101 protein-coding genes, 2 tRNA genes, 4 pseudogenes and 1 riboswitch (1 of these 108 running past the window's edge) are annotated in these 115,343 nt (G+C 54.9%); of the genes and pseudogenes, 62 read left to right on the forward strand and 45 right to left on the reverse strand.

Annotated features, from left to right (window positions below; all coding sequences use genetic code 11):
* Both LA5095_RS28515 and LA5095_RS28520 read left to right on the forward strand, forming a co-directional pair.
* Positions 1-388 (forward strand): integrase core domain-containing protein (locus tag LA5095_RS28515; RefSeq protein WP_144436247.1); only part of this gene is annotated, 388 nt, incomplete at its 5' end.
* A 140-nt stretch (positions 389-528) separates the two neighbouring features.
* Positions 529-1,251, forward strand: coding sequence for a class I SAM-dependent methyltransferase (locus LA5095_RS28520; RefSeq protein ID WP_144436248.1), 723 nt, complete (start codon positions 529-531; stop codon positions 1,249-1,251).
* 114 nt (positions 1,252-1,365) lie between these two features.
* On the opposite strand, the pseudogene LA5095_RS33575 reads toward LA5095_RS28520, so the two are convergent.
* Positions 1,366-2,147, reverse strand: a pseudogene (locus tag LA5095_RS33575) (IS5 family transposase).
* A gap of 258 nt (positions 2,148-2,405) precedes the next feature.
* On the opposite strand from LA5095_RS33575, the pseudogene LA5095_RS32195 reads away from it, so the two are divergent.
* A pseudogene (locus LA5095_RS32195) lies at positions 2,406-3,155 on the forward strand (IS3 family transposase); the annotation flags it as partial.
* A gap of 35 nt (positions 3,156-3,190) precedes the next feature.
* Here LA5095_RS32195 and LA5095_RS28540 read toward each other — a convergent pair.
* Positions 3,191-3,478 (reverse strand): annotated as a pseudogene (locus tag LA5095_RS28540) (integrase core domain-containing protein); the annotation flags it as partial.
* Positions 3,479-3,857: 379 nt separating this feature from the next.
* Here LA5095_RS28540 and LA5095_RS28545 point away from each other — a divergent pair.
* Positions 3,858-4,274 (forward strand): VOC family protein, encoded by a 417-nt coding sequence (locus tag LA5095_RS28545; RefSeq protein ID WP_055121219.1) that lies wholly within the window; start codon positions 3,858-3,860, stop codon positions 4,272-4,274.
* Positions 4,275-4,605: 331 nt separating this feature from the next.
* On the opposite strand, the gene LA5095_RS28550 is transcribed toward LA5095_RS28545, so the two are convergent.
* A complete protein-coding gene (locus tag LA5095_RS28550) occupies positions 4,606-5,550 on the reverse strand; it encodes a hypothetical protein (protein ID WP_055121220.1) in 945 nt (314 codons plus the stop codon).
* A gap of 248 nt (positions 5,551-5,798) precedes the next feature.
* Here LA5095_RS28550 and LA5095_RS28555 point away from each other — a divergent pair, with 248 nt between their 5' ends.
* The 9 genes from LA5095_RS28555 (at position 5,799) to LA5095_RS28595 (ending at position 19,027) form a co-directional block, all read left to right on the forward strand.
* Positions 5,799-6,386, forward strand: coding sequence for an ANTAR domain-containing response regulator (locus LA5095_RS28555; protein ID WP_055121221.1), 588 nt, complete (start codon positions 5,799-5,801; stop codon positions 6,384-6,386).
* Between the two features lie 72 nt (positions 6,387-6,458).
* Positions 6,459-7,562: a CmpA/NrtA family ABC transporter substrate-binding protein gene (locus LA5095_RS28560; protein ID WP_055121222.1), complete on the forward strand. Its 1,104-nt coding sequence runs from the start codon at positions 6,459-6,461 to the stop codon at positions 7,560-7,562.
* A 389-nt stretch (positions 7,563-7,951) separates the two neighbouring features.
* Positions 7,952-9,334: a CmpA/NrtA family ABC transporter substrate-binding protein gene (locus LA5095_RS28565; RefSeq protein ID WP_055391468.1), complete on the forward strand. Its 1,383-nt coding sequence runs from the start codon at positions 7,952-7,954 to the stop codon at positions 9,332-9,334.
* A gap of 81 nt (positions 9,335-9,415) precedes the next feature.
* Complete coding sequence (locus LA5095_RS28570) at positions 9,416-10,498, forward strand: ABC transporter permease (RefSeq protein WP_055121223.1); 1,083 nt, start codon at positions 9,416-9,418, stop codon at positions 10,496-10,498.
* 10 nt (positions 10,499-10,508) lie between these two features.
* On the forward strand, positions 10,509-12,269 hold the full coding sequence (locus LA5095_RS28575; RefSeq protein ID WP_055121224.1) for an ABC transporter ATP-binding protein: 1,761 nt from the start codon (positions 10,509-10,511) through the stop codon (positions 12,267-12,269).
* Positions 12,270-12,284: 15 nt separating this feature from the next.
* A complete protein-coding gene (gene nirB / locus LA5095_RS28580) occupies positions 12,285-14,738 on the forward strand; it encodes a nitrite reductase large subunit NirB (RefSeq protein WP_055121225.1) in 2,454 nt (817 codons plus the stop codon).
* On the forward strand, positions 14,735-15,079 hold the full coding sequence (nirD, locus tag LA5095_RS28585) for a nitrite reductase small subunit NirD (protein ID WP_029065660.1): 345 nt from the start codon (positions 14,735-14,737) through the stop codon (positions 15,077-15,079). Before nirB ends, nirD begins: the two co-directional genes overlap by 4 nt.
* Positions 15,076-17,847, forward strand: a complete 2,772-nt coding sequence (locus LA5095_RS28590; protein WP_082442991.1) for a nitrate reductase — start codon at positions 15,076-15,078, stop codon at positions 17,845-17,847. Before nirD ends, LA5095_RS28590 begins: the two co-directional genes overlap by 4 nt.
* On the forward strand, positions 17,819-19,027 hold the full coding sequence (locus tag LA5095_RS28595; RefSeq protein ID WP_055121226.1) for a siroheme synthase family protein: 1,209 nt from the start codon (positions 17,819-17,821) through the stop codon (positions 19,025-19,027). Before LA5095_RS28590 ends, LA5095_RS28595 begins: the two co-directional genes overlap by 29 nt.
* 104 nt (positions 19,028-19,131) lie before the next feature.
* On the opposite strand, the gene LA5095_RS28600 is transcribed toward LA5095_RS28595, so the two are convergent.
* From LA5095_RS28600 to LA5095_RS28625, 6 genes are all read right to left on the reverse strand, one after another.
* Positions 19,132-20,439, reverse strand: a complete 1,308-nt coding sequence (locus tag LA5095_RS28600) for a TRAP transporter large permease (protein WP_055121227.1) — start codon at positions 20,437-20,439, stop codon at positions 19,132-19,134.
* Positions 20,439-20,945, reverse strand: a complete 507-nt coding sequence (locus LA5095_RS28605; protein WP_055121228.1) for a TRAP transporter small permease — start codon at positions 20,943-20,945, stop codon at positions 20,439-20,441. Before LA5095_RS28605 ends, LA5095_RS28600 begins: the two co-directional genes overlap by 1 nt.
* Positions 20,946-21,003: 58 nt before the next feature.
* Positions 21,004-22,017 (reverse strand): TRAP transporter substrate-binding protein DctP, encoded by a 1,014-nt coding sequence (gene dctP / locus LA5095_RS28610; RefSeq protein WP_055121229.1) that lies wholly within the window; start codon positions 22,015-22,017, stop codon positions 21,004-21,006.
* A gap of 94 nt (positions 22,018-22,111) precedes the next feature.
* Positions 22,112-22,723, reverse strand: a complete 612-nt coding sequence (gene leuD / locus LA5095_RS28615) for a 3-isopropylmalate dehydratase small subunit (protein WP_055121230.1) — start codon at positions 22,721-22,723, stop codon at positions 22,112-22,114.
* Complete coding sequence (gene leuC / locus LA5095_RS28620) at positions 22,723-24,129, reverse strand: 3-isopropylmalate dehydratase large subunit (RefSeq protein ID WP_055121231.1); 1,407 nt, start codon at positions 24,127-24,129, stop codon at positions 22,723-22,725. Before leuC ends, leuD begins: the two co-directional genes overlap by 1 nt.
* Positions 24,126-24,929, reverse strand: a complete 804-nt coding sequence (locus LA5095_RS28625) for a GntR family transcriptional regulator (RefSeq protein WP_055121232.1) — start codon at positions 24,927-24,929, stop codon at positions 24,126-24,128. The genes leuC and LA5095_RS28625 overlap by 4 nt, the downstream gene beginning before the upstream one ends.
* A gap of 145 nt (positions 24,930-25,074) precedes the next feature.
* Here LA5095_RS28625 and LA5095_RS28630 point away from each other — a divergent pair, with 145 nt between their 5' ends.
* The 7 genes from LA5095_RS28630 to LA5095_RS28660 all read left to right on the forward strand — a co-directional run bounded on the left by LA5095_RS28630 (position 25,075) and on the right by LA5095_RS28660 (position 33,323).
* Entirely contained in the window at positions 25,075-25,641 is a 567-nt protein-coding gene (locus LA5095_RS28630; RefSeq protein WP_055121233.1) for a tautomerase family protein, read from the forward strand.
* Positions 25,638-27,332 carry a hydantoinase B/oxoprolinase family protein gene (locus LA5095_RS28635; protein WP_055121234.1) on the forward strand — a complete coding sequence of 565 codons (1,695 nt, stop codon included), beginning with the start codon at positions 25,638-25,640 and terminating at the stop codon, positions 27,330-27,332. Before LA5095_RS28630 ends, LA5095_RS28635 begins: the two co-directional genes overlap by 4 nt.
* Positions 27,329-29,392 carry a hydantoinase/oxoprolinase family protein gene (locus LA5095_RS28640; protein WP_055121235.1) on the forward strand — a complete coding sequence of 688 codons (2,064 nt, stop codon included), beginning with the start codon at positions 27,329-27,331 and terminating at the stop codon, positions 29,390-29,392. Before LA5095_RS28635 ends, LA5095_RS28640 begins: the two co-directional genes overlap by 4 nt.
* Positions 29,389-30,009, forward strand: a complete 621-nt coding sequence (locus LA5095_RS28645; protein ID WP_055121236.1) for a cysteine hydrolase family protein — start codon at positions 29,389-29,391, stop codon at positions 30,007-30,009. The genes LA5095_RS28640 and LA5095_RS28645 overlap by 4 nt, the downstream gene beginning before the upstream one ends.
* Complete coding sequence (locus LA5095_RS28650; RefSeq protein WP_055121237.1) at positions 30,006-30,872, forward strand: isocitrate lyase/PEP mutase family protein; 867 nt, start codon at positions 30,006-30,008, stop codon at positions 30,870-30,872. Before LA5095_RS28645 ends, LA5095_RS28650 begins: the two co-directional genes overlap by 4 nt.
* On the forward strand, positions 30,853-32,232 hold the full coding sequence (locus tag LA5095_RS28655) for an FAD-dependent oxidoreductase (protein WP_055121238.1): 1,380 nt from the start codon (positions 30,853-30,855) through the stop codon (positions 32,230-32,232). The genes LA5095_RS28650 and LA5095_RS28655 overlap by 20 nt, the downstream gene beginning before the upstream one ends.
* A gap of 293 nt (positions 32,233-32,525) precedes the next feature.
* On the forward strand, positions 32,526-33,323 hold the full coding sequence (locus tag LA5095_RS28660; RefSeq protein ID WP_055121239.1) for a hypothetical protein: 798 nt from the start codon (positions 32,526-32,528) through the stop codon (positions 33,321-33,323).
* Positions 33,324-33,503: 180 nt separating this feature from the next.
* Here LA5095_RS28660 and LA5095_RS33580 read toward each other — a convergent pair.
* The 3 genes and pseudogenes from LA5095_RS33580 to LA5095_RS28670 form a co-directional block, all read right to left on the reverse strand.
* Positions 33,504-34,258, reverse strand: a pseudogene (locus LA5095_RS33580) (IS5 family transposase).
* 200 nt (positions 34,259-34,458) lie between these two features.
* On the reverse strand, positions 34,459-35,745 hold the full coding sequence (rhaI, locus tag LA5095_RS28665) for an L-rhamnose catabolism isomerase (RefSeq protein ID WP_055121240.1): 1,287 nt from the start codon (positions 35,743-35,745) through the stop codon (positions 34,459-34,461).
* Positions 35,746-35,756: 11 nt separating this feature from the next.
* Positions 35,757-37,859, reverse strand: coding sequence for a bifunctional rhamnulose-1-phosphate aldolase/short-chain dehydrogenase (locus LA5095_RS28670; RefSeq protein ID WP_055391470.1), 2,103 nt, complete (start codon positions 37,857-37,859; stop codon positions 35,757-35,759).
* A gap of 185 nt (positions 37,860-38,044) precedes the next feature.
* Here LA5095_RS28670 and LA5095_RS28675 point away from each other — a divergent pair, with 185 nt between their 5' ends.
* The 9 genes from LA5095_RS28675 to LA5095_RS28715 all read left to right on the forward strand — a co-directional run bounded on the left by LA5095_RS28675 (position 38,045) and on the right by LA5095_RS28715 (position 48,123).
* On the forward strand, positions 38,045-38,851 hold the full coding sequence (locus LA5095_RS28675) for a DeoR/GlpR family DNA-binding transcription regulator (RefSeq protein WP_055391471.1): 807 nt from the start codon (positions 38,045-38,047) through the stop codon (positions 38,849-38,851).
* Between the two features lie 51 nt (positions 38,852-38,902).
* Entirely contained in the window at positions 38,903-39,895 is a 993-nt protein-coding gene (gene rhaS, locus LA5095_RS28680; RefSeq protein WP_055121241.1) for a rhamnose ABC transporter substrate-binding protein, read from the forward strand.
* Positions 39,896-40,005: 110 nt separating this feature from the next.
* On the forward strand, positions 40,006-41,547 hold the full coding sequence (locus LA5095_RS28685; RefSeq protein WP_055391472.1) for a sugar ABC transporter ATP-binding protein: 1,542 nt from the start codon (positions 40,006-40,008) through the stop codon (positions 41,545-41,547).
* Positions 41,544-42,527, forward strand: coding sequence for an ABC transporter permease (locus LA5095_RS28690; RefSeq protein ID WP_055121242.1), 984 nt, complete (start codon positions 41,544-41,546; stop codon positions 42,525-42,527). The genes LA5095_RS28685 and LA5095_RS28690 overlap by 4 nt, the downstream gene beginning before the upstream one ends.
* Positions 42,524-43,540 carry an ABC transporter permease gene (locus LA5095_RS28695; protein ID WP_055121243.1) on the forward strand — a complete coding sequence of 339 codons (1,017 nt, stop codon included), beginning with the start codon at positions 42,524-42,526 and terminating at the stop codon, positions 43,538-43,540. Before LA5095_RS28690 ends, LA5095_RS28695 begins: the two co-directional genes overlap by 4 nt.
* A gap of 4 nt (positions 43,541-43,544) precedes the next feature.
* Positions 43,545-43,859, forward strand: a complete 315-nt coding sequence (gene rhaM, locus LA5095_RS28700) for an L-rhamnose mutarotase (RefSeq protein ID WP_055121244.1) — start codon at positions 43,545-43,547, stop codon at positions 43,857-43,859.
* Positions 43,860-43,865: 6 nt separating this feature from the next.
* Entirely contained in the window at positions 43,866-45,251 is a 1,386-nt protein-coding gene (locus tag LA5095_RS28705) for an FGGY-family carbohydrate kinase (protein ID WP_055121245.1), read from the forward strand.
* 472 nt (positions 45,252-45,723) lie between these two features.
* Entirely contained in the window at positions 45,724-46,533 is an 810-nt protein-coding gene (locus LA5095_RS28710) for a hypothetical protein (protein WP_055121246.1), read from the forward strand.
* Between the two features lie 549 nt (positions 46,534-47,082).
* Positions 47,083-48,123, forward strand: a complete 1,041-nt coding sequence (locus tag LA5095_RS28715; RefSeq protein WP_055121247.1) for a PLP-dependent cysteine synthase family protein — start codon at positions 47,083-47,085, stop codon at positions 48,121-48,123.
* A gap of 107 nt (positions 48,124-48,230) precedes the next feature.
* On the opposite strand, the gene LA5095_RS32540 is transcribed toward LA5095_RS28715, so the two are convergent.
* Entirely contained in the window at positions 48,231-48,464 is a 234-nt protein-coding gene (locus LA5095_RS32540) for a hypothetical protein (protein WP_055404486.1), read from the reverse strand.
* 325 nt (positions 48,465-48,789) lie between these two features.
* Here LA5095_RS32540 and LA5095_RS28725 point away from each other — a divergent pair, with 325 nt between their 5' ends.
* The 3 genes from LA5095_RS28725 to LA5095_RS28735 all read left to right on the forward strand — a co-directional run bounded on the left by LA5095_RS28725 (position 48,790) and on the right by LA5095_RS28735 (position 50,136).
* Complete coding sequence (locus LA5095_RS28725; RefSeq protein WP_055121249.1) at positions 48,790-49,095, forward strand: ETC complex I subunit; 306 nt, start codon at positions 48,790-48,792, stop codon at positions 49,093-49,095.
* A 139-nt stretch (positions 49,096-49,234) separates the two neighbouring features.
* Positions 49,235-49,311: transfer RNA gene (locus LA5095_RS28730), tRNA-Arg, on the forward strand.
* Between the two features lie 429 nt (positions 49,312-49,740).
* The gene (locus LA5095_RS28735) at positions 49,741-50,136 is read left to right on the forward strand and encodes a RidA family protein (RefSeq protein WP_055391473.1); all 396 of its coding nucleotides are present in this window, start codon (positions 49,741-49,743) and stop codon (positions 50,134-50,136) included.
* Between the two features lie 405 nt (positions 50,137-50,541).
* On the opposite strand, the gene LA5095_RS28745 is transcribed toward LA5095_RS28735, so the two are convergent.
* Genes LA5095_RS28745 through LA5095_RS28755 form a run of 3 tightly spaced genes read right to left on the reverse strand, consistent with a single transcriptional unit; the run spans position 50,542 to position 51,892 of the window.
* On the reverse strand, positions 50,542-51,147 hold the full coding sequence (locus LA5095_RS28745) for an ATP-dependent Clp protease proteolytic subunit (RefSeq protein ID WP_055121251.1): 606 nt from the start codon (positions 51,145-51,147) through the stop codon (positions 50,542-50,544).
* Between the two features lie 44 nt (positions 51,148-51,191).
* A complete protein-coding gene (locus LA5095_RS28750; protein WP_199485855.1) occupies positions 51,192-51,581 on the reverse strand; it encodes an SRPBCC family protein in 390 nt (129 codons plus the stop codon).
* A complete protein-coding gene (locus tag LA5095_RS28755) occupies positions 51,578-51,892 on the reverse strand; it encodes an ArsR/SmtB family transcription factor (protein WP_055121252.1) in 315 nt (104 codons plus the stop codon). The genes LA5095_RS28750 and LA5095_RS28755 overlap by 4 nt, the downstream gene beginning before the upstream one ends.
* Positions 51,893-52,213: 321 nt before the next feature.
* On the opposite strand from LA5095_RS28755, the gene LA5095_RS28760 reads away from it, so the two are divergent.
* On the forward strand, positions 52,214-52,903 hold the full coding sequence (locus LA5095_RS28760) for a hypothetical protein (protein WP_144436202.1): 690 nt from the start codon (positions 52,214-52,216) through the stop codon (positions 52,901-52,903).
* Between the two features lie 54 nt (positions 52,904-52,957).
* Here the strand turns inward: LA5095_RS28760 and LA5095_RS28765 are convergent, their stop codons facing one another.
* From LA5095_RS28765 to LA5095_RS28780, 4 genes are all read right to left on the reverse strand, one after another.
* Positions 52,958-54,226 (reverse strand): PQQ-dependent sugar dehydrogenase, encoded by a 1,269-nt coding sequence (locus tag LA5095_RS28765; protein ID WP_055121254.1) that lies wholly within the window; start codon positions 54,224-54,226, stop codon positions 52,958-52,960.
* Between the two features lie 162 nt (positions 54,227-54,388).
* Entirely contained in the window at positions 54,389-54,706 is a 318-nt protein-coding gene (locus LA5095_RS28770) for a c-type cytochrome (RefSeq protein WP_055391475.1), read from the reverse strand.
* 155 nt (positions 54,707-54,861) lie between these two features.
* A complete protein-coding gene (locus LA5095_RS28775; protein WP_144436203.1) occupies positions 54,862-56,613 on the reverse strand; it encodes a B12-binding domain-containing radical SAM protein in 1,752 nt (583 codons plus the stop codon).
* 1,202 nt (positions 56,614-57,815) lie between these two features.
* Positions 57,816-58,073, reverse strand: coding sequence for a hypothetical protein (locus LA5095_RS28780; RefSeq protein WP_055121256.1), 258 nt, complete (start codon positions 58,071-58,073; stop codon positions 57,816-57,818).
* Between the two features lie 156 nt (positions 58,074-58,229).
* On the opposite strand from LA5095_RS28780, the gene LA5095_RS28785 reads away from it, so the two are divergent.
* On the forward strand, positions 58,230-60,242 hold the full coding sequence (locus LA5095_RS28785) for an AfsR/SARP family transcriptional regulator (RefSeq protein WP_186009665.1): 2,013 nt from the start codon (positions 58,230-58,232) through the stop codon (positions 60,240-60,242).
* On the opposite strand, the gene LA5095_RS28790 is transcribed toward LA5095_RS28785, so the two are convergent.
* Both LA5095_RS28790 and LA5095_RS28795 read right to left on the reverse strand, forming a co-directional pair.
* The gene (locus tag LA5095_RS28790; RefSeq protein WP_055121258.1) at positions 60,234-60,521 is read right to left on the reverse strand and encodes a hypothetical protein; all 288 of its coding nucleotides are present in this window, start codon (positions 60,519-60,521) and stop codon (positions 60,234-60,236) included. The genes LA5095_RS28785 and LA5095_RS28790 overlap by 9 nt on opposite strands.
* A gap of 66 nt (positions 60,522-60,587) precedes the next feature.
* Positions 60,588-60,878, reverse strand: a complete 291-nt coding sequence (locus LA5095_RS28795) for a hypothetical protein (protein ID WP_055121259.1) — start codon at positions 60,876-60,878, stop codon at positions 60,588-60,590.
* Positions 60,879-61,151: 273 nt separating this feature from the next.
* Here LA5095_RS28795 and LA5095_RS28800 point away from each other — a divergent pair, with 273 nt between their 5' ends.
* A complete protein-coding gene (locus LA5095_RS28800) occupies positions 61,152-62,534 on the forward strand; it encodes a YcaO-like family protein (RefSeq protein ID WP_055121260.1) in 1,383 nt (460 codons plus the stop codon).
* A 147-nt stretch (positions 62,535-62,681) separates the two neighbouring features.
* Here the strand turns inward: LA5095_RS28800 and LA5095_RS28805 are convergent, their stop codons facing one another.
* Positions 62,682-63,230, reverse strand: a complete 549-nt coding sequence (locus tag LA5095_RS28805) for a CAP domain-containing protein (protein WP_055391476.1) — start codon at positions 63,228-63,230, stop codon at positions 62,682-62,684.
* Positions 63,230-64,066 (reverse strand): phosphodiesterase, encoded by an 837-nt coding sequence (locus tag LA5095_RS28810; protein WP_055121261.1) that lies wholly within the window; start codon positions 64,064-64,066, stop codon positions 63,230-63,232. Before LA5095_RS28810 ends, LA5095_RS28805 begins: the two co-directional genes overlap by 1 nt.
* A gap of 286 nt (positions 64,067-64,352) precedes the next feature.
* On the opposite strand from LA5095_RS28810, the gene LA5095_RS28815 reads away from it, so the two are divergent.
* From LA5095_RS28815 to LA5095_RS28830, 4 genes are all read left to right on the forward strand, one after another.
* Positions 64,353-66,107 (forward strand): ArnT family glycosyltransferase, encoded by a 1,755-nt coding sequence (locus LA5095_RS28815; protein ID WP_082442996.1) that lies wholly within the window; start codon positions 64,353-64,355, stop codon positions 66,105-66,107.
* Positions 66,091-67,002, forward strand: a complete 912-nt coding sequence (locus tag LA5095_RS28820) for a phosphatase PAP2 family protein (protein WP_055121262.1) — start codon at positions 66,091-66,093, stop codon at positions 67,000-67,002. Before LA5095_RS28815 ends, LA5095_RS28820 begins: the two co-directional genes overlap by 17 nt.
* Entirely contained in the window at positions 66,999-67,760 is a 762-nt protein-coding gene (locus tag LA5095_RS28825; protein ID WP_055121263.1) for a glycosyltransferase family 2 protein, read from the forward strand. Before LA5095_RS28820 ends, LA5095_RS28825 begins: the two co-directional genes overlap by 4 nt.
* Positions 67,761-67,823: 63 nt before the next feature.
* The gene (locus LA5095_RS28830) at positions 67,824-68,138 is read left to right on the forward strand and encodes a lipid-A-disaccharide synthase N-terminal domain-containing protein (RefSeq protein WP_029065703.1); all 315 of its coding nucleotides are present in this window, start codon (positions 67,824-67,826) and stop codon (positions 68,136-68,138) included.
* 26 nt (positions 68,139-68,164) lie between these two features.
* On the opposite strand, the gene metC is transcribed toward LA5095_RS28830, so the two are convergent.
* Complete coding sequence (metC, locus tag LA5095_RS28835; RefSeq protein ID WP_055121264.1) at positions 68,165-69,343, reverse strand: cystathionine beta-lyase; 1,179 nt, start codon at positions 69,341-69,343, stop codon at positions 68,165-68,167.
* A 462-nt stretch (positions 69,344-69,805) separates the two neighbouring features.
* Between metC and LA5095_RS28840 the strand changes: the two genes are divergently transcribed.
* The 6 genes from LA5095_RS28840 to LA5095_RS28865 all read left to right on the forward strand — a co-directional run bounded on the left by LA5095_RS28840 (position 69,806) and on the right by LA5095_RS28865 (position 76,100).
* A complete protein-coding gene (locus tag LA5095_RS28840; RefSeq protein WP_055121265.1) occupies positions 69,806-70,825 on the forward strand; it encodes an amino acid ABC transporter substrate-binding protein in 1,020 nt (339 codons plus the stop codon).
* Between the two features lie 227 nt (positions 70,826-71,052).
* Positions 71,053-72,270 carry an amino acid ABC transporter permease gene (locus LA5095_RS28845; RefSeq protein WP_208992906.1) on the forward strand — a complete coding sequence of 406 codons (1,218 nt, stop codon included), beginning with the start codon at positions 71,053-71,055 and terminating at the stop codon, positions 72,268-72,270.
* Between the two features lie 12 nt (positions 72,271-72,282).
* Complete coding sequence (locus tag LA5095_RS33120; RefSeq protein ID WP_055121267.1) at positions 72,283-73,611, forward strand: amino acid ABC transporter permease; 1,329 nt, start codon at positions 72,283-72,285, stop codon at positions 73,609-73,611.
* Between the two features lie 65 nt (positions 73,612-73,676).
* Positions 73,677-74,480: an amino acid ABC transporter ATP-binding protein gene (locus LA5095_RS28855; protein ID WP_035900433.1), complete on the forward strand. Its 804-nt coding sequence runs from the start codon at positions 73,677-73,679 to the stop codon at positions 74,478-74,480.
* A gap of 12 nt (positions 74,481-74,492) precedes the next feature.
* Complete coding sequence (locus LA5095_RS28860; protein WP_055121268.1) at positions 74,493-75,197, forward strand: TIGR02117 family protein; 705 nt, start codon at positions 74,493-74,495, stop codon at positions 75,195-75,197.
* Between the two features lie 363 nt (positions 75,198-75,560).
* On the forward strand, positions 75,561-76,100 hold the full coding sequence (locus tag LA5095_RS28865) for an AAA family ATPase (RefSeq protein ID WP_055121269.1): 540 nt from the start codon (positions 75,561-75,563) through the stop codon (positions 76,098-76,100).
* A 197-nt stretch (positions 76,101-76,297) separates the two neighbouring features.
* On the opposite strand, the gene LA5095_RS28870 is transcribed toward LA5095_RS28865, so the two are convergent.
* Positions 76,298-77,089 carry a class I SAM-dependent methyltransferase gene (locus LA5095_RS28870; RefSeq protein ID WP_055121270.1) on the reverse strand — a complete coding sequence of 264 codons (792 nt, stop codon included), beginning with the start codon at positions 77,087-77,089 and terminating at the stop codon, positions 76,298-76,300.
* A 312-nt stretch (positions 77,090-77,401) separates the two neighbouring features.
* Positions 77,402-78,025 (reverse strand): TetR/AcrR family transcriptional regulator, encoded by a 624-nt coding sequence (locus tag LA5095_RS28875; protein ID WP_055121271.1) that lies wholly within the window; start codon positions 78,023-78,025, stop codon positions 77,402-77,404.
* 73 nt (positions 78,026-78,098) lie between these two features.
* On the opposite strand from LA5095_RS28875, the gene LA5095_RS28880 reads away from it, so the two are divergent.
* Positions 78,099-78,908 (forward strand): HD domain-containing protein, encoded by an 810-nt coding sequence (locus LA5095_RS28880; protein WP_208992907.1) that lies wholly within the window; start codon positions 78,099-78,101, stop codon positions 78,906-78,908.
* Positions 78,909-78,948: 40 nt separating this feature from the next.
* Here the strand turns inward: LA5095_RS28880 and sseA are convergent, their stop codons facing one another.
* The 8 genes from sseA to LA5095_RS28920 form a co-directional block, all read right to left on the reverse strand.
* The gene (gene sseA, locus LA5095_RS28885) at positions 78,949-79,794 is read right to left on the reverse strand and encodes a 3-mercaptopyruvate sulfurtransferase (protein ID WP_029065713.1); all 846 of its coding nucleotides are present in this window, start codon (positions 79,792-79,794) and stop codon (positions 78,949-78,951) included.
* 9 nt (positions 79,795-79,803) lie between these two features.
* The gene (locus tag LA5095_RS28890) at positions 79,804-80,277 is read right to left on the reverse strand and encodes a GFA family protein (RefSeq protein ID WP_055121272.1); all 474 of its coding nucleotides are present in this window, start codon (positions 80,275-80,277) and stop codon (positions 79,804-79,806) included.
* Positions 80,278-80,299: 22 nt separating this feature from the next.
* Entirely contained in the window at positions 80,300-81,016 is a 717-nt protein-coding gene (locus LA5095_RS28895; RefSeq protein WP_055121273.1) for an alanyl-tRNA editing protein, read from the reverse strand.
* Positions 81,017-81,088: 72 nt separating this feature from the next.
* Positions 81,089-81,985 (reverse strand): NAD(P)/FAD-dependent oxidoreductase, encoded by an 897-nt coding sequence (locus tag LA5095_RS28900; protein WP_055121274.1) that lies wholly within the window; start codon positions 81,983-81,985, stop codon positions 81,089-81,091.
* A 19-nt stretch (positions 81,986-82,004) separates the two neighbouring features.
* A complete protein-coding gene (locus tag LA5095_RS28905; RefSeq protein ID WP_055121275.1) occupies positions 82,005-82,649 on the reverse strand; it encodes a LysE family translocator in 645 nt (214 codons plus the stop codon).
* A 62-nt stretch (positions 82,650-82,711) separates the two neighbouring features.
* The gene (locus LA5095_RS28910) at positions 82,712-83,206 is read right to left on the reverse strand and encodes a hypothetical protein (RefSeq protein ID WP_055121276.1); all 495 of its coding nucleotides are present in this window, start codon (positions 83,204-83,206) and stop codon (positions 82,712-82,714) included.
* A 113-nt stretch (positions 83,207-83,319) separates the two neighbouring features.
* On the reverse strand, positions 83,320-84,834 hold the full coding sequence (gene cls, locus LA5095_RS28915; RefSeq protein WP_055121277.1) for a cardiolipin synthase: 1,515 nt from the start codon (positions 84,832-84,834) through the stop codon (positions 83,320-83,322).
* 27 nt (positions 84,835-84,861) lie between these two features.
* On the reverse strand, positions 84,862-85,896 hold the full coding sequence (locus LA5095_RS28920; protein ID WP_055121278.1) for a cysteine synthase A: 1,035 nt from the start codon (positions 85,894-85,896) through the stop codon (positions 84,862-84,864).
* A gap of 316 nt (positions 85,897-86,212) precedes the next feature.
* Here LA5095_RS28920 and LA5095_RS28925 point away from each other — a divergent pair, with 316 nt between their 5' ends.
* On the forward strand, positions 86,213-86,857 hold the full coding sequence (locus tag LA5095_RS28925) for a ChrR family anti-sigma-E factor (RefSeq protein WP_055121279.1): 645 nt from the start codon (positions 86,213-86,215) through the stop codon (positions 86,855-86,857).
* Between the two features lie 59 nt (positions 86,858-86,916).
* Positions 86,917-87,726, forward strand: a complete 810-nt coding sequence (locus LA5095_RS28930) for an SDR family NAD(P)-dependent oxidoreductase (protein ID WP_055121280.1) — start codon at positions 86,917-86,919, stop codon at positions 87,724-87,726.
* Positions 87,727-87,763: 37 nt separating this feature from the next.
* Here LA5095_RS28930 and LA5095_RS28935 read toward each other — a convergent pair whose 3' ends face one another.
* The 7 genes from LA5095_RS28935 to LA5095_RS28965 all read right to left on the reverse strand — a co-directional run bounded on the left by LA5095_RS28935 (position 87,764) and on the right by LA5095_RS28965 (position 95,249).
* Positions 87,764-88,993 (reverse strand): SAM-dependent methyltransferase, encoded by a 1,230-nt coding sequence (locus tag LA5095_RS28935; RefSeq protein WP_055121281.1) that lies wholly within the window; start codon positions 88,991-88,993, stop codon positions 87,764-87,766.
* A gap of 19 nt (positions 88,994-89,012) precedes the next feature.
* Positions 89,013-89,858, reverse strand: a complete 846-nt coding sequence (locus tag LA5095_RS28940; RefSeq protein ID WP_055121282.1) for a DUF1365 domain-containing protein — start codon at positions 89,856-89,858, stop codon at positions 89,013-89,015.
* The gene (locus LA5095_RS28945; protein WP_055121283.1) at positions 89,855-91,153 is read right to left on the reverse strand and encodes an NAD(P)/FAD-dependent oxidoreductase; all 1,299 of its coding nucleotides are present in this window, start codon (positions 91,151-91,153) and stop codon (positions 89,855-89,857) included. Before LA5095_RS28945 ends, LA5095_RS28940 begins: the two co-directional genes overlap by 4 nt.
* A gap of 251 nt (positions 91,154-91,404) precedes the next feature.
* On the reverse strand, positions 91,405-92,001 hold the full coding sequence (locus LA5095_RS28950) for a hypothetical protein (protein ID WP_055121284.1): 597 nt from the start codon (positions 91,999-92,001) through the stop codon (positions 91,405-91,407).
* 484 nt (positions 92,002-92,485) lie between these two features.
* Positions 92,486-93,232 (reverse strand): copper homeostasis protein CutC, encoded by a 747-nt coding sequence (locus LA5095_RS28955; protein ID WP_055121285.1) that lies wholly within the window; start codon positions 93,230-93,232, stop codon positions 92,486-92,488.
* Positions 93,229-94,140 (reverse strand): ROK family protein, encoded by a 912-nt coding sequence (locus LA5095_RS28960; protein WP_055121286.1) that lies wholly within the window; start codon positions 94,138-94,140, stop codon positions 93,229-93,231. Before LA5095_RS28960 ends, LA5095_RS28955 begins: the two co-directional genes overlap by 4 nt.
* Before the next feature lie 227 nt (positions 94,141-94,367).
* Positions 94,368-95,249: an N-acetylmuramic acid 6-phosphate etherase gene (locus LA5095_RS28965; protein ID WP_055121287.1), complete on the reverse strand. Its 882-nt coding sequence runs from the start codon at positions 95,247-95,249 to the stop codon at positions 94,368-94,370.
* A gap of 197 nt (positions 95,250-95,446) precedes the next feature.
* Between LA5095_RS28965 and LA5095_RS28970 the strand changes: the two genes are divergently transcribed.
* Genes LA5095_RS28970 through nagA form a run of 3 tightly spaced genes read left to right on the forward strand, consistent with a single transcriptional unit; the run spans position 95,447 to position 98,407 of the window.
* The gene (locus LA5095_RS28970; protein ID WP_082442993.1) at positions 95,447-96,208 is read left to right on the forward strand and encodes a GntR family transcriptional regulator; all 762 of its coding nucleotides are present in this window, start codon (positions 95,447-95,449) and stop codon (positions 96,206-96,208) included.
* A gap of 4 nt (positions 96,209-96,212) precedes the next feature.
* Entirely contained in the window at positions 96,213-97,253 is a 1,041-nt protein-coding gene (locus LA5095_RS28975; RefSeq protein ID WP_055121288.1) for an SIS domain-containing protein, read from the forward strand.
* The gene (gene nagA / locus LA5095_RS28980; protein ID WP_055121289.1) at positions 97,250-98,407 is read left to right on the forward strand and encodes an N-acetylglucosamine-6-phosphate deacetylase; all 1,158 of its coding nucleotides are present in this window, start codon (positions 97,250-97,252) and stop codon (positions 98,405-98,407) included. The genes LA5095_RS28975 and nagA overlap by 4 nt, the downstream gene beginning before the upstream one ends.
* 55 nt (positions 98,408-98,462) lie before the next feature.
* On the opposite strand, the gene LA5095_RS28985 is transcribed toward nagA, so the two are convergent.
* Entirely contained in the window at positions 98,463-100,898 is a 2,436-nt protein-coding gene (locus tag LA5095_RS28985) for a GcvT family protein (protein ID WP_055121290.1), read from the reverse strand.
* A gap of 187 nt (positions 100,899-101,085) precedes the next feature.
* Between LA5095_RS28985 and LA5095_RS28990 the strand changes: the two genes are divergently transcribed.
* Positions 101,086-102,603 (forward strand): trimethylamine methyltransferase family protein, encoded by a 1,518-nt coding sequence (locus LA5095_RS28990; RefSeq protein WP_055391451.1) that lies wholly within the window; start codon positions 101,086-101,088, stop codon positions 102,601-102,603.
* A 41-nt stretch (positions 102,604-102,644) separates the two neighbouring features.
* Here the strand turns inward: LA5095_RS28990 and LA5095_RS28995 are convergent, their stop codons facing one another.
* On the reverse strand, positions 102,645-103,649 hold the full coding sequence (locus tag LA5095_RS28995; RefSeq protein ID WP_208992908.1) for a LysR family transcriptional regulator: 1,005 nt from the start codon (positions 103,647-103,649) through the stop codon (positions 102,645-102,647).
* Between the two features lie 263 nt (positions 103,650-103,912).
* Between LA5095_RS28995 and LA5095_RS29000 the strand changes: the two genes are divergently transcribed.
* Positions 103,913-105,475, forward strand: coding sequence for an ABC transporter substrate-binding protein (locus LA5095_RS29000; protein WP_055391481.1), 1,563 nt, complete (start codon positions 103,913-103,915; stop codon positions 105,473-105,475).
* A gap of 123 nt (positions 105,476-105,598) precedes the next feature.
* Here LA5095_RS29000 and LA5095_RS29005 read toward each other — a convergent pair.
* A tRNA-Asn gene (locus tag LA5095_RS29005) sits at positions 105,599-105,674 on the reverse strand.
* A 326-nt stretch (positions 105,675-106,000) separates the two neighbouring features.
* A riboswitch (cobalamin riboswitch) is annotated at positions 106,001-106,214 on the forward strand.
* A gap of 33 nt (positions 106,215-106,247) precedes the next feature.
* On the opposite strand from LA5095_RS29005, the gene cobU reads away from it, so the two are divergent.
* The 9 genes from cobU to LA5095_RS29050 all read left to right on the forward strand — a co-directional run.
* On the forward strand, positions 106,248-106,799 hold the full coding sequence (gene cobU / locus LA5095_RS29010) for a bifunctional adenosylcobinamide kinase/adenosylcobinamide-phosphate guanylyltransferase (protein ID WP_055391482.1): 552 nt from the start codon (positions 106,248-106,250) through the stop codon (positions 106,797-106,799).
* On the forward strand, positions 106,796-107,893 hold the full coding sequence (gene cobW / locus LA5095_RS29015; protein WP_055391452.1) for a cobalamin biosynthesis protein CobW: 1,098 nt from the start codon (positions 106,796-106,798) through the stop codon (positions 107,891-107,893). The genes cobU and cobW overlap by 4 nt, the downstream gene beginning before the upstream one ends.
* 78 nt (positions 107,894-107,971) lie before the next feature.
* Positions 107,972-111,730, forward strand: coding sequence for a cobaltochelatase subunit CobN (gene cobN / locus LA5095_RS29020; protein WP_055391453.1), 3,759 nt, complete (start codon positions 107,972-107,974; stop codon positions 111,728-111,730).
* Positions 111,727-112,365, forward strand: a complete 639-nt coding sequence (cobO, locus tag LA5095_RS29025; protein ID WP_055391454.1) for a cob(I)yrinic acid a,c-diamide adenosyltransferase — start codon at positions 111,727-111,729, stop codon at positions 112,363-112,365. Before cobN ends, cobO begins: the two co-directional genes overlap by 4 nt.
* A 10-nt stretch (positions 112,366-112,375) precedes the next feature.
* The gene (locus LA5095_RS29030; protein WP_055391455.1) at positions 112,376-112,864 is read left to right on the forward strand and encodes a GNAT family N-acetyltransferase; all 489 of its coding nucleotides are present in this window, start codon (positions 112,376-112,378) and stop codon (positions 112,862-112,864) included.
* Positions 112,861-113,169: a YrhK family protein gene (locus LA5095_RS29035; protein ID WP_208992909.1), complete on the forward strand. Its 309-nt coding sequence runs from the start codon at positions 112,861-112,863 to the stop codon at positions 113,167-113,169. Before LA5095_RS29030 ends, LA5095_RS29035 begins: the two co-directional genes overlap by 4 nt.
* A complete protein-coding gene (locus LA5095_RS29040; RefSeq protein ID WP_055391456.1) occupies positions 113,166-114,644 on the forward strand; it encodes a cobyric acid synthase in 1,479 nt (492 codons plus the stop codon). Before LA5095_RS29035 ends, LA5095_RS29040 begins: the two co-directional genes overlap by 4 nt.
* 74 nt (positions 114,645-114,718) lie before the next feature.
* On the forward strand, positions 114,719-115,141 hold the full coding sequence (locus LA5095_RS29045) for a protein-tyrosine phosphatase family protein (protein ID WP_158510450.1): 423 nt from the start codon (positions 114,719-114,721) through the stop codon (positions 115,139-115,141).
* Positions 115,142-115,197: 56 nt separating this feature from the next.
* On the forward strand, positions 115,198-115,343 hold the start of the coding sequence (locus LA5095_RS29050) for a hypothetical protein (protein WP_144436205.1). The gene runs 385 nt beyond the window's last position; only the first 146 of its 531 coding nucleotides appear in the window; the start codon lies at positions 115,198-115,200; its stop codon lies off the right edge, out of view.

Consider the following 115,343-nt stretch of genomic DNA (forward strand, 5'->3'; position numbering starts at 1 on the left):
TGGATCCTCCGTTTTCCTAAACATAACGGCGGACCACTTCAAAGGGGGAGGATCAATTCTTCGGGCTGTCCCAGCCTACATCAGATCGGACAACGGGCCGGAATTCGTTGCTCAAGCCGTCAGGGACTGGATCAACGCTGTGGGTGCCAAGACCGCGTACATCGAACCTGGTTCGCCATGGGAAAACGGATACTGCGAGAGCTTCAACGCCCGTTTCCGAGATGAACTGCTTGACGGAGAAACCTTCTACAGCCTGAAGGAAGCGCAAATCCTGATTGAACAATGGAGGAAACACTACAATACCAAGCGTCCACACAGCGCCTTGGGATACCGACCACCGGCACCGGAGACCATCATCCAGATGGACCGCAGCCCAGTCATGCACTAACAATCAAAACGGACCACTCAAGTGGGGCTGATCAAGGTCAGTGGCCGGAGAGAAGCCGGCGACGAATTTGAAATTTGATCGCCTGCCGTTATGAACTGCACCTAAACTGACGACAGCAAAATCTGGAAGTGGAGATTGTGGTGTATAGCGATATGCGCGAGAGACTTGAGCAGGCAACAACTGGCGGTGAAGCGGCTAATCACGGCGCAGCACATTTACTTGCAATGTACTATGAAATTGTGCAAAGGGATCAACCAGTTGTTCTGGAGCTTGGTACGCAGACAGGTAGTAGCACGCGAACATTTCTAGGCGCAATACAAGAGGGAGATGGGGGCCAACTTGTGTCAATCGATATAGAAGATTGTTCTAATGTCGCAGAATCACCTCATTGGACATTTATTCAATCAGATTCAGCCGATATCAAAGGAATAGTATCAGCGGCGCCGATACTAAAATTAGGAATAGATGTACTGTACATCGATTCCTTGCACCACGTAGATCACGTGAAGAAAGAACTTTTCGGTTTCTTCCCCTTCTTAAAACGGGGTGGTGTCATTTTCTTCGATGACGTCGACAGTTTACCGTACATGCGTGGTCGTGAAAAAGATAACATTCACACTGAAATTGGAAACAGGACCATCCTTAATTTTTTGCATGAGGTGTTCGAAGATAATGTTGAGAAATTGTATTTCTCAATAAGTAGAGGCGCGTCAGGTCTCGCTCGATTAGAAAAACGATCAAAGCTCGGGGATGAACTCTCAGATGAACAAATGCCGCGAGCGCGAACCAGTAAGAGATATTGGAAAACTCGGCGATCAATATTGAAAAGACTCGGTCGTTTGCTTCCAAGCATCAATTCATAGTGTCCTGTTCAGTTTGCAATTGCGATACAGACTCATAAAGAGCCGTAAGTCATGGAAGAAAGCCGCTATATTTGTCTTGAAGACGCTTTAGCCCCCCTCCAAGAATACCTCCAGTTAGGTTCTGTTGACAAAGTCGCGTAACCAGATGCGTGCGGCTGCGAGATTGAGGAAGGCGGCAAAGGATCTTTTGGTTTTGTCGTATCGGGTGGCAATCCTGCGGAACTGTTTGACCTTGTTGAACATTCGCTCTATCCGGTTCCTGTCCTTGTAGGCTCGGAAATCGCAAGGTATCGGCTCCCTGCGGTTTGACTTTGGCGGAATGACCGGGCTGATACCAACGAGCAGCAAGCTTTGACGCACGACATCGCCATCGTATCCCTTGTCGGCCAGGAACAGTCGGGGCTTGCGACAAGGCATCTCCAGAAGGGCGGGAACGGCACTGTAGTCGGAGATCTCGCCGCCGGTCAGGACAAAGCCGAGAGGGCGTCCTTGACCGTCTGCTCTGGCGTGGAATTTCGTCGTAAAGCCGTCGCGTGATCGACCAAAAGCCTCCTTATGAGTCCCCCTTTAGCGCCTGCTGCCTGACTGTGGCCGCGGACTGTGGTGCTGTCGATCATGTGTTGCCAGTCATCAGTAAGCCCGAGGTCCATCAGTGTTTCCAGCAACCCTTCCCAAACGCCTTGCTCCGCCCATCTGCGAAACCGGACATAGACCGAGTTCCATTTCCCGTAACGCTCACGCATGTCCCGCCAAGGGCAGCTAACACGCAGGACATGCAACATGCCGTTCAAATAACGACGATTATCCTGAGCCGGGCGGGACTTTCGGCCTCGCTCCGAAGGAAGCAATGCTTCAATCAATTCCCATTCTGCGTCTGTCAAATCGCCACGTGCCAAGACTGCCTCCTAAAAGACAGTCTTGAAACACAGCTTAGCTGATTTGGGAATCCACTTTGTCAACAGGACCTAGGCATAAAACCTATCGACTGTCCGTCATCGGGGTATTTGGAATAGATAGCCGCGTGATTTAGCGGAGAGATTGGCCCATCTTGTTGGTTGATTTTATGCGGCTTGATTGCGGTATTGCAAATGACCTGAGACCCTCAAACTCCTCCAGTTTGATGTAGAGTCCGTCGCAGTCAGGAGACGGACGGAATGAAGCGTTCACGGTTCACAGAAGAACAGATCATTGGCATTTTACGAGAGCAGGAAAGCGGCCAGAAGACGGCCGATGTTTGCAGACGGCACGGTATTTCGGCAGCGACCTTCTACAAGTACAAAGCCAAGTTTGGCGGCATGAATGTATCTGATGCCCGCAAGCCAAGCGCTCTGGAAGATGAGAACGCGAGGCTCAAGAAACTGCTGGCCGAAGCCATGCTCGACAACGCTATGCTGAAGGATGTTGCTTCAAAAATGGTAACGCCCGGTGCAAAACGGGAAGCTGCGGCTCACCTGTGTGGAGCACATGGTGTGAGCCAGCGCCGGGGGTGTGCGGTCTTGGCAATTGACCGATCGAGTGTTCGGTATCGAAGCCTTCGATCTGATGATGCCGATCTGCCTGAAGCCATGAAGAAGGTTGCCGGAGAGCGCCGGCGCTTCGGCTACAGGCGTATTCACGTGATGCTGGAACGTCAGGGCATCCGAAAGAACCAGAAGAAGCTGAGGCGCCTCTATCGCGAGGAAAAGCTGCAAGTCCGTAAACGTGGTGGCCGGAAGCGAGCTTTGGGCACCAGGCGGCCGATGGTGTTGCAAGGCAGAACAAACGAGCGGTGGAGCCTGGACTTCGTGTCGGATGCCTTTACGGACGGCCGCCGCTTCCGGGTTCTGGCGGTGGTCGATGATTACAGCCGCGAATGCCTGGCGCTTGTGGCCGATACTTCATTGTCCGGCTTGCGGGTCACCCGTGTGATCAGCCCCATTTGAGTGGTCCGTTTTGATTGTTAGTGCATGACTGGGCTGCGGTCCATCTGGATGATGGTCTCCGGTGCCGGTGGTCGGTATCCCAAGGCGCTGTGTGGACGCTTGGTATTGTAGTGTTTCCTCCATTGTTCAATCAGGATTTGCGCTTCCTTCAGGCTGTAGAAGGTTTCTCCGTCAAGCAGTTCATCTCGGAAACGGGCGTTGAAGCTCTCGCAGTATCCGTTTTCCCATGGCGAACCAGGTTCGATGTACGCGGTCTTGGCACCCACAGCGTTGATCCAGTCCCTGACGGCTTGAGCAACGAATTTCCTCACAGCCGCGTCGTCCCATGCAAATGTCAAAAGCGGCATGTGTTCCGCGACCCTGGGGTCAGACATGTGAGCCGCAATCTCGGCTGGCTCAATTTCCGACAATCGGGCAAAAGCGATATTATGTTTCAAGTTGGCATCCACTCGCACTCTTGAGGTGTCTATCCTGATGATTCCGTTCCAGACAGGACAGGAACGCTATTTTATGCGTTTTCAATCCACTTGAGTCTCGCATAAAGGCTCCCGATTTCGCTGTCACGGCATCTAGGTCGGCGTTTGGGATCAGCAACGGGTTGTTGCTGTGCTTAATTCGGGGTCGGCTCTCGACAATGCAATGATTTCGTTTGAATAACCTGTCTTCCTGAAAGAAACTCGGAGCATGATTGCCTATGTCACAGTTGGTGCGGATGACATCGCCCGGGCGAAACGGTTTTATTCCGCGATCCTGCCGGCCCTTGGTTACGAGCTGGAGGAGGGGCCAGAGGGCCTGAGTTGCGTGTTGCCCGTCGAACCAGGTCAGTCTCCCGTTCTGCCTGACTTCTACGTCAAACCAACCTTTGATGGTCGTCCTGCCTCGGCCGGAAACGGTTCCATGGTCGCATTCGAGGCGCGCAATCAACAGCAGGTTCGGGATCTTCACGCTGCAGCGCTTCTTGCCGGCGGTTCCGACGAGGGCCAACCGGGCTTCCGGGTCTCGTACGGTCCTAACTTCTTTGTTGGCTACCTTCGCGACCCTCAAGGCAACAAGATCGCACTTTTCTCCAGCGATCCGAACGAACCCGGACGAGACGGATAACGCAGTTTCTCGGGTTGCCAGACCCATGAGCCGCATCGCGAAAATCCGGGATACCGCCTCATGGCAGATCTTCACCGCACATGATCCGGACGACACCTATGCACCCTCACGTCGGCCGTCCTCGGCGTAACCGCCCATTTCCGAGCGCTGTCATTCGTAGTGTTCAGCACAAAGTGATGATGTGTGGACAAAGCCGCCATTCGCGACGTCGTCGTGAAAGTCAGCTGGCTGTGCCAGGATTACCGTGCGGACTCCGTCCAGGAGCAGTACGGAACTGTGCTCCCTACAGATTATTCCTTCTCCACCCAAGGTTGAGGTGACATGGGAGGGCCTAATCAGCTGTTTTGCGCAACAAAACAAGATTGTCGAGGACGAGGTTGGAGGACCAGATAAAGTCCGCGTTCGCGCCAGGCGTGTCAAATATGTCTTCGAAGTTGGTAAAGGCCTTTTTGTTGTTTACGCCGACCGTCTCGTTGCTAAACGTTACGGCGGCCGGCCAGATGCTGTCATCGAAAGATGGCATCATCCAGTCCGATGGAACTGCCCAATGTGCCGCTGAATACCCTGTCGCATCATCGACGCCCTCTTGACTACAAGCCGAACTGTCGCGGGAATGGCCGTCAACAACGAGGCAACCTCGATCGTTCAGAGGGGACGTGTAGAAAGTCTGAGCACGCCAACTGTCATCCGTTATTGCGACAGTCGCGCCATTCGCATCCTGAATATGCGCAACCAGGCCGCCATCTCCAGGGTGGAAAGCCTTGCCACGGTTGTCTTCAGAGCCAAGGCCAAGGTTCTCTTCCCAATCCGCCATCATTATGGCCAGTGTCACCGGACGATCCGCTGTGAAGCGGACAACATTCGAGTTGAATTTCGTAAACGGGACAGGGTCGACCGCGATCAGTGTGCCATTTACATATAGTTCAAAGTAATTGTCGGCGAAAACATATGCAGTGAATTGCTCGCTGCCACCCGCGTCCATGATAGGCACACTGTCCAGATCAAGCTCTGCCAGGGAGTCCAATCGGTCGCCTCCGCATTCATTGAAGAGGTCGGTGGCAAACGGTGCCGTTCCGTAATTCGTCGCGGCAGGAACCGTCCAGACCGTACCATCATCGGATTTTATTTCTCCAACCGCACTCGCGCGCGTTCCCGGACCGCAGTCAAACAGGCCAGGGTTGATTTCCGTGGCAAGCCCGGTTGTGAAAGTGGCCTCTTGAGCCTCCGCCCCGAATGGGGCGGTCGCAAACAGGAGGCCTGCTAGGGCGTATCTCATAGTATCGTTTCTCCCTGGGTTTTGACTTTTCTACACACTCACAAAGCAAAATGCAGAGATTGTGCAGGGATAGCCTCTCCACTTTCAAAAGCGACACCTCGCGGTATCCTGTGGAGCCAACGCGACAGCATTGCACCACGGATCCATTCGGCGTTGGAATTAGCTTGTGTCACCAGAAAATAACGGGATTGATTTTGCACTGCAACATTTTGCTTTGCATAAAAAATAGCACTGCGCATAATAGAGGCATGAGCAGTGGTATTTCGATCCTCGTCATCGATGACAACAAGATACGTGCATCCATCATCGAAGAGGGATTGCGCGATGCCGGGCACGACGAGGTCATCCTCGTGCATCAGATGGACGGCCTGGTGCGCCAGATTGCGGACATCAATCCGGATGTCATCGTGATCGACCTGGAAAATCCCAACCGGGATCAGTTGGAACACATGTTTCAGGTGTCCCGGACCGTGCACCGGCCAATCGCCATGTTTGTCGACAAGGCGGACAGCCTGTCGATTGAGGCCGCAGTCGATGCCGGGGTTTCTGCCTACGTCGTCGACGGCCTCAAACGCGAACGTGTGAAGCCAATTCTCGACATGGCTGTCAGCCGGTTTCGCGCCTTTTCCAAGCTTGCCCAGGAACTGGAGGATGCGCGCACGGAACTGGCGGATCGGAAATCGATCGATCGCGCCAAGGGAATACTGATGAAGTCGAAAGGGCTGTCGGAGCAGGAGGCCTATGAACTTCTGCGACGCACCGCGATGAACCAGAGCCGCAAGATTATCGACGTGGCGCAAAGCCTGATTATCGCCAGTGGACTGCTGGCAGACTGATACGGGACTGACTGACACCTGAATGCGCTCGCGCATTCGAAAAGGAACGGCCAATTTGGAGATCGGAGGGAAATGGAAACCCGACTGACATCTGTTATTGCAGGGTTCATTCCTCTGTTGGACAGCGCGGTTCTCGTTGCGGCAAAGGAAATCGGCTTTGCTGAAAGGGAAGGGATTGCGCTGAAACTGGTCCGCGAGTCCTCCTGGGCCAACATCAGGGACCGGATCGCCGTCGGTCACTTTGATGTTTCGCACATGCTGGCACCCATGCCGATTGCCGCAAGCTTGAACCTCACCAGCCTGTCGGTTCCGATGCTGGCGCCCATGGTGCTTGGTCTTGGTGGTAATGCAATCACGGTTTCATCCACACTGTGGATGGAGATGGCTGACCAGGGGGCTGACCAAAACGGCGATCCGGCATCGACCGGATCCGCCCTGGCCAGGGTGATCCGTGCCCGGGGCGAGGCGAGGGGTTCTTCCATTCGGTTTGGCGTCGTGCACCCTTTTTCCGGCCATGCCTATGAATTGAGGTATTGGCTGGCTGCGGCAGGAATTGATCCGGACAGGCATGTTGAAATCACGGTGCTCGCCCCGCAGCTCATGGCCGACGCCCTGACTGCGGGCCATCTGGACGGCTATTGCGTCGGTGAACCTTGGAACTCGGCAGCCGTCGTGGCGAAAACCGGCCGCATCGTCACGTGCAAACAGTCGATCTGGCCGAACAGTCCGGAAAAGGTTCTCGGAGTGACACGGAAGTGGGCCTTGGCCAATCCTGAAGTTCTGGCGGCATTGATGCGAGCCATGTCGGCTGCAGCCGACTGGTGTTCCGATCCGAACAATGCGAACCACCTGACCGAAATACTCACCGGGCCGCAATACCTGGCTTGCACACCCAGCATTTGCCGCCCGGCGCTCTGCGGCGAGATGCGCTTCGACCTGACAGCAGCGCAGACGATCCCAGATTTTCTGACGTTTTCCGGCGGAGAGACTGCCGCGCCGATGCCGGCCCACGGACGATGGTTTTACGAGCAGATGGTTCGGTGGAGACAGGCGGAGTTTTCTGATGACCAGGTCGAAGAAGTGTCGTCCATCTTTTCGCCCTCGCTTTATCGCGCCGCATTGGGTCTTGGAGAAAAGGCGGCAGAAGGTTCGATCCGCTTATTCGACACTCCATGAAAAATACCGGCGACACTGAGTTATTCATCCTGGTCCATTCTGGTAGTGCACTGCACAAAAAACCGTCATGTGCCTCTAACCTCAGCCAACAATTCGAGCAAACCGACTGGCATGGCTGGAACGAAGAATCCATTAACCGACTATGAAATATACATAATTCAAGGTTCGTCCAGTTTGGCACACTTCCTGCTTTCACATTTGACGAGGCCGACGCTGGCCTAATTCATATTGCGCCCATTGACGGGCGCTCAGGCAAAGCCGCCGTTCTGATCTGCATCCTCTTCTCCCGGGCGCAGGTCAAGACGGCGGCTTTTTGTTTGGAGCCAGCGTTCGATCAGGACGCGGAAGACAAGAGGGAACAGGACGTGACGCACGTGAAAAAAATCCGGATGACCCGAAGGATTGCGCTCGCTGCAATGTTGACGGCAACCGCCATGGTGCCGGCATCGGCAGCCTTTGCCGAGGCGCTGGACGTCGAAAAGGACGAACTCACTTTCGGATTCATCAAGCTGACCGACATGGCGCCACTGGCCGTCGCCTATGAGCTCGGCTTTTTCGAGGAAGAAGGACTTTTCGTGACCCTGGAGCCTCAGGCCAACTGGAAAGTGCTGCTGGACCGTGTGATCACGGGCGAACTGGACGGAGCGCACATGCTTGCGGGCCAACCGTTGGCAGCAACGATCGGTTTCGGCACAAAGGCCCACATCGTCACGCCTTTTTCCATGGACCTCAACGGGAACGGCATAACCGTGTCCAACGAGATCTGGGAAATGATGAAGCCAAACATCCCGACAATGGATGACGGACGCCCGCAACATCCGATTTCGGCCAAGGCCCTCAAGCCGGTCGTCGACAAGTTCATTGATGAAGGAAAACCCTTCAACATGGGCATGGTGTTCCCGGTCTCGACGCACAATTATGAACTGCGCTACTGGCTCGCTTCCGGCGACATCCATCCGGGCTTTTATTCCGAGACCGACATTTCCGGTCAGATCCAGGGCGAAGCTCTTCTTTCGGTGACGCCACCACCTCAAATGCCGGCAACGCTGGAAGCAGGCACCATCTATGGCTATTGCGTTGGCGAGCCCTGGAACCAGCAGGCGGTCTTCAAGGGGATCGGTGTTCCGGTGATCACCGATTACGAAATCTGGAAGAACAATCCAGAGAAAGTGTTCGGGCTCACCAAGGAATTCACGGAAGAGTATCCCAATACGACACTCGCCATCACCAAGGCCCTGATCCGCGCGGCCAAGTGGCTGGATGAAAACGACAATGCCAATCGCATGGAAGCGGTCGAAATCCTCGCCAGGTCCGAATATGTCGGGGCGGACGCGGAAGTCATCGCCAACTCCATGACGGGTACGTTCGAGTACGAGAAGGGCGACAAGCGCGACGTACCGGATTTCAACGTCTTTTACCGCTACTACGCGACGTATCCCTACTATTCCGACGCGGTCTGGTATCTGACGCAGATGCGTCGCTGGGGCCAGATTCCGGAGCAGAAACCCGACAGCTGGTACGATGATGTCGCCAAATCCGTCTATCTGCCAGAGACCTATCTGAAGGCTGCACGCATGCTGGTCGAGGAAGGGCATGTCGCCGAAGAGGATTTTCCCTGGGAGTCCGACGGCTATCGTGCGCCGACACCTGCCGCCGATATCATCGACGGCATTCCCTACGACGGCAAACAGCCCAACGCCTATATCGACAGCCTGCCCATCGGCCTCAAGGGCAAGCAGGTTGTTGACGGCAACGAAGTGGTTGGCGGCTGACGTATCTATCGGAGCGGTGGCCAAAGGAGCCACCGCCCAATCTTCCAGAATTCCAGAATTAGATTACAAGGGACCGTTCCCATGGCCAATGCCGATACCGCAGGATCGACGGATCTTGCCCGGGCCGCCCGGAAAGAAAAACTCTTCACGTTGATCAACAAGGCCGGCGGATGGCTGGATGCGCTTGGATTTTCCTGGCTCGTGCCACTCATGAAGATAGCTGCGGGCGACAATCCGAAAGAACAACTGGGCGAACTGAAACGCGGGTTCCTGATCCCGTTGCTCGGAATTGTCACCTTCCTGGTTCTGTGGGGAGCGCTGGCGCCGCAGGTCCAGACGTCACTCGGCGCGGTTCCGGGCCCTGCACAGGTCTGGTCGCAATCAGTCAATCTCTGGCATGATCATGTTCGAGAACGCGAAAAGGCAGCCGCATTCTACGAGCGTCAGGATGCCCGAAACGCCAAATACGAGGCAGAGGGTAAGACCGACAAGATCAAGTTCCGCAGCTATACCGGCAAGCCGACCTATATCGATCAGATCGGTACCTCCCTGCTGACCGTCGGTCTCGGCTTCCTGATCGCAACAATCATTGCTGTTCCGCTCGGCATCGCCTCTGGCCTGTCGAGGTCGTTCAACGGTGCAATCAATCCCCTGATCCAGATCTTCAAACCGGTATCACCCCTGGCGTGGTTGCCGATCGTCACCATGATCGTGTCGGCAACATACGCCAATCCCTATGACTGGTTGTCAAAGTCGTTGCTGATCTCGGCCGTGACCGTGACGCTCTGCTCCATGTGGCCGACCCTGATCAACACCGCACTTGGCGTGGCTTCGGTCGACAAGGATCTGATGAATGTTGGCCGCGTGCTCCAGTTGCCTACCTGGAAAACCATCACGAAACTCGTGCTTCCCTCTTCGTTGCCTCTGATCTTCACCGGTCTGCGCCTGTCATTGGGTGTGGGTTGGATGGTTCTGATCGCGGCTGAAATGCTGGCGCAGAACCCTGGCCTTGGAAAATTCGTCTGGGACGAGTTCCAGAACGGCTCCTCGCAGTCGCTGGCCAAGATCATGGTCGCGGTCGTGACCATCGGTCTCATCGGCTTCATGCTCGACAGGTTGATGTTCGCCCTGCAACGCGCCTTCACATTCAGCGCCAATCGCTAAGGAGGCCGATATGTCCTTTCTGGAAATCTCCGGTGTCTCCAAGTCCTATGGCGAAGGTGCCGGCCGCACGGATGTGCTTGAAGACATAAACCTGAAAGTGGAAGAGGGTGAGTTCATAGCCATCGTCGGCTTCTCCGGCACTGGAAAGACGACGCTGATTTCCCTGCTTGCAGGGTTGATCGAGGCCGACGCGGGCGGGGTGATCTTCAATGACAAGGAGATCGATGGTCCAAGTCCGGACCGGGGCGTGGTCTTTCAGTCCTACTCCCTGTTGCCCTGGCTCTCGGTCACCGGCAACGTGGCGCTCGCTGTCGACACGGTCTTCAAGAAGAGGCCTGCAAGGGAACGGAAGGCCATCTGCGACAAGTATATCGAGATGGTCGGCCTTGCACATGCAAGGGAGCGCAAACCGGCCGAACTTTCCGGTGGCATGCGTCAGCGCGTCGCCGTTGCGCGGGCTCTCGCTATGCAGCCTGAATTGCTGCTTCTCGACGAGCCGCTCAGCGCTCTTGATGCCTTGACACGGTCCAAGCTTCAGGACGAGTTTGCGGCGATCTGCGAACAGGAAAAGAAAACCATCGTCCTGATCACGAACGATGTCGACGAGGCCATTCTGCTGGCCGACCGGATCATCCCCCTGAACCCGGGAACGACCGCAACGCTCGGCCCGGAATTCAAGGTGCCGTTCAAACGACCGCGCGATCGCGGTGAACTCAATCATGACGAAGACTTCATCAAGCTTCGAGCCGATGTCACCGAGTACCTGATGGCTGTTGGTGCCGAACGCGGGACCGATCTGGAGCGCGATATAGTCTTGCCGAATATCGTCCCCATCACGCAGCGGAGCAACCCGGAAGACCCGTTGCCACCTGCGTACGCTCGTGCTGCGGAATCCGTCAAGGACGACCGTTTCCTCGAATTTTCACAGCTCAAGAAAGTCTACCCGACTCCGAAGGGACCATTGACCGTTGTCGATGATTTCGAGCTTAAGATGAAGAAAGGCGAGTTCATTACACTCATCGGCCATTCCGGCTGCGGCAAGTCGACTGTCCTCTCCATGGTGGCGGGATTGAACCCTATCACCGAGGGGGCGATCGTCCTCGACGGAACCCACGTCACCCAGGCCGGACCTGACAGGGCGGTGGTTTTTCAGGCCCCGAGCCTCATGCCCTGGCTGACGGCTCACGAGAATGTCGCTCTGGGTGTCGACAAGGTTTATCCGGATGCGTCCAAGTCTGAGAAGCGGGACGTCATCGAGTACTACCTTTCAAAAGTTGGTCTGGCCGATGCCATGCAGAAGAGGGCTTCCGATCTTTCCAACGGTATGAAGCAACGCGTCGGGATCGCGCGTGCCTTTGCTCTTTCACCCAAACTTCTACTGCTCGATGAACCATTCGGGATGCTTGACAGTCTGACACGTTGGGAACTTCAGGACGTTCTGATGGATGTGTGGAAACGCACCCAGGTGACAGCGATCTGCGTCACCCACGACGTCGATGAGGCAATCCTTCTCGCGGACCGGGTGGTCATGATGTCCAACGGTCCGAATGCCAGGATTGGAAACATCATGGACGTTGACCTGCCGCGTCCACGCTCGCGCAAGGAGTTGCTCGCCCATCCGGACTACTACGCCTATCGCGAAGAACTTCTGGACTTCCTGGAAGCGTATGAAGGCGGGGCGGATCCGAGCGAGGATCAACTCAAATCCATCCAGGAAAAACGCGCCACCCGCATGGCACGCCAGAAGGCGGCCATGGAAGCGGCCGAGTAGTCCGTGGAGAAAACTATGAAAAAACAGAAACTTGTCATCGTTGGCAACGGCATGGCGCCGGGGCGGATGCTCGAATACCTGTTTGAGAAAGACAGGCACGCCTACGACATCACAATCTTCAATGCTGAACCGCGGGTGAATTACAATCGTCTCATGCTGTCGCCTGTCCTGTCCGGCGAAAGGACCTATGAAGACATCATCACTCACGGTGACGACTGGTATGCCGAACATGGTGTGACACTGCACAAGTCCGCAAAAGTCTCCGAAATCGATCGTGCGGCAAAAACGGTGACGTCCGAGACGGGTGTCACGGCATCCTACGACAGGCTGGTCATTGCCACAGGGTCCAATCCGTTCATCATTCCGCTGCCTGGCAAAGATCTGGATGGAGTGCTTACATACCGGGATCTTGATGACGTCGGAAAGATGCTTGATGCCGCGAAACGCGGCGGGCGGGCAATCGTCATCGGTGGCGGGTTGCTTGGTCTGGAAGCGGCGGCCGGTCTCAAGATGCAGGGCATGGAAGTCACGGTTCTGCACCTGATGCCGACACTGATGGAGCGACAGCTGGACCCGGCCGCCGGATATCTCCTGCAGGAGGAATTCGAGCGGCGCGGAATTGAAGTCCGTACCAAGGCCAACAGTCACGAGATCGTCGATGACGGCACGGGCAAGGTGAAGGGTATACGCCTGGATGACGGCACCCAAATCGAGGCGAGTGTTGTTGTCATGGCTGTCGGCATCCGCCCTTCGACAGAGCTTGCAAAGGCGATCTCTCTTGACGTCGGACGCGGCATTCTGGTCGGTGACGACATGCGCACCAGCGATGCGGATATCTTCGCCCTCGGCGAGTGTGTGGAACACCGTGGCATCTGCTACGGGCTTGTTGCGCCGCTTTACGAGATGGCGGAAGTCATCGCGGATAACCTGTTGAACGGGACTTCCGAATACACCGGATCCGTAACGGCAACCAAACTCAAGGTCACGGGTGTCGACCTTTACTCCGCAGGAGATTTCTCGGAAGGGGAGGACCGCGAGGAAATCGTGCTGCGTGACGCGGCGGCCGGGGTCTACAAGCGGCTTGTCCTGAAGGACAACCGGATTGTCGGTGCTGTCCTTTACGGTGAAACATCCGACGGACCGTGGTTCTTCGATCTCCTGAAAAAACGGTCAGATGTTGCCGAAATGCGGGACACCCTGATCTTCGGCCAGGCGTATCAGGGGGGCACCCCCCTGGACCCTACGGCGGCCGTTGCAGCCTTGCCGGATGATGCGGAAATCTGCGGCTGCAACGGCGTTTGCAAGGGAAAGATCGTCAATGCGATTTCGGAAAAGGGCCTGACGTCCCTCGACGATGTCAGGGCTCACACCAAGGCGTCGGCTTCTTGCGGGTCCTGTACCGGTCTGGTCGAGCAACTGATGCAGGTCACGCTCGGAGATGCCTACAATCCGGCTGCCGTGACTCCGATGTGTGGCTGTACCCATCTGGGACACAGCGATGTCCGCCGACTGATCAAATCCAGGGAACTGAAGACCATTCCCTCGGTCATGCAGGAGCTTGAGTGGACATCGTCAGGTGGTTGCGCAAAATGTCGCCCGGCGCTGAACTACTATCTCGTCAGCGACTGGCCGGACGAATATGCCGACGACTACCAGTCCCGGTACATCAACGAGCGCGTCCACGCAAACATCCAGAAAGACGGCACCTATTCGGTCGTGCCGCGTATGTGGGGAGGCATGACATCCTCCACCGAATTGCGCGCGATTGCCGATGTTGTCGACAAATTCAATATTCCAGCGGTCAAGTGCACCGGGGGACAGCGGATCGACATGCTCGGCATCAGCAAGGAAGACCTTCCCGCTGTCTGGGCGGATCTCGGCAAGGCAGGGTTTGTATCGGGTCAGGCCTATGCCAAGGGGCTGAGAACGGTGAAAACCTGTGTCGGGTCCGACTGGTGCCGGTTCGGCACACAGGATTCCACCGGGCTTGGAATCCGGATCGAAAAATTCATGTGGGGCTCCTGGACGCCGGCGAAATTGAAATTGGCGGTTTCCGGCTGTCCGCGGAATTGTGCTGAAGCAACCTGCAAGGACATTGGCGTTATTTGCGTCGACAGCGGTTACGAGATCCATTTCGCCGGCGCCGCCGGTCTCGACATCAAGGGCACGGAAGTCCTTGGTCTCGTCAAGACGGAAGACGAGGCGCTCGAGCACATCGTGGCGCTGACCCAGATGTACCGGGAACAGGGACACTATCTCGAGCGGATCTACAAATGGGCCCGACGCGTCGGATCTGACGAGATCCGTACCCGGATCATGGAGGATGCCGACCAGCGCAAGCTCTATTTTGACCGGTTTGTTTTCAGTCAGAAGTTCGCCCAGGTCGATCCGTGGTCGGAGCGTGTTTCCGGCAAGGACAAGCATGAATTCAGGCCGATGGCGGTTCTGCAGGCGGAGGCGGCCGAATGAACGCGGAAACGAGAAGTTGGGTTGCCATTGGAGATTTGATGGACATTCCCCGCGAGGGTGCCCGGGTCGTCAAAACCGCTACAGGCTGTATCGCGGTTTTCCGGACCGTTGATGACGAGGTCTATGCGCTTGACGATCGATGCCCGCACAAGGGCGGGCCGCTAAGCCAGGGGATCGTACACGGGACGTCCGTGACCTGCCCGCTGCACAACTGGGTTTTTGATCTGGCAACAGGTCTTGCAAAAGGCGCGGACGAGGGGAGCGCAAGGACGACGGCGGCTCGTATCGAAAACGGCAAGGTTCTGCTTGCCGCCGATGATCTCGCACGGCGGACCGGATGACCGGCAAATCAGGTGATCTCGGCCGCCTGAATAACAAGGCGCCCGGGTCTGGGGAGGAAGTTAACGGAGGGGCAGGCGTGAACGCCCGAACAATAAACAAGACGGTCAGGACGACATGCCCATATTGCGGTGTCGGTTGTGGTGTTCTGGCCACGCCGCAGGCCGACGGAACTGTTGCGATCGCCGGGGATGAGACTCATCCGGCAAATTTCGGCAGACTGTGCTCGAAGGGGGCGGCTCTCGGAGAGACGCTTTCCGTTGAGGACCGGCTGCTGCATCCTGAAATTGATGGTGAAAGAGCAGATTGGGACACGGCGCTCGATCGCGTGGCGCAAGAATTTTCAGAAGCCGTTCGGCAACATGGTCCTGACAGTGTCGCTTTTTATGTTTCCGGCCAGATCCTGACTGAAGACTATTACGTTGCCAACAAGTTGATGAAAGGCTTCATCGGTTCCGGCAATATCGACACAAATTCAAGGCTCTGCATGGCGTCTTCGGTTGCGGGCCATCGCCGTGCGTTCGGTTCCGACACCGTGCCTGGAACCTATGAAGATCTGGAAACATGCGATCTGCTGGTGCTGACCGGCTCCAATCTTGCCTGGTGTCATCCAGTTCTCTTTCAGCGGATCGAGGCTGCAAAGGCGCAAAATCCACAGATGCGGATAGTTGTTATCGATCCGAGGGAGACTGCAACCTGTGCGCTTGCCGATCTGCATCTGGCATTGAAACCTGATACCGATGTTGCACTCTTCAATGGCCTCCTGGCGTTCCTGGCAGAAACCGATGCGCTCGACCGCGCCTATGTTGCCGCACATACGCACGGTTTCGACGAGGCGCTTGCAGCATCGGGGCCTTGCGAGATCAACCGTATTGCACGAGAAACGGGGCTGGCACCGAGGGATCTCGCGACATTTTACACGATGGTCGCGCGTACCGAAAAAACCGTCACCGTCTACAGTCAGGGTGTCAATCAATCCGTTACGGGTACGGACAAGGTCAATGCGATTATCAACACGCATCTGGCAACCGGACGGATCGGCAGGCCCGGTATGGGTCCGTTTTCGGTAACAGGTCAGCCGAATGCCATGGGTGGGCGCGAGGTTGGTGGTCTTGCCAACACGCTGGCAGCGCACATGAGTATCGAGAATCCGGATCATCGCGCGCTTGTCCGGGAATTCTGGCAGAGCCCGTCAATTGCAGAAAAGTCGGGCCTGAAGGCCGTTGATCTCTTCCGTGCGGTCCGCGCGGGCAAGATCAAGGCGCTCTGGATCATGGCCACCAATCCGGTCGACAGTCTGCCAGATGCCGACGGTGTGGCAGACGCCTTGAAAAAGTGTCCCTTCGTTGTCGTCTCCGATGTGACACGTGCCACCGATACGGCTGCCTATGCGGATGTTCTGCTGCCTGCAGCTGCCTGGGGCGAAAAAAACGGGACGGTTACCAATTCTGAACGCAGGATATCCCGCCAGCGAGCCTTTCTGGAGCGGCCAGGGGAGGTCAGGCCGGACTGGTGGCAGGTAACCGAGGTGGCACGGCGCATGGGCTTTGCGCAGGCGTTCGACTATGACGGACCGGCTTCCGTGTTTCGCGAACATGCCGCGCTTTCCGGCTATGGTAACAACGGGCTGCGAGCCTTCGACATAAGCGCTCTCAAGCACGTGTCATGTGCAGAATTTGACCGCCTCAATCCACTGCAGTGGCCTCAATCGCAGGACAGGACTCAACAAGAGCAAACGCGTTTTTTTGCCGGCGGCGGGTTCTTCACGCAGGACCGAAAGGCTGTTCTGGTTCCCGTCAGGACAACGGAACCGCGCAAGCAGGGGCGGCAATATCCTTTCGTACTAAATACGGGCCGGATACGTGATCAGTGGCACACGATGACGCGGACGGGCAAGAGCCCGCGTCTTTCAGCACACATCGCAGAGCCTTATGCAGAGCTCCACCCGGTAGACGCAAAGAAGTTAGGTCTCTCGGCTGCGGATCTCGTTGAAGTCAAAAGTCCTTTTGGAACCGTCATGCTGCGCGCGCAGGTCACGGAACGCGCTCAACCGGGCTCGATCTTCGTGCCGATGCATTGGACCGATCAGGTGAGCTCACAGGGCAGGGTCGACGCGGTTGTGGCACCAGAAACTGACCCGGTTTCCGGTCAGCCGGGTTCCAAATTAACACCAGTCGCTCTTCGTAGGCTCGTCTTTGACTGGTACGGTTTCGCAATCCTGAGGAAGAAGCCGGAAAAGCTTGAAGCCGATTACTGGTCGGTGGCTCCGACCTCTGGAGGTTGGCGTGTCGAAATGGCCGGCTCGGCCGCGCAGGACCCGGCTCTGCTTGCAAGAAGGCATCTGGGCGGTGATGCAAAACTGGCAAGGTTTGAAGATCGGTGTGCAGGATTGTTGAGAGTTGCCGGATGGAGCGACACCGGACTTGCCGGTGCGTTTTTCATTGCGGGTGAACCTGTCGCCGTTTCCCGGCAATGGGCTTGTTCTCTTTTGACCGATCCATTTCTTTCCGCAGCTGATCGCCTGAAGGTTCTGGCAGCCGGGCCGTCGGCGGACATGCCCGATAAGGGGGCGATCATTTGCTCCTGTTTCCAGGTCGGGAACAAAGACATCGAGACGGCAATGGCGGAAGGCGCCGTCACGGTGCAGGCGATCGGGTCCCGTCTGAAGGCCGGCACCAATTGTGGTTCCTGCCGATCCGAAATCCAGTCCATCCTCGATGCGCATGGCAAGGAGGACGTTCATGAGACCGACATCGCGCAAGCCGGCTGATGCAACGGGCAAACGGAGGCCTGCCCGCGTCGGCGAGCTGGCATGTCTGCCGCTGTTCTTTCCGCTGAAGGGTCGAAAGGTCGTGATTGCAGGCGGGACGGATGCAGCCGCGTGGAAGGCGGAACTTCTGGCCGCCGCAGGTGCAAATGTACATATCTATGCGGAGCGTCCCGGGGCCTGTCTTGAAGCATTGCTCGAACAGGGTAGTCCGGGAGGAACACTCAGCTACCATCCCCATTCGTGGACCCCGCAGTGTTTCTCCGGTGCCGCTCTTGCCGTTGCCGACGCGGCAAGCATCGGGGAGGCAAAGGCTTTCCAGTGCGCCGCCAAGGCGGAAGGCGTTCCGGTCAACGTGATCGACAATCCGCAATTTTGCGAGTTTCAGTTCGGCTCGATTGTCAACCGTTCTCCGGTCGTCATCGGAATTTCGACCAACGGTGCGGCTCCGATCCTCGGACAGGCAATCCGCCGGCGAATCGAAACCCTGCTGCCTCACTGCCTCAAGGACTGGGCAGCTCTTGCCAGGCGTGTTCGGTCCACGGTCCTTGACACGCTTTCATCGGGTTCACAAAGGCGCAGCTTCTGGGAACGCTTCACGGATCTGGCATTTTCTGGTCGGTCGGTACTGGAAGCGGCAGAGGCTGGTGGCTTGGAACCGCTTCTGGTCGAAGCCAAAAGTGCCGCATCAGGCAAGGTTACATTTGTCGGAGGGGCGCATGGCGACGCAGAAGACCTGACATTGAAGGCGGTGCGCGCACTTCAGTCTGCCGACGTGATCCTGTTCGACGAACGGATCGATGACAGTGTTCTGGAACTTGCGCGCCGCGAAGCCACACGTGTTCCGGTCGAATTGCGGAGTGGCAGGGAAATCTGCCTTCAGGAAGGTAGCGCCGAAATGATGATCTCTTTGGCAAAACAGGGCAGGCATGTGGTGAGACTGAAAACCGGGGACCCGGTGAACGACAGCCATGCCGGCAAAGAGTTTAGGCGACTGGCAGTTGAGGGCATTCCGGTGACAATTGTTCCCGGCATTGCCTCCACGTGCGCAATGGTTATGGACAGGTGTTTGACGCAACCCCTGCAACCAGGTGCAATCGGTCTCTCCTGCGATACGGCAGCGGCACAACTACACTCTGTTACTGGTTATGAGCCCAGGCACGGAAAAGGCAATACAAACTGAATTCAATCAGGTTTGGTAACCGGCCAGTCTCATGACTTCCAGGCGGTGCAGTAAGGACAAGGGACATACCGTCTCGTTTCCTTAGGTGCTGACATCAGTGATCTTCAGAGGCCAGGAAGCCAAAGCGCGATTTGCGGAAACAGGACCAGCAAAGCGACGAGCAGAAGCGAGCAGCCGATAAAAGGGAACGCTGACGTGTAGATTGTGCGCATCGTTGTTCCCGGTGGCGCAACACCTTTCATGACAAACAGCAGCAACCCGAACGGCGGGGTGGTGAAGCTGATTTCCAACGCAAGCAGCATGATGAGCCCGAACCAAACAGGGTCGTAGTCGAGGCTCAAGGCGAGTGGAAAGAATATCGGAACGGTCAGGAGCATCATGGAAATCTGCTCCATGAACATGCCCAGCAACAGCAGGACCGCAAACATCACCATCAACATCGCGAGTGGTGCAAGATCAAAGGAAATTGCCCAGTTGACGAGCCCGCGCGAGGCTCCCGAGAAGGCCAGCAGCTGGCTGAAAGTCGCTGATCCGAACACGATCAGGTAAGCCATCAAGGTGACCTTGAGTGCACCGGTCACGGACTTGCGCATTGCCTCCCACGTCAGGCAGCGAAACACCGCTGCCAGCACCAGGACACCGAGCGCACCGAAGGCTGCCGCCTCTGAGGGCGTCACGAAACCGGTGATCATGAGGATGATGATGACAACCATCACGCCTACCATCGGGACCACTTCACGCAGGAGCAGCGTGATCTTGCTCAAAAAAGACAAGGGTTCTACGTCGTAGGCCGGCGCCGCGGAGGGGTCCAGTCTGGTCTGGAGCCAGATGGTACCGATGTAAAATGCAGCCAGGATCAGGCCCGGCAAGACGCCGGCGATGAGAAGGGCACCGACATCGATCTGCGCCAGGGTGGCAAGCAGAACCGCAAGCGCCGAGGGCGGGATGATGATTGCGAGGCCGCCGGTTCCAAGAATGGGACCGATGCTCATGTGTGATTTGTAGCCGCGCTGGCTCATCTCGGGAACCATCAATGATCCGAGCAGGGCCGTGGAACCCATGGATGACCCTGACAGGGTGGAAAAGGCGGTTCCACCCAGAACAGTGACGTAGCTTAATCTTCCCGACAGCCTGCCGAGCAGCTTGTCGATCGCATTGAACATGCGGCCACCCAGGCCTGTGTGAAAAAAGATTTCACCCATCAGCAGAAACAGCGGGATGGGAACAAGCGCGAATTTGGTCAATGACCCCAGGCCATTGTTCAGGAGCTGGCCAATGCCACGCTCGCCGCCCATGAACACCCAGGCACCGATGATATTGGCAGCGAGAAAGGCCAGTGCCACCGGCATGCCCATTGCCATGAGAAAGACGATGACACCCAGAAGCAGGGCGAGCGCTTCATACCACTCCATTATTCGTGGATCCCCGCATCACCGGTATGCAGCAGGTCGGAGCCGACGACGAAGCGCATGAATTCCACCGCCATGAGGCCGAAACTGAGGGGGAACGTGATCGTCAGAAGCCAGCGGGGGTAGTAATAGGCGCGGGTGTCGTAGTCGCCCCGTTCAATGTTTTTCAGGAACAACTCCAGCCCCTTCCACGCGAGGATGACGCACACGAGAACGCAGGTAAACGCGACCAGCCGGCTGACAACGCGCCGGGAACCTTCCGGCAACGCTGATGTGACCAGTTCTATATGAACATGACCCTTTTCCCTCACGAGCCAGGGTGCGCCGAGCATTGTCATGTAGAGCAGCCCGTATTCGGATGACGTGAACAGCCAGGCAAAAGGTTGCAGGCCAAGGTTCCGCATCAGAACCGATACCACCACGGAAACCATCAGCCAGACCAGCGTGGCCCCGGCGATCACCGCCATGGCATCAATCAGCGAGCTGTAGATCCTGGAGACAAAAGTCATTCGAAAGCCTCGGGGTGCGACAGATCAGGCCCGCCAAGTTGGCGGGCCAGTCATGCATTCAATTTGCGGCGTTCAAATCGTAGAACAACTCAATCAGCTTGTCGTAATTGTCTGTTCCACCTGGTTGATCCGCCATCAGGCCTTTCATCCGCTCCCAGGTTTTTTCACGTGCGGCCGCCAGGTAGTTGGCTTTTGCGTCACCTTCCAGCGAGACTACTGTCATGCCTGCTGCGTCAAGCGCGGCAAAATCCTCGTCCCGCTTGGCCCTCAGTGCCGCGACGCTGTCCTTTTCATGCTGGATCGCAACATCCTGCAGAATTTTCTTGGACTCGTCGGACAGCGAATTCCACTTTTCAAGGTTGATGATCACGCCCAGATCGGTCGAAAAGAAACATGGCTCGATACGGTAGTTCAGGAACTCGTTCCATTTCAGGTCGATTAGCCCGATTTGCGTCCAGCCGGTCGCGTCAACGACCCCGCGTTGCAGCGCGGAATAGACTTCACCCGTCGGCAAGTCGATAACCTGTGCGCCGAGATAGTTGGTGAAAAATGCGTTGTAGACGTTGTTGCCGCGCAGTTTCAGGCCTTCGACTTCGAGATTGCCGCTCTCGTCGAAGGTCGGCGCGTTGCGGGTCCAGAGATTGTAGCAAACGCCGCTGTCGAACCAGCCGAGATACTTCAACCCCATCTTTTCCTGGTGGATCTGGTCGATAAGTTCAATGCCGCCATTTTCGCGGGTTTCGACGGCCGTCAGGTTTGAGGCGACCATTGCGTCTTTTTCCGGCAAAGCGCCGCCGTAGAAGGAACCTGGAGTGTAGACCATGTCGACGATGCCGTCCCGGACCGCATCTGGTTGCTGGAACATGCCAATCGCCTCGGGCCCACCACGCACCTCGATTTGCACAACTCCCTTACCGGCCTCGTTCACCTTGTCCACGAAGGAAAGGAAGCTCTTGGTGTAGATGAGAGTTTCCGGGAAAGCATGCACCGCGGTAACCGTGTCTTCCGCCTGCGCGGACACATTCAACAGTGTCGATCCGGCCATGAGGCCAGCCAGTAAAATCCTCTTCATAGTCTCACTCCACTTTACAGGGTGGCTTTTGCCTTATCCCTCTGGTTCTCAGGCTGTAACCCTGATGCTGTTTGCTCTTGCGGTTTCAAGAGCCTCACACGTCCGCCGCCGGCCGGGACCAGGGCGCTGTCTGTTTCAGTTTTGTCTTGTGGTTTTCAATGTCCACCAGGTGCTGCATCGTCAGATCGATGTCGTCCCAGCCATTGATTAGTTTCTTCCGCCAGCTCGGATCGAGCGCGAACGGGACCTGAACGTTGCCTATGCTGAACTGTCCACGGTCCAGCGCGATCATCGAAAGTTCAGCACCATCTCCCAAACACCGGATCAGGAGGTTGAAGTCGTCATCGGACACGCGTGCGGGCAAAAGACCGTTGTTGACTGCGTTGCCTGCAAATATGTCGCCGAAGCTTGGAGCGAATACGGCCTTTATGCCGGCATCAACCAATGCATAAACGGCTGCCTCGCGCGACGAGCCGCTGCCGAAATTGCGCCCGGCGATCAGAATACTGGCGTGTCGGTGACGGTTCAGCGGGAAATGCGGATGATCCTCGCCGCTGGCGTCTTTGCGCAGATCGTGAAGCAGGAACCGGGCGTAGCCTTGACCGCGCGGTGTCGACATGAAGCGAGACGGAATCAACTGGTCCGTATCAACGTTGTGCAACGGAAATGCGATCGCGTGGCCATCATGTCTGCTCCAGCCCGGCATCACACCCTGCCTCCCTTGAGGAGTGGCCGAACGTCGGTAATTGTTCCGGTAACAGCGGCCGCGGCAACCATCGCCGGTGACATCAGATGTGTCAGCGCGCCTGGCCCCTGTCGGCCGCGGAAATTACGGTTCGTTGAGGATGCACAGCGCTTCCCGGGACCAACGACGTCTCCGTTCATGCCGACGCACATTGAACAGCCTGCGGCTGCCCATTCCAGTCCGGCTTCAATGAATATCCGGTCGAGGCCTTCCTGTTCGGCCTGCGCCTTGACTTGCGCCGATCCTGGCGAGACCAGACCGGGAACCTTGGCTTTTCGATCAATGAGCACTGCAGCAGCACTGCGCAGGTCTTCAATCCGGCCATTCGTGCAGGAGCCGAGAAACACCTGATCAACGGGTGTTCCTTCTATCGGGTCGCCTGCGGAAAGATGCATGTAGTCCAGGGAGTCACGAACCGCTTCCGCTTCGCCATTTGCAAATGTGTTTGGATCGGGAATCATGGACGTGACCGGAATAGCCTGTTCGGGGCTCGTACCCCAAGTGACAGTTGGCGCGATTTTGTCTGCGTCAATATGAATGTCCCGGTCGAATTCAGCTTCTGCATCCGTGTGCAAATGCCCCCACGCTTTTCGCGCCTCATCCCAGGCCTCGTTCCGGGGGGCGTGCGAGCGCCCCTCGAGATACAAAAATGTTGTTTCATCCGGCGCAATCAGGCCGAAGCGCGCACCACCTTCGATCGAAAGGTTGCAAAGTGTCATGCGGCCTTCCATCGAAAGTTCACGGACGGCGCTGCCGGCATATTCGATCGCGTGGCCCTGTGCGCCGTCCGCACCAAGTCCGGCGATCCAGTTCAGCGCGATATCCTTGGCACTGACGCCTGGACCAAGTTTTCCGTCGATGTGCATACGCATGGCTTTAGGCTTCTTCTGCCAGATCGTTTGCGTGGCCAGTACGTGGGCGACTTCGGTAGCGCCGATGCCGAAGGCGAGGGCTCCGAAGGCACCATGGGTGGATGTATGGCTGTCACCGCAATTGATCAGCAGGCCGGGAAGCGTCAACCCTTGTTCAGGTCCGACAACGTGGACAATTCCCTGTCCGGGATCGTCCAGATCGAAAAGACGCAAGTCGTGTTTCATCGCATTGTTGCGCAGGTTTTCGACCATGTAGCTGATCTGCGGGGCCGCAATCTGTGCACGGCGTCGGGTCGGCGCATAGTGATCGACCACAGCAAAGGTCAATTCGGGTTCGGCAACAGGCAGGCCACGTGATTCAATCCTGGCGAAGGCATGATGCGACCCTTCGTGCACCAGGTGGCGATCGACCCACAACAGGGACGACCCGTCTGCGCGCACCACGATTTCATGTGCAGACCAGAGCTTGTCCAGAAGTGTGCGCGGCACCGTCATGCAGGCTCACCAGGTGGTTTGCCGATGGCGGGTTCCCAGTGCCGCAAACTGCCGTCGCCCACTCGCGTGAGCGGCATTTCAAGCCGGAACATATCTGGCCGGTAAAGCCCCGACAGATATTCCACGCCATTGTCATTGACGTCTCGCACAACGCGTCGCAGGGACAGCAACGCAGAGCCAACGGCAATGCCAAGGGCTTCGGCGACATCCGGTCCCGCCAGAGTCGCTGAAACCGACTGATGTGCATCCTTTATCTGAACACCGCTGAGTTCCAGGAGCTTGAAAAGGGGTGTTGTTGCGAGATCGTTTTCAGAATAGTTCGCGGCAATGGCTGCTGGAACATAGGTCGTCAGGTGGGAAAAAGGTATTCCGTCGGTACTGCGCACGCGGGTCGCAATCTGTACCTGTTCCTTCGCCGCGAGCCTCAAGGCACTTGCGGCGAATTCGGGTGCTGCTCCGTAAGAAAATGAGAGGAGACGAGCCGTTGTGGATTGACCCATTTCGACAAGTTGCGGCATCAGGGTTGCCAGGTTCATCGCCATTGGCTTTCCCGGCTGGCCTGACGTTCGGACTGTTGTTCCGCTTCCGGCACGTCTCACCACGAGGCCTGCTGCAGCCAGAGCGTCCAGTGCTCGGCGGACGGTCACCCTGGATACTCCGAACAACTCAGCCAGTTTCTGTTCAGGAGGCAGGTTTTCACCGTCTTCCAGCCGCCCGTCTGCAATCTGGTCGCGCAGCGAGAGATAGACCTGGCGCGCCTTGGTTCCTTCCGGAAGCAGCGATTTTGCAGGCTTGTTCACGCCGGAATTCCTCCCTAATCCTTGTTCAATGTTATCGCCGGTTTTGAAAAGATCAAGCTTCTGTACGTTGTATTTGTTTTTTTCTGTATTAACAATACATCTGAATCTGTATTATAGATAATACAAATATCGAGAGGGAAGCTGGATGCCAATCGTTGAACTGCATCTGTTGCAGGGCTATGGATCTGAAGAAAAACGCCGGCTGCACGACGGATTGACAGATGCCGTTCGCCTTGTGGTACCCGCTCTGCCTGATGCGATTACCGTCCTGATCCACGAGATGGAACCCGACAACTATTCACGCGGGCGTAAGCATCGTGTTGGAGCGCCCGCCCTCAAGGATCCCGGCAATATCGTGAAACGCTATCTGAAGGCGATGGAAGCGCGTGACTTCGACTCGGCCCGATCAATGCTGGGCGAAGGGTTTTCGATGCAGTTCCCGGGAGCTGAACCCATGGCGAGCCTGAAGGAACTGCTCGACTGGGCAGGGCCCCGTTACCGCATCGTCAAAAAGACCTATGACGGATTTGATGTCATGCAAAGTTCCGGGCCGGAGGCCCTTGTCTACTGCCGGGGCAATCTGTCTGGCGAATGGCCAGACGGAACGGCATTTGACAGCATTCGATTTATCGACCGGTTTGAAATCGAGGGTGAAAAAATCATGAGACAGGATGTCTGGAACGACATTGCGGAAGCCAGGGCGAAGGCATGAGCGAGATTGATCCCATCACCTTGTCTGTCTTGTCTGGTCGAATGGAACAGATCGCGGACGAAATGGATGCGACCCTGTTTCGGGCCGCCTTCAATCCGATCATAGCCGAGGCGCATGACGCCAGCCACGGCCTCTATCATGCGGTCAGTGGCGACACGCTGGTTCAAGGCAAGTCCGGACTGCCGATTTTCGTCGGTGTGATGTCCTTTGCCGTAAAGGCGGTAATCGAAAAGGTGGCTGCCGACGGTGACTTGCAGGACGGTGACATCTTCATCTTCAACGATGCGCATATTGGTGGCACTCATCTGTCGGACATGCGACTGGTCCGCCCATATTTCCGGGATGGAGAGCTTTTCTGTTATCTCGCTTCCGTCGGACACTGGCATGATGTTGGCGGTGCAGTGCCCGGCAACTACAACCCGGCGGCCACAGATGTCTTTCAGGAGGCGTTTGTCCTTCCGCCTGTAAGGTTGGCTCGTGCCGGTGAGGTCAACCGGGACATTATCGATATTCTCCTGCGCAACACGCGTCTGCCTCAATCGGCGATGGGCGATCTGAACGGTCAACTCGGCGCGCTGGATCTGGGTGTCCGGCGCATGGACGAACTGTTGGATGAGTATGGAGCATCCACGATTACGGCTGCCTTGGATGCCCTCGGACACAGAGCGGAAGCCTTGATGCGAGCAGAGCTAGAAGCGATGCCCGACGGCCGATGGGAAGCGCTGGATTATCTCGACAACGACGGCATCACTGATGAACCGCTGGCAATTCGGGTCGGGCTGGAGATCAATGGTGACAGTATGACCCTGGATTTTGCCGGGTCCGCGCCGCAATGTGCAGGTCCGGTCAATATCGCGCTTCCAACGACGGTCGCGACAGCCTATGTCGCGATCAAGCATATCTTCCCGGGATTGCCTGCGAATGCGGGCGTGATGCGCCCGATTGAAGTCAAGGTGCCCGAAGGCTCGCTCCTTTCCGCGGAATTTCCAAGTCCGACTGGTGGATATACCGAGACGATCCTGCGGATGATCGATGTGATTTTCTCCGCCTTCGCCAAAGTTGCCCCGGACCGCGTTGTTGCCAATGCCTATGGTACGATCAATGCCCTGTCGATCGCGGGCAAACGCAGCAATGGGCAGCCATGGGTCATGTTCAGTTTTTACGGGGGCGGCCATGGCGGTTCTCTCGAAGGCGATGGTCTCAATCATGGCAACGCGCCTATTTCAACGGCCACGATCCCGCCGATGGAGATACTTGAAGCCGCTTATCCGGTCATGTTCCGGCAATGGGCGCTGCGGCCCGACAGCGCGGGGGCGGGCAAGCATCGTGGCGGCCTGGGTGCTATCTACGAAATTGAGGTTCTTGAAGAAAATGGCGCCGAGGCCTTTTTGTTTGGCGAGCGCGGGCGCTTTGCCCCCAAAGGCATTGTCGACGGACAAGACGGTGCGATGAACAGGTTTTCCTATGAGCAGGACGATGATTGGAAAGTGCCGCCTCTGGCTTCAAAGATGCGCGGCATCAAATTGCGGCAGGGTCAGGCGGTGAGACTGGAAACACCTGGCGGCGGCGGATATGGCAAAACCGAAGACAGGGCTGCGGAAAACGTTGCAAGCGATGTTGCGCGAGGTTTTGTCGATGCCGAAAGGGCCGATCAACTCTATGGCACCGCCTGGCGGGAGATTTCTATATGACCGGGCGCATGGTGGGCGTTGACGTTGGCGGTACATTCACGGATGTCTTTGTCCTCAACGAGGCCGACGGTACCGCGTCCGTGGCCAAGGTGCCGACGACACGTCCGGATCAGTCAGGCGGGTTTCTCGAGGGCATCTCGCAACTGGGATCGGATTTTTCGAAACTGTCGGTTGTTGTTCACGGGACGACCGCCGGTACCAACGCACTGCTCGAGCGCAAGGGTGCAGTCACCGGTGTCATCTGCACGCAAGGTTTGCGTGACGTGTTGGAAATGCGCCGCCGCGACCGACCCAGAACCTGGGGCTTGCGCGGTGATTTCGAGCCTGTTGTCGATCGGCGGAACCGGCTCGAAGTCCCGGAGCGAACCTTGGCAGATGGAACAATCCGCACGCCTGTTGATCTGGAGGCCGTCCGCGTTGCGGCCAAAACATTGCACGACCAGGGGTGCAAGGCCGTGGCGATCCTGTTTGCCAATGCATATGCCAATCCGGCAAATGAGCAAGCGGCTGTCGCGGCGGTGCGCGAGATCTGGGCAAACCCCCATGTCTCGGCCTCATCGGAGATACTGCCCGAAATTCGCGAATTCGAACGCTTTTCGACCACAGCACTGAATGCCTATCTTCAGCCGGAAGTGTCTGGTTATCTGGACCGGCTTGAACGAGCGCTGAATTCACGCGGATTCGACGGTGAATTCATGATCGTACAATCCAATGGCGGGGTCATGGCCGTGGAAACGGCTTGCCGTCTTCCGGTGCGAACGGCTCTTTCCGGACCGGCAGCGGGTGTTATCGCCGCTGGATATATCGCATCGTCTGCTGGCTTCGAAAACGTGATAACGGGCGATATGGGGGGCACCAGCTTCGATGTTTCCCTGATAGCCGGCGGACACTCCATGTTGTCTCCGCAAACATCCATTGATTTCGGCATGGTTGTACGGACACCGATGATCGAGATCACGACGATCGGCGCCGGTGGTGGCTCCATCGCCTGGGTTGACAAGGGAGGGTTGCTCAACATCGGACCGGAGAGCGCTGGATCGGATCCAGGCCCGGTTGCCTACGGTCTGGGAAACACGCGACCGACGGTAACTGACGCCAATGTGGTTCTGGGTCGGATCGACCCTGACAATCCGATCGGCGGGAAACTGAAACGGCTCGATGTTGACGCCGCACGCGAGGCTATCGACCGGCATGTTGGTTCTCCGCTCGATCTTGGAACAGTTCAGGCTGCAGAGGCGATTCTTCGGGTCGCCAATTCGCGCATGGCCGGGGCCATCCGGCTCGTCAGTATCGAGCGCGGCTTCGATCCCAAGCATTTCGCCTTCATGCCGTTTGGCGGCGGAGGGGCCTTGCATGCTGGGGCGATGCTGAAAGATGTCGGAATCGCACGCGCGCTCGTCCCGCGCTACCCGGGTGTCACATCCGCCATGGGATGCGTGATTGCGGATATGCGCCAGGATTTCGTGCAGACGATCAATTCGCTTGTGGCAACGCTCGATGAAAGCGCGCTCGGTGACTTCATGCAGGCGCATGTGGACCAGGGACTGGCTCTTCTCGAAGCGGCCAGGGCAACCTTTGAAGCGCGTGATTTGAGCTTCGAGTTGGATATGGCCTATATCGGCCAGACGCACACGGTCTCCGTGCCAATGAATGTCCTGACAGAAAGCAGCAATGTCATTCCCCCCACACGAGCGGACATCGAAAAGGCGTTCGACGCTGCCTACAAGGCGACATTCGGGCGACTGCTGGAGAATGGTGTTAGGCGGATCATAAATCTGCGCAGTTCGGTCACCGGTATGCGCCCCAAGTTCGATCTTCGGAGCCTTGCCCCCGAAACGACGGATCCTGCCGTTCCGAGAGCCACACGCCAGGTACACTTTGAAGAATCGTGGCTCGAAACGGAGATCTTCGACCGACTGGCGCTTCCCGTTGGAACCGTGATCAAGGGACCGGCGATTCTGGAACAGCCTGACACCACCGTGCTTGTCGAGCCGGATCTGCAAGCGCGGGTCGATGCATTCGGCAATACCATAATCGAACCTTTGGGGGATCAGTCATGAGCGAGCCGAGAACTTGGGACCATAGAAGGACGGCGCTCCTGACGATCGACCTGCAAAATGACTTTATCCATCCCGCGGGTGCTTATGGACGCGCCGGACAAAGGGCGGACAGCATCGCAGATCTACCCGGCCGGATTGCTCCACTTGCAAGAGCGATCCGCAAGCGGGGCGGTCACTACATTTCTGCCCAGTTCACACTTGTACCCGATGCCAGTGGCGCCCCTTTGATCGCACCCCATCTCAAGAAGCTGCGCCCGTTTCTCGGAAAAGGGGACTTTGCACCCGGCAGTTTCGGCAACACATTGGTTGACGAACTCTATCCCGCCGATTTTGTGATCGAGAAGGTCGCCTATTCGGCCTTCTATCAGACCCGGCTGGAATTCATCATGCGTGCAGTCGGCATCGATACACTGATCGTAGGCGGCATTGTTACCAACGGCGGAGTGGCCTCGACGCTTCGGGATGCACACTTGCGCAACATCGATACGGTTCTGCTTACCGATGGCAGTGCCGCATTCGACAGCGAGGTCCATGACGCAACACTTCTGTCGCTGGCGACCGTCACCGGTCAGATGACATGCGTTGAAGCGCTGGATTGGCTGGAGCAAGCATCATGAGCCTGAAAACACGACTTCAACAGAAGACAATTCTGGTGGCACCGGGAGTCTATGACGGCTTGACCGCGTCGATGGCAACATCTGCCGGGTTCGAGGCGCTCTATCTGAGTGGGGCAGCGGTGTCCTACACTCGCCTCGGCCGTCCTGATATCGGCCTCACCTCGGTGACAGAGATGACAGAGACCATGGCTCTTATTGCAGATCGCACGGACCTGCCTGTGATAATTGACGCCGATACCGGTTTCGGCAATGCGCTCAACGCTCAACGGACCTTGCGCCTTTATGAGCGGGCAGGTGCTTCGGCGATGCAGATCGAAGATCAGACTTATCCGAAAAGGTGCGGTCATCTTGCGGACAAGTCACTCATCCCGGTTAGTGAAATGGCCGGAAAGGTGAGGGCGATGGCCGATGCGCGAAACTCGGATGAAACGTTGATCATTGCCAGGACAGATGCCATTGCGGTTGAAGGGTATCAGGCGGCGATTGATCGCGCAGAAAGCTATCTTGAGGCCGGTGCCGATGTGCTCTTCATTGAAGCGCCGCAGTCACGAGAACAACTTTCGGGTATTGCCCTGAATTTCGAAGGCAGAGTGCCCTTGCTGGCGAACATGGTCGAGGGTGGCGCGACACCGATAACAGGGGCAGAGGACCTGGAAACGCAAGGCTATTCGATCGTCATATTCCCGGGTGGTATTGTCCGCGCAATTGCGCGAACGGCAGGCGATTATTATGAAAGTCTGCGGAAAAACGGCAGCAATCGGCCTTTTGCTGACAGAATGTTCGATTTTGACGGTCTCAATGGAGTGATCGGAACGTCCGATATGCTTGCCAAGGGCGTAGCTTATGACCGAAACGAAAGCTGACGTCGCGCCCGCTCCAGACAACTTTGACCTTTCGTGCGAAACCCTGATTGTCGGGGCAGGGGCTGGTGGACTGGTTGCTGCACTCGCCGCACAGGAGGCGGGACAATCAGTGCTTGTGATCGAAGCCGACCCGGTGCCGAAAGGCTCAACTGCCCTGTCAGCCGGTCTGATACCGGCGGCTGGAACGAAGATACAGGCCAGCGCCGGGGTTGAGGATAATGCCATTGTGTTCGCGGCAGATATTCAGGCAAAGGCTGGCAACGAGAACGATCAGGCGCTTGTCAACCGGCTTGCCTGCAATTCAGCTCCCGTGATCGACTGGCTGAGCGAGACGTTCAATCTGCCATTTTCGCTGATAACAAATTTTGACTATCCGGGTCACAGTCGCAGCCGCATGCACGGCTTGCCGACCAGATCCGGTGTCGAACTGATAGATGCGCTCCGGGCAACTTGTGAGGCAGCCGGGATCGATATCGTTTGCGAGCGGCGCGCCGGTCGCTTGTTTATTGAAAACGGGCAGGTACGCGGCGTCGCCGTTATGCGGCCGGACGGTGGTGTCGAGACGATCGGTTGCGACAAGCTGGTTCTTGCCTGCAATGGCTTTGGAGGCAATCGCGAACTTGTGCACCGGTTCCTGCCGGAAATCGAAAACGGCCTTTGGTTCGGACACGATGGCAATCGGGGCGAGGCATTGCTCTGGGGGCAGGCCATAGGTGCCGGTCTTGCGCATCTGGGATCTTACCAGGGGCATGGTAATGTCGCTCAACCCCACGGTATTCTCATCACCTGGGCCGTCATCATGGAAGGTGGTGTGCAGGTCAACAACAAAGGCCGGCGTTTCTGGAACGAGGCCCAGGGGTATTCCGAAGCCGCACGCGTGGTGTTGTCGCAACCGGACGGAGAGGCGTTCGCAATCTTCGATGGCCGTATTGCCGGGATTGCAAGGCAATTCGAAGACTTCAAGCATGCCGAAGCTCTTGGAGCGGTCAAGCGAAACGATACGCTTAAGGGGCTTGCCTGTGACCTGGGTTTGCCGCCTGAATCCCTGGTGGAAACGGTTGCCTCCATTCCGTGGAACGGTGTCGACAACTTCAATCGAAAATTCGGAACCGAAGCTTTGCGCTCTCCCTATTGCGGTGTCCGGGTAACCGGCGCCCTTTTTCACACCCAGGGCGGACTTCTAACCGGCGAGGGAGCACGCGTCATCCACTCCGATGGATCGGGCTTTGCCAATCTTCATGCATGCGGCGGAGCGGCATGCGGTGTTTCAGGGCGAGGCGACAGGGGCTATCTTTCCGGAAACGGCCTGTTGAGTGCAGTGGTTCTCGGCAAGCTGGCGGGAGAAGCACCCACGGGATAGGTCATGACCAGTTGTTGTATCAAACGGAACGAGGCAACGAGCGGGTGTGCAATAGATGGTGCATGCCACGGATAGCGCGTACGCGAACGACCCGGACAGCTTACTCTGACGCAGAGGGCGATAACAGTTTAGTAGAACAGATTCGATCAGATAATTGTAATATAGAGGGAATTTCTGAAAATAGATCAATTTTTGTAAAATTTGCTCTTTAGCTCTCAACATGAAAATGTAAGAAATGCTTTTTGACTCTACATAGTCGATGTGAAGATCAATCACTGGAGCATTTGTAAAAAATGAGTGCAAAGAGTGTTCTTATTATTTTTCTATTGATTTTCTTTCAAGGCAGTGCACGCGTGCTGGCTTGCGTTGAGCCCGTTAGGTTTGAGGACACGCAAGAATATACGCTCTACAAAAGTATTGAAGCAGAATCCAATTCTCAAGACGAGCTATTTAGTAAGTTTGCTGAAGTAAGCGAATTGGGAGTAGCGTTGTTTGATTTCAGAAAATTTGTATCAAATTCTGAATACATGACCTTCAATGACATTGGAAATCTACGCGAGAAATGGATTGCAGGAGATAGTATTGTTTTACAACATTTTATTATGAATATTTTGCTCATGGAAACAGAGTATATTGTAAGCAATGAATATACAGATTTTTTAGAAGAAATTTTAACAAATAATAAGAAAAATTGTTGGATCGATGATGAGGAATTCAGTATAGAATTTTTAAAACACCTGCTTCGTTCGTCGAAATATTTTCCGGAAATCCCACCGCTTGAAGAGACTGTTTCTTTCTTAAGAGAACTGTCGCGGAACATGGGTGATAATGAAATATTGCAAAACTATTTCGACTTGTTGCGTCTGGGTGGATTCGACATGACAAAACAGGAGTTAAGTAAGTGGAGTGGAAGAAATTCTTCAGATGAATTTTGCAGTGGTGTTGCACACTGCATCGAGCAGATAAGAATTGAATTTGAAAATGTGAAAGAAGAGAACGCGAAAGTTACGAAAAGAAAAATGAGAAAGTTGGAATGCGAGGTCAACTATGTGAATTCTTTTGGAAATTCTGTCAGAATAGAATTGTGTTGATCGTAAATTTTTGCTTGAAATTGTGTAACTTCCCGGAATTCTTGTCTTTTTGCGCGCTTTAGAAAGATTTCGCGAATTACGTCCGACATGAGACCAAGAAGTAAGCTGGAAGATGAACGAATTTTGTATCTACCGACAAATCGCCCAGATTTCAGACTCAAAACATGAGCAAAAGCTTGCCTAGAGGCTGAAAGCGGACAGGAAATTGGTGCCGTTCCTTTCGTCTCGCGTTGCAATTCTTCGAATTTCCTTGAGCCTACCGAACTTCCTTTCGATGAAGGTTCTGCCTTTGTAAAGGTGTGGTGAGAAACAGGTCTTCATTTACGTGTTTTGAGGAGCGGGATGTTTGGACGAGAGCCCAGCGCTTTCACGGTCCTGCGGATACGATCGCTGCCGTAACCATTGTAGCTATGCAAAACACCTTTTGCCGGAACATGCGGCAAGAGTGCCTCTGCTCCGGTGAAATCTGAGACATTGGCACCGGCGAGGTGGAAGGCGATTGGCCTTCATTTGTTGTCGCTGAGCGCGTGGGTTGCGGTTCCCGGACCAACACGAACTCAGCCCTCAGCATTGACCAGAGTCCTTTTGGTCACCATGAGCGACCTGGTGCGTCCAAATTGCTGTACTGTCGATCATTACTTCAAACGTTCGGTCGCCGGTTTGGGACAGCGTGTTGACGATAACTGTCCAGACACCCTTCTCAGACCGCCGGACATAGCTATTCTAGAGTGTTTTCGTCGGTCCAAAGACACCTGGCACAACGACCTAACGACCTAACGACCTAACGACCCAACGACCGCTCGACTCAAGACTTGTATAATACCGCTGATCTTTCGCCGAGCATCGACGCGAACCTTGCCTCGTGTATCAGTAAGTAGAAGCGGTTGTAACTTTGAAAACTGCTCATCGCTGAGCCAGAAGAACCCATCAGATATCGACAAACGCCAGTTCAAGAGTTTGAACTTGGACTTCATCTGATTTGCTTAGCGACGATACGGTTCCAAAGCCTAGGCGGATAGCTGCGAGTTCAATAAGAGTCAGGGATTTTTCCTCTGTCCAAGTGTGCCACCGATGTGTTCAGGAAAACAGAGGGTGGGCTGCCCGCCGGCTACTGAGTATCTGTCGTCCGCTTCCGTCAGACGATGCCGCCACCAGCCCCAGAGACCTCCGGTCGCGTTTTTGCGACCGCGGCCCGGTAGCCGGAGGTGCGATAAGCGGAGACGGGATCGATGGCACCGTTTTTTTCAGCTCGCGCCATTGCCAGGATCGGTTCGACATCCGTGCGGAAGGCGCGTTTCAGCGTTGTTGTCGCCATCAGCGCATCATTGCTTTCCTGGTGTCCCTCAAGTGCCTGCCGGTCGACCAAAAATGCCTGGGCATAGGCGCGCTGGACCTCCATGGCACTGATCATCAGGCTTTCGATCGGATCGGTCACGTTGTGGGACTGGTCGAGCATATGCGCCGGATCGAAACCGGAAACATTGCGCGTCTCCGCATCCACGAGTTCGTTGAAGACCAGAAAGAGGCGGTAGGGATCGATGGACCCGGTATCGAGATCGTCGTCGCCGTACTTGCTGTCATTGAAGTGAAATCCGCCGAGCTTTCCGAATTGTATGAGGCGCGCAACGATCATTTCGATATTCACGTTGGGCGCGTGATGGCCAAGATCGACAAGGCAATATGCCTTGTCTCCGAGTTCCTGCGCGATCAGGTAGTTCGTCCCCCAGTCCTGAACCACGGTTGAATAGAAAGCCGGCTCGAAAATCTTGTGCTCGGTAAACAGCTTCCAATCGTCCGGCAGGGCGGAGTAGATCGTTTTGGTCGATTCCAGGTATCGCTCGAATTGCCTGATGAAATGGGTCTGGCCGGGAAAGTTCGCCCCGTCGCCAATCCAGATTGTCAATGCCTCCGAACCGATGGCTTTGCCGATCTCGATGCATTCAAGATTATGGTCAATCGCCTGGCGCCGGGTCGCCGCATCCGTGTGTGTCAGCGATCCGAACTTGTAGGAATGGGATTGGTTGTCCTGGTCCTGGAACGTATTGGAATTCATGGCGTCGAAACCGAGGCCGAGCGAAGCCGCCTTGTCTTTCAGGCTTGCCGGGTCTGCCTTGTCCCAGGGGATATGCAATGAAACCCGGGGTGTGGCCCGGGTGAGCTGCTGGATGACGGCACAGTCCTCAAGCTTGTCAAAGATGTGACGCGGTTCACCTTTCCCTGGAAAGCGGGCGAACCGCGTACCTCCGGTGCCAACGCCCCAGGAAGGAATCGCGACGCCGTACGCGGCAACCTTGTTCTTGATTTCTTCAATGGCAATTCCCCGGCGATCAAGTTGTTCTCCGAGTGCTTCATAGTCGCGCTTCAGCTCCGCCGAACGCGCATCGTTTTCCTGAGAAACAAGAGAGGCGTCGATCATGGTCATTGCTGTCTCTTTTACCGTGTGAAGGATTGAACGTTGCCGGCGTCGACATTGACGATATTGCCGGTCGACTTTGATGAGGCTTCAGACGCAAAGAAATAGGTCGCCTCGGCAATATCTTCCGGAAGGACGGACCGTTTCAGAAGCGACCTCTGCCGGTAGTGGTCCTCCAGTTCCGAAGTGTCCTTGCCATAGGCCTGCGCCCGTTCCTTCAGCCAGTCGCCAGACCAGATTTTCGAGCCGCGCAGGACAGCGTCCGGATTGACCACATTGACGCGGATGCCGTCCGGTGCACCTTCCAGTGCCAGGCAGCGCGCCAGATGAATTTCCGAAGCCTTTGCCGTGCAATAGGCACTCGCACCGGGTGAGGCTGCCAGGCCATTTTTCGACCCTATGAAGACAATGGAGCCACCCAGGTTCTGTGTTTTCATCATCTGAAACGCAGTGCGCGATACCAGAAAGTAACCCGTCGACAAGATGGACATGTTCAGGTTCCACAGATCCAGGGTGGTTTCCTCGATCGGGGCGGAGGAGGCAATACCGGCATTGGACACCAGAAGATCAATGCCGCCAAACTCCATGGCCGCAGCCACAAATGCCTGCGCAACAGCGTCTTCTTTGGTCACATCCATCACGACGGTGCGCACGACATCCCGTGAATGCCGTGCAATCAGGGTGTCCGCCGTACGTGTCAGTGCCTCCTCATCGATGTCGGCGAGTACGACACAGGCTCCTTCGCGCAAGAACCGTTCAGCCGTTGCCGAGCCGATACCGCCGGCCCCTCCGGTGACGAGCGCGATCTTGCCAGCGAGGCTCTTGGGTTGCGGCATGCGTTGCAGCTTTGCTTCTTCAAGGAGCCAGTATTCGATGTCGAAGGCTTCCTGTTCCTGTAACCCGCAATAGGTGGAAACACTCGACGCACCGCGCATCACGTTGATGGCGTTGGTGTAGAATTCTCCGGAAATTCGGGCAGTAGCCTTGTCCTTGGCAAAGGTAATCATGCCGACACCTGGCACAAGGTAGACAACCGCGTTCGGATCACGAAGGGCAGGGCTGTCGTCGTGGCGGCAGCGCTCATAATAGGCCGAATAGTCCTTGCGATATGCATCTATCGCTTCTTCAAGCCCGGTCAGTGTCCTGTCCACGTCTGGTTTTGCGGGATCGAATGCAACGACCAGCGGCCGGATCTTTGTGCGCAGGAAGTGGTCCGGGCAACTGGTGCCGAGCGCCGCAAGGGTCTCCATATCGCTGGAACAGATGAATTCGAGCACGGCGTCGCTGTCGTCGAAATGACCGACCATGTGTTGCTTGCCTGATATCATTCCCCGAATGGCCGGCATCAGCCGTGCGGCAACCGCGCGACGGTCGGCCGGGGCAAGGGCCCTGTGCTTCAAACCGCCGAACGCGTCAACGCCATCCGTCTTATTTTCAAACCAGGCGATTGCGCTGTTGATGATTTCAAGCGTTGTCTCATAGCAGTCTCTTGCATCGTCGGCCCACGTGAAAAGGCCGTGGCTTTCCAAAACGACACCACGTGCGTCTGGGTTCTCAAGACAGAATTTTTCAAGCCAGAGTCCGAGTTCGTAACCAGGCCGCTTCCAGGGAAGCCAGCCTATGTCGTCACCGAATATCTCCTGTGTGATCGCCTTGCTGTCGCTGGCGGCTGCAATCGCTATGATGGCGTCCGGGTGCATGTGATCAACGTGTTTTTTCGGAACATAGGCATGCAGGGGCGTGTCGATCGACGCTGCGCGCGAATTGAGATTGAACGTGCAGTGAGGTAGATAGCCGACCATCTCGTCTTCAAAGTCAACGCCGCGGTATAGCCCTTTAAGCGCATGCAGTTTTTCCATGTAGAGCGTCGCAAATCCATCCATTTTGATCGTGCCGACATCTCCGCCCGATCCCTTTACCCAAAGGACTTCCGCCGTCTGGCCGGTCAGAGGATCCGTCTCCATGGCCTTGGCGGACGTGTTGCCGCCGCCATAGTTGGTGATGCGCTTGTCAGAACCGAGAAGATTGGACCGGTAAAGCAAAAGTTCCGGGTCATTCATGCCAGATGCTTTCCCCTTGTCCCAAAGATTTTCAAGTCGGGACCCGGCCGTGGAATTCAACATCATGTCCTCCCAGTATATGCCTGACGGCATTTGCGTGTTTCGCTAAATCCTCGCTTGAACCAACCCTCATGTCAATCAAAAACGCGCAAAATCAGTCATATTGCACTGCAAAATGATCAAATATGATGTTTGGTGATTGACAATGAGTGATTTTGGTGAAAACGTTTGATGACTGGGAGGACTGCATGCACGAAAAAGAACGTCACAGGATCATACTATCCGCGGTTCAGGATCGTCCGGTCGTGACGGTGCAGGAGCTCGTGGCATTGACCGGGGCTTCTGAGGCGACCATACGCCGGGATATTGCACAGCTGCATATGCAGCAGAAGCTTCGCCGAGTGCGTGGTGGCGCGGAATCGATCCACCCGCCGCAATTTGTCGGGTTGGCCGGACGACCGTTCAGCGTCAATGAGACAATCAATATTGCTCAAAAACGTGCAATTGCGCTGAAGGCAGTCGAGCTGTGCGAGGACGGTGATGCGATCATCATAAACGGCGGCACCACGACATTTCAGATGGTGCATCCGCTTGCGACCAAACGGTTGCAGGTGTTCACGAATTCATTTCCGATTGCTGAGCATCTTCTGAAGAATTCAAAAAACACCATCATGCTTTCCGGTGGAGTGATCTACCGGGAACAGAATATCATTCTCAGCCCGTTTGATAACGATGTGACGCGTAATTTCTATGCGAGCCGCATGTTCATGGGTGCGCAGGGCCTTGGTGCGCTCGGCCTCATGGAAGCGGATCCTTTGCTCATTCAGGCCGAACAGAAACTGATCGGTCAGGCTGACGAACTGGTTGTCCTCGCGGACAGCTCGAAATTCAGTGCAAGGTCGAGCCTGATCCTGTGCCCGCTCGATCGCATTTCCACCGTCATCACGGATGACCGGATGCCCGACAGCGCAGCCAGCATGCTCGAACAGGCAGATATCAAGGTGATTGTTGCGGACGTCAGTGCCGCACAGACCAAGGCGACCTCTAACGGGTAGCCGACTTTCTGCCGGACCTTGGGAGGGCGGCAGTCATACAGGGAGGAAGCAATGAAACTATTCAAGTCACTGTTGACCGCGACGGCAGTCGCTGCGGTATGCCTTGCCGGACCTGCGCAAGCGGAAGACAAGAGGATCGCACTGGTCGTGAAGGCCCTTGGCATCGGCTTTTTCGAAGCTGCTGCAAAGGGAGCGGAGGAAGCCGCCAAGGAATTGGGTGATGTTGAAATCATCTATACCGGTCCGACAGACACCACAGCGGAAGGTCAGATTGAAGTCATCAACGCGCTGATCGCCCAGAAAGTGGATGCAATCGCCATCTCCGCAAACGATCAGGATGCGCTGGTTCCCGCACTGAAGAAGGCCATGGATCGGGGTATCACCGTGATTTCCTGGGATTCCGGAGTTGCGCCGGAGGGACGCCAGCTTCATCTCAACCCGTCTTCAAATGAGTTGATCGGCAATATGATCATCAAGCTGGCTGCCGATCATTTGCCGGATGGAGGCGACGTCGCGGTGCTCTCGGCGTCTGCAACCGCCACGAACCAGAACATCTGGATCGAGGAAATGAACAAGGTCAAGGACAACTATCCCGGCATCAATGTCGTCGCCACCGTCTATGGGGACGATCTTGCCGACAAGTCCTACCGCGAAGCACAGGGCCTGATGCAGACCTATCCGGATCTCAAGGCAATCATTGCGCCGACGTCGGTCGGGATTGTTGCTGCAGCACAGGCTGTTTCAGACGCGGAGAAGGCCGGACAGATCAACGTAACCGGTCTCGGCTTACCGTCCGAGATGGCCGGTCACATCGATTCCGGCGCGTCCAAGTCCTTTGCGATCTGGAACCCCATTGATCTCGGATACTCCGCCACCATGCTTGCCTACAATCTTGCGACCGACAAGGCCGAGGCAAAGCCGGGCGGTGAAATTCCGATGGGTCGCATGGGGTCGTTGACCCTGAACGACAAGAACGAAGGCGCGATGGCCGATCCGTTCACATACGACAGTTCGAACATCAACGATTTCAAGGACATCTTCTAAGCTTGGCCCCGAGCCAGACTTGAAGGAATGGTCAAAAACCCGGTGCCTTGTGCACCGGGTTCTCCAACACAAACAATACCAGGTTCCAGGACATGGTCATGCTTGCGAATATGCAGGGCATAAGTGAAGTGCATTCGCAGTCAGGCGAAAAAATCGAGCCTCTCCTGTCATTGACGGGGATCTCCAAGTCCTTTCCTGGCGTCAAGGCACTGTCAGATGTTTCTCTGGAGCTCTATCCCGGGACGGTGACCGCGCTGGTTGGTGAAAACGGTGCCGGTAAATCGACTATTGTGAAGATCCTGACGGGTATCTACCAGCCGGACGAAGGCGAGATCTCGATTGATGGACAACCTGTCACCTTTTCAACCGCACAGGATGCGGGCGAGGCAGGTGTCACGGCCATTCATCAGGAAACAGTTCTGTTCGACGACCTGTCGGTTGCAGAGAATATATTCATCGGCCACGCTCCAAAAACCCGGTTCGGATTGATTGACCGCGCTGCGATGGCCGCAAGGGCACGAGCGTTGCTGGAGCGTGTCGGTGCGCAGATCGATCCCGCGGTCACGTTGAGAGACCTCGGCATTGCAAACAAACACCTCGTTGCAATTGCCCGTGCACTCTCGATTGACGCAAAAATCGTCATTATGGACGAACCGACCGCATCGCTGTCCCACAAGGAAATCGAAGAAACATACGAACTCGTTGAACGGTTGAGAGCGGAAGGAAAGGCTATCCTTTTCATCAGCCACAAGTTCGACGAAATTTTCCGTATCGCGGACCGCTACACCGTATTCAGGGATGGGCAGATGGTCGGCGCCGCCAGGATCGATGACGTCAATGAAAGGGAGCTGGTCAAACTGATGGTCGGCCGCTCCGTCGATACGGTCTTTCCAAACCGGTCGCCACAGCTTGGTGAAGAAGTCCTCAGGGTTGTCGGTTATTCACATCCCACGGAATTCGAGGACATCGGCTTCACGTTGCGAGAAGGGGAAATTCTCGGGTTTTATGGCCTCGTCGGCGCTGGTCGCAGTGAATTCATGCAGGCGTTGTTCGGTATCACCAGACCTTCCAAAGGGGCAATCCGGATTGACGATAAGATTGCAGTCATCCGCGATCCAAACGCGGCGATCAGTCATGGCATCGTCTACGTTCCAGAGGATCGCGGGACACAGGGAGCCATCAAGGGACTGCCGATTTTTCAGAACATTTCGCTGCCGTCGCTGAAGGAAACGTCAAAGAACGGTTTCCTGCGGTTGGCAGAGGAATTCAAACTCGCGAGAGATTACACGCAACGCCTAGACCTGCGAGCTGCAGCGCTTGACCAGGATATCGGCGAGCTATCCGGCGGCAACCAGCAAAAGGTCGTGATCGCAAAATGGCTGGCAACCAAGCCGCGCGTCATCATTCTCGATGAACCGACCAAAGGGATCGACATTGGTTCCAAGGCCGCAGTTCACGAATTTATGGCCGAACTGGCCGCCGAAGGTTTGGCGGTGATCATGGTGTCTTCCGAAATCCCTGAAGTTCTCGGAATGTCTGACCGTGTGATCGTCATGCGGGAAGGGCGCATTGCAGCCGAATTCAATCGTGAAGAGATGACCCCGGAACAGCTGGTTCGGGCTGCCGCCGGTATTACTGAGGTCCTGACATGACCTGGTCCGGCTGGAAATCCCGGGAGGTGATCCTTGCAGGTGCAATCATTCTTCTCGTCGGCATGATTGCATCAAGGTTCCCGGCTTTCATCGCGCCGTCCAACCTTGCCAACGTCTTCAACGACACTTCTCCCCTGATCATACTTGCGCTTGGGCAGATGGTGGTGATCGTAACCCGTTGTATCGACCTGTCCGTTGCCGCCAACCTCGCGTTGACCGGAATGGTGGTCGCGATGCTTAACACCGCCATGCCCGATTTGCCGGTTCCGGTCATACTTGCAATCGCGATCGGTCTTGGTTCCCTGATGGGGCTCATCAATGGGCTGCTTGTCTGGAAGCTGAGCATTCCGCCCATCGTCGTTACACTTGGTACCATGACAATTTATCGGGGGATCATCTTCCTGATTTCCGGAGGCGAGTGGATAAACGCGCACGAAATGAGCGATGCCTTCAAGGCTTTTCCCCGTGAGACCATTCTCGGATTGCCCCTGCTGTCCTGGATCGCGATCCTCGTTGTTCTGGCTTTTGTCGTTCTGGTGGGACGAACGGCTCTCGGCAGGGCTTTCTTCGCAGTTGGCGGCAATCCGCATGCCGCCGTCTATACGGGCATCAATGTCGGCCAGACACAATGTGCGGCCTACGTGATTTCCGGCGCTTTGGCGGGTTTGACCGGTTATCTCTGGGTGGCGCGTTACGCAGTGGCCTATGTCGACATTGCCGGTGGTTTTGAGCTGGAAGTCGTTGCGGCTTGTGTGATCGGTGGCATATCGATCGCCGGTGGTATCGGATCGGTCGGCGGAGCATTGCTTGGCGCACTGTTTCTCGGCATCGTCAAGAATGCTCTGCCAGTCATCAACATTTCGCCTTTCTGGCAACTCGCCATCTCCGGTAGCGCGATCATCATCGCCGTTGCCTTCAACGCTACGTCAAGCCGGTCCAAGGGCCGCGTGATTTTGAAAAAAGCGGAGCATGCAACATGAGTGTCACCGCAAACGAGACCGGCAGCATCGAGCGCCAGATTCCGGACCGGCTGAAGTCTCCGGCGCAACGCTTCCTGGCAAGTTGGGAACTGCTCCTGCTTGGTGTCGCGGTGGCGGTATTCACATTGAACAGTTTCGCGTCGCCCTATTTCCTCGATGCCTGGAATCTCTCCGACGCGACCTACAACTTCACCGAAAAAGCGATGATTGCCTTTGCGATGGCACTTCTGATCATTTCAGGTGAAATCGATCTCTCGGTCGCCTCGATCATCGCACTTGCTTCAACAGCAATGGGGTTTGCGGTTCAGATGGGAGCCGATACGTCGGTCCTGATCCTTGTCGGCGTTGGTGTCGGGCTTTTGTGCGGTGCCTTCAATGGCGTGCTCGTGACCGGCCTCGGGTTGCCGTCCATTGTGGTTACCATTGGTACCATGAGCCTGTTTCGCGGCATTTCCTACATCGTACTGGGTGACAAGGCCTACACGGGGTACCCGTCCAGCTTCGCATTCTTCGGACAAGGATATGTCTGGTGGGCGGTTTCGTTTGAATTCGTGCTGTTCGTCCTGTTCGCGATTTTCTTTGCCATTGTTCTGCACCGCACCAGTTTCGGCCGTCTCGTTTATGCAATCGGCAACAATCCGGTAGGTGCCTTGTTTTCCGGTATTCAGGTAGCGCGGGTCAAGTTTGTGTTGTTCCTGCTGACCGGGGCAATGTCCGGCGTGGCCGCGATCTGTCTCACGTCTCGCCTTGGCGCGACACGTCCTTCAATCGCCTTTGGCTGGGAGCTGGAAGTCGTGACCATGGTTGTGCTGGGTGGCGTCAGCATTCTTGGCGGCGCCGGATCAATCCCCGGAGTGGTGATAGCGGCCTTCGTTATGGGCATGGTCACGTTCGGTTTTGGTCTGTTGAACGTTCCAGGCATTGTCATGTCGATATTCATCGGATTGCTGTTGATTGCCGTCATAGCCCTGCCTCGTATCGCGCGACAGGTTCTTGCTCGAAGGAGGGGGTGATTTCATGGAAAAACTGGCCTTCAAGATGATCCTCAATCCTGGAATGGAAGCGGAATACAAGAAACGGCACGACGAAATCTGGCCCGAACTGGCCGCCCTGCTGAAGTCTGCCGGAATTCGTGACTATTCAATCCATCTCGACCGGGACACCAACATTCTGTTTGGGGTGTTGTGGCGTGAGGACGGGCACAAGATGGAGGACCTGCCGGAGCACCCTGTCATGCAGAAGTGGTGGGCACACATGTCGGACATCATGGCTTCCCAACCGGACAACAAGCCGGTGGTCAAGGAGCTTGAAACCGTCTTTCATCTGGATTGATATCAAATGGGCTCAATCCGGCATGTGGGTGTGATCGATATCGGCAAGACCAACGTCAAGGTCGCTGTGGTTGATCTGGAAAATCAGACCGAGATTACGGCTCTGAAACGAGCCAATACCATTGTCGCTGCCCCCCCTTATCCGCATTACGACATTGATGGCCATTGGAATTTCATTCTTGAGGCGCTTGCAAGTCTGTACAGCCGATATCCGTTTGACGCGATTGCGACTACAACACATGGCGCAAGCATCGTTCTCCTGGACGCAACGGGCAATCTCGCGACACCTGTTCTCGATTATGAGCACGATGGTCCTGACGCCCTGGCTGAACAATATGACGAGGTCCGACCGAGTTTTGCCGAGACCGGCTCACCACGGCTTTCTGTGGGATTGAACGTTGGTGCTCAGCTCCATTGGCTGCTTGAGACCGATCCTGCACTGGCAGAGCGTGTTGCCGTGATCACTACTTATCCGCAGTACTGGACCTATCGGCTGACCGGCAAGCTTGCCAACGAAGTGACTTCGCTTGGTTGCCACACGGACCTGTGGAATCCAGAACAGCACCGCTATTCTTCATTGGTCGAGCGACTTGGCCTGACAAGCAAGATGGCACCCGTTCGGAAGGCGGTTGATATTGCGGGGACCCTGTTGCCCGACGTCGCTGAAAGTGCCGGTCTGCCACCTGATCTGGTTGTCAGTTGCGGCATTCACGACTCGAATGCCTCGCTCCTGCCGCATCTTCTGCAACGCCAGGCGCCATTTTCCGTCGTATCGACCGGAACCTGGGTGATTGCTCTTGCTATTGGAGGCGAGGATGTCGTGCTTGATCCAGAGCGCGACACGTTGACGAACGTAAACGCATTCGGCGATCCTGTTCCTTCTGCACGTTTCATGGGCGGGCGGGAATTCGACACCGTCATGGAAGGACGTCCTGGTGTTGCGTCCGAAACTGAAGTCTTAAGTGTTCTTCAAAAGCAAATCATGCTCTTTCCGGCAATCGAGACACGATCCGGTCCCTATCAGGGCCGATTGGCTCGTTGGAGTATCGAGGAAGCCTCGCTGACCGATGGCGAGCGTTTTGCAGCCGTGTCCTGTTACCTGGCAATGATGACCACGGAGTGCCTGAGGATGATTGGAGCAAGTGGCCTTGTCATCGTCGAGGGGCCTTTTGCTCAAAACGCGCTTTATCTGGACATGCTTCGGGCTGCGACCGCGAGGGACGTCGAGGTTTCGCAAGGGGCATCGACTGGCACGAGTATCGGCGCTGCCTTGCTTGCTTGCCATGACAAGTCAGTTGCTGGAAAGAACTATTCTTCTTTAGAGGGAAAACGAGTGCCGGATCCATTGCTCAAAGCCTATGCCGATGCCTGGATCAGGCAGACGGTGAACTGAGACAGTTCAAATCGACGGCGATTACGATCGTTATTCGGTTCGAATACCCTGAAAGCTTTCCGGTTACGCGGACTTTCGCTCTCCTGTTCAAAAAGAGAAGGAACTGGAGCCAATGTGCCTCACCGGGATCAGCGAGAAGTGGCTCGCAAACGAGGACCGAATCCACTTTATGGTACACACGCTCGTCACACCAAGGTATCGCGTGTCATTACTGAATGATGATAAGCAAAATGGTGAACACGATTAGTTAAAATCAGTGTCGTATCGGGAATGTGTGAAAAAGAGAGTGTTTTATTACGGCACACCTGCTTCTGTTTGGGCCTGGTTTTGCGAAGCTCAATTTGAGAAATTTTTCAAAAAAACGCCCAAGCGTTTGAATTAAAACAAATAAAACGTTTACTTTACGTTAAGTATGATTTGGTCGGGGACTTGCAAGTGAACTTCCAGAACAAAGGCCTGGAGGAGAAACCTGATGTTGTCCAAAGCCGAATTGATGACCCCCGATCATGTTTCCGGGGTAATTGGTAATTCTCGTAGTGAAGATGTATTTCTATTTGATCTGACTGCCATCGTGCCGGGTACTTTTTGTCAGATCGATCATGATTTCGCCGACTACTTGCTTGAGTTCGCGCGCCTCAGGCCATGTTACCTGCTTGCCAGCGTCAGCTACAACGACCTGCTGTCTCGCCTGCCGTCCAGAGTCAGATTTGCTTTCAAGGGAATATTCGTTTCTTCAGGAGCAGAATTGTGGTGTGAGGACGAGGTTCTGGAACGGCGCGAACACCGTTTTTCAGACGATCTCTACGAGCACCTGGTCAAGGTTGTACAGAACAGCGGCTATCAGGAAAAAGTTGCGCCGTTGATCGAAAACGGACCGGCGACCCTGAGGGTTTGCCTTGCGGGTACGCAGGCCACGATCGGTCAATTGAAGGCCTACCTCAAGTGGGAAGAAGAGCATTGCGAGTTACCCAAAATCGTCAATGAACTCAAGGCAAAGTTTCCCGATCACGAGGTTTGTCAGGATTCAGGCTCCAGTCTTCTGATTTCACCCAATACCTTTTCATCTGCTCTAGTCCGCCAGCACATCACGACTGAACATGAGGGCGCACGTTTCATCGGTTACATGTCCAACCGGGCGGTGAACAGTTTTGCCAGGCCGTTGTGTGACGTCTTGTCGGGGGCGGATCTGTTGACGGAAGTCGGCGGACCGAGTGATCTCAGTCAGCTCATGAGCTACGATATCCGCCGAGCTTCTGCGCGTGACTTGTTGGCAGCTGAATAGCGGTTGCGACTTCGGACTTTGAACTGCCATTGTTGGTGACGCGGCTGGAAGAAAATTGCATTTCGGAGGATGCCGGGAAAAGCTGCACGCGTCGCAAATGAGTGCACAAGTGTGCCTGGACTGGAGCAACACCGGGGACATTTGTGCGCTTGGTCAGGACCGCGAGTATTGCCTGCATATTTTGTTCTTTTGAATTAGATGTTGATCGAAGCTCTTTCGTCAGTCGGTTTGATATTTCGCTTCAAACCGCGACGCTCCATCCGGTCAGATAAAGTGTCCACTCAATGACAACGGGAGAAGCAGTGGTTACTGCGGTTGCCGATCAGCGATCTTGGGACGCATGCTGTCCTGTACATGCCGAGGCTTTATCGCGAAACCGGTGTCAACAGCATCTGGGGAGCCTCTGGCCGAATCTGATTTCTGTACGATTTTCGATAACGCAACGCCGGTTTCCAGTTTGACACGGGACCCTTTCACCAAACTTGTCTTTTTGAGCAAATTGATTTGTGATGAACGGCAAAGCGGTAAACAAGGGGAGGCGCGTTACCCATGGACAGCTGGGTTGCACAGGCCGTGGGCAGGATAAACGCGGATTCCCACAGATCCGCCGATACGCACCTTTTCAATCTCCGGGTCCCTCGGCTCGAAGGCATTGATATATACCTGAAGGACGAAAGCACTCATCCGACCGGAAGCCTGAAGCATAGGCTGGCCCGCTCCCTGTTTCTTTATGCGCTTTGCAACGGCAAGATCAGGGAAGGCACAACGATCGTCGAAGCGTCGTCGGGCAGTACAGCAGTATCTGAAGCCTATTTTGCCAGGATGATCGGCGTTCCCTTCATTGCGGTCGTTCCGGAAAGCACGGCCCACAGCAAGATCAGGTTGATCGAACTTTACGGCGGCAAGATCCATTTTGTCGGATCGGCGCCGGAAATGCATGACGCATCGATCGAGCTGGCACAGTCGATTGATGGTTATTTCATGGATCAGTTCACCTATGCGGAGAGAGCGACAGACTGGCGCGGCAACAACAACATTGCAGAGAGCATTTTCCGGCAGATGGATTTCGAACCGCATCCGGTGCCCAGGCGGATCGTCATGAGTGCGGGAACAGGGGGTACATCGGCAACGCTTGGGCGTTACATTCGCTACAATAGCTACGAAACGGAATTGACGGTCGTCGATCCGGAAAATTCGGTTTTTTACGACAGTTATAAAACTGGCGACGGGTCGCTCGTTTCAGGCAAGTCGAGCCGGATCGAAGGTATCGGCAGGCCGCAAGTGGAGAAGTCATTCCAGCCGGGTGTCATTGATGACATGATCAAGGTGCCGGATGCTGCCAGCGTTGCAACAATTCTCTGGCTGGAACAGATCATCGGCCGTAAGGCAGGGGCGTCGACCGGTACGAACCTCTGGGGTGTCATGCAGGTGGCAGGCGAAATGATGGAAAAGGGCGAACGCGGCTCGCTCGTAACGTTGATGTGTGACAGCGGCGAACGGTATCTCGACAGCTATTACGACCCGGCATGGGTGCGCACGCATATTGGTGATGTCAGCGCTTATGCAGAACAATTGGCCCGCTGGAACTGACGGAAGTATTCAGGAAATTCAATTGAATGATGTAATTCGGCAATGAGCCGGGACAATGTCTCTTTGTCTGATTGCCGCCAAAATCAATGCGGAGTTTGAGATATCATCTAGCGGTCGAAGGCCTGAAGGAGGAGTGACATGACATTCAAAAACTCGTCCCGTCTTTCGTGAGGCAATTCGTTCACGTTTGAAACGTGGTAGTCGAGCGTGAGGATCATGTCCCACATCTCGGTCAGGTTGGCCGCGTCGACCGCCGTCTTGAGCTTGACCGATGACATTGTGGCCGGGGTGACGTGCTCGGGTACATACGCCCCCAAAGACTTGTGAAATGTATGATGCATATGTCCCGCTCTTGTTTTGATTGTTATGTCTTTTCAAGCCTTGCCGGCAGGCGCTCAGTTTTTGTGTGATCGTGTCCCATCACGATCGACGCCATTGCTCCGGCTTCCCGCTAAAGTAGCTATTAACACAATATGCATGCAGGTGTCATCTCAACAGCTCGTCATTGTCAGGAAAGAGTGGAAAGAAAACAAGACCCGGTTTGTGGACACAAGAAAGGCTCTCGGAGCGTTGAACCGCAAGATCGGTGTTGACTTCCGGGCAAAAGGTGGGAAAAAGCTTTTTCAGCAGATGAGACTCTGACGAACCGATTTGAGGCATTGTCATATGGTTGCGCGCATCTATCGTCCGGCAAAAACCGCTATGCAGTCCGGCAAGGCGAAAACCCATCGATGGGTTCTGGACTACGAGCCGGAAGTTGCAAAGTCTGTCGAGCCGCTGATGGGCTATACCTCATCTTCGGATATGAAACAGCAGGTCCGGCTGTACTTCGATACGCAGGAAGAAGCCGTCGCTTATGCCAGACGCCACGGCATCGCGCACCGGGTCGAAAAAGCACAGGAGCGAAAGGTTCGCGGCGCTGCTTATGCAGACAATTTCAAGTTCAACCGGGTCGCGCCCTGGACGCATTGACTTAACCGAACTGCCCGGAACGTGACGCTGTTGGCAATCAGATCCGGAATGCCTGTTGAAACCTCGAAACACGGATCGACAGAGACGCAAAAAGTATTCTAAGGCATGTCGCAACGTTTTTAGGGCTGCCGCACAATCAGGCCCCGTAGCTCAGCTGGATAGAGCACTCGCCTTCTAAGCGAATGGTCACAGGTTCGAATCCTGTCGGGGTCGCCATTTTTCAAAAAAATCATAATATGTAATTACAAACAATGACTTGGAAATTTGGGGCGTGGCGGAATTCAGCCCAGTCGGTGTTTATGTTTCAGTGGAATTTTACAACCCGGAAAGGGTTCGCACGATTCGCGCAGCTGACGACGAAACGTGCTTTCCGAAGAATTGAGAAGAAAGTTGTTTCGGTTGGGGGCGAGCTACTTAAAATGAATACGCCCGCATGCGGATCCGTAGCGGGCATCTGCGCTGCCGCAGCGCACTAACGGTTCGTCCGTAGTGCGGATCATTGCACAGAGCGCAGCGAAATTAGCCTAAAGTGACAGCTTTCGGCAATGCAGCTATTGTCCATTCCGACACCGCCTTGAAGTGTCTTGTGTTTGCCCTGTTAATCTGAAGTTGGCGGCTGCTCTGGAAACAGTACGAGAGCTTGAGATGTCTAGAAAAGTTGAATACTCGACACCAACGAATACGATGCGGCCTATAGGTCCATACAGCCACATCGCAAAAGTCGGCGAATTCATAACAATTGGTGCGACGGCAGGTGTGGACCCAACAACAGGAAAATTGATTGGGCCAGATATTGCGTCACAAACGCTACAGATATTGGATGCGTTTGAGGTCATGTTAGCTTCTGTCGGATCAGATCTTTCTCATGTCATCCATGTCAATGTCTACATGAAGGACATGAAAGATTTCGACGAGATGAATGCTGCATATGAGAGCAAAATGGGCGCGCGGAAACCAGCACGTACGGCGGTCGCTGTTATAGACGTACCAAAAGAGAATGCACTGCTTACAATGAACTTGACGGCAGTTGTAGCAGGATAAATCTGCGTTCGAAGCGGACCTTCGAAGCCCGATCCGAATTGGCAGCAATGTCCGAGTTTCCTTCCTACCCGGTCGATTGATTAGCCTCGGAAAATTTGCTGGACGCTGTCATCTGCTCTCAAATGTTGCAATAGGCGCTATATGTATCGCTCGAGCGTGAAGTATCTTTTTTGTGTGCGGCAGGCATCAAAAATTCTATCGGTATTTCAATGATGACTTTCAGTGATCGTTCAGGGGGGCGGGGCGCCATTTGATTGGTTTTCAGCCTGAAGACCAAGGTTACAGATTGTGCCGGAGACACCTGGTTCAATTCCGCCTCGAATGGATCGTCGACCAATCGCATCGGGGCGTGATAATTTTTGTGAACTCAAGAGCAACGGATGCCCGAAACGGATCCTGATTTGATCACTCGGTGGATTCGCGTTCACTCAGAATGCGATCGACCAATCCCCACTTCATCGCTTCTTGCGGCGTCATGAAACGGTCCCTGTCCATCGCGAATTCGAACTCCTCGTATGTTCGATGGCAGTGTTCGGCGTAAAGACGGGTCATGTGCTGCTTGGTACGCAGGATTTCCTCGGCATGGATCGCCATGTCCGACGCCTGGCCCTGGAAGCCCCCAGACGGCTGGTGGATGAGAATACTGGCATTGGGCAGTATCGCACGCTCGCCCGGCTCGCCAGCCATAAGGAGGAACGATCCCATCGACCTGGCCGTCCCCATGCACAGTGTATGAACCGGTGCCTTGATGTAGCGCATGGTGTCATACATCGCAAAGCCGCTGGTGACCACGCCTCCGGGCGAATTGATGTAGAGCTGGATGGGGCGCGTTGAACTGTCCGCCTCAAGAAACAGCAATTGTGCGCACACAAGCGCCGAAACCGTGTCATTCACCTCACCGTTCAGGAATATGATCCGCTCTCGAAGAAGGCGGGAATAGATATCGAAAGAGCGCTCCCCGCGGTTGGATTGTTCCACGACCATCGGGACGAGTTGCATCGCTTCGCGCATGGGCGAACTCCTGTGTTTTGAAGATGTGGACTTCGGAACGAAAGTCAGGCGGCTTGCATCAAGACAGGTTCGTTGCTGTTCGCAGCCCCTGGCATTGGCGAAACAAGACGACTATCGATGAGGCGATGCGTAACCCTGAGGACTGTCCCGCCGTTCCCTTGGGGCGTGAGCTGAAATGTCACGACGCTTTCCAGATGGGGCGGATCGCTGTCCCTCATTCGGAAGCAGATTTGCTCACCCGTCACTTCAGCCATGGGTTCTACCGCCGCAAGGTCGCTCCCGGGCAACCATCTCTCTCTGTATTCCTGGATGGTAAGTGCCCGCCATATCTTCTCCGGTGGCGCTTCAAGTTCGTATTCCAGAACCATGCCCACGGTTTCTTCATCATCGATGACAGGTGTTGAAGCCCTGGCGTCAGTCTGTCTTTTGCTCATTGATCCATGTCCTTCAGCAGGTCTTTCAAGGCGTCGATACGCGCTGGCCAGTAGGCGCGATACTTCGCCAGCCAGTTCGCAATCATTGCCAGCCCGTCGGGATCGACCTCGTAATTCACGAACCGGCCGCTCCGTTCCTGCCGCACAAGCTTTGCGTTGCACAGGATGGCAAGATGCTGTGACATTGCGGGCTGACTGATCTCCACTCCGTCGCGCAATGAACTTGCGTTCATGCTGCCGGAGGCGAGTTTTTCGAAGATCATGCGCCGTGTCGGATCTGCCAGGGCCTTGAATATGTCGTTTTCCATCATGCCAATACATAAGCATACACTTATGTGATTCGCAATGCCTTTGAATTTTGAACTTTGCCGGCTGAAAACGTGACGCTGTGGGCGTTGGGAGTTGGGAGTAGGCAGAAACCATCTTCGGAGAAAACCGGAAAAAGGAACACCAGCACTCGTCTGCTGGCAACCAATCATTGCGTTGGACCTGATCATCCACGTAACGCTTCAAACCTCTGAATTCACGCGCTTTCTCACTGTCTCGATCGATTTGTTGACCAGGCCCGGTAGGCGCACTAGCCTTTTTGCAATGGTCCTTCATAAGGAAGGCAAACCCGTGGATGGGCACCAATGTATTTCTCTTGTCTCAGAGCATCACTGGCATTGACCATCATGGCATCGCTGACTTTGTCAGCCGGTTCGGCGTCGTTGGCGCAAACTGCCTTTGAGGCAAAACCACCCGTCGCACCGGAAGAGGGAGGCCCGAGACGATGGGTTGTTGTCGGGGCGGATGTGCAATTGCAGTCCAAACCGTCAAGCGCTGCCGAGGTGATTAGGCTCCTTGAGAAAGGAGAAGTTCTTTCCAACGATGGATGTCAGGAGGCGGGCCACCAGATCTGGTGCAATGTGCGTTCATTCCGCGGAGGTCGCGGAGGTTTCGTCGGATTTCAGAACCTTCAGCCGGCGAGGGGGCCAGACGGTATCGTGCCAATGGGCGTTGATGACAGCAGGCGCCGCGCAGGAAAGCGCGATTTTGACGCGAAAAGCAAGATTGCGTGCGCTCAAGAGCGTGGTCAGGCATTGGGATCTTGCGAGGCCGCGACAGCACAGAGCGACGGCGGCGACGCGGCGGTGGTCGTGACGTTTCCAAACGGCTTCCAGAGAAAACTCTACTTCATTCACGGAGAATTCGTGCGGGCCAGTGCGACCATGTCGGGCGTGGGCACCGATTTTGCCTGGAACCTGACAGACGATCTTTATTCCATTCGCGTTGACGATCAGCGTTTCGAGCTGCCAATTCGGCTGGTTTTCGAGGACTGATGGGGTCCATAGATCGGTTGCGCCACTACAAGGTGGCGCAACCGGGGTCTCTGGTCAGGGCGTCAATTTGTGGATCATGCCCTCGTCAATCGCCGCATAAAGGCTTCCATCAGGCCCAACCACGAGCGAGCGGAACCGGCCAGCTTCCATTGGCAACGTCATTTCCGTCACGTCTATGACTTCGGTGCCGTCGTCCGTAAGCTGGAGGACGTCGATACGTTGACCCAGTGGTGTGCCGCCGAAGCCGATCCCCATGAGACCGACCACCATGGCGCCATCCCAGTCACCCCATGTGTCACCTTCAAGAAAGGCTGCAGAAGATGTGCCTTGCGACCAGCCATTGTTGTTCCAGATGGGCGGCATGGCGCTCGGATAGGTCTCGAAATCGGTCATGGGCATCCAGGATGCACGCGCGAACCTGTTTTCACCAACCATTTGATTTGGGCTGTAGCCGCAGTAGTTGTCCGGACAATCGCCACGTCCGGCCATGTTCGGCCTTGGATCCCAGCCAGCGTTACCGCCATTCCTGAGAACGGTGATCTCGTCCGAGTGCCATGGTCCGTGTTCAGCGGCAATCGGCGTGCCTGTTCCCGGATGGAATGCAATGCCCTGGACGTTTCTGTGCCCATAGGTGTAGGTCCGCTTGTCGAAACCGACCGGCGGCGTATTTTCGGGTGCAGCGGTTCCGTCCGTATCGATCCGCAGCACTTTGCTGCCCATCATTGTCGGGCTCTGCGGTACCTGACCGTTGTGCGTGTCGCCGGTCGTCAGATAGAGGTAACCGTCACCCGGGTTGAAACGCACCCTCCCGCCATTATGAGCTCCCGGGCCACCGAACGGATGGTCTGAGGCTTTCATCTTGTACGGGACGTCGTCAACAATATCGGTCCGCCCTGACACATTGGAGAAATCGTCACTGACCTCCAGGCGCATCAACCTGTTGGTGTGGGGTGTAGACATGTTGGACGTCGAGTAAACGTAAATTCGCCGGTTGTTGGCGAAATTCGGATCTATCGCGACACCCATCATTCCGGCTTGACCTTCACAGAAAAGGTCGTCGGCCGTAGAAGCAAATCCTTCGGATCCACCCATGCCGAGAAGTGCTTTGGTCTCACCTGAAGGCAACAGGACGGACAGCCCCTTGCACTTTTCGGTATAGAACATTGTTCCATCGTCCAAGAACGCCATGTCCCAGGGGTTTTCGAGATCTTCCAGCACAAGAGTATGTTTGAGGCTGGTGGTATTTTGTGCAAATACCGGCGCAGAGAAGACTGTAGCGCCCAACAGGAGCGTCACAAGACTGGTAGCATTTCCAATTTTCATTGAATCCTCCCTTTTTGTATGTCGTGCGTGCGGTTGGTCGAATGTTCCGTCCTGCACACTTTCGACGCGAAAGAGGTTAGGCCTTTAAGGCGATCGGATCAAATAAATTAACCTAACGTAAGTATTGGCCGAATTGGCGGTAATTCGCCGTTTTTGACAAGGTCACTCGAAGGTGGTGACGATAAACGTTACGATATTGGATATGTCTTCGTCGGAGAGTTTTTTGGCGCGCGGTGCCATCAATGGCGTGTTCGGGCCGAATTTCTCGCCGGCACGGTATCTCTCAAGCCGATCGACAAGGTATTCGGCAGGGTGTCCGACGAGTTTGGGGTAGCTGGCAAGCCCCTTTGCCGTCGGTCCGTGGCATGCTCTGCAGTTCTTTTTGTAAAGCGATTTGCCTACTTCAACATCTTGAGCTGCCGCCTGAGACGTTCCGAGTAAGATCGTCAACCAGATCACGATGATTGAACCAGTTTTCATGTCGTGTCTCTCCCAAATCACAACGAGATGCGGTAGTCTGAACGAAGGCAAAAATATCAAGAATTCCCAAACCGGCGGAGACATCAAGTCCACAATGTTCGCAGCAGAGTGACCAGCCTGTAGTGAAATTGGAAGACGATGATGCTTCGAAAACACTATTTTGCAGACACAACCTTGTCTGCAACCACAGGTGCTCCATGTGTTTTCGGAATGGCTTCCTTGAAAACCTGAATGAGTTCCATGTCCTGTTCTTCGATGTCGCTGGTGGGGGTCAGGGCGAGGTCGGAATAATTGCGCCGGTCCTCGTCGGCCAGCACCCGCTTCATGGCCGGGCGGAACTTCAGAAACAGTCGTGCCCACGATATGGCAACAGAAACAGCTTCGATTGCCCGTTTGGGATAAAACACGAGTGGGTTTTCCAGTTTCATCCCGTGGCGACGTTGAGTTCGGTGTTTGCGCCTAACAATTCCACATTCAAGGGGGTGGACCTTTTCGATCAAGATTGCCCCAAGGAAATGGATCATCGAAGAATAAAGCGCCTTGGTTCGGGCACCGCGCGCCGCATCGCGCCGAAGAACCGTCTCGACATGCTCTGGAGTGTAAAACTGTTTCCAGCTGTCTAAGTAGACCTTGTCCCATTCCTGGTCTGTCATCAGTGGATGATGGGTGACGCGGTGGTTGAGGTCGTATTTGTTGAAGTCCGGATCCATCCAGACACCCCTGGACGCGAGGATCTTGTGGTCTTCCGAGCCTGGAAGGGGTGTCAGAAAGAAAAACTCGATCAGATCAAGTGGCATTTCCTTCTTGATGATTTCGATATTGCGGCGGATTTTCTCCGGTGTGTCATCCGGGAAGCCGAGAATGTATCCGGCATAGGTGATAACACCTGCGTCCTTCCAGGCCTGAAGCATCTTGCGATACTCCCAGATCTTGTTCTGGCGCTTCTTGGCGGCGGAAAGGGCATCGGGATCGATGTTTTCCAGGCCAATGAACACTCTCGCACATCCGGCACGTGCGGCCTTTTCGATGAAGCCGGGCAGACGGTAACACAGGGTATCGACCTGCAGTGTCAGCTTGAATTTCAGGCCCTGGTCTTCGCGTAGCCAGATCAGCCGATCGAGAATGACCTCCCAGTTCCTGTTTCTTGCAAAATCGTCGTCAGTGATGAAGAACCTGCGGATATTCTGCTTGGCATTGGCACGAATGATGGTCTCGATATCATCAGGTGTGCGGAACCGTGATTTCCGCCCCTGGACATTGATGATCGTGCAGAAGGAACATTGAAACGGGCATCCACGCCCGGCGTCGAAACTTGTATAGGCACCTGCCATCTTGCGCACCGCATCGGCAGGCAGGATCGGATGCACAGCACCTTCAAGATGAGGCAGGTCCTTCATGAAGTTGTAGAGTGACTTCAACTCTCCGGACCATGCATCCTGAAGAAGCGCATCCATTCGCCCCTCGGCTTCGCCGGCATAGATGGTAAGGCCCATTTCCTGGGCTGCGATTATTTCCGGTGTCAGTTCGGGCAGCATTGCTATGCTGCCAGCGGCGTGAAAGCCACCGGCTGCAATCGGAATACCTGCAGCAATGAATTCCCTGGCGATATCGACAGCCCTGGGGAACTGGTTGGTTTGAACGCCGACCAGCCCGACAAGGCACCCGTCCGCTTGCTTCAGGGACTTGATCAGGCTCCCGATTTCGACCTTTGTGTTCGTTTCGTCGATGACATCTATTTCAATTGAAACATCATCGCCGAGCGTTTTTCTTTCGCTGCAGTCCTTGATGAGACCATAGATCGACGCGAGTGAATTTGAAGGGATCGGTGCCCGCAACCACTGGATGACGTAACCTTCGTCATCATAATGTGAAGGTTTGATCAAAAGGACTGAAAAGCGCTTGGACATGGAATTCCAGGCTCCGGTCGAAGGTTTGTTCATCGCGAAGGCGAGAGCACCCCGAGACGATCATTCTTGCGGAACCACGAAGTTACCGCAAGGGAATTATCAGTGCAGCCGATGTACGCGAGCACCGGTACCACCGACTTGGCAAGAAACAGCGAACCAAGGCGAGGACCAATCTGCCTACTGCTTCCATCCGGTATGCTGATCTTCACTTGCAGATTTTGGAGCTACGTTCCGAACGCGACTTGTCGCTACCTATCAACGAAACAATGACCTGTGTGCCAGAAGCCACCGTCTGGCCAACCGGTCATCGCTCGCTCGATTTCACATCCCGGCACGACGATTGTTGCACTTGAAAAATAGCGTGCAATGTAAAGATCTCATTGAAATTAGAGGAGGTTCTCAATATTGATTTCATATAACTTGTGCAATGCAGTATATTTAGTAGTAATTTTTATGCACATATTATCAACAGCTACGTAAGTCTCTGTTGAAAGATTCGAATGCAACTAGACATCAAGCAAGTAAACAAGCAACATAAACCTACTGCTGGTTCGGAACTGATGGCGGGGTGGCAACCGCATAACAGCCCGAAAAGCCAGTAGCCCATGCCAGGGTTTCTGAGCAGTCCGTCACACGGAATGAGCAAGCGAACTTTTGGATGCCACATGGGATGCGCCGGACGCATTCACGTGAAGCGAAGGGCGTCCCGGTAGTCCGGTGAACGGCGGGTTATCCGTATGATCGGCGCGGGTGTTAGGTCGAAAGATCTTGTGTTCGTGGATCGGAAGTCTCTTCGGAAACTTCAGGTCAGTGTAAAAGCGGAGAGTTTTGACGTGTGGTGAGTGATCAGCACAATTCGTCAAAAGCAATCTTCCTTTAACGCAGGGGGGCGCTGGTTACGGCCAGCGTCCTTTTTCTTTTTTAGGCCTCCAACAACCTTGTCCGATACAAAACTCGCACGGATGCGAATGCCCAGGTGCTGCGAAACGGCAACGCTGTGACAAGACCGGCCTGGAGACAGGAACCCTGAAAAACGGATCCGGTCCCGAATTGGGTTGTCTATCGGGCCAAGGCTCCGTCGAACATCGGAGCGGTGAAAGAGGGGAGGAAGTAAATCGGGAAGCTTCTGTTGATAAGTTCAACAAGCCGCACCGGCCCATGAATCATGGACCGGTGTTGGTGTTCAGGTTTTGATGCAGCCGTCAGTTGGAATCTGACTTCCTTGACTCTGCAGTCGACTGGCCAACCATCAGAGGCGTGATTTTGGTCTTGAGAATCATATCGAGTTCTTCAGAACCATCCTCCAGCGACTGAAGTGCCATATCAAGGCAATAGGAGCAGAAGGTGCGCCCATCCTTATCAGCTTCCTTCTTGGTGTAACGGATCATCCGTTTGATCGCTTCAACCGCCGGTTCCAGCTCTTTAGCAGGGCGATCTGATTTACTGACTGTCTTTGACATTCTACTACCCACCAGTATTCGATTTACCGTTCGCAGCGATGCTGCCGTAACCATCCACAAGAAGCATGATGTTGCAGCGTGATATTAGCGTGATAAACTGCTGTTGCAAATCAGGTTGTGAGGCATTCGCATTAGAGTGTGCAAACTTCTGATAGCGTGCGGTTCAAATACGGGGAATTAATGGCAGTCGCCTCCTGTTTTGCATGTCTTGGGCGCCCGTTGCTCCTGAGCAGAAATGAAGACCCTGTTGCGGTCAAAACCCGTAAAGCTCTGGCCATCATGGGCTATTTGAGCCGCGTGAACTCCATGAGCTCACCTCGGGAAATGCTTTCCGACCTGTTGTGGAGCAAGGCCGAACGGACAAAGGCGATGCAGTCGCTCAGGCAGGCTTTGCGTCAGTTGAAGACCGCGGAAGACGAAGCCGGTTTTGATGTTGTTCGCACGTCAACAGGGCACGTAAGGCTGGACCCTGAGACCTTTTCCTCCGATTTGATGACGGTTCTGACGTTACTGGAAAGGGGTCGGGCCGATGATTTTCGCGAGGCAGAAGGCCTGTGGCGCGGCGATTTTCTGGCTGGATTTGAGGATATAGATCCCGAATTTTCCGATTGGCTCCAGGTCGAACGGGAACGGGTGCGGTCCGATGTGGTGACGGCCGCCTTCAAGCATCTTGATCAAATCTCGACAGTTGACGGTGGATTGCAGGTTGAAGCCGGCGGCCGGTTCCTGCTCAAGATCGACCCGGCGCTCGAGTCGGCACATCGCGTCCTGATCCGCCTTTATATGAAACTCGGCCAACGAGAACGGGCGGAGCAACAGTTCAAGGCCTGTGAACGGGAGATGCGTCTTCATCTGGATGCGGAACCGGACGAAGAAACTCACGACATTCTTGTCGACAAGGAAACTGAATCTGCGGTCTTCAGGCGACCTGCCGAAATCGGACCGACTGTCGTTTCGCTTGCGAATTCCCGAAATTCGATCCAATTGCCGGAAATTTCAATCCTGTCCTCGTCTGTTGCTAAATCAGGTTTGAACGACGCAATTTACATGCGCGAAGAAATTGTCTCGGGACTTTCATCTTTCAGATCCTACAATCTTTATCAGTCGGAGTATTTTGGTGAAGAAAATGCACCAATGCCGACCTTGATCGAAGGACACGAGCTTGGAAGCTATCTGCTTCGGTTCAGACACGATGAACGATCAGGTAAGGTTGTCGTTCAATTTGAAGATCGAGAAAATGGCCAGATTATCTTCAACGAAATCGTCGATATCTCGATGTGGGATGGTATCGTTCCAGCTGCTGGCCATATTGTTAATCGGATACATACGCATTCGATAAGCAAGCTACAAAACCCGTCAAATACTGCCACATTTGCGCGCTGGTGTCAGGCAGAAGCCCTGTTGTGGGATTTCACGCCTTCGTCAGACGATAAAGCGATGCAAATTCTGAACGACCTGGAGCGCACAAACAGCGCATTTTCCATGACGTATGCCGGCAAGGCGTCCATTGCCATTAAGCAGGAGTTGCATTTTCCACTTTACGATAAAAAAATTGCTTCAAATGTTTCGACCGGTCCGTTGGCTTTGGCAGAAAGGGCGATAATGCTCGACCCGTGGCAAGCGTTTAATCTGCGCGCATACGGTTGGGCGACAATCATTTCAGATATGCCCGACGAAGCGAGACGCGCATTTCGGAATGCTAGTCGTTTGAGTTCCGCGGATCCCACAAACCTTATGTCTGTCGCCGAAGGGCTGGCTTACTCTGGTGACGTTGAAGAGGCGCGTTTGATCGCTGATCGCGCGTTCTCACTTTGCACATTCGTTCCGAGAGCGTTTTACGAATATTTGGCGAACATATATTTTGCTGCCGACGATTATGAAAATTCAATCCGCCAAATAGAACGCTGCTCAGGCGTTGGCATCAGTGGTTTGACGACAAGAGTAGCCTCACTTATTTGCATCAACAGAGAAGAGGAAGCACTCCAAATTCTACAGCGGTACTCAGAGCATCGAGCACAACTACTCAAGAGCTCACCTGTTGGAACAGAAGACCTGACGCTTTGGCGCAAAAGAATCAACTTCTTTCAGGACGAAACCACGCGAAGAAATTTTGATCGCGGCGCAGCATTCGTTCAACGTTTCCTTTATGAGGGAACTGGTTCAGTTTGACGCAAACATGTTTGACAGACCGCTTAGGTATGTGGTGTCGGCTTGGTGCAGTTTTTCAGCGTTTAGCCTATATGGTATGGCCACGGCTTTAGGGTTGTTTCTTTTTTCTACAACCTCAAATCTGATGAGCTGGGTTGTCTGTTCAGGCAATCCGATATCGGTCAGGTACGATAATGGATCCTTCTTGAGACGGGCCAGCAAATCGCTATCGACGGCAGCCTGGGCAATCAGTCTTCCAAGTGCTCCAACGTTTTTTTCGTAGTACGGAAATCGAGCCATGTGAAAAGATCCTGGAATTGAGCCCGAATAGCATTGTATTCGGGCCAGTTTTTAGGGGTCTTGGTCTTACTCAGGAAGGTCGTGGTAGACACAGTTGCCAAGTGCAGCGCGACCCAACTCTTCGAAATAGGTTTCATCTTCAGCTGCGACGCGGGCCACATCGACCTCGGCCGGCACGATCAGATGCACCAGGTCGACCGTATCGGCAAAGAGCGTCACGTCGGATTTGACGCCAACACCTGCCAACACCTCAGTCGGGTTCTCGATGAGACTGTTACGTGCGTCTGGATCCTGAATGATCGCGCCAAGTTTTGCGCCAAGTTCCAGTTCTTTTTCGGAAGTTGTTCTTACGTGCATGGTGAGCCTCTTGAAGTTAGAGTTGAGTTTTGACTTGGCTGGTGGGTGGATGGTCACTTTGCCAAATCGAAAAGGGTAAAACTTTAGTAAAATGTTATAAGAGGGTATGTTTTACTGTTGTTTGACCGCTTTCGAGAAGAATATTTGTCGATAAAAAGCATCATCTCAATAGTAGGGCGCGCAATTTACAATAGACACAATTGCAGGGAGAGCTTTTGTATTTTAAGGATACTTGTGGTGATGTAATATTGATGACCTGAGAAATGAGGAGATGTGAAAATCGACGCCGAAGTTTCAAAAATTCCGGATCAGGTTTTTTCGGATCTCGTCAGGATTGGCCTGGCGCGGTCTGACAGCAGCGGGACGACCGGCGTGGGGCATATGTTGCACGGCGATCTAGCGCTGTTTTTGCCCTTGCTGACGAATTTTGATGTCAGATTGGTCCCGATGATGCGTGCGAATTGCCCGGTCAAATTCTGTACCGGCATATTGAAACTGCCGGTCAGTCGCGTGCCGGGTGACAAAAATATGCGGACACCGATTCCGGCAGGCGGACAAGCAGATACATTAGTTAATGCATCTTTTGGTTGTATTGGCGAACTGACTGAGCGATTGAGTCTTTGTTCGATGGGTGAAAGTGATTCGAGGATCGGCGAGGAGCTGAAAGAACTACCACAGGTAGAATTGCCAAGTGTTCTTGGTCTAAGTGAAACTCAAAGCAGAAATGCAGTTCGTCAATTGGTCTCCCGGGGTCTCGAGCTGGATGCAGATGCTCCGGACTGGAGAGGGATTTCAGAAGGTCGATTGTGCTTGACGCAATTGGGCTTGGGAGCGCGCGCGCAGGTGCCGGGCATTTGTATTTTGTTTGGTGAATTGGAAATCTCGACAGGCCTGGATCATGGGTTTGCCTCGTCGGTGGGGTGTGCTGTCTGGCGTAACCTCGAAGGCGCCAGGCAGCGTGCCTTGCTTGAGCTGGTCGAGCGCGACGCAGTGGCGCAAGCTTGGTACAACCGCTTGGGGATAACTAAGTTGGACCGTGACCAGGTCAAATCATTTTTGGCTGAATCCTTGAGCGACTTTCTCGACACTGAATCCAGGTCCTGGGGACTTTACGTTGTCGACACCGAGCTACACGTACATGTCGTGATGGCGATTTCGTACGACTCAGGCGGGCGGAGGGCCGCTTTTGGCTCCGCTGCCGGTTGGGACATGTCATCAGCCTGCACATCCGCGGTCGAGGAACTCCTTCAATCTGAAAATGCTCTCACCCTGATGGAAAGGGCTTATCCGGATCGACCAAATACGGTCACACGCGCGCATGACGTGCCAAGACATCTCGTCTATGCGAGACAAAATTCCATCACGGATGATTTGCTGACCTGCGCAGAAGCCACCACAGACGCGTCGTCCTATGAGGTCAGTTATTCTTACGATAATCTGCTGCAGAGTTGCCTTGATCGGAACATCGAGATCTGGGAGTTCGATGCGACACGTCCCGATCTGAAAGTTCCTTGTGTCAAGCTGATCTCCAAGGACCTCTGCAGCTGGGAGCCGCGTTTTGGCAAGGAAAGGCTCTATCAGGGCGTCGTTGATCGTGGATTTCGCAAAGAACCCGGCACGGAACCCGAATTTGCACAGCGCCCGTTTCCCTTTTGAAATAAACCTGAAATCAGGTTTGACAGGAAAAGATCGTCGCGATAGTAAAATATGACACTGATACTCAACTTTTTGAGAGCGGTGTTCGGATGACGACTGGGTCATCCGATCTCTGGAAGAAACTGGGCGGGGTCAACCCGCCCCTTTTTATTGGAGAACTGGGCGTCCGTCGGCCTTGGGCCTGGCGAGCGTCAAGACCCAGAAATTACGCCATTTGCCTGTATTCCGGTTGGTTCTGGCAATTCCGACGCGTGTGACATAGGGATTGAGCAGGTTTTTGTTGTGTCCTTCCGAGCCTTGCCAACCCCGGAAGGCAGCATTCAGGTCCGCATACCCGGCTCCCAGGTTTTCAGCACCCGCATAGTTGGCATAGCTGGCTTTGCTGAGACGCTGAGAAAGTCCGAATGCGCTGTGGGCCCACGTATCCATGCTGTCCCGTTCGGCTATGTGACGTGCCATTTTTTGCGAGACATCGTCAAGCGTGGTGTCGTGTTTCAAAGCAGGCAGGCCGTTTTGCTTTCGATAGGAATTGATCATCGAAAGCATCTGGTTCTTGTCGACGTTTTGGTTCGTCAGAACTGTTTCGTCTTCCAGTTCGCCGCTACCTGGCAACGCGCCGCAAGACGCCAATGCCAGGAAGGCAAGGAGAACAAGACAGTATCTGAACGGATACAGAGCTGCGGCCTTTGCGTGCATCAATTCTCGTCTCCTGGCCAGGTGACGCCCTGGTCGGCAAAGAAATGGTAAGGCCCCGGAAAATTCTCGACATAGGCCATATGGGTAACAATGCCGGTTTTCTCGGAGTGAGAATGGAGAAAATAGGCAGCGGGTTCGAAATTGAACATTGCGGGGCTGTTTTCCCGTAGATCGAGGGCGACCTGGTGACCGGTGCTGGGGGCAAGTGTCATGATCTTGCCCGCGAAACTGGTCACGATCGGCCGGTGGACGTGTCCGCAGAGAATTCTCTGGACATGTGTGTGGGGACTCAGAACTTCCTCAAGTGCGGCTGCGTCGTTCAGACCCATATTGTCCATATGCTCAATGCCTGTAAGTGCTGGCGGATGGTGAAGGGCAATTATTGTCGGTGCATCGCACTTACGAAGGGCTGCTTCGAGCCAGCTCAGCTGTTCGTTTCCAAGGTATCCCTGAGGATGGCCGGAAAGATGTGAATCGAGCGCAATCAGCTGAATGCCTTCAATCATCGCGGAATAGAAAATCTTGCCGTCCCTGTTTTCACCTATGCCGGGATAGCCGGCCATTTCACGACGCATGCCTTCACTGCTGTCATGATTGCCCGGCAGGAGAAATACCGGCACTTCGAAACGAGAAAGAAGTTCCCTGGCAACGGCATATTCTCTTGGATCGCTGCGGTCGGTCAGATCGCCCGTAACGACGATTGCGTCCGCTTGTTGCGTCAGTGAAAGGAGAGAGCGGACAGCACGCTCTGCCATCATGTTGGTATCTGATACCCGATAACAGGCCAAGCCTTTGGGGCGCAGATGCAAATCGGTTATCTGGGCGATCAGGGTCATTTGCAATCCAGGAATCTGTGAGCGTTTTTGTGAGTATCGGACGATAGCTCAGCGTTTGATAAGGGCAAGCACTTGTTTCCCTTTTTGGAAAGCTCATGTAGGAGAGTGCTTTTTAGAGGTAGGTTGCAGGCTGCTACTGCGCAGCACCAGACTTTGGAAACGGCATCTTATGGCAGAAAAAAGCGACGCTCCAAGGCTGCGGGTGTCAGAACCGGCAGAAGACCAAGGCGCCGGGAAATCGAAGACAACTACCGGGATTCGCGACGAAAATCGGGCGGAGCCGGAAATGGATGACGGTTCGTCGGACACAAAGTCCGCAATGATGCGCAAGCCGATCTGGCTGAAAATATTCGGCCACGACATTACCGCCCCTTTATTACTCCTGATTTTGTCGCTTCTGCTCTTTGTGCCGGGACAGTGGACAGTGCCGCCGCTTGACAGGGACGAACCTCGATATACGCAGGCGACGAAGCAAATGCTCGAAACCGGTGACTATATCGATATCCGGTTTCAGGAGCAGGCACGGCACAAGAAGCCCGTCGGAATTTACTGGTTGCAGGCTGCCGCGGTCAAGCTGACAGGTCATGATGCGGAAGCCCCGCTCTGGGTCTACAGGCTGCCATCACTCATCGGCGCCGTGTTCTGTGTCTTTGCAGCTTTCTGGATGGCGCGAGCCTTCATGGGACCGGCAGGGGCGGTGATCGTTGCCGGGTTTGTGGCCTTGTCGATCATCGTCGGTGTCGAGGCGCGACTGGCCAAGACTGATGCCGTTCTGTTTGCCACGGTCATCGTTGCGCAGGGCGCGCTTGCACGCATCTGGCTGAAAGCAACCACAGAACGGGCTTGGGGGTTGAGTTTTCTGTTCTGGACGGCTCTGGCCGGCAGTGTGCTGATCAAGGGCCCGGTCGGCTTGATGGTTGTCGGTCTGACCGTGCTGGGACTGATGGTCCTGAAGAGGAGTTTCTCCTGGTTCAGGGCAGCGTCGCCTTTGATCGGTTTCGTTTGGTTTCTTCTGCTTGTTTCGCCATGGTTCGTGGCAATCTGGATTGCGACCGACGGCACCTTCTTCACAGAAGCTATCGGACGAGACCTGCTCGGCAAAGTTGGGCAGGGCCAGGAAGGGCACGGTGCACCGCCCCTGACACATTTGGGGGCGATGTTTGGCGTCTTCTGGCCGCTTCCCGCGTTTTTCCTGATTGCTCTGCCGTTGATCTGGAAGGAACGGGCGAGCCCGCTTGTGACATTTGCAATCGCCTGGTTTGTTCCAAGCTGGATCGTATTCGAACTCGTCGCGACAAAGTTGCCGCATTACACGATGCCGCTTTTGCCGGCGCTTGCGCTGCCTGTGGCGGCCGCTCTGCTTGAGGGAGCCGGTGAACACTCCAGAAAATGGGTTCGTGTCATCGCGGCCGTGCTGTTGGCGCTCCCACCGGTCGGATTGGCGGCAATCGCTTTCGCGGGACCAATCGTGCTCGGGATTTGGCCGTCGCCACCCGGTGCGGTGATTGTCGCACTTGGAGCCGTCTTCGGCATTGCTGCCGCCTCCAGGTTGTTCCGCGGTCCGGCACTTTATGCCTTTCCAGCAGTAACCTTGAGTGCCATCTGTGTTGCTGTCGGAATCTGGGGTTTCGTTGGTCCTGCACTGACACCGGTCTGGGTAAGCCCGAGACTGGTCGCCGCACTGGACGAAATTCCCGGATGTATGGATGCGTCTTCGCGCCAGGTCGTCACCGCGGGCTTCCATGAGCCGAGTTTCATCTTTCTGGAGGGAACAGGCACACGCATCATATCACCCGCAGGGGCTGCTGAATTTCTGGCAAAGGCAGGGGCGGGTGGTCAGGCAACTTGCCGGGTTGCTGCCATAGAAAGCCGGGAAGAAGCAGCGTTTTTGGCGGAAGCTAAGGAGATTGATCTTGTGCCGGAGGTCAGAATAAGGGTAGACGGCCTCAACATTAACGGCGGCGATGAGGTCGACATCGCGCTTTACCAGAATGCGACCGCGACAAAAGGTGCAGAAGACGGCAATGACGAGCAGCAGTAACAGCGTCCGGAAAGTGCTGGCGCGAATGCGCGGGAACATCCGCCGCGCGGGAATGCTGTTTTCAGGCCGCAAGGCACGAGCACTTAACAGCCTTGATCCGTTGCCACCTGGCCAACGACCACAGGACATACTCGCAATCCTGTTGTTGACTGTGGGGGTTGCGGTGGTCGTGTTCGATGTACCGACCTATCCCTGGCTCCGGTCCCTCCCGGGCGAATACCGGAACGGCTTCAGAGCCTTTACAGATTTTGGCAAGGCAGACTGGATACTGATTTCGACAGGACTGACCTGTCTGTTTCTTCTGGCCCTGGATGCAGGACGCTATGCCTTCCGCATTCGCATGGCGATAGGATCGGTTTTCACTTACGCTGCATTCATATTCTATTCGGTCGCTGCGACAGGTCTGCTTGCAATTGCTTTCAAGTGGTCCCTGGGCCGGGCCCGGCCGAAGCTTTATGAACATGTCGGCCCGGTTCGTTTCGACTTTCTTGCCTTTGATGGAACCTACACAAGCTTTCCATCCGGCCACTCCACCACGGTGGCTGCGCTCGCAACCGCACTCGCGTTTATCTTTCCCGCCTACCGGTGGCTGATTATCGTTGCAGCCTTCTGGCTCGCCTTCAGCCGCGTTATGGTTGGAGCCCATTATCCGAGCGATGTTATCGCTGGCACGCTTTTGGGCATGACTTTCACATTCTTCACGGTAAGAGCGATGGCGCGTCGGCGGATAGGCTTTCACCTGTCGTCTTCCGGAAAGATTGAACCCAATATGAATTCACGCTCTGCGAAGGCGTGTGTACGCGCGGTCTGGCAGACCCTTCGTGGCCAGCGTGGTATCGACAGGGTGCCGGTTGAAAGTCCGGACGCAGAGCGGACAGAACGGACAATTTCATGACACAGAGCTATCTTGAAGGCTTGGCGGCCAACAAGGGAACACTTGCCGTGACGGTTGTTGTGCCGGCAAAGGATGAGGCACAGAACCTTCCCATTCTCCTGGACGAGATCGAAGCCGCCCTGGCGGGACGCAAGTTCGAAGTCATCGTTATTGACGACGGATCTTCGGACGGAACGGATATCGTGTTGCAGGACTATGCCGCAACCCATGACTGGCTGAGGCCTGTGCGTCACGAATTGTCTTGTGGCCAGAGCTGTGCTGTGCGCACTGGCGTGCAGCATGCGCGCGGCGATATCGTTGCGACAATTGACGGTGACGGCGAGAATGATCCGGCCTATATCCCCCAGCTTCTGGACGCGCTTCAGGCTGCGGGAGCCTCAACCGCTCTTGCGGCCGGCCAGAGGCTTGGCCGCAAGGCAAGTCTAGCCAAACGTTATGCCTCAAGGTTCGCCAACAGGCTTCGCGGTGCGATCCTGAAGGACAAGACCAGAGACAGCGGCTGCGGTCTGAAAGCGCTGCGCCGCGAAGTGTTTCTGCAACTGCCTTACTTTGACAGCTGGCATCGTTTCCTGCCCGCGCTCGTGATCCGTGAAGGATTCGATGTCGTTCATATCGACGTTCAGGACCGGCAACGGCGCCATGGCACTTCAAAATACGGAATATTCGACCGGGCACTGGTCGGCGTGCTTGATCTGTTTGGCGTGTGGTGGTTGCGGCGGCGCCGTAAGAAAATTCCGACTGTCCGGCCGCTGACGTGACGGACAGCTGAAACAAGAAGAACGACGGGCCTTGTGCCCGATTGAACCGATTGGATCTGCCCAATGACTGCTCTTTACGACTGGCTGTATACTGTTTTTGTCGAGCAATTCGATTTTTGGATAATTCTGGGTTTTTTCGCTCAGGCCATGTTCATGATGCGCTTCGTCATTCAATGGGTCGCCTCTGAACGCGTCGGTCGATCAATTGTGCCGGTTGCCTTCTGGTTCTTTTCCATCGCAGGCGGGTCGCTGTTGCTGATCTACGCCATTCAGCGCCAGGATCCCGTGTTTATCGCAGGGCAGGGGCTTGGCCTTGTTATTTATTTTCGGAACCTGTGGCTGATCTTCAAGGAAAAGCGGCAGGACCCGACGATCTGACCCTGCCTGTTCGCGACCTCCACTAATTAGCCGAATGCCCTGGCTAGGGCCCGCTCGATGTCGTTGACCAGATCTTCCGGATCTTCGAGACCGATGTGAAGGCGAACCGAACAACGTGTTTCATCATAGGACGTTGCGGTCCGCATGCCCTTGAGCCTTGCTGGGATAGCCAGGCTCTCGAAGCCGCCCCAAGAATATCCCAGGCCGAACAGGGTGAGGGCGTTGAGGAACACGCCGGCCTGTTCCTTTGTGGTTCCGGCCTTGAAATCAAATCCGCACAAACCTGAACTGCCGGTGAAGTCGCGTTGCCAGATTGCAAAGCCGGGATCTGATTCAAGCGCGGGATAACTTACTGCCTCGATTTGAGGCTGGTCTTTCAGCCAATCGAGAACAGCAAGCGTATTCCTCTGATGCCGCTCCAGCCTGACCGAGAGTGTGCGCAATCCCCGGAGGCCGAGATAGACGTCGTCCGGTGCAACGTGGCTGCCGATCGCACCGTGAATGTCATAGAGGCCTTTCCACGCTCTTTCGCTCGCAGCTACGGTACCGAGCATCGCGTCGGAGTGACCGACAATGTACTTGGTACCTGCCTGAATCGAAAGATCGACACCGAGGGCAAGCGGCTGGCAGAACAGGGGAGTGGCCCATGTATTGTCCATGAGAACGGTCGCGTCGATTTCATGCGCCGCAACTGCAATTGCCGGAACATCCTGCATTTCGAACGTAAGGGATCCCGGGGCCTCGGTGAAGACCGCGGATGTTTCTTCCCTGAACAGGGTCTTGATGTCTGCGCCGAGCTTCGGGTCGTAGTATTCGGCGGTTACTCCGAATTTCGGCAGGACTGTATCCGCGAAATGCCGCGTCGGCTGGTAAGCCGTGTCCGTGATCAGGATGTGGTCACCGGATTTCACGCAGGAGAGGAGCGCGAGAGCGACTGCGTTCAGGCCGGAATTGGCAAGTTTGACGCCGGCTGCCCCTTCCAGTTCCCGCAGGGCATCTTCAAGTGAATCCGTCGTCGGATTGCCGCGGCGGGCATAGGAATATTTCTGACCTCCGGGAACCATTGTCTCCACATCTGGATAAAGAACGGTCGACGCGTGAACAACCGGCGGATTGACAAACCCGTGAAACGAATTGGGGTCACGACCGGCATGCGCCAGCCTTGTGTCGGGTTTCAACGGGGACTTGCTGGCAGAATTGGACATGGAAGCTCTGTTTAAGGGGGTCGGTATCGGGAGTTTGAGTTTCGCCCGGATGGGAAAGGCTATTTTAGACAATTCGCAGGGCTCTCAACAAGGGTGGTTGAGGGTGCTTCGCGCTTCAATTCAACGTGTAACTTACGATTAAGGTTAATGGGGTGCCGGAAATTCGAAGATCCGGTGAACATGTTTAAGGCATTGAATGAATTCGAACTGAGCATGTTCGCTATTTGTGCACTCGGCGGATGCAGATCGAGTGTTTCCCTGCGATTTTTGTCGAGATAATGACAGCAAGTACTTGACCCGAACAGCCAAATGCAATCGTATGGGCTCGTTGGGTGGAAAGGGAGAAATCTGGAGGAAGCCGTCAAAAAGGCACACGCTCGTTTACGAACGGGACGTAGAGGATTTCTTACAACGAAGCCCAGCATAAAAATAAAATGGGTAACAAATAAAGGCTGCATATCCATGTCCAAAAAAATCCTTCCACTCGTACTCGGCGCTGCAATGGGCGTCGCCGCGACCACGGCTGCGAGTGCGACAACCTTGGAAGATGTCAAGGCAAAAGGTTTCATCCAGTGTGGGGTGAGTCAGGGTCTGCCGGGCTTCTCCAATCCAGATGCACAGGGGAACTGGACCGGTCTCGACGTTGATCTCTGCCGCGCAATGGCTGCTGCAGTGTTCGGTGATGCGTCGGCTGTAAAATTCACGCCGCTGTCTGCAAAAGAGCGTTTCACCGCACTGCAGTCAGGCGAAGTCGATGTCCTGTCCCGCAACACCACGTGGACCATGTCCCGTGACACTCAGCTGGGTCTGAACTTTGCCGGCGTCAACTACTATGACGGCCAGGGTTTCATGGTTCGCAAGGATCTCGGCGTCACCTCGGCGCTCGAGCTGTCCGGCGCTTCGGTCTGCACCAACACCGGTACAACCACCGAGCTGAACGTTGCTGACTATTTCCGTGCCAACAATATGCCGTATGAAATCGTCGCCTTCGAAAAGGCAGACGAAGTTGTTGCTGCATATGATGCCGGTCGTTGCGACGTGTACACAACGGATGCTTCCGGTCTGTACGCACAGCGTCTGAAGCTGACCAACCCGGGCGACCACATGGTTCTGTCGGAAATCATTTCCAAAGAGCCGCTTGGTCCGGTTGTGCGTCAGGGTGATGACGAATGGTTCAATATCGCCAAATGGACCCTCAACGCGATGATCAACGCTGAAGAACTTGGCGTCTCGTCGGCCAATGTTGACGACATGAAGTCTTCCGACAACCCGTCCGTAAAGCGCTTGCTTGGTGTTGAGGGCGCTTATGGTGAAGGCATCGGCCTGTCCAACGACTGGGCTTACAACGTCGTCAAGAACGTCGGTAACTACGAAGAATCCTTCAATGCCAATGTCGGTCCGGACACTCCGCTCGGCATCTCGCGCGGCGTGAATGCGCTGTGGAGCGATGGTGGATTCCTTTACGCTCCGCCGGTTCGCTAATCCTCGTTTGTTCTGAGGAAAACAGGGGTTCCGGCAGTAACCTGCCGGAACCCTCAAAATAACAAGGCCACGCACACAAATCCGGAAAACCGGTAAAAGCGTGGGGGGAACAAACTGCTTCGATAGTCGATAGGGGAGTGCGCGACAGCGTGCTGCTGAAGCAGTCAAGACGCGAAAGAGGAGAGGCGGATTGCCGGGCTCTTTCCGTAGAAATTTGGCGAGGTTCTATGTCTGTAATGGAGCAGGACTCGGCGAGAGCGCCGGCACGTGCTTCGCTGTTCAACGATCCAAAAGTCCGCGGCATTTTTTTTCAGGTCGTCCTGGTCGTCGCGCTCGGTTATGTTGGATACAACATCGTTGATAATACGCGTATCAACCTTGAACAGCAAAACATTGCCTCTGGCTGGGGCTTCCTTAACAACACAGCTGGATTCGGTATCATCCAGTCGCTGGTATCCTACTCGGAAACGTCGAGCTACGGGCAAGCGCTGTATGTTGGATTCCTGAACACTCTTCTTGTCGCGATTGTCGGTATCTTTGTCGCGACAATTATCGGATTTGTTGTTGGTATTGCCCGTCTTTCCGACAACTGGGTTATCAGCCGGCTGGCATATTGCTACGTTGAACTGATCCGCAACGTTCCGCTGCTTCTTCAGATTTTCTTCTGGTATTTCGCGGTTCTCAGGGCTGTTCCCGGGAAACGTGAAAAATGGTCGTTCTTTTTCGACAGCTTCCATCTGAACATCGCAGGATTCCGCGGACCGAAACCGATCTGGGAGGATGGAGCGTCCTTCATCGGTATCGCCTTAATCATTGCGATCGTCGCATGCATTGTGATTGCCCAATGGGCACGCAAACGGCAGGAAGCAACCGGTCAACAGTTTCCTGTCTTCTGGACGGCCGTGGGGCTGATAATCGGTTTGCCGCTGATCACGTATTTCGTGACGGGTATGCCCATGCACCTGGAACATCCGGTGTTTGTCGACACGGGACCTCGGATCCGTCAGGGGTTTCAGTTGAATGTCGGCTTCAACCTCATACCTGAATTCCTCGCATTGACGGCTGCTTTGTCAATCTACACCGCATCGTTCATTGCGGAGATTGTCCGTGCGGGCATTCAGGCGGTCAGCCACGGGCAGACGGAAGCCGCGCATGCCCTTGGCCTGCGTCAAAGCCCTACGCTCAGGTTGGTGATCATCCCTCAGGCGATGCGTGTCATCATTCCGCCGCTGACAAGTCAGTATCTGAACCTGACGAAAAATTCGTCCCTGGCTGTTGCGATCGCATTTCCTGATCTTGTTTCTGTTGGCGGTACGGTCCTCAATCAGACCGGGCAGGCAATCGAAATCATCGGAATCTGGATGGCGATCTATCTGACGCTCAGTCTGGTCACGTCGGCCTTTATGAACTGGTACAACCAGCGCATGGCGCTCGTGGAAAGATAGGGGGCGCTAACAATGGCCAAAACTGAAACATTTCAGATTAGAACCGAGGAGGCGCCGCTTCTGCCGGCGCCTGTCTCGACCACCGGTCTGATCGGCTGGATGAGGCAGAACCTGTTTTCATCCATCAGCAATACCGTTCTGACAGTCATTGGCGTGATTATCGCCTACTGGATTATCGCACCCTTTATCCAGTTTGCTTTCATCGACGCGATCTGGACAGGTGATGACAGAAAGGCATGCCTTCCCCCTGAAGGGTCGGAAGGGGAACACATGGGCGCCTGCTGGGCCTATGTTGAGGCCTATTTCCCGCAATTCATCTATGGTCGGTATCCGACCGACGAGATCTGGCGGGTGAATATCGTCTATGCACTCTTTGCCTTGTTGCTGGTTCCGCTGGCAATGCCGAGTATGCCGCTCAAGAAGTTGAATTCCATTCTCTTTCTTGGCGTGTTCCCTATTGTTGCCTTCGTTCTTCTGACTGGCGGCAACATCAGCATCAGCTCCTACACGTGGATCTTCGTCGCGTTGATCGCTGCTGTTGGTGTTGCAATCGCGGCAATCCTGATGGTTGCCGGAGGGCGGGATTTCAATGGCGTCAAACCTGTTCTGATCGGATTTGTCGGAACGGCTGTGGTACTTGCGATCATATTGGGTTTCGTGTCGGCCAACCTCGGACTATCAACAGTTGATACGCCTGTCTGGGGTGGTCTTCTGGTGACACTGGTGATTGCCGTCACCGGCATCGTGGCTTCTCTGCCGCTCGGTATCGCCCTGGCGCTCGGTCGACGGTCCACCATGCCGATCGTTCGGCTGGTTTCCGTCATTTTCATCGAGTTCTGGCGCGGTGTTCCGCTGATCACCGTGCTGTTCATGTCCTCGGTGATGTTGCCGCTTTTCCTGCCGGAAGGCGTTACGTTCGACAAGTTGCTCCGTGTTCTGATCGGCGTCACCTTGTTCTCCGCCGCCTACATGGCGGAAGTCGTGCGCGGTGGTCTGCAGGCAATTCCAAAGGGGCAATATGAAGGGGCCATGGCTCTGGGTCTCCGCTTCTGGCCGATGATGTATCTCATCATTCTTCCTCAGGCGCTGAAACTGGTGATCCCTGGTATCGTCAACACCTTCATCGGCCTGTTCAAGGATACGACACTGGTCCTGATTGTCGGCATGTTCGACCTGCTTGGCCAGATACAATCGTCCTTCACGGATCCGACGTGGTCGACACCCACGCAGGGACACACGGGCTATCTCTTTGCAGCCATTGTGTTCTTTGTTTTCTGCTTCGGCATGTCCCGCTATTCCATTTTCATGGAGAGGCGGCTGCACACAGGGCATAAACGCTAGAAAGATCTTCGGGGCGCGCGAAACTCCGCTGCGCCCCGGCCACTGAAATTCTGGAGTAAAAACGCATGTCAGAAAATGCTGTAAACGCGGAAGAGCTTGCCGCCGATCGCTCGAAGATGATGATTTCCGACACGGATGTGGCGATTGAAATCAACAACATGAACAAATGGTACGGTGACTTTCACGTACTTCGCGATATCAACCTGAAGGTCATGCGCGGCGAGCGTATCGTTATTTGCGGACCATCCGGATCCGGCAAATCCACCATGATCCGGTGCATCAACCGTCTTGAGGAGCATCAGGCCGGCCAGATCGTCGTGGATGGGATCGAACTGACCAACGATCTCAAGAAAATCGATGAAATTCGCCGTGAAGTCGGTATGTGCTTTCAGCACTTCAACCTGTTTCCGCACCTGACCATTTTGGAGAACTGCACGCTGGCTCCGATCTGGGTTCGCAAGATGCCGAAGAAGGAAGCCGAAGAGGTCGCGATGCACTATCTTGAGCGCGTCAAGATCCCGGAGCAGGCACTGAAATACCCCGGTCAGTTGTCCGGTGGCCAGCAGCAGCGTGTCGCAATTGCGCGTTCGCTCTGCATGAGCCCGAAAATCATGTTGTTCGATGAGCCGACTTCCGCTCTTGACCCGGAAATGATCAAGGAAGTCCTGGACGTGATGGTCGGTCTCGCCGAAGAAGGCATGACCATGCTCTGCGTCACCCACGAAATGGGCTTTGCGCGCAAGGTCGCGAACCGCGTGATCTTCATGGATGCGGGCCAGATCGTGGAACAGAACGAACCGGAAGACTTCTTCGTCAACCCTCAGCACGAACGTACCAAACTGTTCCTCAGCCAGATCCTGCATCACTGATCTGGAAAGGGTATGCGACTGGCAAGGATATTCAGAAACGCGTTCCTCTGTTTGCTCCTTGTCGTTATTGCGGTGATTGTTGCAATTGGCCTTGGAACACTTGTTCCAAGGCCTTTGTCTTTTTCGCCGTCGGCGGACGAACAAGGAGAGGCCGGCAAACGCAGCATTCTTGTCCTTTCCAATCCGATCCATACCGACATAGCGCTCCCGGCGGATCCTGACGTTCTTGAAGCCTTGTCTTTTGTGTCGTCGCAGGGCCTGGAGCTCAACCACCCGGGTGTCTTCTGGATAATTGTCGGCTGGGGGAGCAGGTCATTCTATATTGAGACACCCACATGGTCCGAACTGAAACCGGGGCCGGTGATTGATGCTTTGACCTGGGACAGGTCCGTCATGCACGTTCGACGTGCCGGGCAGATTTCACCATCGTTGCCGAGTGCTCGCGAGGTTGAACTGAGCGAAACGGAATTCGGCGGACTGTTGCGCGACATTCGGTCGAGTTTTCAGACAGACAAAGGCGAGCAACCAAGTGCGATTTCAGGCGCGGCCTACGATGCGCACGATATCTTTTTTCCTGCCAATGGCGGTTTCAATGCACTGTTGGGTTGCAACACCTGGACCGCACGCATGTTACGTCAGGCGGGAATTAGAACCGGGTTCTGGACACCTTTGCCCTTCACTCTGAACCTGTCCCTGGATCTGCATAATGCCGACTAGACCAAGTTCTCGAAAACGCGATTTTGCACGGTTGCTCATGCGAACGCCCGGTTGGTAGCCAACTCATTCCTGGGCAATTTCAAGCTCAACGAATTCACAATGAAAATGAAACTGCAAATACAGGCCGCATGAGGCCAAAAATCAACCGGAGAACTCCGCGCTGAAGCGGATGAGGACCGGGTTTAAGGTCACAGACATGACAGTTTGTTTGTGAGCAGTCGATGATCTATCGAATATTCAAAGCGGTTCGCAAAACAGTTGCTCCGGATACTCGCATCTATAACCTGAAAAGAGAACTTGCTTCATCTATCATCGTCACAGCTACAGCCAAGATAATATGGCTACAAACACGGAAAAGCGAACATGTTGAGTGACAGTTTCGTCCTTTTGACTGGTTGCTCATGCGGGGGAAAGTCAACACTGATAAGGACTTTGGGCAAACTAGGGTTCGCAACCGTTCCAGAGCCTGGACGCCGCATAGTCTCGGAAGAAATCGCTGGTGACGGCAAGGCCTTGCCATGGGTTGATACAAGGGCATTCGCGCAGCGCGCCATCGAAATGGCGCAGTCCGACTTAAAATCAGCTGATCCCTCAGAAGGCCTTGTTTTCTTTGACAGGGGGCTCATTGACGCTGCTGTTGCCTTGGAATGTGCGGGCGGCCAGGCGGCGAGGGAAATACTCGGCGGAAAGAGGCCTTACGCGAAAAAAGTCTTCGTTGTTCCGCCTTGGAGAGAACTCTTTGCGAGAGATGAAGAGCGCAGGCATGATTTCAGCATGGCGGTTCAAGAATATCATCGTATCAATCGCGCTTTGGATGATCTGGGGTATACAAAAAGAGAGTTGCCGCGGGTACGGGTTTCCGAACGGGTAGATATGATTTTGCACGAGTGTGGTGCGCTCTAGTTTTTTGCTCTGCTTCGTCTGAATATTTACCGTGTGGATTTATCGCCGCGAAAATTGCGCTTGGGAGTATGGTGAAAAGCGGTGAATAGCCGAACTGACGCCTCAAACCTGTCGTTCGTCTCATCTTTGGCGGAAGTCTTCATTGGGCCAGACGAAGACAATGGCTCCTCCGAACGGTTACGGGTTGGCCAAACTGGTTACCTGTATCCAAGTGCCACGTTCACAGCATCCGGATAGACCAACCGGTTACCCCGGACATACGCGGCAAGTGACTTTGACACATCATTGACAAGGTCCTGTTTGGCATCATCGTCAAGCGCCATGAAGGCGCCTGCGATTGGCATTGAACCAAGATGAAGGGGGACAAATTCTTCTGCCAGCGGCACATCAATCATCAGTTCCTGCCTGTGGACTGAGACCCTGGAAAATCCGGCGCTGGTCAATTGTGCGATCAACTCGTCGGTGGAGGGAGTTTCTCTTTGAGAGCGCTGCTTTTCGGCAATTTCGGGTGAAACAAACCTCTCAATAGCACGACATATCGCGTGAGTGTATGGGCTGTGACCATCCCAGATCGAAACAGCCATCCTTCCACCTGAGGAGAGCAATCGACGAAATTCGCTGAGCGCTGCCGGCTTGTCTGGAAAATAGTGATACCCGTGTTGCGACAGGATCACATCGTAGCTGGCGGAGGGTAATCCAATGTCGTTGACGTCACTCTCGATCCACCCGATGTCGAGCCCATCTGCGATTTCTTTTGCTTTGGCGAGCATGGCAGCATTTATGTCGACGCCATCGACCCGCCCCATTGGTCCGACCTTGGACTTCGCCAACCTTGTCGTGACGCCGGTTCCGCAGGCAACATCAAGGACGTTCTCGGATGCTTGCAGCGAAAGCTTGTCAACAAGAGCTTCTGCCCATCTTCCGAACCACAACGGTACCATGACCTTTTCATAAATTTCCGGGCCGCTGCCCACCAATTGAAATGTCATTTCAATTTCCTTGCTGCTTGGTGAAACGAGCAATGTTCGAGGCAGGGCCCACTGGGCATGATCTGATCAACCGAAAGCCTAGTTACTGTCGATCCTGAACGTCAAGCTGGTTCACAATTTGCCTTGCCCAATGTGTCAAAACGACGGGCAAGGTAACCTCGGGACCGGGATCATTCCGATCGGTTCATCAATCGGTTCAAACATTGCTGGTGGGTTGCTGCCTTGTGCGACCAACTGGCAGCAACATTCCTCGCATAGACCAAGTCGGCTGCGCCAAGATCATGGCCGGGTATTCACGCGTTCATGCCCGGGTCAGTTTCCGTTCGAAAAGGGAATGATCTTGTCGACGGCACTTTCCGCAAGCCTCTTCAAAACATTGGGTGTTTCACCAGCACGCGCGCGTATCGACAGCCCGTGCAAGATCAATGCAAGATGCTGAGCGGCGGTGCAGATTTCTTGCTCCGTCATCGAGCCTTTGGTTTCGTGACGAATCAGACTGGCAAACCCCTTGTCCATGCGCGCGATGACGACGGTCAGGGCCTCTTTAAACTCAGAATCCCGGGGCGACTCGGTCTGAAGGGTTGATATTGCCAGGCACCCGTAGGGGGCATCCGTGAGATCGGTCTGACCTGTATAAAGATCTATCGCGGCGATCAGAATAGCCTTGAGTCGAGGATTGGCACCCGCGGTCTGCTGGCCAGCTTCGGCCAAATAAACGTGCATGCGATCTGCAAATCGACTGATGACGTTCAGATACATGTCTTTCTTGCTGCCAAAGGCAGCATAAAGGCTTGGCCGGTTCAATCCGGTAGCCTCGGCGATCTGATCGAGGCTCGTTGCCGCGTAGCCATTCCTCCAGAATACCTGCATGACCTGATCGAGGGTTACGTCCTCGTCAAATTTGCGTGGCCGCCCGCGTCTCGTTTCCGTTTTCATTTTTTACCAATTCGCATAAAAAGATCGACATGTCTATTTTTGTGCAATACGGTACAAAAAAATGGAGGCGGGAATGGAAGCGTTTTGCGAGAGACCTGAAAAGGACGCGTTCATGGGTACCGTTCAGTGGGGAAAACGCACCGGACGTTTCAGCAGGGGACGGCTGACGCGTCCGGAGAAAGTCAAGGTACTGGTCAATCTTGCTCGAATGGCCGCATTCGAAATCAAGGATGTAACCATGGCACAACTGGGACTCATAAACGCATATGGGACCGATCTGGAAGGGTTACAGCCACCCGACACCGCTCTTGTTCGTGACGCATTCGATTTCGCGGACGACGTTCAGAATGTTGAGTTGATGCGCCATAGTTGGCGAACCTACTACTGGGCCATGCTGATCGGTGGACATCAAAACATTGCTGTCGACCGGGAAGTGCTGTTTGCAGCGGCCATTCTTCACGACGTGGGATTGGCCAAGGGCAGAAGCTCGGAACCCAGGGAGTGCTGCTTTGTCGTTTATGGCGCAGAACGCTGCAAACATCACCTCGTAAGCAAAGGGCATGACAGGGCAAAGATCGGCAGGATTTCAGATGCAATAGGCCTGCATCTGAACGGTTATGTCTCAAGCCGTGTGCACGGTTCAGAAGCACATCTGCTTTCCCGGGGGGCAATGTGTGATGTGTTTGGCATGGGGCGGCGCAGAATTGAAAAGTCCATCCGGCGCCAGATCCTCCGGGAGCACCCGGTAGGGGACCTGCGCTCGGAACTGGAGATTTGGCCTGGTCACCACCTTGAAGGAACAAGGGGAGATTTCCTCATTCGTCTCGGCAACAGAAGCAAGCAGGCATCGAACAATGCGAGCGTTCCCCAGGCCGGTGAATGAATTTCGTCTCCGGAATTGGCCGGTTTGCCCTTGAGGCAACTCAGGATGGGTCGGAAACGATTTCGGTATCTTCTCTTCCACCCCAGTCGGTCCAGGAGCCATCGTAAAGCGCAAGATCCCGTGATCCCAGGACCGTCAGGCCAAGTGTCAGGATCGCGGCGGTCACACCGGATCCACATGTCGTTGTGACGGGCTTTTCCAGGTCCACCCCGGCTTCCTGATATATCTGCTTCAACTCGTCCTTGGTGCGAAACGTGCCGCTTTCATTGATCAACCGCGTGAAGGGCAGGTTGAGCGCACTCGGCATGTGCCCGGATCTGAGCCCGGCACGCGGCTCGGGAGCCACGCCCGAAAAGCGGTCTACGGATCTTGCGTCGAGAATTTGCCTGGAAGAGGCCCGGATGGTGTTTCGAATTTCAGCAAGGTCGGCAACCGCGCCATGATTGAGCCTTGAGGTGAAATGGCTTTGAGGTTTTCGCGGAACATCGTCCGTTACCGGCCTGTTTTCTGCTCGCCACTTCGGAAAGCCGCCATCAAGCACGAATACGCGCTCGGCCCCCATGGTACGCAAGGTCCACCAGACACGTGGCGCGGAATAGAAACCAAAATCATCATAGACGACGATCGTTTGCCCGTCCCCGATACCGAGTTTGCGCATCGCTGATGAAAACACATGAGGTTGCGGCAACATGTGGGGCAGGTCTGAGGTCTTGTCGCAGATTTCATTCACATCGAAAAATACGGCGCCAGGAACATGCGCGTTTGGATAGACAGGTGGTGCGTCCGGATGGGTCACGGGGGGCATCCAGGCGTTGATGACCGCAAGATCGGGAGACTCCAGATGGTCGGCCAGCCATTGAGTTGAAACAAGAGGATGGTCGGACATTACAGCTCCTTAAGTTTCGTATAGTCCTTTTGATTTGTGCCACTCTTCAATGGACAAATCAGGATATTTCCCAAAATGGATGTCGTTGGGTCCTTCCGGAACCCCGATCCAGTCCGGCTTGTATTCAAGCATGATATGGACGGTTTCCGGCGGCCTTGGCAAGGGGGTGTCGATGACGCCGGCATGCGGGTGCAGGAGCCCGGGCCAGCGGGGGTCCCAAACCCACAAATGTGTGCCGCAAACCTTGCAGAAATGTCGTTCGGCAGGGCTCCGAGTGCCGTCTATCAACGCGTTGTAGACGAGTTTGGATTGCTCTCCGCTGGTCTTGAGACTTGCCGCATCTCCCATGAGATTGATCGCAAAACCTGCGCTGCCACCAATCTTTCGGCATATCGAACAGTAGCAGCGCATGTAAGGGTAGGGGGTCTTGCTTTCCAAACGGAATTCAACCGCCTTGCAATGGCAACTTCCTGTCAGCTGCATATTCGTGTCTCCTGAAGACTGCTCAATCGTTCAGGCGTATGCGGACCCGCCTGTTTTGCTTGCCTTTTTTCTCGGTCTTGCCGAGGGCAAGGTCACCAATTTCCGAAGTACTGGAAACATGCGTGCCACCGCAAGGCTGCAGGTCGACATCCGCTCCGATCCTGACAAGTCTTACCCGTCCGGATCCCCTGGGCGGTTTGACCGACATGGTCTTGACCAGACCCGGGTTGGCGTCGAGTTCCCCATCCATAATCCACTCGGTGGTGACGTCGTGATCACCGGCCGCCAATTCGGTCAGTGTTCTCAGCAAGATTTCCTTGTCGATTGTTTCGTCGCCCATATCGAAATCGAGTCGGCCTTCGGAATCGCCGATCTGTCCGCCTGTTACAGGATAGGGCAGTGCAACAGACAGAAGATGAAGTGCGGTATGAACACGCATCAAACGATATCTGCGAGCCCAGTCGACATGTGCGGTAACACGGGTGCCTGGTTCCGGAAGCGGTTGATTTTCTGCAGGTACGTGAACGATCGTGGTCTTGTTGTCATCGAACACGGTCGTGAAAATCTCTGTCCGGCTGCCATCGGAATATTCCAGGTGGCCCCTGTCGCCCGGTTGCCCGCCACCTGTTGCGTAGAAGACAGTGCGGTCAAGCACGATACCTCCGCGTTCATTCACACCCACGACTTCCGCTTCGCACGTACGCAGGTAGGCATCGTCACGAAACAATGGTGTGGTCATAGAAGTCTCCTGCAGAATGGAAGATGGTTGGAAGGATAACTTGGCCCCAAAACACGACCTCTGGATTTTACATCATTTCAGGCAGCAATAATCCATCACGATGGTTGCGGCGGCAAGATTGCCCATGTGAAGCGCAGTCGGTGTGTTCTGATGACCCGGATAGACGAGATCGCCCGCAGCATAGAGACCGCGAACAGATGTGCGAAAGCCTGCATCGACGTCGACATAGCCTGCATCGGTCATGGAAATGTCGAGTGATGTAACAAGACCGGTCTGCTGCTGGAAGGGGAAAATCAACAGGCAATCCAGGTCAATTGTCTCTCCGCCTGGCATTTCGATGTGGGTCAATGCACCGTTTTCGGCTCGCAAATTGATCGGCAACTCATGGTAGATGGCTGTACTCAACCGGGAAACCTGTTCAATTCGCTCTGGCGTCACGAATATGTCCGGACCGATAAAATAATGCAGGTCATCGCTCCAGTTCCGGTAGACCTCGGCAGCATCGATGACGTCTTGGCGATGCGCGTAAATTCCCCATCGTTTGTTGTGCCACTCGATTCCGTGACAGAAAGGGCAGTTGATAACACTGCGGCCCCAGCATTCTTCAATGCCGCCAAGTTCCGGGAGCAGGTCAACCATTCCAGTCGAAAGCAGAACGAATTCGGCCGTCAACAACGAACCGTCATCCCTTGAAAGCGTAAATCCATCGGCCTCGCGTCGGATGCCGGTGATACCCGTTTGCTCAAAATGTGCGTAGGGATACGAGACAATGTCGCGATGAATGGTGTCTCGGACATCAGCAGGCGTATTCCTGTCGAACCCGGGAAGCGCTGCAATGAAGGGAGACGACGCGTTTCTCGGAGGAGTATTTTTGTCAAAGACAATCGATTTGATCATCGACCGGGAAAGCGTCAATGCGGCAGCAAGTCCCGCTGGCCCGGCACCGACAATTGCAACCTGAGTGTCCATCCAAATTCCCCTTTGGTATTCAGTTGTTCGCCTGTGCCATCAGCAACTTGAACGCAAAACTGCCCAAAATCCCTGCAAACGCCCAGTCAAACGCACGCATGAACGAAGGGGAGGATTTAAGGAACTTCGTGAACGCACTTGCGCCCAGAACCATCAAGACACAAACAGGCAGGCAGAGTGCAACGAAGTATGTTCCCAGAAACAACAGTTTGCCGGTGGCGTTTGGATCAGAAGCACTTACGAACTGGGGAAGAAACGTCACGAAGAAGACGACAATCTTGGGGTTGAGAATGTTGACGCCCAGTCCTTGAAGCCACACTCGACTGAAGGATTGTTGCGGAACGCTGACAGGGTCCACAGTCAGAGACGATCCATTCCTTATGGCCTGGAAGGCGAGCCAGATGAGATAGGCGGCCCCCACGATTTTCAGGACCGTAAAGGCAAGGTCGGATGCTGCCAGAAGTGCAGACACACCGACTGCCGCGAGCACGGTGTGGACAATCAGGCCGCATGTTGCCCCCAGCACGGATGCAAGTCCAGATTTTCTGCCCTGTGTCAGCGCTTTGCTCAAAAACAGCGTCATGTCGGGACCTGGCGTGATCGTCAGGATCAGGCCCGCGGCAGTGAAGGTGAGGAGGATGGAGACATCCGGCAAACATGACATTGTTCCACGAGATCGATCTGTTCGCCCTACAATCTTTCTTAGACGCCGGGCGCTTCAGTCTGTCAACGTCGTTTACCGAAAGTGGCACGGTTTGCCGGATGACCTCCTGAATGGGTTGGAACATGCGGAGGAACATGCCTCGCTTGCTGCAGTGGTGGTGCAGCGTGCTGCCGCGTTTTACCCAGATATTTCACCAGCGCCCAGAGAGCGAGGCCTGGAAAAAGGAGAATTGTCAGGATCCTGTTCCAAAGATAGTCCTGCCCCACATCGGAGGTCAGGACTCCAGATTTGGTTCCTCTCAACAAAACAAGTGTTTCGGGAGGGCCGAACGACATGAAGAAGTATGACTGATCCAGATCCTTTTGATTGTCGGTATAGTCAAAACTGCAGCTTTGAAACAGATAGAGTTTCGAGCGGCACCTCCGATCGGAGGTTGGGACATTGGCGGGGGAAAGTGTCTCGGACTTCAACTTGATGTCTTTGAGAATTGCACCGTCCATAAAGAACAGTCCAGGTCCCAGCATCAACACAAACAGAAAGCTCAAAATCAGTTTCATGAAAACCTCATTCGGAAAATGACCGGGAGGACCATGAAAAGATCGCGTTAAAATAGATTTAAACGAAAAGTGTAATTTATAGGTGTAGTGTCATTTTCGTTTTCACGAAGCCCTTAAAGGATCGGTGACAGCAGGCGCGCACCCTGGGCAAAGACGCGAAAAGCATAGCTTCTTGAGCGGAAAGCGTCGGGCCACGTCAGTTTCGAACTTTGGAAATCGGTCTCGAGCATCGTTTCGACGTTCCCGATCATACGTTCGTGCGTAAACCACAGCGTGAGTTCGAAATTGATCTGAAATGATCTGTTGTCGAAATTCACTGTCCCGATCGATACAAGATCATTGTCCATCAGCGTAACTTTCTGATGCAGAAATCCATCCGTGTAGCGATAGACCTTTACCCCTCGCTGTACGAGCGTGTCCTCATAGGCGTGGCTCGCCAGCCAGACGGTCCAGTGGTCCCGTTTTTCCGGGAGCAAGATACGCACATCGACACCGCGCATCGCGGCTGCCGCCAGTGCAGTCTGTACGTCCAGAGACGGCACGAGGTAGGGTGTCGTGATCCAAAGGCGTTCCTTGGCTCTGGCGGCTGCCTCAACAAAGGCCAGGGCACATTCTTCCAGTTTGTCTGCTGGCCCGGTCGGCATGACCAGAACGGCCTCGTCTCCCGGCATGGGAATATCCCGGACCTGCGGCAGCTCGATCCGCTCGCCGCTTGCCCAGAGCCAGTCCTCGACAAAGGAAAGCGCACACGCAACCGCTGCCGGGCCCTCCACCTTGACGTGAGTGTCGCGCCAGTGACCGAACCATTTGTTGCGTCCCACATATTGATCGGCAACATTGTGTCCGCCGACGAAGGCTTCACGGAAATCGGTTACGACCAGTTTCCGATGGTTCCTGTAATTCAGACGCATCGGCCCAAAGAGACGCAGAAACTTGTGATTCTCGTTGAAGCCGCACACTTCGACGCCCGCATTCTTGAGCTTGGAGAGAAAGTCTCTTGAAAGGGCGTGGCTTCCGACGTCGTCGTAAAGAAGATAGACCTTCAGTCCGTCTTGCGCCCTTGCGATCAGTGCATCGGCCATTTCGCGCCCGAGGCCATCGTCTTCAATCGCGAAAAACTGGAAAAATATGACTTGTTCGGCGCGTGCAATCGCATCCTTGATCGCAGTGAACGTCGCATCGCCATCAATCAGAAGATCTGCAGTATTGCCGGCCAGAAACGGCACGCCGGCAACTCGCGTGAGGACCGGCCAGTCGCGTGTTTCTTCGTGATCGGTCAACCCGAGTTCGTCAGCACGTCTCGCCCGTTCTGCCCGGCCGAGCAGTGTCTGTATCCGGGCATAGTCGGCGAATGACTTCCAGCCGAACACGAAATAAAGCGGAACGGTGAGATAAGGCAGGAAGAACAGCGACAGCAACCAGGCAACCGAACCCTGCGATGTCCGGGAATTCATGATTTCACGAACGGCACAGACGCCCGCGACGATATACATGGCGGCAACAAACGCAGCAACAAGGCCGAGATTGTTGGCCATGACATCCAGGATGCTGACATCGACGACCGCATCCTGGATCACCGCTTTGGCGTCGGCTCCATCTTTGGCGAGGGTCGGGTCAGCTTGCCCCATGTGTTCTCATACCGCGCAATCTTCCATTCAGGCAAAAGGCGCCTGAATGGTAGTCTTTCGCTCCAGCCACTCCGGCACCGGCAAGTTCTTAGACCGCAGGAAGTCCGGGTTGTAAAGCTTGGATTGATAACGGGTGCCGTGGTCGCACAAAATGGTGACGATGGTTTTTCCAGGGCCAAGTTCAGCTGCCAGCTTTCGTGCTCCGGCTAGATTGATCGCCGTGGACCCCCCGAGCAACAGGCCTTCCTTTTCGGCGAGGTCAAAGACCAGTGGCACGGCGTCGGCGTCATCGATCGTGTAAGCATGATCCACCTTGACGTCCTGAACAATCGGTGTTTTGCGTCCAAGTCCGATGCCTTCGGATATCGAGCCACCTTGAGAAGCCACCGCTTCGCCCGTCGTGAACAGCGACTGCATTGCAGCGCCGCGAGGATCGGCACAACCAATGACAACACCGGGTTTGTTTTCCTGAAGGTATTTGGAAACACCCGCAAGCGTTCCACCCGAACCGACCGCGCAAATGAACGCATCCACACGCCCACCTGTCTGTGCCAGTATTTCCGGACCGGTGGTGAGATAGTGTGCCTTGCGATTATCGAGATTGTTCCATTGGTCTGCAAAGATAACGCCGTTGGGTTCGGTCTTTGCCATTTCCTGGGCCAGACGTCGCGCCACGTGCTGATAGTTGTTCGGATCCTTGAAAGGCTTGGCTGGAACCTCGACAAGCTCCGCACCACACAGGCGCAGCATGTCCTTCTTTTCCTGGCTCTGTGTATCCGGCATCACGATCACGGTCCGATAGCCTCTGGCGCTGGCAACCAGGGCAAGACCAATTCCGGTGTTTCCGGCGGTACCTTCCACGATGACGCCGCCCGGTTTAAGATCGCCCCGCGCTTCTGCCTCCAGAATCATCTGTCTGGCAGGCCTGTCCTTGACCGATTGACCCGGGTTCATGAATTCAGCCTTGCCCAGGATTTCACAACCGGTTTCTTCGGAAAGGGCTTTCAGGCGGATCAGCGGCGTATTGCCAATCGCATCGACAACGGAAGCGGACACAGTCATTCTTTCAATCCTGGCTGATCTGGACAGAAAACAAGGCATGGCCAGATAAGATTCAATGGGCTCCGGACGCTAATGGGAGCTGCATCCGGGATCAAGTTTGCAATTTAAGGGCTCGTCGGAGGAATGCCAGCGACAGGTACGTTTTTCTGATGATTTTTCCGCAAAACGATTGAAAGTGAGCATGGAGTTGTTCTTCAAACCCCCTAGATGAAAATTCAAATTTCAATATTTTTAGTGTAAATGATGATCTAGAAAACCTTGCACGGCGTATCGGCGTTAGTGCAAAGATGGTGTTTGGAGCTTGATGAGAGCGAAAATGGAAAAAAATGTGACCGGGATGGATGAGCTGCTGGCCGGGTATGCGGCCGGAACGCTGTCTTATCCTGCACAGGCGCTGGTTGGAGCGCACCTCGAACTCAGCGACCTGAACCGTGGTTATGTCTCGTCTCTGGAAAGCCTCGGCGGCGTAAGCCTGGGCGATGCTGATCCCGTAGCCTTGAGTGACAGGGACACGTCGCTTTCTGCCATTTTCGACGATGAGACGCCATTCTCGAACGACAACGAGCCGATCGCGAATGACAGTACCGGTCTGCCACAATCCCTGAGATCAATTGTCGGAAACTCCATGGAAGGCCTTCCCTGGAAAGCGCTTTTACCCGGTGTGAAGGAATGCAAGTTCGGCGAGATTGACGGCTGTGCAACCAGTCTGCTCTGGGTGCGCGCAGGTCGTGCCATGCCGTCCCACACCCATCACGGGACGGAGCTGACGCTCGTTCTGCAAGGCGGTTTTCGCGACGATGACGGTCACTACGTTGCCGGCGACGTCGCATTTGCGGATGATGATGTCGACCACAAGCCAATCGCCGATGAAGGCGAAGACTGCATCTGTTTTGCGGTCACCGCTGGACGCCTTGAGCTGACTGGTCCTGTCGGCAGGTGGTTTGCTCCATTTATGCGGTAAGAACAAATCCGCACTCCATGTCTTTTGCGTAGACACTGCAAAGGCCAAGGAGATCGTTATTGCCTCAGAGAAAATTTATAGCGCATCCGTCGCACGGAGTTGCATGGGTTACCGGAGCAAGCTCCGGTATCGGTCATGCGCTTGCGCTCGATCTAGCCAATGAAGGATGGCGGGTTGTTGTAACCGCACGTTCAGAAAAGGCACTGCAGGAGCTCAGCTGCAAGGCTCAGGAAATGCCGGGAGAGATAATCGCGCTTCCAGGTGATGTTCGAAACACGCAGCTGATGAAGGACCACTGTAACGCTATCGAACAGGAATTTGGCGGCGTAGCTCTGCTTGTTGCAAATGCCGGGATCTATCTGCCACAGGACGGTCTAAATGCAGATGTAGAGGCATTTCGGACGAGCTTCGACGTGAACCTGATGGGTACCGTCAATGTCGTCCTTCCGGCAATCGACGCAATGAAGGAGAGGGGACGTGGGCAGATTGCCATAGTCTCTTCAGTGGCCGGATATAGGGGGCTGCCGACATCTGCGGCCTATGGCGCGTCCAAGGCCGCGCTAATCAATTTTGCAGAATCGCTGAAGTTCGATCTCGACCTGGCCGGTATTCGCATCCAGCTGATCAATCCGGGATTTGTCGATACGCCGGCAACGCGATCCAATCCGTTCCCGATGCCGCATCTCATCACAACCGGCGAGGCTGCCAGGGAAATCCTGGACGGAATGAAACACCCCACACGCTTCGAAATCGCGTTTCCCAAAGCTTTCGTCAGACAACTGAAAGCGTTGGGGCTGTTGCCGTATCGCGCCTATTTTTCACTTGTTGCAAGAACAACCGGCTGGAACAAGAAACACCGGGCCGGATAAGAGCCGGCCCGGATGTTCCTCTGCAACAGGAACGTCCTCAGGGAGCTTTGACGTACACCATCTGTCTGACGTCAATGTTCCCGGCGCGAAATCCGGCTTCGCAATAGTGGAGGTAGAACTCCCAAAGTCGCTTGAACCGTTCGTCGAAACCAAGAGGGCGTATCTGCGGCCAGGATTGGCAGAAACGTTGCCGCCACTCCGCGAGCGTACGGGCGTAGTCCTGGCCGAAAATCTTCTGCTCTGCCAGGTCCAGTCCAAGAGATTTGCCGATTTCGACGAGTTTTCCCGGTGGCGGCAGCATGCCACCTGGAAATATGTAGCGCTGAATGAAATCCGTGCCGCGCCTGTAGTCTTCAAACATCTTGTCCTGGATCGTTATGATCTGAAGTCCTGCCTTTCCACCGGGTTTCAGACATCTGGACAACTGATCAAAATAGGTCGTCCAATATTTTTCACCAACTGCCTCGAACATCTCGATTGAGGCAATCCGGTCGAAAACTCCGCGTTCATCGCGATAGTCCTGAAACACGACGTCCACTTTTTCATTGAGGCCGGCTTTGAAGATACGTTCACTTGCATATTCGAATTGCTCTTGCGATATCGTCAGCGCGCGAACATGCGCCCCGACCGTTTTTGCTACATGTTCTGCAAAACCGCCCCAGCCGCACCCGATCTCCAGGACCGAGTGTTCCGGTTCGATTCCGGTTTGCCTTACCAGGGACGCATACTTCTCCGTTTGTGCCTGCTCCAGGTTGTTGGTCTCGTTGCTGTAAATCGCCGATGAATAGGTCATCGACGGATCGAGCCATTTCTTGTAGAACGCGTTTCCAAGGTCATAATGCGCCGAAATGTTTCGCTTGGACCCGCGCCGGGTATTGGAATTCAGCCAATGTCGGGCAGAAAGGAGAAGGCGGGTCAATGGCTTTCCCTGAATCGCTTCCAGCGTCGATTCCTGATTGATGCAGAACACTTCAAGAAACGTTGTCACGTCGGGCGAGGACCAGTATCCGGCCATGAACGCTTCCCCGACGCCGACATCCCCTGCCTTGACCACCATGCGGAAAAAGCGCCAGTCGTGAATGTGAAGAACGCCGTTCGGTCCATCCTCACGTCCGTGAATGCGGAATGTCCGGCCGTCGGGAAATCCGATCTCGAGCGTTCCATACCGAATTTTGAGCGCAAGTCCGGCTGCCATGCGGGCGAGGCGGGGAGTGCCTTTTAACTCCTTGCGCAAATTGTCTCTGTTCAGAACAACAGGCTCACTCATCGCAAAACCTCTTGAAAACTCATTTGTCAGAAGCGAGCGTCATTTCACGCTCTCCCAGTCCGGCCTGGGGTTTGTTTTTAGCTGGTCGAGGATGGAATGGTACACGCTTGAGCCAGATTTTAAAGGCTTGCCAGTGGATCGCCAAGATCACCTTCGCTGTAAGAAATGGAACCCGAATGCATTCCTTTAAGATAGAGCTTGAGGACAGTGGCACGGCCTTGCCGGAAAATGTCGCGGATAGAAGCGGTCCCTGCCGGTCTTTTTCGAGTATTCGAACCCTGACGGTTTCGCCGGGGGGCAACATTCGAAAGTGATATTCCTGTTCCATGCCGATGAACGGTGAAACGTAGAATTCCTTTCGCTGGTTCTGGCGAACACCCGCTTCACTGAACTGACCCGGTTCCACGGGAAGGGCGTATGTATGTAACCCGCCGAAGGTGTTGCGAACCTCATAAACGATTGCCAAGAGATGATCATTTTCATCGTACGCGTAAAAGACACTGAGCGGATTGAAGCCGTAACCAAGGAGTCTTGGATACGCGAGCAAAAGGATCCTTGAAGGCTTTGCAACAAGTTTTTGCTGAAGCACGTTTTCCACGTGTCGTCTGAGACTTGATCCATCTCTGGGTCCGTGGTCACGCTCGTGAAATGACAGCAGATTGAAGCGATTGACCGAAAACCATCTGCTCAAGCGTCGCGCCGCATCGAGTTGGTCCAGATCTATCAGAAGCGTAAATACCGAATAGCTGAACCGGTGTACTTTGGGCTTCATGCGATGATGCATGACCTTACCCGGGTAAAGCGAAGCTGCCCGGCCCGGCGCCGGTCCGTTATCGCAAACGGTATTTGAGGGCTTCGCCGTCATTCGGCAGCTTCCCTAAACTCTGTCGGTGCACTGGAGGTTTTCCACGGCAGTTTGGCACCCAGTTGTCTGGCGACAGCCAGCCCCGATGCGAGACCGTCTTCGTGGAAACCATGGCCATTCCAGGCGCCGCAGAACCAGGTGTTGTTGACCCCCTGAATTTCATCCAGCCGCCTTTTCGCGCTCAGTGCACGCGCGTCGAACTGCGGATGATCATAGACATATTTCTCAAAGGTCTTGTCTTCTTGTGGCGCCTCAAAGGGATTGAGTGTCACGAACACGGATTTGTCGCGAGCGATGTTCTGCAACCGGTTCATCCAGTAACTGACGGTTACATCGCGCGTCTTTCCCGCTTCCCGATCCGACATGTAATTCCACGACGACCAGACTTTCTTTCTTTTTGGCATCAGGTTCTCGTCCCGATGAAGATAAACCTCGTTGGGTCGGTATCTGATGGCACCCAGAATTTCGCGTTCGGCCGGACTGGCGTCACCGAGCATTGCCAGGCTCTGATCGGTGTGACTTGCAAGGATGATTTGGTCGAATTCATCGGTATGACCGGAACGATCCTTCACCTGGACCTTGCCGTCGTTGCGAAGAATTTCGGTGACGGCGCATCCCAGCCTTATTTTTCCTGCGAGCGGTGCCAGCAAACGGTTCACATAATTTCTGCTGCCACCCGAAATCGTTCGCCAAAGTGTTGTTTCAAATGACAGCAGGCGATGGTTTTCGAAGAAGGCAACGAAACTCTCTGCAGGGTAGGCGCGCATTTCATCAATCGGCGTCGACCAGATCGCAGCGCCCATTGCCAGGAGGTAATCGTTGGTGAAACCCTCCGAGTATCGGTTATTCTCCAGGTATCCACCCAGTGTTTCTCCCGATAACCGTCCGGAATGAAGATCATTCACCGCCTGCTTGTTGAAACGGAAAATGTCTTTCAACATGACCAGAAAACGCGGCGACAACAGATTGGATCTCTGCGCGAATACGGTGTTGAGCGAGTCGCCCGACCATTCGAGTTTTCCATTGTCTGCCGAAAGCGCGAAACTCATGTCGCTTATTTCGGTCTCGACATCGAGATAATTGAGAAGGGCGGTGAAATTGGGATAATTGCGTTCATTGTAGACAATGAAACCCGTATCTACCGAAATATGAGTGCCGTCATAGTCGATGTCAGCCGTAGCGCTGTGCCCGCCAGCCCTTTCCCGCTTTTCATACAACACCACATCGTGGTTTTTGCTCAGGGCCCAGGCTGCACTGTTTCCGGAAATTCCGGAGCCGATAACGGCAATCCGCATGATCGATCCTTTTTTTTATTGATCTGGATAGTCCGCAGGGACTTGCGGCCAGCAAAATTTTCTCCGTTTTCTCAAGCGAATACGGCGGAGAAAAGAAGGCGGATCACGCCGGGCGATGAAATAATTAAATAAATTCCGTAGATTGGCGAATGCAACAGCTTGTGCGTGGCATTGGGTGCCGGCAAAAAAAGGGTCCGTTCTTGGAACGGACCCGATTGAACACTAAAAATGTGTCTGGCTGAATTGAAGGGTCAGGCCTGCAATGAATCGACCAGCCAATTCCAGGCGACTTCGACACGAATTTTTGCCGCATCAAAAAAGGCTACGACCTTGTCCCAGACGGATTGGCCGAAATCCGCAACCTGAAGCATTGTTCCACGCTTGATCGGTTCGTTCTCGGTTTCAATTAACTCGACAGTGGTTGCTTCCGTGCCGTCATTGACGACACGTCGCGTAACCATCAGAGCTCCTTCTGTCACCAGCCGTGATTCGTCCTTGCCGGCAACAACCGTCTCCTGGTCCATGGCTCGGACAACAACAGCCCGACCATCCGGAAGCAAATGCGTTTCGTTGGTATTCACCTCGGAATCGTAAATCACTTCTCCATAGGAATCGATCAGCTCGACCCAGACGACATTTTTGCCGTCAAGTTCGATTTCACCGACCCATATGGTCAATTCGCTTTCCAGCGGATCTGTCTGGTCCACTGTGGCCGACGCGACTGTTACCGCAAGACGGTCCTCCGGCAACGTAATTGTTTCCTGAGGAAGTTGTTCGGCAACTGCGCCCCCTGCCAGGGCAAGGATGAGGCCAAGCGCAAATGTTCCTGCTTTGGTATTCCGTTGCATGTTCGCCTCCCAAGGCTAATACAACTGTTATTACCGCGCTCGGGGCACTTGCAGATCCGGTCTGTTTCGACTCTTTTCCGCAATGTTTATATCAGTTTAGTGTGCGTGCGCCCCACGCTGCGCGGTCACGATTTTGCCATTATCGCACCACATTCTGCTTTTTGAGTGTAATGAACATCACATTTTTCGGTGTTTTCATTTACATTTCATTAATATTTGGGGTTCGCGGCCGGTCATTCAAGGTTAATCACCGCGACGTGACCTAAATCCTCCTGTTAAAATTAACTAAGCAACACGAATGCTGATGCTTTAACTGGCAAAGAGTTCGTTTCTAAAAACGTGGATAAGCGTACCTGTAATTAAATTGTTGGGCAATCTAAAAACTTTTCGTAACGTTAATTAGGTAGCTGGCGATGCAGGGCAACAATGAGGAAATGTTGCCGGTTCGTGACACCATTTGTGGTTTAAATCAGGCAAAAAAATTCTAGTCACTGTTGGTGAACGAGTTTTCAACGGCCGCCCGAAGCGCTTGAACAGACTTCGCGCTGGTGGACATTAAACCAGATGTCGGAACAAAACCCAGGCGCGTTTCCACTCCGTCTGAGGGGGAGGGAGGATGCTGGACAGAGCAGGAAGCATGAAGTTCGTCGACCCTGGATCTGCAGAGGATCATCGATGCATTCTCCGAAGTGATGCCGGCACCGGCCATAACCGAAAGGCGTCCTTTGGCACAGCTGACGGTTTCTGCAAGAATGTCGAGACCCAGCTCGGCACGCAAGGCGTGCCCTGAAGTCAGGATTCTTTCAAAGCCCAGTCCAACGGCATCTTCAACACCAGCGGAGACATCGGTCAGGGTGTCGAAGGCGCGGTGCAGCGTGGCGGGTAGTCTGGTTCTGCCGAGCGCCGCTGACAAAAAGTCAAGATCCAGACGGCGTTCGGGACTGACAGCACCGATCACGATACCGTCCAGGCCCGTGTCTTCCGCGATCTGGATATCACGCAGCATCAATGACTTTTCAGCCTCTGAATAGCTGAAGTTGCCGGAACGCGGCCTTATCATTGCGTAAACAGGAACCGAAAGCTCAGAGGCGGCGCTCATCAGGCCTGTAGATGGCGTCAACCCGCCCTCCGAAAGTGCGGCGCACAGTTCAATTCTGTCAGCTCCGTATTTTTCGGCAATCACGGCGCCCTCAATTGTATCGACGCAAACCTCCAGATTTACCCTGATCATGAATGCACATTCCCAAGGTTCCTGCGCGCAAAAATTCCAGCGCCATGCAGACCGCCGTTTTCGGCAAACTGGCCCCTGACAACCAGGGGTGCAGAATAGTGCGCGAGCACCAGAGCGCGGGTTTTTTTGTCGATCAGTTCAAGCAGCTTCGTGTCATTCGACAATCCGCCGCTGACCGGAATGACATCGGGTCCCAGCGTATTCACAAGGACAGACAACGCACGCGAAAGGAGTGTTGTGAAGACCTCGACGGTTTCGGTCCCTGAAGGGTCATTTCGGTGCCAGGCACTGGTGATTTCCTTGCTGGAAAGTGTCTTGCCGTGCAGCGACGCATGTATGCGTTCCATGCCGCGTGCGGAGCCAGTGGCATCGACGCATCCGACCTGACCGCAGCCGCAGGCATAATGCTCAATGCCAGAGAATTTGCCGCCGGCCGTTGGGTCAACAATCGGCCCATGACCCCATTCGCCGGCCATTCCGCCAAAACCGTTGACAAGATCACCGTTGATAACGAGGCCTCCGCCGACACCGGACCCGAGGATCACTCCGAAAACAACCGGCTTTCCATTTCCAACCCCGTCGACAGCCTCGGCAAGCGCAAAAGCATTTGCATCGTTGATAATGGCAACAGGCCTGTTCAAGGCGTCCGACAGTTCCCTTTGCACATATCGACCGTGAAGGCACGGAATGTTGGCGACATCCGCGATTCCGGTTCGTTCGTCGTAAGCGCCTGCAAGAGAAATCGAAATCGGAGATCCGGCCTCTCCCGAGCTCTGGCCCACCGCATGGATAAAATCCGTCCAGTTGTCTCTTGGTGTTTCAACCCGTGCGGTCTCTGCAACAGTTCCATCCAACTGCATTTCACCATGGCGTATGAAAGAACCGCCGATATCGAAACAGGTAATCATTGCCTGTTCTTTCGCTCCTGATGCATGACAATTTCAGCCAATTATAATACCAATATGCAACCAATTACAGGACTAGTAAACCCGAAAATGTGCGTGCTTAAGCAAGGTCACCTGTTGGCGCAGCTGTTTGACAACTGAAAAACGACTTGAAGCGTCCTCGTCCTCGAACTGGTTATCGACCGCTGACAGCACGGAGCGTTGGTCACTCTCTTACTCAAATGGTGTAGTCAGAGAAAAGGTCGCAGGTTTCCGTTGTTCAGAACAAGTGCGTTTTCCGCGCCACTTACGTCGAGGCCCTCGCTCAGCATCAGGACGGCGACTTTCACGCGGCCGTTTGCTTTTTCCAGCGCGTCTGCTGCTTGTTCAGGACTGCAATCCGTAAGGTCCTGCAGTATCCGTTGTGCGCGCTGGCGCAGTTTATCATTGTCCGCCACGAGATTGACCATGTGCCCGCGGACTGCGTGTCCGAGCCGCAAGGCGACAAGAGTCGAGATCATGTTGAGAGCGACCTTTTGCGCACTGGCTGCCCCCAGACGGGTCGAACCGGCAATGATCTCGGGCGGCGTTTTCAAAAGGATCGGATGGTCTGCTTCATTCAGGATCGGAGTGTCCGGATTGTTGGCAATCCCGATCGTGTGTGTTCCCGCAGCTCGCGCTGCCTTGATTACACCAAGCGTATAGGCGGTCGACCCACTTGCCGACACGCCGATCAGGATATCGTCCTTGCCTAGCCCTGCTTCTTCGAAGTCGTTGGAACCGGCTTGCTGATCGTCTTCATGGGTACCTTCCAGGTGCAAGAGATTCTTTGCGCCACCGGCATAAAGAATTCGCATTCGATCTGGCGGAAATCCGAACGTGCCCGGGAGTTCGAGGCAATCTGCAAGCGCGGTCAGGCCAGCGCTTCCGGCACCCGCATACCCAATCTTGTTTTGTGCTGCCGCAGCGCGTTGCAGGGCCGCCGCGGCTTGCGTGATTTGCGGAATGGCATCTGCTGCGGCCTTCAGTGCTTCGACCTGCCGCTCCAGAAGAAGGGATAGAACCTCGGCGTCTGTTTTTTGCGATAGTCCGATCGATTGGGGGTCACGGTCTTCTGTTGTCGGCAGTTTCATGTTCCGGAAACTCGGGAAATCTGGAGTTTACGCCACGAACCGGACACGGCCAGCTCATGCGTTTCGTTCAAATGAAGGGTTCAGTTACAGACGATGTCTGAATGGACCAAATTCTTTTAACACTTGATTTTCGGTTTCGATAGAGTTTAAATTGGTATCTGAAAGGTATTATTTTTTAAGCCGAGGCGCCACTTTCCATGACAGAATTCATCTCAATGCTGGAAAACGGCGATTGGCTTGCCGGGTCAAGCGGGCCGAGATATCTGCTGCTGCGTCGGCGCATTCTTCAGGCGATTGACGATGGTGTGCTGAAAGAAAATGAGCCACTTCCATCCGAGCGTGAAATTGCAGCTATCACCGAACTTTCCCGCGTCACAGTTCGTAAGGCCGTCGCAGGCCTCGTCGAAGATCAGGTCGTCGTTCAAAAACGGGGGAGCGGTTCTTTCGTTGCGCCAAAAGTGCAGAAGGTTGAACAGCGTCTCTCCAGTCTGACGTCGTTCAGCGAGGATATGGCGAGAAGGGGAATGGAGGCGAGCAGCGAATGGCTGCGGCGAGGGCTCTTTCCCGCATCGCCGGAAGAAATCTTTACGCTCGGATTGACGTCCGGTCAGCGCGTTGCGCGCGTCGACCGATTGCGCAAAGCGGACATGACGCCGATGGCAATCGAGCGTGCGTCCTTGTCGGAGAAGGTATTGCCTCATCCGGAATTGGTTTCAACGTCGCTATATGCCGTTTTGCGAACATCGGGAATGCAACCGGTTCGCGCCATACAACGTATTTCGGCGAGAAATCTGGAACACTCGGATGCCGAAATCCTAGGCGTTCCCATTGGGTCCGCCGGGCTCAAGATTGAGCGCGTCTCCTATCACGCCTCCGGGCAAGTCGTTGAGTTTACGCGGTCTGTCTATCGCGGAGACGCTTACGATTTCATCGCCGAACTTCAAATCGCGGAAAATTAGGTCCATGTCAGACACCACGTCGCAGATCGATCGGACGCACATGCGCCGGGAGATCGAGGAAATACCGGACGCTGCTCGCCGGCTCCTGAAAGAAGCCCATCCCAAAATACGCGAGATCGCGTCGAAAGCAGGGTCACCTGTCTTTCTGGCAAGCGTTGCTCGCGGATCCTCCGACCATGCCGCCAGCTTTCTGAAATACGCTTCGGAGATTTATCTGGGTCTTGCTATGGCATCTCTCGGACCCTCGGTTTCTTCCGTTTATGGTGGCAATGTTCAACTCGCTCAGGCGCTCGTCATATCAATATCCCAGTCCGGGGCCAGTCCCGACATATTGTCTGTTGTGGAATCGGCCACGAAACAGGGCGCCGTGTCGGTCGGGCTGACCAACACGGCTGACAGCCCGCTCGCACGCATCTCTTCATCAGCAATTGATATTTGTGCGGGACCTGAAAAGAGCGTTGCCGCTACCAAGACATACGTCAATTCCGTACTTGCGGGCCTTCTGCTTTTGGCGGAAATCGGCGGTGACAATGAGCTTTTGAAAGCTCTTGCAGAAGTGCCAGATCATTTTGAAAATGCGATCGGCAAGGACTGGGACGCGCTGGCGGACCCGATCGAAAAGCGGGGCTCGCTTTATGTGATCGGACGCGGCCCGGGCCTTGCCGTCGCAAATGAAGCGGCGCTCAAATTCAAGGAAACCTGTCAGATCCACGCAGAAGCTTATTCATCTGCCGAAGTCATGCATGGACCGGTTTCGATTGTCGAAGATGACTACCCGGTTCTGGTGCTCGGTGTCAGGGATGCCGCAGAGGACGGATTGGCGGAGGCTGCCGACCGCATGGCTACCCAGGGCGGAGTCGTTTTTGCGACAACGGACAAGGTCAAACGTGCAAACCGTCTTGAGTTCGAGGCAGCGGGCCATCCGTTGACCGACGCAATTACGCAGATTGTTTCATTCTATGCCTTCATAGAATGGTTCGCGCGCGAGCGAGGGTTCAACCCGGATGTCCCCAAACACCTGAAAAAAGTAACCCAGACCGTATGACGGACGCCACCGCACATATCTGCCGCGAAGTCTTTGATGGGGAGTCCCTTCGGCAGGACGCAGCTGTTCTTGTTGCAGATGGCAAAGTTACCGGAATTTGCGGGCGGTCCGAAGTACCGAATGGCTACAAACCCGAAAACGCAGGTGAGGGTATCCTTTCGGCAGGTTTTGTTGATCTGCAGGTAAACGGCGGCGGCGGCCTAATGCTTGGCGATGCCGAAACGCTCGAAGATATTGAGCAGATCTGTGCCGCACATTTACCGCTTGGAACAACGGCGCTGACACCCACGCTGATCACGGATACGGCTCAAACGACCCGCAAGGTCGTCGAATTGGCGATCCAGGCATGGTCCGCGCGCGTTCCCGGTTTTCACGGCCTGCATCTTGAAGGTCCGCATCTTTTTGCCGGTCGGAAGGGCGCGCACGACGCTGATTTGATCAGACCGATGACGGCCGAGGACTTGGAGCTTTACATTTCTGCGGCGCGAACTCTTCCAAGTCTGATGGTTACGATTGCCCCTGAAACGGTCACAGAGAACCAGGTCAAGGACATGTCGGAAGCCGGCATTCATGTGAGTCTCGGCCATAGCGGCGCTTCCTACAGAGCCTGCAGACAGATCGCGGAAGCGGGGGCAAACTGCGTTACGCACCTGTTCAATGCCATGAGCCCGTTGCAGCATCGCGAACCGGGACTCGTTGGTGCCGCGCTCGATCTTGGTGACCTGAACGCGGGTCTGATTGCTGATGGTGTGCATGTTGACCCTGTGGCAATCAAGGTGGCACTGAAATCCAAGACAGGACCAGGCCGGTTGTTTCTGGTGACCGACGCAATGTCGCAAACAGGAACGGATGTCACATCCTTCACGCTCGGCGGGCGTGAGATTTTCCGGCGAAACGGAACACTGACACTTGCCGACGGCACGCTCGCCGGCGCTGATATAGACATGCCTGCATCGGTTCGTTTCCTGGTTGAACAAGTCGGGCTTGATCCGCAGACGGCCCTGAAGATGGCCACGAGCATTCCAGCGGACGTCATCGGTCAGCCTTTGGGCAGGTTGCAGGAAGGCAAGGCGGCTGATCTTGTCCTTCTGGGTAAGGACTTCTCGGTTGAACGGGTCTGGCTTGCAGGCAAAGCTCTTGAAATGCCGTCCTGAAGCGGTATCCGCAAAGCTGAGAAATCAAGTTCCAATGAGCGGACGATGATCCGTTTCAGCCTCGCATGCGCATATGGTCCGGATCATAGGGCGATGGCTGTATGACAGTGGCCTCTATTGGGTCGCCGCACAAATCGAGCTGCATGGTCGTCCCCGGCGTCGAGAGTTCCGGCTCGACAAAGGCATAGGCGAGGTTCAGACCGACCCTGTGCCCCCAGTCCCCGGACGTGACGGTGCCAACCACGGTATTGTCCAGCATGAGTGAGGCACCTCCGTGAGCAGGAGCGTGTGCGGTGTCCAGTTTCAGTGTCACCATTTTCCTGACAGGACCTCTGTTGATCAGGTCCTGCAAGGCGGCTTTTCCAACAAAGTCGCTCTTGGACATTTTCACGAACCGGTCCAACCCGGTTTCGTAGGGATCGAACTCAGTCAGCAGGTCCGCCTTCCAGTGGAAAAAACCCTTTTCCATGCGCATGGCCTCTACGGCACGCGCGCCGAACAGCGACAACCCGAAAGGTTCTCCTGCTTTTCGAACCGCAAGATAAGCTGCGTAGAGCGATGAATTTGGAACATGAATTTCATACGCAAGCTCGCCAGAAAAACTCACAGCCATGACGGTTGCAGGTGAATAGCCGATAAAACACTCGCGAACGCTCAGCCAGGGAAAAGCGTGGTTCGACCAGTCGCCCCTTGCACAGGCCGACAGGACCTTGCGGGCGTTCGGTCCGGCAAGAACCAGGATTGTCTGTTCGTTGGTGAGGCTCCTGACCTGAACGTCTTCGTCTTTGCGAAGATGCTGGGTCAGCCAGTCCATATCATGAAATTCGCTCGCCGCTGCCGACCCGTACCAGATACGCGCTTGCCCTCTGTCGGATTGCGGTAAATTGGCGATTGTCGCTTCGCTTTTTATCCTGCCCTGGTGATTGAGCAGGTAGGCAAGGCCGACGCGGCCCTCTCGTTTGGAAACGGTCCCGCAAACCAACCGGTCAAGAAATGCATGCCGGTCAGCACCGGTGATTTCGAAACGGTTGAATCCGTTTACCTCGCAAAGACCGACATTGTTCCGAACGTTTTCGACTTCCCGTCCAACCACTTCGAACGCCTCATCGAAATTGAAGGTCAGGGACGGATGAAAATCGGCGCGCGGTTTTATGTAGTCGACGCGCTCCCAGCCATTGACGACGGTAAATTCCGCTCCCTCAGCTGCCATAACGGGAGTAAGCGGCGTTGTCTTGGCGGGCCGGCCGGCCGGTCTGTGTTCGTGTGGAAAGTGAAAGCGAAATTCGTTCTGGTAGTCTTCGATTGCCTTTAGCGATGTAAGTTCGACATTGGTGTGGCCGGTAAACCTGCGCGGGTCCAGGCACCACGTGTCGTAGCAGGCCTCGCCGTGGACGATCTGTTGCGCAAGCAGCCAGCCGTGACCGCCCCCCTCTCCAAGACCGGCGCGCAATCCAATGATGCAAAAGGCGTTTCGTTTGCCCGGTATCTGGCCAACGAGCGGCGCGCCGTCGATCGTATATGTGATCGGACCGTTTATAACTGAGCGTATACCGGTTTCCAAAAGTGCCGGCATGCGGTCGAACGCGCCTTGCAGAACGTCTGTTATGCGATCCAGGTCATCCGGACACAGGGCATTGACAAAATTCGGATCGATGCCGTCCATCCCCCACGTTTTGCATCCCTGTTCATAAAATCCGATCAGCAGTCCATTCTTTTCCTGCCGGCAGTAATAGTCGCTGATCGGGCATCGGAGCAGTGGCATCCGGTGACCTGCCTGAACGATCTCCGCAATGTCTTCCGTGAGGAAATACTGATGCTCCATGGACGCGACGGGATGGTGCACATCCATCATCGCTCCGACTTCGTTGACCCTGTACCCACCTGCATTGACGACGATGTCGCAATCAATGTTTCCATGTTCCGTGTGAACGGTCCAGGTGTCGTCCCGATGCTGGGTCAATTCCGTGACGGGAGTGTTCCGGTAGATCTGCGCGCCGGCCTTTCGGGCATGGTAGGCAAGGGCCTGACACAACTGAGCTGGATCAATGTCACCGTCAAGCGGGTCCCACAATCCACCCAACAGATTGCTGGTTGATACCAGGGGATGACGGCGTGCGCATTCCTCAGCATCAATCACTTCAAATTCGACATCCATCCCCCGGGCCATGGAGGCAAAATGACGGTAGCCCTGCATTTGCGCATCCGTGTTGGCAAGCCGTATCCCACCATCACCGTGATGATAGTTGATGGGATATTCCGGATCTTCCGCGAGTCCCTTGTAGAGCCGGATGGAGTGGGTTTTCAGTCCCACCATCGTCTGGTTCATGCCGAAATTGGTTACCTGGGCGGCAGAATGCCAGGTTGTTCCGCTCGTGAGCTCATTGCGTTCGACCAGAACAACATCGCTCCAGCCTTCGCGTGTCAGATGGAAGAGTGTTGAACAACCGGCGATGCCGCCTCCGATGACGACAACCTTGGTACGCGATTTCATGAAGTGAGACTCCGGATCCACAATATACCGGCATAGAGCCCAAGATGACTGCTTGTCACAACACGGTTTGAGATAAATTAGAAAAAATCAAATCATTGAACCTAAAAAACAGAATTAAGTCTAATTCGGTTGCAAGTCGCCAACGATCTCAATGATATCCATGTCAACTCAACCTGGAGGACTGGATATGGCAAAAGGCCGGGTAAAACGGGGAGGGCGCAAGGAACGATTGGCAATGCGCGCTGCCAAGCCCCTGGTTGATCCGTGTCCACCCGGCCAGACCGGTGGGCAGTACAAACCGCTTCAGGAAGGAGAACTCCGGCAGATTTATGAAACTGCACTCGAACTGCTTGAAAGACTGGGGCTTGGTGAAATCCCGGATCGTCTCAAAGGCGATCTCCTGGCCGCCGGTGCAACGGAATGTCTGGAAAGTCGCCTGAGTTTTCCGAAGGAACTTGTCGAAGAGGCAATCTCTCAAGCTGCCAAGACCTTTACGTTTCACGGTCGCGATGAGACCCGTTCGATCGTTGTCGGCGGAAATAGAGTATATTTCGGTACCGGTGGAGCCGCCGTTCAGACGCTTGACATGCAAAGCGGTGTGTATCGCCCTTCCACGCTTGAAGACCTGCATGATTTCACGAGGGTTCAGGATGTTTTGCAGAATGTCAGCTGGTTTACACGGTGCTGCGTTGCAACGGATGTAGCCGACAACTACGACCTCGACGTCAACACGGTTTATGCTCTTCTCAAGAACACGACAAAGCCGGTCGCCACGTCCTTCACGATTCCCGAGCACGTGGCGCCAATCGTTGAAATGCTGGATATCGCTGCCGGTGGTCCGGGAAAATTCGCCGAGCGGCCGTTCCTCAAAGCGCATATCAGTCCGGTGATTTCACCGTTGCGCTATGGTGAGGACGCCGTTGGCGTGGTTTACGAATGCATCAGGCACAACATTCCAATGTCATGCATTACGGCCGCTCAGGCGGGCGCAACCGCGCCAGCCACTCTTGCCGGGTTTCTCGCACAGTCGCTGGCGGAAACCCTGGCAAGTCTTGTGATGGTGCACGCGATTCAGCCCGGTTTTCCGATGATTTTCTCAAACTGGCCGCTGGTCATCGATCTCCGGACCGGGGCGTTTTCCGGCGGCGGCGGAGAAACGGCCGTCCTCAATGCGGCTTCCGCGCAACTGACCAACTGGTTGGGTCTGCCATCCGGCGTTGCATCGTCAATGACCGATGCCAAGGCCATCGATGCGCAAGCCGGTGTTGAAAAGGGCATTACCAGCCTGGCGGCGGCCCTGGCGGGTGGAAATCTGATCTATGAAAGTTCGGGCATGACTGCGTCATTGCTCGGCGCCAGCTTCGAGGCATTTGTTCTCGATGATGAAATGCACTCGCTGACCTATCGGGCGTTGCGCGGAATTGAGGTGTCACCCGAGACCCTGGCATTTGAGGCCATTCGTGATGCCGTGCTGGGAGAAGGACACTTTCTGGGTGGGCAGAATACCTATCAAGCTATGGAGCGGGACTATTTTTATCCGTCACTTGCCGACAGGGACGAACCGAGGACCTGGGCCCGGAACGGAGCACAGGATGCGTGGAACCGCGCACGCCAGCGCGCCGCAGATATTCTCAAAGACCACCATCCAACCTACCTGACACCAAAGCAAGACGAGCAAATACGAGCCCGGTTCAAGATTTTGTAAATGGCAATCGGAATACCAGTATTACAAACAAAAACAAATAATTATTCAATAATTTTAAAGTCTTCTTTTAGCCATGGATTTGATCCGTGAAGAGGTTCGACAACGGCATCCTGGATCAGGGTCCTTATTGCCGTGTCCACAAGATCCAAGACTGATCGTGAGCAGTCTGCATTCGCCAGAATTGCGAGCGTTCGCGCGAAGCCCTTGCCGGGAAAACGATGCATTTCGACATCGGACTGAAAACGACGGGCTCTTGAAAACAACAGGGGTGTCGTGATGGTCCAGCCCGTGCCGGCTGCGACCATGGCCAGAAGTGTCTGGTTGTTTCCGCATTCGAACCTGTGTGGAGGTGAAATTTCCATCCTGCGCAACTGGGCTTCGATCTGCCTGGCGATGAACAGATTGCCTGAAAACCTTAGGAACGGGAGATTTGCACCGCCACCCACGATCTCTTTCGGTGTCCGTCCCGTGTTTTTTGGAACAACGAGAACAAAGGGATCGCGCATCAAGGGCCGGTCAATGAAATCCCGTGTCCTTTCTGTCGGCGATGCCGCGATGCCGATATCCAATTGGCGATTGCGCAACATCTGCACAATCATGTGGCTGGAATCCGTGTGATAGAGAAAGTCGCAGTTCGGCATCGTTCCGAAAAGGGAAACGGCAAGCGAGGGAATAATGTCGCTGTCAAAGTCCTCAATCGTCCCGAGGCGCAGATACCTTGCTTCCGACATGTTCCCGGCTGCAGCTTCCGCTCTCGCTTTTCGAAGTTCGTGCAGCGCATTGTCGATATTGCGAAGAAATATCTTGCCTGTTGGTGTCAGGATGAGAGGGCGCCGGGAATGATCGAATAGATCAGCGCGCAGCGCTTCCTCCAGACTGCGAAGATGATGTGAGACGGTGCTGGCTGACAGGCCGGTTTCGGTGGCAACAGCCTGAAGTGATCCTCTGTGGGCACACAACTGGAACAACTCCAGACCCTTGAGACTCAGATCCCTGATATCCGTTTGTTGAAGCATTGCTGCCCTGCGCCTGTAAAAGTCGATCATGTAATTCTATCTTTTCGAAGTAATAATGCAATTTTTTCACAAAATCGAGTTGCTCCTGTTTCTGCGGGAAAATGTGTGGAAGCGTAGTCATCGAACAGCGAAATTGCGGACTTTGATCGGCGCGAGCCAGGTGCAAGACAAAGATTGCCCAAGTGGTTTTGATCGAGTGGTTTTCATTGTCCCGGCTGATCCTTGTCGACATACGCAAGCAAAAACCAACAAGCGGGTACCAACACGGAAAGTCTCAAGACGGGAGGAAGCAAATGAACGAGGGGCTGAAAGCGGCAGGATCGATGAATCGCCGCACTTTTTTACAGACAACAGGCGCTGCCACTGTTTTGGCGAGCAGCGTTTTCCCGCGTTCGGCGGTGGCCGCCCCGAAACGTGGCGGCGTCATTCGTGTCGCCAAGGGACACGGACAAACCACCGACACGCTTGATCCCGGAACCTGGGAAAACGGGTTCATGATCGCCCTGGCCTATGGTTTCAACGGGTATCTGACGGGTGTTGCCGCGGACGGTTCGGTGGAGCCGCAGCTTGCCGAAAGCTGGGAGGCTGACTCCGAAGCGAAAATCTGGCGATTCAAGTTACGCCCGGGTGTCACCTTCCATTCAGGAAAGTCGATAACGCCCGAAGATGTCGTGGCTTCGATCGACTTTCACCGCGGAGAAGCTTCGACATCTGCAGCCAAACCGTTGCTTGGCTCGATTGAGGACATCTCGATTGACGGGCACACGATTGTCTTTGCACTGTCTGCCGGGAGCGCCGATTTCCCGTTTACATTTACCGATTATCACCTGGCCATCCTGCCGGCCGGAAATGGATCCATTGACTGGCGCTCGCAAGATGGTGCGGGTCCCTACAAGCTGACCGATTTCGATCCGGGTGTTTCCGCAACGCTGACGCGCTTTGACAATGACTGGGACAGCGAACGTGGTTTCTTTGACGGTGTCGAGTTGCTTGCCATTGTTGACCTGAATGCGCGGACAACGGCCCTGATTTCCGGGGACGTTCATGTAATCGACAAGCTGGATCTGAAGACCGTTGGCCTGATGGGGCGCCGGCCGGAACTGACCATCCACTCGGTAGCCGGCAATCAGCACTACACCTTCGCCATGTCCACAAACAAGGATCCCTACACCGATAAGAATGTGCGGCTTGCGTTGAAACACGCCATCAACCGCCAGGAACTGGTCGACAAGATCCTCTTCGGCTACGGCGCCGTCGGAAACGATCATCCGATCGGACAAGGTCAGCAATTCTTCAACAGCGAACTTGAACAAAGAACCTATGATCCGGACAAGGCAAGGTTCCATCTGAAGGAATCCGGACTTGACGGCTTGTCAGTATCGCTTTCGGCGGCGGATGCCGCATTTCCCGGAGCCGTGGATGCCGCGGTCCTTTACCAGCAATCGGCAGGCGCAGCGGGGATAACTCTCGACATCAACAGGGTGCCGAATGATGGCTACTGGTCGGATGTCTGGATGAAAGACCCGTTTTCGGCGGTCTATTGGGGTGGTCGTCCGGTTGAAGATGCCATGTTCACGACCGCCTATGCCTCAGGTGCAGCGTGGAACGACACATTCTGGGACAACGCGAAATTCAACGATCTTCTGGTCGCTGCTCGTGCCGAGTTGAACACCGACAAGCGACGGACGATGTACTATGAAATGCAGTCTGTCCTGAACGAGGATGGCGGCGCGATCGTTCCGATGTTCGCCAACTATGTCTTTGCAACGGCAAAGGACGTGGTTGTCAGCGAGGCCATGGCCTCCAACTGGGACATGGACGGTGAACGCTGGATGGAACGCTGGTCGTTTGTCTGAAGCAAATTGGTGAGGGCGGTTCACCCGACCTTGCCACTTCGCTTGTCAGACGCTCTACGCTCATTCAGACGGCATCATATGTTGCTGCCGGCACGCGCGAACTCGAAATTGTTTTGGAAAAAATGGCTCCCCAGGCCGGACTCGAACCAGCGACCCAGCGATTAACAGTCGCTTGCTCTACCAACTGAGCTACTGGGGATCACCACGTCGGGGCCGGTGCGAAACCGATCCCGTCGATGGAGATGCGTATATCAAAGGCTTGATCCGTTTGCCAAGCCCCCGCGCGTGTTTTTTTCACCCTGTCATCATTTTTTTGTTTCTGGAGTGGAAAATTGCAAGGATAACAGGGCGTTAATGATAACCTGGACTTTGGAAAACTGTTCAAACCACTGAGCTCGTTTACCGGCTTCAAACCGTCTTTCCGCGAGGGGCCTGCGCCTGGAAGGCGTGGGTTCGGCGCCTGCCGCCGTTGCCGAGACCTTTTCTGAAGATCGATTCCGGTGCTTGTCTCCGGCTGAATATGTGTTTAGGAAGGATTTCGACGGTTTCGGTGACGGCAAATGGCCTGATCCGGATGAAACGGGAATCCGGTGTCTGCGTCTGACGCCAATCCGGAGCTGCCCCCGCAACTGTAAACGGCGAGCGACTGCACGAAAACCACTGGTCAGGGAAGACCGGGAAGGGGTGCAGGAGGCAACCAGCCGTGAGCCAGGAGACCGGCCGTCAATTGTGCAACCCTTGGCGCTGTCGGGTGGACAGCGGGGAGAAAGATGTGAGCGAAAGTTCAGGATCAAGGTCCACGCTTGTCTTCGGCGGTGCCCGTTCCGGCAAGAGCCGTTTCGCCGAACGCCTTGCCATAAATTCCGGTCTGGAAAGGGTCTACGTTGCAACCGGTGCAGCGTATGATGATGAAATGGCGGACCGGATTGCCGCGCATCGGCAACAGCGTGGCGACAGCTGGATCACGATTGAAGAGCAGCTCGACATTGAAAACCTGCTTTTGTCCGAGTGCCGTCCCGGGCGGGTGCTGCTGGTGGACTGCCTGACGCTCTGGCTTTCCAATATGACGTTCGCCGACAGGGATATTCCGGCCCACGCCGCAAAACTCTGTGCCGCAATCAGGCAGGTGCGAGGTGCCTGTATTTTCGTATCAAACGAAGTCGGCATGGGGATCGTGCCGGAGAACAGTCTTTCAAGGTCGTTCCGCGATGCGCAGGGACGACTCAATCAGGATATCGCTGACGCTTGCAACCAGGTCGTCTTTGTGGCTGCCGGTCTGCCCTTGCTGATGAAACCCCACACGCAATTGGAAATCACACCATGACGACACAGAACCTGCAGCCGGGTCAGAAAATTCCGGCAACGATTGTCACCGGGTTTCTGGGCGCCGGAAAAACGACGCTGATCCGCAATCTCCTGCAAAACGCCAACGGCAAGAGAATTGCCTTGATTGTCAACGAGTTTGGCGACATGGGCTTTGACGGATCCCTGGTCAATGGCTGTGCCGACCCGGATTGTGCTGCCGAGGAAGTGGTGGAACTCACCAACGGCTGTATCTGCTGTACGGTTGCCGACGACTTCCTGCCAACCATGGAAATGCTGCTTTCCCGGGAAACACCACCAGAGCATATTGTCATCGAAACGTCCGGTCTGGCACTCCCCCAGCCGCTCGTGCGGGCGTTCTCGTGGCCAAGTGTCAAGACCAGGGTGACGGTCGACGGCGTGGTAACTGTTCTTGACGCTGCGGCCCTGGCGGAGGGCAGGATCGCACTCGATGAGGAAGCCCTGGAGGCACAGCGCGCCGCGGACGAGGCGCTGGATCACGAAAGTCCGGTTGAGGAACTGTTTCAAGACCAATTGCGTTGCGCCGACCTTGTTGTTCTCAACAAGGCGGATCTTGTGGCAGCAGACACATTGAAGTCGGTCGAAAGCGGCATTCAGGCAGAGATCCGCCCGGCTGTTCACATCGTCTCCTCGGAAAATGGCACGCTGCCGATCGAGGTATTGCTCGGCCGCCAGTCCGCGGCTGAAGATGATATGGCGGCGCGGCACGAGCATCACCATCATCATCACGATGATGACCACGAAGATCATGATGACCACCATAACCATCATGATCACCACCATCATGACGATTTCGAGAGCCACGTTCTTGAGGTTCCCGCCTTCGACGCACTGAAAACAGCCGAAACGAAGGTTCTTGAAGCAATGGCACTTAAAGGTGTGCTTCGGATCAAGGGTGCGATTCGGATAGAAGGCAAATCGGCGCCGGCCATGGTTCAGGCTGTTGGCCCACGCGTGGAGACCTGGTTTGCGGCTGGCGCCGAGAGTTCCGGCAGATTGGTCGTGATCGGTCTCAAGGGTTTCGATCTTGAAGCTGTGAGCGCATTGCTTGGCACCCTAAGGGCTGCCGCCTGATTTCGGCGAACTTTCCAGGGAATTGGTCCTGCTCGGGAAACTCCCCGTCGGGAAACAGCAAGAAGAAGACACGACCTGATGCACATTCTCGCCAGCCAGACGCGAAGAATTGACGACGGCGGTGACGCTGTCGATCTGGGGCAGGCACCGGCCGACATCCTGTTCCTGTCTGCAGCTGACACGGAATTGGGCAGTTTTTCTGCCGCACATTCTGCGCTGGGGACCGACAGCGCGAGCCTGAGACTGGCCAACCTCATGGCGTTGTCGCACCCCTATTCGGTGGACCTTTATGCGGAACAGACCGTTCGAGGGTCAAGGTTGGTCATCCTGCGCATTCTGGGGGGCATTGAATACTGGCGATACGGGATCGAGCGTTTCGAAGAGGAAGTTCGGGCGTATGACCTCGATCTCATTGTTGTCCCGGGCGACGACAAATGGGACGAGGCGCTGACGGCAAGATCGACCCGGACGAAGGCGGAAGTGCACCGTTTCTGGCGCTACTGTGTTGAAGGCGGTGCGGGAAACTATGCCAACGCGCTACGTTTTGCTGCCTCTCTGATCGGCTCGGGGGACGAGCCTGCGCAACCGGTACCGCTACCCCGTGCAGGGATCTATCAGAAAGGCCAACCGGCAGCCGACCTGGATACGCTAATGGCCACCTGGACAGAAAAGTCCAGACCGGTCGCAGCAATCACCTTCTATCGGGCGCTGGTCCAGGGCGCGCAGACAGCGCCTGTCGATTCGCTGGTCGAGGTACTCGACCAGGCCGGCATCAACGCGTTGCCGATCTTTGTTTCCAGTTTGAAGGAAGCGGAATCCGTTGCGATCCTGGAAAGCCTCCTAGCCGGAGCAAAGCCGGACGTCATCCTGAACGGCACGGCGTTTGCGGTCTCCAAGGCAGGAAGAACACATCAGCCGACACCCCTGGACAGGATCAACAAGCCGGTATTGCAGGTGGTGTTCTCCTCGTCTTCGAAGGAGGGCTGGGAGGAAAGTGATCAGGGCCTGTCGATCCGTGATCTGGCGATGCATGTGGTTCTGCCCGAAATCGACGGACGCATTCTGTCCCGCGCGGTTTCCTTCAAGGAAGAAGGCGTTTTTGATGAAGCCACCCAGTCAACTCCCGTTCGCTTCACGCCGGTGCCGGACCGGATCCGATTCGTATCGGACCTGGCGGCCAACTGGGCAAGGCTTGGAAGAATCCCGGAAAGCGAAAAAAAGACAGCACTGATCCTGGCGAATTATCCGAACAAGGATGGCCGTCTTGCCAATGGAGTCGGCCTCGATACCCCGGCTTCCTGTGTGTCGCTGCTGGCTGCAATGCGCGCTGCGGGATATGACATCGGCCACGCTCCGGAAAGTTCTGCCGGTCTTCTGGACATTCTTACATCCGGCGTCACCAATGCGTTGCCCGGGCGAAGGGAACGCGTGTATTTCGAGGAACTTTCCCTTGTCGACTACCAGCGTTCATACAGCAGGTTGCCGGACAAGCTGAAAACAGCCGTGACCGGTCGTTGGGGAGCTCCGGAGGAGGACCCGCACCTTGTCGACGGGAAATTCAGGCTGGCACTTCATCGCTTCGGCAATCAGATCGTCGGTATCCAGCCCGCACGCGGTTACAATATCGACCCGAAGGAAACCTATCACGATCCGGATCTTGTTCCGCCGCACCACTATTTCGCTTTTTACATCTGGCTGCGACAGAGTTTCAGCGTCGATGCAATAGTTCATCTCGGCAAGCATGGCAATCTGGAATGGTTGCCGGGAAAAGCACTTGCCCTGTCGGAGAATTGCTATCCGGAAGCTGTGCTCGGACCTGTTCCCAATATCTACCCCTTTATCGTAAACGATCCGGGCGAGGGCGCGCAGGCAAAGCGGAGAACCTCCGCTGTCATTGTCGATCACCTTACGCCGCCGTTGACGCGGGCCGAAAGTCACGGCGTGGCAGAAGAGCTGGAAACGTTGCTGGATGAGTATTATCTCGCCAGCGGCGTCGACCCGAGGCGTCTGAAAGCACTGACCAGCGACATTCTCGATGCGGCCACACGTCATGGTCTCGACCAGGACATCGGCATTGACGACACGATGGATGAGGACACACGCCTTGCTCGGCTCGACGCGCATCTTTGCGACCTGAAGGAACTCCAGATCCGGGATGGACTGCACATTCTTGGCCAAAGTCCCGTTTGCGATCAGCTTACCGATCTTCTTGCTGCACTCGCCCGCGTGCCGCGCGGCAAGGATGCCCATCAGGACAGCTTGCAGCGTGCCGTCGCGCGTGATCTGTCCTTGCACGGTTTTGACCCGCTCGATTGTGACTTTTCAGACACCTGGACCGGGGCGAAACCCGAAGTTCTCAAGGATGTCTCCAGCGCACCCTGGCGCTCCAACGGAGACACGGTCGAACGGATCGAGCTGTTGTGCCGTGACCTGATCGCAGGCAGCGTGATCGCGAAAGAAGCATGGCTGGAAACAAGGGCAGTCCTGGGCGATATCGAAGGTTCACTTCGACCCTCGGTGATGACGTCGGGACCAGCTGAAACGCACGCCGTATTGACAGCGCTGAGCGGAGGTTTTGTCGAACCCGGCCCGTCCGGCGCACCATCGCGCGGGCGCCCTGACGTCCTGCCTACAGGCAGAAACTTTTATTCTGTCGACGTTCGTGCCGTCCCGACTGAAACCGCATGGCGGCTAGGCAGGCAATCGGCGGATCTTGTAGCTGAGCGCTTTTTCCAGGAGGAAGGCGAGTGGCCGCAATCACTGGTCCTGACCTGCTGGGGCACTGCCAACATGCGCACGGGTGGCGACGATATCGCCCAGGCGATGGCGCTTATCGGCGCGCAGCCGGTTTGGGAACAGGGATCCGGCAGGGTGACCGGATTTGAAATCCTGAAACTCTCGGACCTCGGGCGACCGCGTATTGACGTCACTTTAAGGGTATCCGGGTTTTTCCGTGACGCGTTTCCCCACCAGATGGACCTGTTCGACAGCGCAGCACGGGCTGTCGGAGCTCTTGAAGAACCCGCTGACGCGAATCCTGTTGCGGCTCGGATGCGGTCTGAAAGAAGAAGATTGGAGACGGAAGGCCTGAGCGCCGACGAGGCAGCGATACGCGCCGGGTACCGTGTCTTCGGCTCAAAACCGGGTGCATACGGAGCCGGGCTCCAGGCCCTTGTCGATGAAGGGATCTGGCAGGAGAAAAGAGACTTTGCCGATACTTTCCTGACCTGGGGAGGATACGCCTATGGCGGGGGCGTATTGGGCGAAGGAGCGCGCAATGAACTGGAAACCCGTCTGGCCTCTGTCGATGCCGTTCTGCACAATCAGGACAATCGTGAACATGACCTTCTCGACAGCGACGACTATTACCAGTTTGAGGGTGGACTTGCCGCGACGGTTGAAACGCTGAAAGGCGATGCTCCAAAGGTCTATCACAATGATCATTCACGCCCGGAACGTCCGGTCGTGCGCTCTCTCTCCGAAGAAATCGGCCGGGTCGTGCGCGGACGCGCCGCCAATCCGAAGTGGATTAGGGGCGTCATGCGCCATGGTTACAAGGGCGCATTCGAGATGGTCGCAACGCTTGACTATCTTTTTGCATTTTCCGCAACAACCCGGGCGGTCAAAGACCATCATTTCGACCAGCTTTATGCAGCCTATATAGAAGCCGAAGAGGTTCGCGATTTTCTGAATGACGTCAATCCGGCCGGATATGCCGAAATGCTCGCCCGGTTTCAGGAGGCAATTGACCGAGGTCTCTGGACGCCAAGGCGCAATTCGACCCATTCTGCGCTGAAGGACTTGAAATCAACACTCGAAGGGAACCCTGCGCCGTGACAGCCGATAACGAAAAGCCGGAACTGACCGAAGAAGAACTGAACGCCCGTCACGCGGAAAAGATGCGCAAGAAAAAGGCGGCGCGCGACAAGATCATGGCGACCAAGACCATCGAAAAGGGGCTGCTGATCGTTCATACGGGCAAGGGAAAGGGCAAATCCACTGCCGGCTTCGGAATGGTGTTCCGTTCTCTCGGTCACGGTCACAAGGTAGGCGTTGTCCAGTTTGTCAAGGGACGGATCGAGACGGGTGAGCGCATGGCCCTGGACCGGTTTTCGGACCTTGTGACCATAAAACGTATGGGTGAAGGGTTTACCTGGGAAACGCAGGACCGGCAGCGGGATATCGAAGCTGCCGAACAGGCCTGGGAAGCTGCCAAGGAGATGATCCTGTCCGGTGATTACCGCCTGATCTTGTGTGACGAACTCAATATCGTCTTGCGCTACGACTACATTGATATCGCCGACGTGGTCGACTTCCTGAAAAACGAAAAGCCTAACGATGTCCATGTTGTCATCACGGGCCGCAATGCAAAGGACGAACTGATCGAGATCGCCGATCTCGTCACTGACATGACCCAGGTGAAACACCCGTTCCGGTCCGGCGTGAAACCACAGGAAGGCATCGAATTTTAAGGGAACGCAAATGGACTTGTCTTGTTTCGAGATACGTCCTGCCGAAAGACCTGAAGCAGGCGAAATGGCGGCATTGTTGCGTCGATCCATTTCTGAACTATGCACCGCAGATCACGGCAACGATGCCTTGCGCCTCGAATCCTGGCTCAGGAACAAGACAGAAGAAACGGTGCTCCACTGGATTGATGGTCCAAGACATATCCTCGTCGCGCGGGCCTGCAAATCTCCGCGACGATTGCTCGGCGTTGGAATGGGAATGCCGACAGGTGAGGTCGTTTTGAACTATGTCCTTCCAGAGGCTCGCTTTTGCGGTGTGAGCAAAGCACTCATGAACGCGATCGAAACTCGGTTTGCCGAGCAGGGCATCGCGAAGGCTCGTTTGAGAAGCACCTGCACCGCCGAAAGGTTCTATCGCTCCATCGGCTATGTACTGATTGATCGCCCTCGTGACCCGGGTGACCGTGCTTCGGCCGTTTTTGAGAAAGACCTCGCACCATGACAAAGATGTTCGATCATGCCCTTCGATCTGCATCGCCTGACCATTCAGAGCTGGTTCGAAAATATGAACTCTACCGGACAATCGTGGAATTTCTGGCCGCACTGACCTTCATTGTCGGAAGAGTCCTCTTCTTCTTCCCGGTACTTGTTTATGCAGGAACCTGGCTGGTTCTTATCGGATCGATTCTGTTCGCAGTTCGGCCAACCATATGGTTGATGCTCGAACCTCGCCTTGCCAATCTGCCGGTACCGGCCGAATTTCGGCCATATGGTGTTGCGCAACTCAACAAAGTCACAAGCGCATGAACAAATCCGGTTCTGGCGGCAGCACGGCCGCCGTCATGATCCAGGGCACCGGCTCGAATGTCGGCAAGAGCCTGATCGTTGCCGGCCTTTGCCGTCTCTTTTCAAACCGTGGCCTTGCCGTGCGTCCGTTCAAGCCGCAAAACATGTCCAACAATGCTGCGGTGACGGCCGACGGCGGTGAAATCGGACGGGCCCAGGCGCTGCAGGCCATGGGGTGCCGGGTGCCTTTGTCCGTTCACATGAATCCCGTTCTTCTGAAACCGGAAACGGATACTGGCGCACAGGTAATTGTTCAGGGCAAGCGCTTCGGAACCATGAGGGCGCGTGAATACGGAAGGCAGAAAGAGACGCTTTTACCGAAAGTTCTGGAGAGTTTTTCAAAAACAGAATTAGAATCGGATCTGGTCATTGTGGAAGGAGCCGGAAGTCCGGCAGAGATCAATCTGCGTGCCGGCGACATCGCCAATATGGGGTTCGCCGAAGCTGCAGACTTGCCGGTCGTACTGTGTGCGGACATTGACAGAGGCGGTGTGATCGCCTCAGTCGTCGGAACCCATGCGGTTCTCGAAGCACAGGAACGGGATCGCATCAAGGCCTACTTCATCAATCGATTCCGGGGGGATCCAAGCCTCTTCGAAGATGGTATGCGCGAAATTTCCAGCAGAACACACTGGCAGGGCCTGGGGGTTGTTCCCTGGTTCGCTGACGCAGGAAAATTGCCGGCGGAAGATGCCCTCGGCCTTGAGGATGGATTTGGCAGCGGAGGTCTTAAGATCGTCGTGCCGGTCATTTCCAGAATTGCCAATTTCGACGATCTCGACCCGCTGCGTCTTGAACCAGGTGTCACGTTGGAGTTGGTTCAACCTGGAGATCCCTTGCCGGGAGATGCGGATATCGTCCTCTTGCCGGGTTCCAAGTCGACGATCGGGGACCTTGAATTCTTCCGCAAGCAAGGTTGGGACACTGACTTGAAGGCGCATCACCGCAGGGGCGGACATATTCTGGGTGTGTGTGGTGGCTACCAGATGCTCGGCAAGACCATTGCGGATCCGATTGGTATTGAAGGCTCTCCGGGACTGGTTGAAGGACTTGGCTACCTGAACGTTGAAACAGTGCTGACGCCTGAGAAATCAACCGTATATGCGGAAGGCGAGCACATCGGCAGCGGTGCCGGTTTTTCAGGGTATGAAATCCACATAGGCCGCACATCGGGTCCCGATTGCGAACGGCCGATGATGCGTTTGAGGGACGGTCATACCGACGGTGCAATTTCTGAAGAAGGTCTTGTCTCGGGCACGTATGTCCACGGTCTCTTTACCAGCGACGGTTTCCGGTCTGCCTATCTCCGATCCTTCGGAGCCTCTTCAACTCTTGCCTACGACAAGAGCATCGACCGCGTCCTGGATGATCTGGCGGCGCACCTGGAGATTGTGCTGGACACCGAGGCGTTTCTTAAAATCGCCAAAGCTCGATAAACTCAAGGGAACTCGCAGCGATGACACCTTCGCTCTATGAAATCCCGGTGGATACCGCCGGGAGATTTTTCATCATGCCCAAGCCCTCCGGTGAATGGCTCGATGACGACTTAAAGAAACTGAAATTGATCGGCATCGACCACATCGTCTCGATGTTGACACCAGAGGAGGCAGATAGCCTTTCGCTTGCGAACGAAGGTGAGGTTTGTGAGCGCAACGGAATCAACTTCACCAATGTTCCGGTTGTTGATCGGGATATACCGGAGACTGCAGCGGCAAAGGAACTTGCGCTATCCATAATAGCTGACTTGCACGCAGGATCGAGTGTCGTGGTTCATTGCCGGGCAGGCATCGGCAGGTCTGGTCTTGTCGCCTGTTGCGTCTTGATAGGTCTCGGAACTCTTGCGGAAGATGCCTTGGCAAAGGTGTCGGCGGCCCGCGGTGTCCTGGTACCGGACACAGAAGAACAAAGGAAATTCATTCTGGAATTCTCATGAAACAAGATTCGACAAAATTTCTTTGTGTTGTTCTGCGGTAGTCATTGGAGAGAATTATGATTATCAAGATGGCGTTGGTTTTAGTTCGCTTGTTTACGATATATTATTTCATGAGTATTCTTTATTATGTTCCAGCCATGATTTTGAATGTTACTTCTGATGCGTCTATTAGTATGCATTCCCTGTCTGTCATGTGGCAATT

The organism is Roseibium album (assembly GCF_001404515.1).
GTDB lineage: Bacteria > Pseudomonadota > Alphaproteobacteria > Rhizobiales > Stappiaceae > Roseibium > Roseibium album.

Excerpts from the sequence above, each read along its gene's own strand:
- LA5095_RS28545 (WP_055121219.1), top strand. The coding sequence starts at position 3,858 with ATGATTGCCTATGTCACAGTTGGTGCGGATGACATCGCCCGGGCGAAA.
- LA5095_RS28550 (WP_055121220.1), bottom strand. The coding sequence starts at position 5,550 with ATGAGATACGCCCTAGCAGGCCTCCTGTTTGCGACCGCCCCATTCGGG.
- LA5095_RS28555 (WP_055121221.1), top strand. The coding sequence starts at position 5,799 with ATGAGCAGTGGTATTTCGATCCTCGTCATCGATGACAACAAGATACGT.
- LA5095_RS28560 (WP_055121222.1), top strand. The coding sequence starts at position 6,459 with ATGGAAACCCGACTGACATCTGTTATTGCAGGGTTCATTCCTCTGTTG.
- LA5095_RS28565 (WP_055391468.1), top strand. The coding sequence starts at position 7,952 with ATGACCCGAAGGATTGCGCTCGCTGCAATGTTGACGGCAACCGCCATG.
- LA5095_RS28570 (WP_055121223.1), top strand. The coding sequence starts at position 9,416 with ATGGCCAATGCCGATACCGCAGGATCGACGGATCTTGCCCGGGCCGCC.
- LA5095_RS28575 (WP_055121224.1), top strand. The coding sequence starts at position 10,509 with ATGTCCTTTCTGGAAATCTCCGGTGTCTCCAAGTCCTATGGCGAAGGT.
- nirB (WP_055121225.1), top strand. The coding sequence starts at position 12,285 with ATGAAAAAACAGAAACTTGTCATCGTTGGCAACGGCATGGCGCCGGGG.
- nirD (WP_029065660.1), top strand. The coding sequence starts at position 14,735 with ATGAACGCGGAAACGAGAAGTTGGGTTGCCATTGGAGATTTGATGGAC.
- LA5095_RS28590 (WP_082442991.1), top strand. The coding sequence starts at position 15,076 with ATGACCGGCAAATCAGGTGATCTCGGCCGCCTGAATAACAAGGCGCCC.
- LA5095_RS28595 (WP_055121226.1), top strand. The coding sequence starts at position 17,819 with ATGAGACCGACATCGCGCAAGCCGGCTGATGCAACGGGCAAACGGAGG.
- LA5095_RS28600 (WP_055121227.1), bottom strand. The coding sequence starts at position 20,439 with ATGGAGTGGTATGAAGCGCTCGCCCTGCTTCTGGGTGTCATCGTCTTT.
- LA5095_RS28605 (WP_055121228.1), bottom strand. The coding sequence starts at position 20,945 with ATGACTTTTGTCTCCAGGATCTACAGCTCGCTGATTGATGCCATGGCG.
- dctP (WP_055121229.1), bottom strand. The coding sequence starts at position 22,017 with ATGAAGAGGATTTTACTGGCTGGCCTCATGGCCGGATCGACACTGTTG.
- leuD (WP_055121230.1), bottom strand. The coding sequence starts at position 22,723 with ATGCCGGGCTGGAGCAGACATGATGGCCACGCGATCGCATTTCCGTTG.
- leuC (WP_055121231.1), bottom strand. The coding sequence starts at position 24,129 with ATGACGGTGCCGCGCACACTTCTGGACAAGCTCTGGTCTGCACATGAA.
- LA5095_RS28630 (WP_055121233.1), top strand. The coding sequence starts at position 25,075 with ATGCCAATCGTTGAACTGCATCTGTTGCAGGGCTATGGATCTGAAGAA.
- LA5095_RS28635 (WP_055121234.1), top strand. The coding sequence starts at position 25,638 with ATGAGCGAGATTGATCCCATCACCTTGTCTGTCTTGTCTGGTCGAATG.
- LA5095_RS28640 (WP_055121235.1), top strand. The coding sequence starts at position 27,329 with ATGACCGGGCGCATGGTGGGCGTTGACGTTGGCGGTACATTCACGGAT.
- LA5095_RS28645 (WP_055121236.1), top strand. The coding sequence starts at position 29,389 with ATGAGCGAGCCGAGAACTTGGGACCATAGAAGGACGGCGCTCCTGACG.
- LA5095_RS28650 (WP_055121237.1), top strand. The coding sequence starts at position 30,006 with ATGAGCCTGAAAACACGACTTCAACAGAAGACAATTCTGGTGGCACCG.
- LA5095_RS28655 (WP_055121238.1), top strand. The coding sequence starts at position 30,853 with ATGACCGAAACGAAAGCTGACGTCGCGCCCGCTCCAGACAACTTTGAC.
- LA5095_RS28660 (WP_055121239.1), top strand. The coding sequence starts at position 32,526 with ATGAGTGCAAAGAGTGTTCTTATTATTTTTCTATTGATTTTCTTTCAA.
- rhaI (WP_055121240.1), bottom strand. The coding sequence starts at position 35,745 with ATGACCATGATCGACGCCTCTCTTGTTTCTCAGGAAAACGATGCGCGT.
- LA5095_RS28670 (WP_055391470.1), bottom strand. The coding sequence starts at position 37,859 with ATGTTGAATTCCACGGCCGGGTCCCGACTTGAAAATCTTTGGGACAAG.
- LA5095_RS28675 (WP_055391471.1), top strand. The coding sequence starts at position 38,045 with ATGCACGAAAAAGAACGTCACAGGATCATACTATCCGCGGTTCAGGAT.
- rhaS (WP_055121241.1), top strand. The coding sequence starts at position 38,903 with ATGAAACTATTCAAGTCACTGTTGACCGCGACGGCAGTCGCTGCGGTA.
- LA5095_RS28685 (WP_055391472.1), top strand. The coding sequence starts at position 40,006 with ATGCAGGGCATAAGTGAAGTGCATTCGCAGTCAGGCGAAAAAATCGAG.
- LA5095_RS28690 (WP_055121242.1), top strand. The coding sequence starts at position 41,544 with ATGACCTGGTCCGGCTGGAAATCCCGGGAGGTGATCCTTGCAGGTGCA.
- LA5095_RS28695 (WP_055121243.1), top strand. The coding sequence starts at position 42,524 with ATGAGTGTCACCGCAAACGAGACCGGCAGCATCGAGCGCCAGATTCCG.
- rhaM (WP_055121244.1), top strand. The coding sequence starts at position 43,545 with ATGGAAAAACTGGCCTTCAAGATGATCCTCAATCCTGGAATGGAAGCG.
- LA5095_RS28705 (WP_055121245.1), top strand. The coding sequence starts at position 43,866 with ATGGGCTCAATCCGGCATGTGGGTGTGATCGATATCGGCAAGACCAAC.
- LA5095_RS28710 (WP_055121246.1), top strand. The coding sequence starts at position 45,724 with ATGTTGTCCAAAGCCGAATTGATGACCCCCGATCATGTTTCCGGGGTA.
- LA5095_RS28715 (WP_055121247.1), top strand. The coding sequence starts at position 47,083 with ATGGACAGCTGGGTTGCACAGGCCGTGGGCAGGATAAACGCGGATTCC.
- LA5095_RS32540 (WP_055404486.1), bottom strand. The coding sequence starts at position 48,464 with ATGCATCATACATTTCACAAGTCTTTGGGGGCGTATGTACCCGAGCAC.
- LA5095_RS28725 (WP_055121249.1), top strand. The coding sequence starts at position 48,790 with ATGGTTGCGCGCATCTATCGTCCGGCAAAAACCGCTATGCAGTCCGGC.
- LA5095_RS28735 (WP_055391473.1), top strand. The coding sequence starts at position 49,741 with ATGTCTAGAAAAGTTGAATACTCGACACCAACGAATACGATGCGGCCT.
- LA5095_RS28745 (WP_055121251.1), bottom strand. The coding sequence starts at position 51,147 with ATGCGCGAAGCGATGCAACTCGTCCCGATGGTCGTGGAACAATCCAAC.
- LA5095_RS28750 (WP_199485855.1), bottom strand. The coding sequence starts at position 51,581 with ATGAGCAAAAGACAGACTGACGCCAGGGCTTCAACACCTGTCATCGAT.
- LA5095_RS28755 (WP_055121252.1), bottom strand. The coding sequence starts at position 51,892 with ATGATGGAAAACGACATATTCAAGGCCCTGGCAGATCCGACACGGCGC.
- LA5095_RS28760 (WP_144436202.1), top strand. The coding sequence starts at position 52,214 with ATGTATTTCTCTTGTCTCAGAGCATCACTGGCATTGACCATCATGGCA.
- LA5095_RS28765 (WP_055121254.1), bottom strand. The coding sequence starts at position 54,226 with ATGAAAATTGGAAATGCTACCAGTCTTGTGACGCTCCTGTTGGGCGCT.
- LA5095_RS28770 (WP_055391475.1), bottom strand. The coding sequence starts at position 54,706 with ATGAAAACTGGTTCAATCATCGTGATCTGGTTGACGATCTTACTCGGA.
- LA5095_RS28775 (WP_144436203.1), bottom strand. The coding sequence starts at position 56,613 with ATGTCCAAGCGCTTTTCAGTCCTTTTGATCAAACCTTCACATTATGAT.
- LA5095_RS28780 (WP_055121256.1), bottom strand. The coding sequence starts at position 58,073 with ATGTCAAAGACAGTCAGTAAATCAGATCGCCCTGCTAAAGAGCTGGAA.
- LA5095_RS28790 (WP_055121258.1), bottom strand. The coding sequence starts at position 60,521 with ATGGCTCGATTTCCGTACTACGAAAAAAACGTTGGAGCACTTGGAAGA.
- LA5095_RS28795 (WP_055121259.1), bottom strand. The coding sequence starts at position 60,878 with ATGCACGTAAGAACAACTTCCGAAAAAGAACTGGAACTTGGCGCAAAA.
- LA5095_RS28805 (WP_055391476.1), bottom strand. The coding sequence starts at position 63,230 with ATGCACGCAAAGGCCGCAGCTCTGTATCCGTTCAGATACTGTCTTGTT.
- LA5095_RS28810 (WP_055121261.1), bottom strand. The coding sequence starts at position 64,066 with ATGACCCTGATCGCCCAGATAACCGATTTGCATCTGCGCCCCAAAGGC.
- LA5095_RS28815 (WP_082442996.1), top strand. The coding sequence starts at position 64,353 with ATGGATGACGGTTCGTCGGACACAAAGTCCGCAATGATGCGCAAGCCG.
- LA5095_RS28820 (WP_055121262.1), top strand. The coding sequence starts at position 66,091 with ATGACGAGCAGCAGTAACAGCGTCCGGAAAGTGCTGGCGCGAATGCGC.
- LA5095_RS28825 (WP_055121263.1), top strand. The coding sequence starts at position 66,999 with ATGACACAGAGCTATCTTGAAGGCTTGGCGGCCAACAAGGGAACACTT.
- LA5095_RS28830 (WP_029065703.1), top strand. The coding sequence starts at position 67,824 with ATGACTGCTCTTTACGACTGGCTGTATACTGTTTTTGTCGAGCAATTC.
- metC (WP_055121264.1), bottom strand. The coding sequence starts at position 69,343 with ATGTCCAATTCTGCCAGCAAGTCCCCGTTGAAACCCGACACAAGGCTG.
- LA5095_RS28840 (WP_055121265.1), top strand. The coding sequence starts at position 69,806 with ATGTCCAAAAAAATCCTTCCACTCGTACTCGGCGCTGCAATGGGCGTC.
- LA5095_RS28845 (WP_208992906.1), top strand. The coding sequence starts at position 71,053 with ATGTCTGTAATGGAGCAGGACTCGGCGAGAGCGCCGGCACGTGCTTCG.
- LA5095_RS33120 (WP_055121267.1), top strand. The coding sequence starts at position 72,283 with ATGGCCAAAACTGAAACATTTCAGATTAGAACCGAGGAGGCGCCGCTT.
- LA5095_RS28855 (WP_035900433.1), top strand. The coding sequence starts at position 73,677 with ATGTCAGAAAATGCTGTAAACGCGGAAGAGCTTGCCGCCGATCGCTCG.
- LA5095_RS28860 (WP_055121268.1), top strand. The coding sequence starts at position 74,493 with ATGCGACTGGCAAGGATATTCAGAAACGCGTTCCTCTGTTTGCTCCTT.
- LA5095_RS28865 (WP_055121269.1), top strand. The coding sequence starts at position 75,561 with ATGTTGAGTGACAGTTTCGTCCTTTTGACTGGTTGCTCATGCGGGGGA.
- LA5095_RS28870 (WP_055121270.1), bottom strand. The coding sequence starts at position 77,089 with ATGACATTTCAATTGGTGGGCAGCGGCCCGGAAATTTATGAAAAGGTC.
- LA5095_RS28875 (WP_055121271.1), bottom strand. The coding sequence starts at position 78,025 with ATGAAAACGGAAACGAGACGCGGGCGGCCACGCAAATTTGACGAGGAC.
- LA5095_RS28880 (WP_208992907.1), top strand. The coding sequence starts at position 78,099 with ATGGAAGCGTTTTGCGAGAGACCTGAAAAGGACGCGTTCATGGGTACC.
- sseA (WP_029065713.1), bottom strand. The coding sequence starts at position 79,794 with ATGTCCGACCATCCTCTTGTTTCAACTCAATGGCTGGCCGACCATCTG.
- LA5095_RS28890 (WP_055121272.1), bottom strand. The coding sequence starts at position 80,277 with ATGCAGCTGACAGGAAGTTGCCATTGCAAGGCGGTTGAATTCCGTTTG.
- LA5095_RS28895 (WP_055121273.1), bottom strand. The coding sequence starts at position 81,016 with ATGACCACACCATTGTTTCGTGACGATGCCTACCTGCGTACGTGCGAA.
- LA5095_RS28900 (WP_055121274.1), bottom strand. The coding sequence starts at position 81,985 with ATGGACACTCAGGTTGCAATTGTCGGTGCCGGGCCAGCGGGACTTGCT.
- LA5095_RS28905 (WP_055121275.1), bottom strand. The coding sequence starts at position 82,649 with ATGTCATGTTTGCCGGATGTCTCCATCCTCCTCACCTTCACTGCCGCG.
- LA5095_RS28910 (WP_055121276.1), bottom strand. The coding sequence starts at position 83,206 with ATGAAACTGATTTTGAGCTTTCTGTTTGTGTTGATGCTGGGACCTGGA.
- cls (WP_055121277.1), bottom strand. The coding sequence starts at position 84,834 with ATGGGGCAAGCTGACCCGACCCTCGCCAAAGATGGAGCCGACGCCAAA.
- LA5095_RS28920 (WP_055121278.1), bottom strand. The coding sequence starts at position 85,896 with ATGACTGTGTCCGCTTCCGTTGTCGATGCGATTGGCAATACGCCGCTG.
- LA5095_RS28925 (WP_055121279.1), top strand. The coding sequence starts at position 86,213 with ATGGAAAAAAATGTGACCGGGATGGATGAGCTGCTGGCCGGGTATGCG.
- LA5095_RS28935 (WP_055121281.1), bottom strand. The coding sequence starts at position 88,993 with ATGAGTGAGCCTGTTGTTCTGAACAGAGACAATTTGCGCAAGGAGTTA.
- LA5095_RS28940 (WP_055121282.1), bottom strand. The coding sequence starts at position 89,858 with ATGACGGCGAAGCCCTCAAATACCGTTTGCGATAACGGACCGGCGCCG.
- LA5095_RS28945 (WP_055121283.1), bottom strand. The coding sequence starts at position 91,153 with ATGCGGATTGCCGTTATCGGCTCCGGAATTTCCGGAAACAGTGCAGCC.
- LA5095_RS28950 (WP_055121284.1), bottom strand. The coding sequence starts at position 92,001 with ATGCAACGGAATACCAAAGCAGGAACATTTGCGCTTGGCCTCATCCTT.
- LA5095_RS28955 (WP_055121285.1), bottom strand. The coding sequence starts at position 93,232 with ATGATCAGGGTAAATCTGGAGGTTTGCGTCGATACAATTGAGGGCGCC.
- LA5095_RS28960 (WP_055121286.1), bottom strand. The coding sequence starts at position 94,140 with ATGATTACCTGTTTCGATATCGGCGGTTCTTTCATACGCCATGGTGAA.
- LA5095_RS28965 (WP_055121287.1), bottom strand. The coding sequence starts at position 95,249 with ATGAAACTGCCGACAACAGAAGACCGTGACCCCCAATCGATCGGACTA.
- LA5095_RS28970 (WP_082442993.1), top strand. The coding sequence starts at position 95,447 with ATGACAGAATTCATCTCAATGCTGGAAAACGGCGATTGGCTTGCCGGG.
- LA5095_RS28975 (WP_055121288.1), top strand. The coding sequence starts at position 96,213 with ATGTCAGACACCACGTCGCAGATCGATCGGACGCACATGCGCCGGGAG.
- nagA (WP_055121289.1), top strand. The coding sequence starts at position 97,250 with ATGACGGACGCCACCGCACATATCTGCCGCGAAGTCTTTGATGGGGAG.
- LA5095_RS28985 (WP_055121290.1), bottom strand. The coding sequence starts at position 100,898 with ATGAAATCGCGTACCAAGGTTGTCGTCATCGGAGGCGGCATCGCCGGT.
- LA5095_RS28990 (WP_055391451.1), top strand. The coding sequence starts at position 101,086 with ATGGCAAAAGGCCGGGTAAAACGGGGAGGGCGCAAGGAACGATTGGCA.
- LA5095_RS28995 (WP_208992908.1), bottom strand. The coding sequence starts at position 103,649 with ATGATCGACTTTTACAGGCGCAGGGCAGCAATGCTTCAACAAACGGAT.
- LA5095_RS29000 (WP_055391481.1), top strand. The coding sequence starts at position 103,913 with ATGAACGAGGGGCTGAAAGCGGCAGGATCGATGAATCGCCGCACTTTT.
- cobW (WP_055391452.1), top strand. The coding sequence starts at position 106,796 with ATGACGACACAGAACCTGCAGCCGGGTCAGAAAATTCCGGCAACGATT.
- cobN (WP_055391453.1), top strand. The coding sequence starts at position 107,972 with ATGCACATTCTCGCCAGCCAGACGCGAAGAATTGACGACGGCGGTGAC.
- LA5095_RS29030 (WP_055391455.1), top strand. The coding sequence starts at position 112,376 with ATGGACTTGTCTTGTTTCGAGATACGTCCTGCCGAAAGACCTGAAGCA.
- LA5095_RS29035 (WP_208992909.1), top strand. The coding sequence starts at position 112,861 with ATGACAAAGATGTTCGATCATGCCCTTCGATCTGCATCGCCTGACCAT.
- LA5095_RS29040 (WP_055391456.1), top strand. The coding sequence starts at position 113,166 with ATGAACAAATCCGGTTCTGGCGGCAGCACGGCCGCCGTCATGATCCAG.
- LA5095_RS29045 (WP_158510450.1), top strand. The coding sequence starts at position 114,719 with ATGCCCAAGCCCTCCGGTGAATGGCTCGATGACGACTTAAAGAAACTG.